98 protein-coding genes and 1 pseudogene (2 of these 99 only partly in view) are annotated in these 113522 nt (G+C 67.8%); 40 read left to right on the plus strand and 59 right to left on the minus strand.

What is annotated here, in order from left to right; translation table 11 throughout:
- The 10 genes from AACH06_RS02935 to AACH06_RS02980 form a co-directional block, all read left to right on the plus strand.
- Positions 1-670: the final stretch of a TonB-dependent receptor gene (locus tag AACH06_RS02935; protein ID WP_341424098.1), read on the plus strand. It extends 1631 nt beyond the left edge of the window; the window shows 670 of its 2301 coding nt (coding positions 1632-2301); its start codon lies beyond the left edge, outside the window; it ends in the stop codon at positions 668-670.
- Positions 671-825: 155 nt separating this feature from the next.
- Complete coding sequence (locus tag AACH06_RS02940) at positions 826-1848, plus strand: AAA family ATPase (RefSeq protein ID WP_341424099.1); 1023 nt, start codon at positions 826-828, stop codon at positions 1846-1848.
- A 12-nt stretch (positions 1849-1860) separates the two neighbouring features.
- Positions 1861-2706, plus strand: a complete 846-nt coding sequence (locus tag AACH06_RS02945; RefSeq protein WP_341424100.1) for a DUF58 domain-containing protein — start codon at positions 1861-1863, stop codon at positions 2704-2706.
- Entirely contained in the window at positions 2699-3667 is a 969-nt protein-coding gene (locus tag AACH06_RS02950) for a hypothetical protein (RefSeq protein WP_341424101.1), read from the plus strand. Before AACH06_RS02945 ends, AACH06_RS02950 begins: the two co-directional genes overlap by 8 nt.
- A 40-nt stretch (positions 3668-3707) precedes the next feature.
- Positions 3708-4766, plus strand: coding sequence for a vWA domain-containing protein (locus AACH06_RS02955; RefSeq protein WP_341424102.1), 1059 nt, complete (start codon positions 3708-3710; stop codon positions 4764-4766).
- The gene (locus AACH06_RS02960; RefSeq protein ID WP_341424103.1) at positions 4757-5359 is read left to right on the plus strand and encodes a tetratricopeptide repeat protein; all 603 of its coding nucleotides are present in this window, start codon (positions 4757-4759) and stop codon (positions 5357-5359) included. Before AACH06_RS02955 ends, AACH06_RS02960 begins: the two co-directional genes overlap by 10 nt.
- A complete protein-coding gene (locus AACH06_RS02965; protein WP_341424104.1) occupies positions 5356-6399 on the plus strand; it encodes a vWA domain-containing protein in 1044 nt (347 codons plus the stop codon). The genes AACH06_RS02960 and AACH06_RS02965 overlap by 4 nt, the downstream gene beginning before the upstream one ends.
- Before the next feature lie 14 nt (positions 6400-6413).
- A complete protein-coding gene (locus tag AACH06_RS02970; RefSeq protein ID WP_341424105.1) occupies positions 6414-7859 on the plus strand; it encodes a pyridoxal phosphate-dependent decarboxylase family protein in 1446 nt (481 codons plus the stop codon).
- Entirely contained in the window at positions 7852-9315 is a 1464-nt protein-coding gene (locus AACH06_RS02975) for a cytochrome b/b6 domain-containing protein (protein WP_341424106.1), read from the plus strand. The genes AACH06_RS02970 and AACH06_RS02975 overlap by 8 nt, the downstream gene beginning before the upstream one ends.
- A gap of 179 nt (positions 9316-9494) precedes the next feature.
- Positions 9495-10991 (plus strand): right-handed parallel beta-helix repeat-containing protein, encoded by a 1497-nt coding sequence (locus tag AACH06_RS02980; protein ID WP_341424107.1) that lies wholly within the window; start codon positions 9495-9497, stop codon positions 10989-10991.
- Between the two features lie 25 nt (positions 10992-11016).
- Here the strand turns inward: AACH06_RS02980 and AACH06_RS02985 are convergent, their stop codons facing one another.
- The 22 genes from AACH06_RS02985 to AACH06_RS03090 form a co-directional block, all read right to left on the minus strand.
- Positions 11017-11349 (minus strand): nuclear transport factor 2 family protein, encoded by a 333-nt coding sequence (locus tag AACH06_RS02985; protein ID WP_341424108.1) that lies wholly within the window; start codon positions 11347-11349, stop codon positions 11017-11019.
- Positions 11350-11432: 83 nt separating this feature from the next.
- Positions 11433-11936, minus strand: a complete 504-nt coding sequence (locus AACH06_RS02990; RefSeq protein ID WP_341424109.1) for a nuclear transport factor 2 family protein — start codon at positions 11934-11936, stop codon at positions 11433-11435.
- Between the two features lie 169 nt (positions 11937-12105).
- A complete protein-coding gene (locus tag AACH06_RS02995; RefSeq protein WP_341424111.1) occupies positions 12106-13233 on the minus strand; it encodes an ABC transporter substrate-binding protein in 1128 nt (375 codons plus the stop codon).
- Between the two features lie 205 nt (positions 13234-13438).
- The gene (locus AACH06_RS03000) at positions 13439-13927 is read right to left on the minus strand and encodes a GNAT family N-acetyltransferase (protein WP_341424112.1); all 489 of its coding nucleotides are present in this window, start codon (positions 13925-13927) and stop codon (positions 13439-13441) included.
- Positions 13928-13935: 8 nt separating this feature from the next.
- Entirely contained in the window at positions 13936-14505 is a 570-nt protein-coding gene (locus AACH06_RS03005) for an NIF family HAD-type phosphatase (RefSeq protein ID WP_341424113.1), read from the minus strand.
- Positions 14502-14897, minus strand: coding sequence for a GFA family protein (locus tag AACH06_RS03010; RefSeq protein WP_341424114.1), 396 nt, complete (start codon positions 14895-14897; stop codon positions 14502-14504). The genes AACH06_RS03005 and AACH06_RS03010 overlap by 4 nt, the downstream gene beginning before the upstream one ends.
- Positions 14898-14910: 13 nt before the next feature.
- Positions 14911-15561 carry an NUDIX domain-containing protein gene (locus AACH06_RS03015; RefSeq protein WP_341424115.1) on the minus strand — a complete coding sequence of 217 codons (651 nt, stop codon included), beginning with the start codon at positions 15559-15561 and terminating at the stop codon, positions 14911-14913.
- 222 nt (positions 15562-15783) lie between these two features.
- Entirely contained in the window at positions 15784-16725 is a 942-nt protein-coding gene (locus tag AACH06_RS03020) for an NAD-dependent epimerase/dehydratase family protein (RefSeq protein WP_341424116.1), read from the minus strand.
- Entirely contained in the window at positions 16725-17720 is a 996-nt protein-coding gene (locus tag AACH06_RS03025) for a fumarylacetoacetate hydrolase family protein (RefSeq protein WP_341424117.1), read from the minus strand. Before AACH06_RS03025 ends, AACH06_RS03020 begins: the two co-directional genes overlap by 1 nt.
- Positions 17717-18343, minus strand: a complete 627-nt coding sequence (locus AACH06_RS03030) for a cupin domain-containing protein (protein WP_341424118.1) — start codon at positions 18341-18343, stop codon at positions 17717-17719. Before AACH06_RS03030 ends, AACH06_RS03025 begins: the two co-directional genes overlap by 4 nt.
- 5 nt (positions 18344-18348) lie before the next feature.
- Entirely contained in the window at positions 18349-19191 is an 843-nt protein-coding gene (locus tag AACH06_RS03035; RefSeq protein WP_341424119.1) for a cyclase family protein, read from the minus strand.
- Positions 19188-20357 carry an MFS transporter gene (locus AACH06_RS03040; RefSeq protein WP_341424120.1) on the minus strand — a complete coding sequence of 390 codons (1170 nt, stop codon included), beginning with the start codon at positions 20355-20357 and terminating at the stop codon, positions 19188-19190. The genes AACH06_RS03035 and AACH06_RS03040 overlap by 4 nt, the downstream gene beginning before the upstream one ends.
- Positions 20358-20367: 10 nt before the next feature.
- Positions 20368-21495 (minus strand): FAD-dependent oxidoreductase, encoded by a 1128-nt coding sequence (locus tag AACH06_RS03045; protein ID WP_341424121.1) that lies wholly within the window; start codon positions 21493-21495, stop codon positions 20368-20370.
- Positions 21492-21830, minus strand: coding sequence for a Rieske (2Fe-2S) protein (locus AACH06_RS03050; RefSeq protein WP_341424122.1), 339 nt, complete (start codon positions 21828-21830; stop codon positions 21492-21494). Before AACH06_RS03050 ends, AACH06_RS03045 begins: the two co-directional genes overlap by 4 nt.
- Positions 21831-21845: 15 nt before the next feature.
- On the minus strand, positions 21846-22766 hold the full coding sequence (locus AACH06_RS03055) for a VOC family protein (RefSeq protein WP_341424123.1): 921 nt from the start codon (positions 22764-22766) through the stop codon (positions 21846-21848).
- A 13-nt stretch (positions 22767-22779) separates the two neighbouring features.
- Positions 22780-23946 (minus strand): alpha/beta hydrolase family protein, encoded by a 1167-nt coding sequence (locus AACH06_RS03060; protein ID WP_341424124.1) that lies wholly within the window; start codon positions 23944-23946, stop codon positions 22780-22782.
- A gap of 15 nt (positions 23947-23961) precedes the next feature.
- Entirely contained in the window at positions 23962-24453 is a 492-nt protein-coding gene (locus AACH06_RS03065; RefSeq protein ID WP_341424125.1) for a nuclear transport factor 2 family protein, read from the minus strand.
- Positions 24450-26894, minus strand: a complete 2445-nt coding sequence (locus tag AACH06_RS03070; RefSeq protein ID WP_341424126.1) for an efflux RND transporter permease subunit — start codon at positions 26892-26894, stop codon at positions 24450-24452. The genes AACH06_RS03065 and AACH06_RS03070 overlap by 4 nt, the downstream gene beginning before the upstream one ends.
- On the minus strand, positions 26891-27919 hold the full coding sequence (locus tag AACH06_RS03075; protein WP_341424127.1) for a WD40/YVTN/BNR-like repeat-containing protein: 1029 nt from the start codon (positions 27917-27919) through the stop codon (positions 26891-26893). The genes AACH06_RS03070 and AACH06_RS03075 overlap by 4 nt, the downstream gene beginning before the upstream one ends.
- A 14-nt stretch (positions 27920-27933) precedes the next feature.
- Positions 27934-29280 carry a DUF1329 domain-containing protein gene (locus AACH06_RS03080; protein WP_341424128.1) on the minus strand — a complete coding sequence of 449 codons (1347 nt, stop codon included), beginning with the start codon at positions 29278-29280 and terminating at the stop codon, positions 27934-27936.
- Positions 29281-29304: 24 nt separating this feature from the next.
- On the minus strand, positions 29305-30963 hold the full coding sequence (locus AACH06_RS03085; RefSeq protein ID WP_341424129.1) for a DUF1302 domain-containing protein: 1659 nt from the start codon (positions 30961-30963) through the stop codon (positions 29305-29307).
- Positions 30964-30993: 30 nt separating this feature from the next.
- Positions 30994-32091: an FAD-dependent monooxygenase gene (locus AACH06_RS03090; protein ID WP_341424130.1), complete on the minus strand. Its 1098-nt coding sequence runs from the start codon at positions 32089-32091 to the stop codon at positions 30994-30996.
- A 209-nt stretch (positions 32092-32300) separates the two neighbouring features.
- Between AACH06_RS03090 and AACH06_RS03095 the strand changes: the two genes are divergently transcribed.
- Entirely contained in the window at positions 32301-33248 is a 948-nt protein-coding gene (locus AACH06_RS03095; RefSeq protein WP_341424131.1) for a LysR family transcriptional regulator, read from the plus strand.
- A 70-nt stretch (positions 33249-33318) separates the two neighbouring features.
- Positions 33319-34137, plus strand: a complete 819-nt coding sequence (locus tag AACH06_RS03100) for a hypothetical protein (RefSeq protein ID WP_341424132.1) — start codon at positions 33319-33321, stop codon at positions 34135-34137.
- 81 nt (positions 34138-34218) lie between these two features.
- Here AACH06_RS03100 and AACH06_RS03105 read toward each other — a convergent pair whose 3' ends face one another.
- Both AACH06_RS03105 and AACH06_RS03110 read right to left on the minus strand, forming a co-directional pair.
- Positions 34219-34851 (minus strand): aspartate/glutamate racemase family protein, encoded by a 633-nt coding sequence (locus AACH06_RS03105; RefSeq protein ID WP_341424133.1) that lies wholly within the window; start codon positions 34849-34851, stop codon positions 34219-34221.
- Positions 34852-34989: 138 nt separating this feature from the next.
- Positions 34990-35298, minus strand: a complete 309-nt coding sequence (locus AACH06_RS03110) for a DUF1801 domain-containing protein (protein ID WP_341424134.1) — start codon at positions 35296-35298, stop codon at positions 34990-34992.
- Between the two features lie 344 nt (positions 35299-35642).
- Here AACH06_RS03110 and AACH06_RS03115 point away from each other — a divergent pair, with 344 nt between their 5' ends.
- From AACH06_RS03115 to AACH06_RS03130, 4 genes are all read left to right on the plus strand, one after another.
- The gene (locus tag AACH06_RS03115; RefSeq protein ID WP_341424135.1) at positions 35643-36233 is read left to right on the plus strand and encodes a carboxymuconolactone decarboxylase family protein; all 591 of its coding nucleotides are present in this window, start codon (positions 35643-35645) and stop codon (positions 36231-36233) included.
- 49 nt (positions 36234-36282) lie between these two features.
- Positions 36283-36786: a YHS domain-containing (seleno)protein gene (locus AACH06_RS03120; RefSeq protein ID WP_341424136.1), complete on the plus strand. Its 504-nt coding sequence runs from the start codon at positions 36283-36285 to the stop codon at positions 36784-36786.
- Between the two features lie 107 nt (positions 36787-36893).
- Positions 36894-37769, plus strand: a complete 876-nt coding sequence (locus AACH06_RS03125; RefSeq protein WP_341424137.1) for an AraC family transcriptional regulator — start codon at positions 36894-36896, stop codon at positions 37767-37769.
- 154 nt (positions 37770-37923) lie between these two features.
- Positions 37924-38823, plus strand: a complete 900-nt coding sequence (locus tag AACH06_RS03130) for a LysR family transcriptional regulator (RefSeq protein ID WP_341424138.1) — start codon at positions 37924-37926, stop codon at positions 38821-38823.
- Between the two features lie 28 nt (positions 38824-38851).
- On the opposite strand, the gene AACH06_RS03135 is transcribed toward AACH06_RS03130, so the two are convergent.
- From AACH06_RS03135 to AACH06_RS03200, 14 genes are all read right to left on the minus strand, one after another.
- Positions 38852-40930: a pyridoxamine 5'-phosphate oxidase family protein gene (locus tag AACH06_RS03135; protein WP_341424139.1), complete on the minus strand. Its 2079-nt coding sequence runs from the start codon at positions 40928-40930 to the stop codon at positions 38852-38854.
- Positions 40931-40934: 4 nt separating this feature from the next.
- The gene (locus AACH06_RS03140; protein WP_341424230.1) at positions 40935-41549 is read right to left on the minus strand and encodes a glutathione S-transferase family protein; all 615 of its coding nucleotides are present in this window, start codon (positions 41547-41549) and stop codon (positions 40935-40937) included.
- Between the two features lie 150 nt (positions 41550-41699).
- The gene (locus tag AACH06_RS03145; protein ID WP_341424140.1) at positions 41700-42341 is read right to left on the minus strand and encodes a pyridoxamine 5'-phosphate oxidase family protein; all 642 of its coding nucleotides are present in this window, start codon (positions 42339-42341) and stop codon (positions 41700-41702) included.
- A 145-nt stretch (positions 42342-42486) separates the two neighbouring features.
- Entirely contained in the window at positions 42487-43644 is a 1158-nt protein-coding gene (locus AACH06_RS03150; RefSeq protein ID WP_341424141.1) for a DUF4185 domain-containing protein, read from the minus strand.
- A gap of 136 nt (positions 43645-43780) precedes the next feature.
- Entirely contained in the window at positions 43781-44578 is a 798-nt protein-coding gene (locus AACH06_RS03155; protein ID WP_341424142.1) for a DUF4184 family protein, read from the minus strand.
- Positions 44579-44868: 290 nt separating this feature from the next.
- Positions 44869-46695, minus strand: coding sequence for a right-handed parallel beta-helix repeat-containing protein (locus AACH06_RS03160; RefSeq protein ID WP_341424143.1), 1827 nt, complete (start codon positions 46693-46695; stop codon positions 44869-44871).
- Between the two features lie 2428 nt (positions 46696-49123).
- A complete protein-coding gene (locus AACH06_RS03165) occupies positions 49124-49294 on the minus strand; it encodes a hypothetical protein (protein ID WP_341424144.1) in 171 nt (56 codons plus the stop codon).
- Positions 49295-49797: 503 nt separating this feature from the next.
- Positions 49798-50793: a TolB family protein gene (locus AACH06_RS03170; protein ID WP_341424145.1), complete on the minus strand. Its 996-nt coding sequence runs from the start codon at positions 50791-50793 to the stop codon at positions 49798-49800.
- Between the two features lie 298 nt (positions 50794-51091).
- Positions 51092-51385, minus strand: coding sequence for a hypothetical protein (locus tag AACH06_RS03175; protein WP_341424146.1), 294 nt, complete (start codon positions 51383-51385; stop codon positions 51092-51094).
- A gap of 121 nt (positions 51386-51506) precedes the next feature.
- Entirely contained in the window at positions 51507-52028 is a 522-nt protein-coding gene (locus AACH06_RS03180; protein WP_341424147.1) for an SRPBCC family protein, read from the minus strand.
- On the minus strand, positions 52025-52477 hold the full coding sequence (locus AACH06_RS03185) for a VOC family protein (protein ID WP_341424148.1): 453 nt from the start codon (positions 52475-52477) through the stop codon (positions 52025-52027). Before AACH06_RS03185 ends, AACH06_RS03180 begins: the two co-directional genes overlap by 4 nt.
- Entirely contained in the window at positions 52474-52992 is a 519-nt protein-coding gene (locus AACH06_RS03190; RefSeq protein WP_341424149.1) for a GNAT family N-acetyltransferase, read from the minus strand. The genes AACH06_RS03185 and AACH06_RS03190 overlap by 4 nt, the downstream gene beginning before the upstream one ends.
- A gap of 189 nt (positions 52993-53181) precedes the next feature.
- Entirely contained in the window at positions 53182-53553 is a 372-nt protein-coding gene (locus AACH06_RS03195) for a VOC family protein (protein ID WP_341424150.1), read from the minus strand.
- A 208-nt stretch (positions 53554-53761) separates the two neighbouring features.
- Positions 53762-54271, minus strand: coding sequence for a hypothetical protein (locus tag AACH06_RS03200; protein ID WP_341424151.1), 510 nt, complete (start codon positions 54269-54271; stop codon positions 53762-53764).
- 161 nt (positions 54272-54432) lie between these two features.
- On the opposite strand from AACH06_RS03200, the gene AACH06_RS30250 reads away from it, so the two are divergent.
- Positions 54433-55995 (plus strand): integron integrase, encoded by a 1563-nt coding sequence (locus AACH06_RS30250; protein ID WP_479723916.1) that lies wholly within the window; start codon positions 54433-54435, stop codon positions 55993-55995.
- Positions 55996-56026: 31 nt separating this feature from the next.
- A complete protein-coding gene (locus tag AACH06_RS03210) occupies positions 56027-59797 on the plus strand; it encodes an error-prone DNA polymerase (RefSeq protein ID WP_341424152.1) in 3771 nt (1256 codons plus the stop codon).
- A 978-nt stretch (positions 59798-60775) separates the two neighbouring features.
- On the opposite strand, the gene AACH06_RS03215 is transcribed toward AACH06_RS03210, so the two are convergent.
- The 5 genes from AACH06_RS03215 to AACH06_RS03235 all read right to left on the minus strand — a co-directional run bounded on the left by AACH06_RS03215 (position 60776) and on the right by AACH06_RS03235 (position 75950).
- Complete coding sequence (locus tag AACH06_RS03215; protein ID WP_341424153.1) at positions 60776-68350, minus strand: SpvB/TcaC N-terminal domain-containing protein; 7575 nt, start codon at positions 68348-68350, stop codon at positions 60776-60778.
- Positions 68351-68793: 443 nt separating this feature from the next.
- Positions 68794-71538: a protein kinase domain-containing protein gene (locus tag AACH06_RS03220; RefSeq protein ID WP_341424154.1), complete on the minus strand. Its 2745-nt coding sequence runs from the start codon at positions 71536-71538 to the stop codon at positions 68794-68796.
- Positions 71539-71679: 141 nt separating this feature from the next.
- Positions 71680-73023, minus strand: a complete 1344-nt coding sequence (locus AACH06_RS03225; protein ID WP_341424155.1) for a HupE/UreJ family protein — start codon at positions 73021-73023, stop codon at positions 71680-71682.
- On the minus strand, positions 73020-74318 hold the full coding sequence (locus tag AACH06_RS03230) for a hypothetical protein (RefSeq protein ID WP_341424156.1): 1299 nt from the start codon (positions 74316-74318) through the stop codon (positions 73020-73022). The genes AACH06_RS03225 and AACH06_RS03230 overlap by 4 nt, the downstream gene beginning before the upstream one ends.
- A gap of 84 nt (positions 74319-74402) precedes the next feature.
- Positions 74403-75950, minus strand: coding sequence for a DUF4331 domain-containing protein (locus AACH06_RS03235; RefSeq protein WP_341424157.1), 1548 nt, complete (start codon positions 75948-75950; stop codon positions 74403-74405).
- Between the two features lie 236 nt (positions 75951-76186).
- Here AACH06_RS03235 and ypfH point away from each other — a divergent pair, with 236 nt between their 5' ends.
- The 3 genes from ypfH (at position 76187) to yaaA (ending at position 78713) form a co-directional block, all read left to right on the plus strand.
- Positions 76187-76933: an esterase gene (gene ypfH / locus AACH06_RS03240; protein WP_341424158.1), complete on the plus strand. Its 747-nt coding sequence runs from the start codon at positions 76187-76189 to the stop codon at positions 76931-76933.
- Positions 76934-76945: 12 nt separating this feature from the next.
- Entirely contained in the window at positions 76946-77860 is a 915-nt protein-coding gene (locus tag AACH06_RS03245) for a sulfotransferase family protein (protein WP_341424159.1), read from the plus strand.
- A 61-nt stretch (positions 77861-77921) separates the two neighbouring features.
- Positions 77922-78713 (plus strand): peroxide stress protein YaaA, encoded by a 792-nt coding sequence (gene yaaA, locus AACH06_RS03250; protein ID WP_341424160.1) that lies wholly within the window; start codon positions 77922-77924, stop codon positions 78711-78713.
- Between the two features lie 73 nt (positions 78714-78786).
- Here yaaA and AACH06_RS03255 read toward each other — a convergent pair whose 3' ends face one another.
- Positions 78787-79800: a LysR family transcriptional regulator gene (locus AACH06_RS03255; RefSeq protein ID WP_341424161.1), complete on the minus strand. Its 1014-nt coding sequence runs from the start codon at positions 79798-79800 to the stop codon at positions 78787-78789.
- A gap of 129 nt (positions 79801-79929) precedes the next feature.
- Here AACH06_RS03255 and AACH06_RS03260 point away from each other — a divergent pair, with 129 nt between their 5' ends.
- Both AACH06_RS03260 and AACH06_RS03265 read left to right on the plus strand, forming a co-directional pair.
- A complete protein-coding gene (locus AACH06_RS03260) occupies positions 79930-80577 on the plus strand; it encodes an NADPH-dependent F420 reductase (protein WP_341424162.1) in 648 nt (215 codons plus the stop codon).
- Between the two features lie 89 nt (positions 80578-80666).
- Positions 80667-81518: a 2OG-Fe(II) oxygenase gene (locus tag AACH06_RS03265; protein WP_341424163.1), complete on the plus strand. Its 852-nt coding sequence runs from the start codon at positions 80667-80669 to the stop codon at positions 81516-81518.
- A 57-nt stretch (positions 81519-81575) separates the two neighbouring features.
- Here the strand turns inward: AACH06_RS03265 and AACH06_RS03270 are convergent, their stop codons facing one another.
- The 5 genes from AACH06_RS03270 to AACH06_RS03290 all read right to left on the minus strand — a co-directional run bounded on the left by AACH06_RS03270 (position 81576) and on the right by AACH06_RS03290 (position 88220).
- Positions 81576-82985, minus strand: a complete 1410-nt coding sequence (locus AACH06_RS03270) for a glycoside hydrolase family 30 protein (protein WP_341424164.1) — start codon at positions 82983-82985, stop codon at positions 81576-81578.
- 265 nt (positions 82986-83250) lie between these two features.
- On the minus strand, positions 83251-84378 hold the full coding sequence (locus tag AACH06_RS03275) for a mechanosensitive ion channel family protein (RefSeq protein WP_341424165.1): 1128 nt from the start codon (positions 84376-84378) through the stop codon (positions 83251-83253).
- 93 nt (positions 84379-84471) lie between these two features.
- Entirely contained in the window at positions 84472-85287 is an 816-nt protein-coding gene (locus AACH06_RS03280) for a DUF2189 domain-containing protein (RefSeq protein WP_341424166.1), read from the minus strand.
- Between the two features lie 182 nt (positions 85288-85469).
- Complete coding sequence (locus AACH06_RS03285) at positions 85470-86996, minus strand: beta-1,3-glucanase family protein (protein ID WP_341424167.1); 1527 nt, start codon at positions 86994-86996, stop codon at positions 85470-85472.
- Positions 86997-87338: 342 nt separating this feature from the next.
- Positions 87339-88220, minus strand: coding sequence for an NmrA/HSCARG family protein (locus AACH06_RS03290; RefSeq protein ID WP_341424168.1), 882 nt, complete (start codon positions 88218-88220; stop codon positions 87339-87341).
- A gap of 232 nt (positions 88221-88452) precedes the next feature.
- On the opposite strand from AACH06_RS03290, the gene AACH06_RS03295 reads away from it, so the two are divergent.
- The 5 genes from AACH06_RS03295 to AACH06_RS03315 all read left to right on the plus strand — a co-directional run bounded on the left by AACH06_RS03295 (position 88453) and on the right by AACH06_RS03315 (position 93908).
- Positions 88453-89331, plus strand: a complete 879-nt coding sequence (locus AACH06_RS03295) for a LysR family transcriptional regulator (RefSeq protein WP_341424169.1) — start codon at positions 88453-88455, stop codon at positions 89329-89331.
- Positions 89332-89448: 117 nt separating this feature from the next.
- Positions 89449-90216, plus strand: coding sequence for a sulfurtransferase (locus AACH06_RS03300; protein ID WP_341424170.1), 768 nt, complete (start codon positions 89449-89451; stop codon positions 90214-90216).
- Positions 90213-91172: an alpha/beta fold hydrolase gene (locus AACH06_RS03305; RefSeq protein WP_341424171.1), complete on the plus strand. Its 960-nt coding sequence runs from the start codon at positions 90213-90215 to the stop codon at positions 91170-91172. Before AACH06_RS03300 ends, AACH06_RS03305 begins: the two co-directional genes overlap by 4 nt.
- 73 nt (positions 91173-91245) lie before the next feature.
- Positions 91246-92133, plus strand: coding sequence for a substrate-binding periplasmic protein (locus AACH06_RS03310; RefSeq protein ID WP_341424172.1), 888 nt, complete (start codon positions 91246-91248; stop codon positions 92131-92133).
- Between the two features lie 197 nt (positions 92134-92330).
- Entirely contained in the window at positions 92331-93908 is a 1578-nt protein-coding gene (locus AACH06_RS03315) for a methyl-accepting chemotaxis protein (protein ID WP_341424173.1), read from the plus strand.
- 16 nt (positions 93909-93924) lie between these two features.
- Here the strand turns inward: AACH06_RS03315 and AACH06_RS03320 are convergent, their stop codons facing one another.
- Entirely contained in the window at positions 93925-94641 is a 717-nt protein-coding gene (locus AACH06_RS03320) for a DUF599 domain-containing protein (RefSeq protein WP_341424174.1), read from the minus strand.
- 109 nt (positions 94642-94750) lie between these two features.
- Positions 94751-95461 carry a pirin family protein gene (locus AACH06_RS03325; protein ID WP_341424175.1) on the minus strand — a complete coding sequence of 237 codons (711 nt, stop codon included), beginning with the start codon at positions 95459-95461 and terminating at the stop codon, positions 94751-94753.
- 99 nt (positions 95462-95560) lie between these two features.
- On the opposite strand from AACH06_RS03325, the gene AACH06_RS03330 reads away from it, so the two are divergent.
- The 4 genes and pseudogenes from AACH06_RS03330 to AACH06_RS03345 all read left to right on the plus strand — a co-directional run bounded on the left by AACH06_RS03330 (position 95561) and on the right by AACH06_RS03345 (position 98270).
- Positions 95561-96559, plus strand: coding sequence for a LysR family transcriptional regulator (locus AACH06_RS03330; RefSeq protein ID WP_341424176.1), 999 nt, complete (start codon positions 95561-95563; stop codon positions 96557-96559).
- Positions 96556-97467, plus strand: coding sequence for a tRNA glutamyl-Q(34) synthetase GluQRS (gene gluQRS, locus AACH06_RS03335; protein WP_341424177.1), 912 nt, complete (start codon positions 96556-96558; stop codon positions 97465-97467). Before AACH06_RS03330 ends, gluQRS begins: the two co-directional genes overlap by 4 nt.
- A gap of 101 nt (positions 97468-97568) precedes the next feature.
- Positions 97569-97913, plus strand: a pseudogene (locus AACH06_RS03340) (FKBP-type peptidyl-prolyl cis-trans isomerase); the annotation flags it as partial.
- Complete coding sequence (locus AACH06_RS03345) at positions 97908-98270, plus strand: FKBP-type peptidyl-prolyl cis-trans isomerase (protein WP_423221980.1); 363 nt, start codon at positions 97908-97910, stop codon at positions 98268-98270. The pseudogene AACH06_RS03340 and the gene AACH06_RS03345, both read left to right, overlap by 6 nt.
- Before the next feature lie 27 nt (positions 98271-98297).
- On the opposite strand, the gene AACH06_RS03350 is transcribed toward AACH06_RS03345, so the two are convergent.
- Positions 98298-98690 (minus strand): methyltransferase family protein, encoded by a 393-nt coding sequence (locus tag AACH06_RS03350; protein WP_341424178.1) that lies wholly within the window; start codon positions 98688-98690, stop codon positions 98298-98300.
- A 151-nt stretch (positions 98691-98841) separates the two neighbouring features.
- Here AACH06_RS03350 and AACH06_RS03355 point away from each other — a divergent pair, with 151 nt between their 5' ends.
- Positions 98842-99462, plus strand: a complete 621-nt coding sequence (locus AACH06_RS03355) for a TetR/AcrR family transcriptional regulator (protein ID WP_341424180.1) — start codon at positions 98842-98844, stop codon at positions 99460-99462.
- 70 nt (positions 99463-99532) lie between these two features.
- On the opposite strand, the gene AACH06_RS03360 is transcribed toward AACH06_RS03355, so the two are convergent.
- Together AACH06_RS03360 and mutL are read right to left on the minus strand one after the other, a co-directional pair.
- On the minus strand, positions 99533-100888 hold the full coding sequence (locus AACH06_RS03360) for a pseudouridine synthase (RefSeq protein WP_341424181.1): 1356 nt from the start codon (positions 100886-100888) through the stop codon (positions 99533-99535).
- A 5-nt stretch (positions 100889-100893) separates the two neighbouring features.
- A complete protein-coding gene (mutL, locus tag AACH06_RS03365) occupies positions 100894-102870 on the minus strand; it encodes a DNA mismatch repair endonuclease MutL (protein WP_341424182.1) in 1977 nt (658 codons plus the stop codon).
- Between the two features lie 53 nt (positions 102871-102923).
- Between mutL and AACH06_RS03370 the strand changes: the two genes are divergently transcribed.
- Positions 102924-103592, plus strand: coding sequence for a DedA family protein (locus AACH06_RS03370; protein WP_341424183.1), 669 nt, complete (start codon positions 102924-102926; stop codon positions 103590-103592).
- A gap of 2 nt (positions 103593-103594) precedes the next feature.
- Entirely contained in the window at positions 103595-105574 is a 1980-nt protein-coding gene (locus AACH06_RS03375; RefSeq protein ID WP_341424232.1) for a chorismate-binding protein, read from the plus strand.
- A gap of 57 nt (positions 105575-105631) precedes the next feature.
- Here AACH06_RS03375 and AACH06_RS03380 read toward each other — a convergent pair whose 3' ends face one another.
- The gene (locus AACH06_RS03380; protein ID WP_341424184.1) at positions 105632-106978 is read right to left on the minus strand and encodes an N-acetylmuramoyl-L-alanine amidase; all 1347 of its coding nucleotides are present in this window, start codon (positions 106976-106978) and stop codon (positions 105632-105634) included.
- A complete protein-coding gene (gene tsaE, locus AACH06_RS03385) occupies positions 106978-107484 on the minus strand; it encodes a tRNA (adenosine(37)-N6)-threonylcarbamoyltransferase complex ATPase subunit type 1 TsaE (RefSeq protein WP_341424185.1) in 507 nt (168 codons plus the stop codon). Before tsaE ends, AACH06_RS03380 begins: the two co-directional genes overlap by 1 nt.
- On the opposite strand from tsaE, the gene queG reads away from it, so the two are divergent.
- The 3 genes from queG to AACH06_RS03400 all read left to right on the plus strand — a co-directional run bounded on the left by queG (position 107476) and on the right by AACH06_RS03400 (position 110248).
- Positions 107476-108579 carry a tRNA epoxyqueuosine(34) reductase QueG gene (gene queG / locus AACH06_RS03390; protein WP_341424186.1) on the plus strand — a complete coding sequence of 368 codons (1104 nt, stop codon included), beginning with the start codon at positions 107476-107478 and terminating at the stop codon, positions 108577-108579. The genes tsaE and queG overlap by 9 nt on opposite strands.
- Complete coding sequence (xerD, locus tag AACH06_RS03395) at positions 108576-109574, plus strand: site-specific tyrosine recombinase XerD (protein ID WP_341424187.1); 999 nt, start codon at positions 108576-108578, stop codon at positions 109572-109574. Before queG ends, xerD begins: the two co-directional genes overlap by 4 nt.
- A 77-nt stretch (positions 109575-109651) precedes the next feature.
- Positions 109652-110248: a MarC family protein gene (locus tag AACH06_RS03400; RefSeq protein ID WP_341424188.1), complete on the plus strand. Its 597-nt coding sequence runs from the start codon at positions 109652-109654 to the stop codon at positions 110246-110248.
- Between the two features lie 12 nt (positions 110249-110260).
- Here the strand turns inward: AACH06_RS03400 and AACH06_RS03405 are convergent, their stop codons facing one another.
- On the minus strand, positions 110261-111070 hold the full coding sequence (locus tag AACH06_RS03405; RefSeq protein ID WP_341424189.1) for a ferritin-like domain-containing protein: 810 nt from the start codon (positions 111068-111070) through the stop codon (positions 110261-110263).
- A 46-nt stretch (positions 111071-111116) separates the two neighbouring features.
- Between AACH06_RS03405 and AACH06_RS03410 the strand changes: the two genes are divergently transcribed.
- Entirely contained in the window at positions 111117-111644 is a 528-nt protein-coding gene (locus AACH06_RS03410; protein WP_341424190.1) for a gamma carbonic anhydrase family protein, read from the plus strand.
- 8 nt (positions 111645-111652) lie between these two features.
- Positions 111653-112615, plus strand: coding sequence for an Hsp33 family molecular chaperone HslO (hslO, locus tag AACH06_RS03415; protein ID WP_341424191.1), 963 nt, complete (start codon positions 111653-111655; stop codon positions 112613-112615).
- Between the two features lie 29 nt (positions 112616-112644).
- On the opposite strand, the gene AACH06_RS03420 is transcribed toward hslO, so the two are convergent.
- The gene (locus AACH06_RS03420) at positions 112645-113340 is read right to left on the minus strand and encodes an AAA family ATPase (protein ID WP_341424192.1); all 696 of its coding nucleotides are present in this window, start codon (positions 113338-113340) and stop codon (positions 112645-112647) included.
- Positions 113327-113522, minus strand: partial view of a nicotinamide riboside transporter PnuC gene (gene pnuC / locus AACH06_RS03425; protein ID WP_341424193.1) — the final stretch only. Its footprint extends 446 nt past the window's final position; the window shows 196 of its 642 coding nt (coding positions 447-642); its start codon lies off the right edge, out of view — the gene reads right to left on this strand; its stop codon occupies positions 113327-113329. Before pnuC ends, AACH06_RS03420 begins: the two co-directional genes overlap by 14 nt.

A 113522-nucleotide genomic window follows, 5' to 3' on the forward strand; every position in this document is an offset into this window, starting at 1 on the left:
GTTCAACACCACCAACCGCGACGACCTGCTGTTCATCAGCAATGGCCTCGCCGCTGGTTACTTCACCAATTTCGGCCGCACCCGCCGCCAGGGGCTGGAGCTGGGCCTGTCACAGCAGGCCGACACGTTCGGCTGGTCGGTGAACTACAGCTACCTGCGCGCCACGTTCGAGTCGTCGGCCTGCATCGTTTCCGAGAACAACAGCAGCGCCGGCACCAGCCCCCGCTGCACCGGCGAGGGCGAGATCGAGGTACGTGCGGGCAACCAGTTGCCCGGTCTGCCGCGGCACACGTTCAAGCTCTCGGCCGATTGGCGACCGGCCGAAGGCTGGAGCCTGGGCGCCCAGTGGCGCGCGTTCTCAGGCCAGTATGTGCGCGGCAATGAGAACAACGCTCACCGGCCCGATGGTGACGAGTTCCATGGCAGCGGCCGCCTCGGTGGCTTTGCGGTGGCCGATGTCACGGCTTCGTGGAAGATCGGCGGTGCCTTCGAGCTGATCGGCAAGGTGTCGAACCTGTTCGACCGGCGCTACGCCACCGCTGGCCTGCTGGGCGAGAACGCGTTCGACAGCCAGCGCCGCCTGCTGCCGCCCGACGACTGGCGCGCCGAGCAGTTTGACGGGCCCGGCGCCCCGAGGGCGGTGTGGCTGGGCGTGCGAGCGTCGTGGTGAGCGTCGTGGAGAGCCTCGTGGTCAGGCGCAGGCTGGGCAGGCCGCGGCTCGGCTCTTGCTTGCCACGGCCGGCGGTCGTCTTCAGCGGCCGCCGGCTGTGTCGTGTGCGGCGCAGTCTGTCACCCCCGAACAAGACCTCCCACGAAGGGTGTCGCATGACAGGAGACGACGCGCTGCTGGCCGATGGCCGGCAGCGTGCACTGGCTTTGGAGGCCCAGGTGGCCCGCGTCGTGATCGGCCAGGGCCGGGTGATCCGGCTGGTCAACACGGCGGTGTGGGCGCGCGGGCATGTGCTGCTGCAAGGCGATGTCGGCGTGGGCAAGACCACGCTGCTGCGCGCCTTTGCGCGCGTGCTGGGCGGCGCCTTTGCGCGCGCCGAAGGCACCATCGACCTGATGCCCAACGACCTCATCTACTACACCCACATCGGCGCCGATGGGCGGCCGAGGGTCGACCCCGGGCCCTTGATCAGCCAGGGCGAGGATTTGGCGATCTTCTTCTTCAACGAGATCAACCGCGCTCGGCCACAGGTCCATTCGCTGCTGCTGCGCGCCATGGCCGAACGCAGCATCTCGGCGTTCAACCGGGACGTGGCGCTGCCGCACCTGCTGGTCTTCGCCGACCGCAACCGGGTCGAGCGCGAAGAGACGTTCGAGATCTCATCGGCCGCGCGCGACCGCTTCATGATGGAGATCACCATCGAGCCGCCCGCCAGCGCCGCCGATCGGCGCGCGTTGATGTTCGACCCGCGCTTTCACGACACCGACCGGCTCATCGACGAATTGCCGGCAGCAATGGTCGACCCCGTGCTGATCCAGCGCGTGGCGGCGGTGGTTCAGCGGGGTGTGAAAGCCTCGGATGCCATGGCCGACTACGTGCTGGCTTTGTGGGAGGCCACCGCCCAACCGGCGGAACGTGGTGTGCGCCTGCCGGATCTGGACACGAAGGAGCTGATGCTGGCCGGTGCGAGCCCCCGCGGCATGAGCCTGCTGATGCGGGCGGCTCGCGTGGCCGCCTGGCTGGCGGGGCGCGACTATGTGACACCCGAAGACGTGCAGGCGGTGTTCTTCGAATGCGTGGCGCATCGCCTGTGCTACCAGCCGGTCTACGAGATGCGCCGTCATGAGATCGGCGGGCCCTTGGTCACGGGCATCCTGCACGGGGTGGCCGCGCCCTAGGAAAACCGACGCATGCTGTCCCCTCGCGAGATCCACTACCGAGTCGGCGCAGCCGTGCGCGGGGCGTTCCCCGGCCGGCATCGCAGCGTTCGCGGATCGAGTGGCTTCGAGTTCCGCGGACATGCGTCGCTGATGGATGTGCCCGACGCGCGCCGACTCGATCTGCGTGCCAGCCTGCTGGACCCCTTCGAGCAGTGGCGCGTGCGGGTGCAGAGCGAACGCCGGGCCATCCCGGTGGCCATGGTGGCCGACCTGTCCGCCTCGATGGGCTTCGATGGCGCCTGCCCGAAGTTGCAGGTGATGGCCGATTTCGTCGACAGCCTGTCGTGGTCGGCCTGGCGCAACGCCGACAGCTTCTCCTTCATCGGGGCCGACACGCAGGTGCGGCGCGAGTTCGTGCTGCCGCCATCGCGAGCGCGAGGCGTGGCCGCGGACATCAGCACCGCGCTGCGCCAGTGGACGCCTGAGGGCACGTCGGCGCAAGGGCTGCTCGATGCGCACCGCTACCTGGGCCGCCACCGAACGCTGGTCTTCCTGCTCTCGGACTTCCTGTTGCCGGCAGCGCAACTGGCCCAGCTGCTCGACAGCCTCAGCGTCCACCACGTCGTGCCGGTGGCGCTGTGGGACCGGAGAGAACTGTCATTGACGGCTCAGCGAGGCCTGGTGCGCCTGATCGATCCGGAATCAGGGCGCCGCCGATTGCTGTGGTGGCGGCCGGCCGTGCGCGCGCGCTGGGCCGAGCGCCAGCGCGCTTGGCGCGACGAGTTCCTCGGTGTTCTTCGCTCCCGGCGGCTGGAGCCGCTCGTGTTCGAAGACGGCTTCGACGCTGACGCGGTGACGCGCTACTTCCATGGCTGAGCAGCTGTACGTGACTCGATGTCAGCGATTCTTCGCGGCAGGGTGCGCCGCGTGGGCGATCGGCCCATGCGGTGCGGCGATGGCGCCAGGTGGCCCGCTGATCCAGGTGAGCGAGCCGCGGGCTTTCGGCTATACCGTGGGCGATGTGGTCCAGCGTCGCATCACCATCGAGCTGCCGGCCGACCTCGATCTCGACGAGGCCAGTTGGCCGGACAGCCGGCAGCGTGGCCGCGCCATCGAACTGCGCGGGCTGTCGCGTCACCCCAGCCCGTGGCTTTCGCCGCGCCGCCAGGCGTGGACGCTGGAGTACCAGGTGCTCGGCTCTGCGGTCGATGTGCGCACGCTGGAGCTGCCGCCCATCACCTTGCGCTTCATCTCACGCACCGGCGGGGCTGGCACCACCTCGCGCATTGATGCCTGGCCGGTCACCGTGTCACCGCTCACCCAGCCCGACGCGCGCCAACGCGAAGGGCTGGGCGAATGGCGGCCGGACCAAGCCCCGCCCCGGGTCGACACCACCGCGGTTCATCAGCGCCTGAGCGCCTATGCCGTGCTGGCGCTGCTGCCCTTGGCCTACCTGGCGGCGGTCTACCTCTGGTGGCCCTGGTGGAGCGCGCGTCGCCGGCCGTTCGGTGCGGCATGGCGTGCGCTCGGTCGGCCATCGGCCGCCGTGTCGCCAGACCAGCGCGTGCGGGCTTTTCGCACCTTGCACCAGGCCATCAACCAGACGGCCGGCCGCGTCGTGTTCGAGGCCGATGTGGCGCGCTTCGTGGCCGAGCATCCTCAGTTTGGCGCGCTGCGCAGCGATCTGGCGGCCTTCTTCCAGCACTCACGCGAGCAGTTCTTTGCCATTCGAGACGAGCGTGAGCCGGGGCCGGGTGCGGCCGATGCATCCGACAGCCTGGGCCTGGTGTGGCGGCTGTGCCGGGCCTGCCGCGATGCCGAGCGGGGGGCCGCATGACGCGCCGGTTCCAGGGAGGGCGTTGTCTCGGGGGCAGCCGATGCTGAGCCTGGCACACCCTTGGGTGCTCGTGCTGCTGCCGCTGGCATGGCTGGCGTGGCGGCCAGACGGCACGCCGCCCCTTCGCCACTCCGCCGCGGTGGTGCTGATGCCGCACGATCCCGCCTCGACGGTGCTGGATGTGGCGCTCAAGCTGACGGCGGTGCTGGCGATCTCGGCCACCGTGGTGGGCATCGGAGGGCCGTTCCGTCCGGAGGTGCCCATCGACCGGGTGGGGCAGGGGGCCGAGATCGTGCTGGTGCTCGATCGCAGCCGAAGCATGGACCAAGGCTTTGCCGGGGCGGCCGGGGTCGGCCCCGCGCCCACCTCAAGCACCGGGCCCGAAGCGCTGGACTACTACGCAAGGCTGGCCGGCGCGCGCAGCCATGAACGCGACTCCAAAGGGCTGGTCGCTCGCCGCTTGCTGGCCGAGTTTGCCGCGCGCCGGCCGGACGACCGGTTCGCGATGGTTTCGTTCAGCACTGTGCCGATGCGCATTCTGGATTTCACCCAGCAGCCCGAGGTCATCCAGGCCGCCATTGCGGCGGGCAACGTCGGGCGCGGATTGTCAGAGACCCACATTGGCTCGGCCCTCCAGGCCGGTTTGTCGGCCTTCGAAGGGCGACCGTACACCGGCTCTCGCATCGTGCTGCTGGTCTCCGACGGGGGCGACCAGCTGGACCCGGACATGCGCGAGCACCTGCGGCAACTGGTGCGAAAGCACCGCGTGGGGTTGTATTGGATCTACCTGCGCTCGCTCAACAGCGCCGGCTTGCCGCACGACGGCGATGAGCCGCCGTCCAACCCCGAGGCGGTGCCCGAGGTGGTGCTGCACCGCTACTTCGAATCGCTCGGCGTGCCGTACCGGGCCTATGAGGCCGAGAACCCGACGGCCCTGCAAAAGGCGATCGACGACCTGGATCGGCTGGAGAAGCAGCCCATCGTCTACCACGACACCGAGCCGCGGCGTGATCTGGCGCCCGTCGCCTATGGCGTGGCATTGGCTTGCGTGCTGCTGCTGATCACCGCCCGGCGCCTGGAGGTGAGGTCATGGGCCTGAGGCCGGTTCATCCCACCGAGGGCCGTTGGGGGCGGATGCTGACCCCGAGGCGCACCCGCTTCATGGCGGGCTTGCTGGCCACGTTGGCGGTGCTGATCCTGCTGGACGGTGCTTGGGCGTGGCAACTGCACCGGCTGAACGCGCAGATCGCCGAACCGCCGGCCGAGGCGCCGGGCTTGGGCGCCGCGCCGGAGTTGCAGTTCGCCTATGCCCACACGCTCGCGGCACGCGGCGATGTCGATGCTGCGCTGAAGCGCTACCAGTCGCTGGCCGGCGACACGCCGCTGGGGCTGGCTGCGCGGTTCAACAGCGCCAACCTGCTGATGCGCGAGGCGGTGCGGCTGCAGGAAGGTGCCGTCGCCGGACAGCCGGGCCAGGCCGGGCAGGCGGTGGCGCTGATCGAACTGGCCAAGGAGCATTACCGCGAGGTGCTGCGCCGAGACAGCGGGCATTGGGATGCGCGCTACAACCTCGAACGTGCCCAGCGCCTGCGCCCCGATCCCGACGAGGGCGACATGCTGCCCGACGAAGACCCCAAGCGCGCCGAGCGCGCCGCCACCACGATGCGCGGCTATACACCGGGGTTGCCATGAGCCGCATCGACGGGCACCTTGTCGCCGCCGCCGTGTTGTTGACGGCCTGCCTGGCGCGGCCTCAGGTCGAGATCGAGCAAGCGCTGATCGAGCAGGTGGTGGTGCTGGACGTGACCCAGAGCATGAACGTGGAAGACGAGCAGCTCGACGGCCGGCCGGCCTCTCGCCTGGCCTTCGCCAAGCGGCTGTGGTCGCAGGCGCTGCGCGAGTTGCCCTGCGGCTCGCGCATCGGCTGGGGCATCTTCACGGAGTACCGCGCGTTCCTGTTGCTGGCGCCGGTGGAGGTGTGCAGCGGCCTGGTCGAGCTGCAATCGACGCTGGCGCACATCGATGGCCGCATGGCCTGGAGCGGCAACAGCGAGGTGGCCAAGGGCGTGCACAGCGCCTGGGGCATCGCGCAGTTGCTGCCGCGCCGACCTTCGCTCGTCTTCGTGACGGACGGGCACGAGGCCCCCCCTCTCAGCGACAAGCGGCGCCCCGCCTATGACGACAAGCCCGGCGAGGTGACCGGCCTCATCGTGGGCGTGGGTGGGCTGTTGCCGGTGCCTATACCGAAGACCGATCCGGGTGGCCGGCCGCTGGGCTTCTGGCGTGCCGACGAGGTGGCGCAGCGTGATCCCTTTGCCGCCAACGAGGCGGCAAAGCGCGAACACGTCGCCGCCAACGAGGCGGCACAGCGCGGATATGTCTCCGCCAACGAGGCGGTACAGCGCGAACATGTCTCCGCCAACGAGGCGGCAGCCACCGTGCCGGGCCAGGAGCACCTGTCGTGGCTGCATGAAGGCCACCTGCGGGATCTGGCCAACGAACGCGGCTGGGGCTACCACCGACTGCTCGACACCGCCCACCTCGTCGAGGCCGCCACCGGCCCGAGCCTGGCCCGATCGGCCACCGCGCCGGCCGACCTGCGGCCCTGGCTGGCGCTGGGGGCGCTGGCGCTGCTGCTGTGGCGGCACCTGCGTTCTCGCGCGGTGCTCGGGTCCGCCCGCTTTCATCGGCCGGCCCGAAGCTCGAGAGTTGCACGGGCCGGCCGTCTATGAACCCGACCACGCCAATGGCCCAGACAACTTCTCATGCCTTGCTGATGGACGCGGCGCAGCGTGCCGTGCGCTACCTGCAGGGCGTGGACGAGCGCCCCATCGCGCCGAGCGACGAAGCGGTGGCGCGACTGCGCCTGCTCGATCGGCCACTGCCCGAGCAGCCCCAGCCCGATGACCAGGTGCTGCGCATGCTGGATGAGCTGGGCTCGCCCGCCACCTCGGCCTCGGCCGGAGGGCGCTACTTCGGCTATGTGCAGGGTGGGGCGCTGCCGGTGGCCGTGGCGGCCAACTGGCTGGCCACCGCGTGGGACCAGAACGCGGCCTCGGCCACCCCCGCCCCGGGTGTGGCGGCCTTCGAGCAGGTGGCCCTGGCGTGGTTGCTGGACCTGTTGGGCTTGCCGCGCGATGGCGCCGGTGCCTTTGTCACCGGGGCCAGCCAGGCCAACTTCTGCGGCTTGGCGGCCGCGCGCCACGCCGTGCTGGCCCGTGCGGGCTGGGATGTGGAGGCCGATGGCCTGTTCGGCGCACCGCCGGTCACCGTGGTGATCAGCGATGAAGCCCACGCGGCGGTCTTCAAGGCGCTGGGCCTGCTGGGGCTGGGCCGGCGGCGGGTGGTGCGTGTGCCGACCGACGCGCAGGGCCGCGTGCGCCTGGACCACTGGCCGCGCATGCAGGGGCCGACCATCGTCTGCGTGCAGGCCGGCCATGTGAACACCGGTGCGTTCGACCCGATCGGGCCGGTGTGTGAGCGGGCCCGCGAAGCCGGCGCCTGGGTGCATGTGGACGGTGCGTTCGGCCTGTGGGCGCGCGCCGCGCCCGGCCTGCGGCGGTGGTGCGAAGGGCTGGATCAGGCCGATTCGTGGGCCACCGACGCCCACAAGTGGCTCAACGTGCCCTATGACAGCGGGCTGGCTTTCGTGCGCGACGCGCAGGCCTTGCGCGCAGCGATGGCGGTGACCGCACCCTACCTGCCGCCTGCACTCGCACGGGGCGGCCGGTCCCCGGCGGACTTCACGCCCGAGCTGTCGCGCCGTGCCCGCGGTGTCGATGTCTGGGCGGCCCTCAGCGCGCTGGGCCGCCGTGGCGTGGCAGAGCTGGTGGAGCGATGCTGCGCCCATGCCCGCCGCTTCGCCCACGGTGTGGCCGCGGCCGGCGGCACGGTGCACAACGACGTGGTGCTCAACCAGGTGCTGGTGAGCTTCACCGATGCCGCGACGACGCGGCGCTTCATCGACGCGCTGCAGGCCGACGGCACCTGCTGGTGCGGCGAAACCGAATGGCAGGGCCGCACCGCGATGCGCATCAGCGTGTCGTCCTGGGCCACCACCGACGCCGACGTCGAACGCAGCCTGGCTGTGATGCGACGGCTGGCGGAAGATGGTGCGTCCGCCGGCCCCGACCCCGACCCCGACCCGTCCCTCACCGATCCCGTCCACCTGGTTGGAGAAACCCATGAATGAACAAGCCGCCCGCTACGACCGAGTGGCCATGAGCCTGCACTGGGCCATCGGCATCGCGCTGTTGGCGCAAATCGTGTTCGGCTTCCTGCTCGATGAGTTGGCGCCGCGCGGCACGCCAGCACGCGGCCCGGTGATCAACCTGCACAAGTCTATCGGGCTGGTATTGCTCGTATTGGTGGTGGCTCGCCTGGCGTGGCGCCTCACCCACCAGCCGCCCCGTTGGCCTGATCACCTGCGGCCTGCCGCCAAGCGGGCGGCCGATTGGGGCCACCGGGCGCTTTACCTGTGTATGGTGGCCCTGCCGGTGTCGGGCTACATCGCTTCCAACTTCAGCAAGCACGGCGTGAAGTTCTTCGGCATCGCGATGCCGCCATGGGGTGCCGATCTGCCCGGGGTGTATGCCTTCTTCAACGGCCTGCATGTGGCTCTGGCTTGGGGTTTCACCGCACTGGTGCTGGGCCATGTGGGCGTGGCCCTGATGCACCTGGCGGTCTGGCGCGACGGCCTGTTCCAGCGCATGTGGCCCGCCACCCTCGCGGTGGGGCTGGCGCTGCTGGCCGGGCCTGCGCAGGCAGCGCCGTTCGCCTATGTACCCAACGAAGGCTCCGGCACGCTGAGCGTGATCGACGTGGCGACCGATCAGGTCGTGGCCGAGATCGCGGCGGGCAAGAAGCCGCGAGGCACCGTGATCACGGTCGATGGGCAGCGCGCGTTCGTCAGCGACCAACCGAACAATCGTCTGGTGATCGTGGACCTGGCCAAGCGGCAGGCCAGCGGCGAAGTGGCGCTGGGTGAATCGCCCGAAGGCGTGGGCCTGTCGCCGGACGGGCGCTGGGCGGCCGTGGCCATCGAAGAGAGTAACGACGTCGCCTTTGTCGACACCGCCTCGAACAAGCTGGCCTATGTCGTCAAGGTGAGCGGCAAGAACCCCGAACACGCCGTCTTCTCCCCCGATGGCAAGCTCGTGTTCGTCAGTGCGGAAGAGGGCGAGGCCGTCAACGTCATCGACATGGCCAAGCGCCAGGATGTGGCGCGCATCCCGGTGGGCGCGCGGCCACGTGGCATCGGCTTCTCGCCCGATGGGGCCCGCGCCTACGTGGCGGCGGAGAACTCCGACGAGCTGTACGTGATCTACACCCGCGAGCTGAAAGTGGCCGCGAAGGTCAAGGCCGGCTCTCGCAGCAATGGCGTGACCGTGCATCCGAACGGCAAGTGGGTGTTCGTCTCCAATGGCGGGGCGGCATCGGTCTCGGTCATCGACGCCGCCACGCTGGCCACCGTGGCGACGGTTCCTGTCGGTCAACGCCCGTGGAACATGGCCCTGTCGCCTGACGGCGCCAAGCTGTATGTGGCCTGCGGGCGATCGGGCAGCGTGGTGGTGGTTGACGCGCAGAAGCACGTCAAGCTCGCCGAGATCACGGTCGGCAAGCTGCCATGGGGTGTGGCCATCCGGTGAAGCGGGGCGGTAGCGAACCGTTACCGCGGCCACTGGGCCTGCTCTCTATACTGGTTCGGACGCCGCCGAAGTAGAGCAGCGGTGCGTCTGTAACCCGTTATGTGCTTGCTGCATGGCCCGCGGCCCAAGACGGGTCGCCGCGCCCGAGACTCCACCTGACCCGCTCCCAAGAGACACCCATGAAGAATAATCGGCCGCGTCACGTGGCACGCACCGCCGTGGCACTGGTGATGGTGGCCGCCGGCTCGGCGGCCTTGGGCGGAGAGTTGGGAGAGGGTGCCGTGCGCAACCCCTACGACATCGAGAAGCCCAAGGGGGCCGGCACGGGGCCCGAGGTGCATGTGGCGGTGGGGGGCTCGGATTCTGCCGATGGAACACCGGCGCATCCGTTGAAGACGCTGGCGGCGGCGATCTTGAAGGTCAAGCCCGGTGGAACCATCGTGATGCACGCCGGCAAGTACCCGGGCGCCGTCATCAACCAGGGCTACGGAACGAAGAAGGCCTGGGTCACGCTTCGCAGCGCGCCGGGCGAGCGGGTGATCCTGCAAGGCAACCCGCGCGGGGACCAGTACGCCACGCTGTACTTCTATCACAGCACTTGCGACGAGTATGCGCCCCCGGGTTCGGTGTGCGCCTCGTCGTACTGGCGTGTCGAAGACCTCACCATCCGCGGGCCCAAGAATGGTGGGGCCGACAGCAACGCGGTGAAGATCGACACCCAGCATGTGCAGATTGCCAACAGCGTGCTGTGCTGCGCCGTGCCAGACGTGGTGAAGATTGTTCGCACAGCCAATCGTGCGGCGGTGCTCGACAGCGAGATCTATTCGGATCCGTCCATCGTCCAGCCGGGCAGCAATTCGCAAGGGGTGGACATCACGGGCGCCGACCAGGTGCGCATCGTCGGCAACCATTTCCACGACCTGCCCGATGTGGCGTTGTATGCCAAGGGCAATTCCCGTGAGCCGATCTTTGCCCGAAATCGCATCCATCACACGGGCTTTGGCGCCAACGACAGCTACAACGCCATCATGCTGGGCCAGCAGACGGACGAGAACCGCTTGGTGGACGGGCCCTACGAGTCGTACGACGGCTTGGTGGTCAACAACATCATCACCGACGTGGCCGGCGCGTGCCTGGCCGCGAGCTCGAGCCTGAACCCCAAGTTCTTCCACAACACCTGCGTCGACACGGCACAGCGCGCGCACAGTGCCATGCTGATCAGCACCGAAGGCGGCATCGCCTACACACCGAACAAGGGTGTGCAGATGGTCAACAACCTGATCTCGCAGTCTTCGAAGCGGCCCCGGATCCTGAACAACACCGACCGCGACTACACCAAGCCCACCGAGGCGCCGCTGTCGATCAAGCAGAACCTCTACTGGGGCGCGGGTGCGGCCACCAAATTCGTGTGGATCCCGGACTTCTACAACGAGCGCGGCTTTGACGCCTGGAAGTCGAGCTATGCCAGCCAGTATGGCGAGGTCGACACCAGCATCGTGGGTGATCCCCTGCTCGATGATGCCTTCGCGCCTTCATCGGGCAGCCCGGCCATCGGCGCGGCACTGCCGGGCTATGCCCTGGTCGACTACGAGGGGCGCACACGTTCGACCCTGGCACCCACCATCGGCGCGATCGAGGCCACGTCGGTGCGCGTTGACGGCCGGCCCGCAAAGTAGTCGCCGCGAACTCGGCCCCGCCCGGTCAGTAGAACCAGACGGTGCGGATGCGGTCTCCCACCACCTCATAGACCGCCACGGCCGAGACGGCGGCGTCTGACAGGCCGGTGATCTCTTCATGGTCGACCACGATGTGGCCGGAGACGATGCGCTGCACCAGCCGGGCATGCAGGTTTGGCAGGTTGAAGCGGTTCTTGGCGTAGTGGTCGCCCACCGCCTGCTTGCCAGTCAGCACGGGCTCGGGCGCCGGTGGCCGGAAGACACGGACGTCGTCGGTGTATTCGGCCAGGAATCGCTCGAGATGGCGGGCGTTGTAGGCGTCAAGCTGACGCTGAACGGGGGCTTCCGGATGGGCCATGGGCGTGCCTGCTGTGTGGGAGGGGCGATCGTAAGGGAGTGAGAGCTTGCGAGTCTCCCCCCCCGAGCCTGACTCGCACGCCCTCAGGGCGCTTCGCCCATCAGCGCGGAATCCCAATGCTCGACCGCCTTGCCGTCACGGATGCGCCACATGTCGAACCAGGTGGTGCTGTAGGCACCGGCCGGCTGCTTGGCATCGCGCACGGTGCGAGGGTAGGCCACGATCACCAGGTCGCCCTCGGCCACCACCGAGGCGATCGCCGTCTTCATCTTGTCCGGGATGGGCTGGGGCTGCACCTTCAGCACCTGGGTGAAGAAGTTCACCACGGCCGCGCGGCCGCTGGCCACGTTCGGGTTGTGCTGGATGTACTCCTCGCTCAGGTACTGGTCGGCGCGATCCCAGTGCCCGGCCTCGAGCAAGTCCCGGATGATGTGATAGGCCACCTGCTTGTTGGCATGGAGGGCGGGATCAGGGCTGGTGAACAGGGCATCGGCGTTGGCCGATGCAAGCACCGGCGCCTGGGCAAACGCGGCGGTCGAACAGGCACAGGCGAGTGCCGCGGCGGTGATGGTTGCGCGTAGGTTCATCGTGGGGGTGATTGTCTCTGGCGCGCAGGGGCAGTGCCCATCGATCCGATGGGGTCGAGCAGCGGTGGCACGCGCCTCATGAAGGCGAGGCAGACCATCGCGGTGGCGCGGAGTTCAGCGCGTGCCATCGAAACGGCGGCCAATCGACTTGGGGCATCCGCCCCGACGTTCAACGCAGGAAGCGTCCGTCCTGCGTCACCTGTACCAGCTCAACGAAGCGTGAGCCGGTGAGGCCATTGAGCGAGAAGTCGACATCCATGTTGGCCACTCGCATCTTGAGGCTGCGCAAGGTGGAGGCGAAGCGGGCCCGGGTCAGGTCTCGACCGGTGCGGCGCAGGGCTTCCAGCAGCACCAGTGCATTGATGTAGCCCTCGTAGCTGTAGTAGCCCACCGGCACCTTGGCGGCGTCGGCGGCGCGGCGGAACTCGCGCGCGGTGGGATCGGCGTCGCTCCACGGATAGGGCATCACCTGCGAAATGGCCAGCCCGCGACCCTTGTCGCCTGCCACCTTGACAGTGACTTCCCCGGCGACGATCGACATGCCGTAGTAGGTCGGGTTGAAATCCTTGGCCCAGCCGGCCTTCATCAGCTCACCGGGCAGCGCGCCGCCCAGGTACATGATCACCGCCTGCGGTGCGGCGCTGGCCAGCGCCTCGGCCGATGGCTTTACATTGGCCCCGTCGCCGGAGAGGAACACCGTGACCGAGGGCTTGAGCTGATGGGCCGACAGCGCACTCTCCACCAGCGCACTGGCTTCGCGGCCGCCCGGGTTGTCGAGCATCGCCAGGCCGATCTTGGTGACCCCGATGGTCGTCAGGTGCTGGACGAGGGCCTGGGCCTCGCGGCCCGACGAAGCCCGCACGAAATAGCCGGTGCCTTTGAGTTTCTCGCGCGCTGAATCGGCCACGGCGTAGCCGGCCATCCACGGCGCGCCTGCCTTCTGCAGCAATGGCGCGGCCGCGGCGGTGGTGGCCGAGCCCACGCAGCCGAAGAATCCGAAGACGCGCTCGGCGCTCAGCAGCTTCTCGTAGTTCGCCACCGCGCGGTCGGGCTTCAATTCATCGTCGAGAGAGACGATGCGCACGCTTCGGCCGAAGATGCCGCCCTGGTTGCGCGAGTCGGACAGCGCGAGTTCTGCGCCGGCCAGCATCGTTTTGATCTGGTTGCCCAGCGGCCCGCTGAGGATGCCGGTGTGCCCGAACACCACCTCGGAGTCGGTCACACCGGTGTCGGCGGCACGCAGGGACGGGACGAACGCGGTGATGCCGAGGGCGGCGGTGAACTGACGTCTGCGCATGGACTGCTGGGAAGAGTGGGGCCCCGTGCAGTCTGCAGAAAACGTTACCGCCCGACACGCGGGTTATCCAGGCTAATGGTTCACGCCGTGTGGCAGATGTCGCACTGCAGTCCGCGCCGTGCGGCAGACGACCGGGTCGGCGCCTATATCGCGTCTGGAGCCTTCGGTGGGCAGAGGGTGCGCTGCCTCTGCCGGCGTGGCCGGCCTACTGAGGCCGCGACATGTAGCGCACCCACCCGATGCGGCCCTCTTCGCGAACACCGTGGTCCACGAAGCCGGCCTTGGTGTAGGCCTGGCGCCCGGCGAGGTTGTCTTCATCGACCGACAGAGAGACCGCGCGCGCATCGGGCCAGTGTGTGGCCACCCAACTGGGCAAGATCCGCAGCGCGGCCGAGCCCAGACCCTTGCCCTGGCAGGCCAGATCGATGCGCAAGGCACTGACCACCGCAGCGCCCTCGCGGGCCCAGGCGGGCGCGCGGCTGCCGCGCTTGAGCACCAGGAACCCCACCACCCGCATGCCCTCAAGAATCGCGAGCCCCACCACTTCGCTGGCAGGACCGTCCTGGCAGGCCCGGACCGAGCGCTCTACCGTGCCCGCGTACTCCACCTGCTGAGCCGAGACCGACAGCGCCAACACGCCTTGCCGCTCGGCCTCGTTCAGGTCTTGCCATGGTTTCAAAGATACGGTGACCATCGAGGTGTTCAGCCTTCTGAGGCAGATGGGTTCATCTGCTCGCGCCAGTAGCGTTTTTCGAGGGTGCGCACATTGGGCACATGCTGCAACGTCAGCAGGTAGCGGGCCAGCAGTTTCAGCTCCACGTCCGTGGCGTCACCTGTGTACTCGCGCACCGTCACGAGATTGCCGTAGCTGCGGGTGTACTTCGATGGGGTGTCGTCGACGGCAATGACCGATTCCAGGGCAAAGCCCCGGCGCTTCAGCTTGCGCAGGTTCTTGATCGTGGTGTAGCCGCCATCTGTCCAGTCGCGCACTGTGGTGCAGCGCCGACTGGACCACATGAACTTCAACCCGCCCGCGGGAAGGATGCGTTCAATGATCTGTCGCGCATACAACTCGCCCGATGATGTCCAGACGGCGAGGTCGAACGCCGGGGTGACGGCGTCGATGAATGCCTCCAGGTGTGGCCTGCGATACACCCAGTACGGGCCGACGCGAAAGTCTTCGGTCCGGTTGAGCGGCTCTTCGCTGGCGTGGATCAGCGTCTCATCGAGGTCCAGCACCAGAAGCTTGCGCGCCGGGGGTAGCGTCGTCATGGGATGTGTTCGGCGTCTGCGGGCGGCGCGACCCAGCTGTGCATGCGTTCTTCGTAGACCGAGACGGTGGGCGGTGGAAAGCCGGGGTCGGCGAAGGCGCCCACGGGGATCGCGATGAACGCTTCCAGCCCTTCCGGCTCGTAGTAGACGGTCGAGCCGCACTGCGGGCAGAAGTGGAATCGGATCCGTGACCCCTCGTCTCCCACCCGGGTGTAGACGGTGGAGGCGCCCGACGTGGCGACCCGCTCGCGCGCAAACCTGGCCTGCTGGCCGAACACGCTGCCGGTGCGGCGTTGGCAGGCCAGGCAATGGCAGATGGACACCCGAACCGGATCGCCCTCGACCCGGGCGGTGAGTTGCCCACAACTGCAGGCGGCGAGACGGGTGGTCATGGTGAGGCGTCTTCTAAGGTTGGAGTGGGGGCAGGCAGTCGGTGACGGCCGTATCGCGGCATTCTGCGACGGGCTGGCTTGCCGGCTGGCTGGGGTGAGAGGTCAGTGGCTGCCTTGTCGCCATGCCTATCAGCTTCTGGATGAACCGGCCCAGGTGAGGGTCGGCGCGATTCAGCGGCACGTCGCTGAAGGCAAACCAGCGGGCCTCGAAAAACTCGCTGCAATCGAACACGATCGGGGACTGACGATCCGCGTGAACCACGTACCAGAGCGAAACGTCCACGTGCCCGGCCGTCAGTCCCACCGTAGGGGTACAGGTCACCATCAGCGGGGGCTCCACCGGGTGATGGCAGCGCAAGCCGAGTTCTTCCAGCAGCTCCCGAACGACCGTCGCCCGTGGGTGCTCGCCCGGCTCCACGTGCCCACCCGCTGGCAGCCACAACTGGGCATTCAGGTGATCGACCAGCAGGATGTGCGGGCCGTCGACCACGGCGAAGTACGACACCAGGTGCCGGGGTGGTGTGGCAGGTTTGGCGAGGCGGAACAGCTCTGCGCCTGAGGCCACCCATCCCAGCGTGTCTGCCAGGTGCTCGCGCTCCAGCTCGTCGAGCGGCGTGATGCACCGCAACTCGGCGTGGATGGCGGCGCGAAGGGAATGGGACACGGGACGGAATTCCAAAACGAGGGCTGTGGCGCGTGCCTCGCCAACAAGATCGCCTGCCGAGGGGCAGGCGACGAGCGGAAAGCGAGGCGCCCCAGTTTCGAATGAAGCAGAGGGGGCACCTCCGAAGCCGCCGTCACAGGATAGCAAAGGAACCCGTGAGTTCCGCGGGGTAGCCGGCCTGCGTCGGCCGGTGGGCGCCGTTCAGGTGACCCCTGATCCCGATCAGCCGGCGGTCGCGCGGCGAACGAGTTCTCCGGCGTTGCCGTCGTGGCGGAAACCCAGGCGCTCGGCCTCGGGGGTGAGCAAGGGTGGGTAGGAGGCGAACAGGCGTTGCACGTGTTCGTCCGGCTCGAAGCGCACAAGGGCGGCGCGGTCGGGGCCATGGGCGCGGGCCAGCGCGTCGATGACCTCTTGCATCGACAGGTGGAGCGCGGGCAGTTGCACGACCTTGCTGGGGGCGAGCGCGGCGGCATCGGCGCAGGCCGCATGCAGCAGGTTGTCAACGCAGCAGCCGACCGACATCCACCAGGCCATGCCCTGCGCGCTCACCGGCAGCACCAGGGGCACGCCGTCGCGCAGGGCCCAGAACAGGCGGCTCATGAACGCCGAGATGAGGCCGGCGCCGTCTCCCGGGCGGGCCACGATGCCGGGCAACCGCAACGAGCAGCCTGCCACGTCGCCACGACGGGTCGCATCGGCCACGAGCACTTCGGCCGCCAGCTTGTGGGCCCCGTAGCTCAGCGATGGTCGGGGCGGTGTGGATTCGTCCACAGCGCAGGGCAGCGGATCACCGTACACCGCGACCGTGCTCGCGAACACGAGTCGGGGCCGGTCGCCCGCCGCGGCGAGCAGGTCCAACAGGCGGGCGGTGGCATCCAGGTTCACGCGGCGCGCCTGCACGGGGGCCCGCTCAGCGGCGCCGCCCGGCATGCTGGCGAGGTGGAACACCACCTCGGCCGCCTCGGCCAGCGCTTGCTCCAGCACACCCGGTTCGGCGACCGAGCCGGGCACGGGCCGCAAACGTTCATCGGTCGGCAGCCCCTGCAGTGACAGATCGCATGCCGTGAGCCGCGTGACTGGTTGGCCACCCAGGCCACTGGCGAGCAGCCGCTGAACAAGCGCGCGGCCGATGAACCCGCCCGCGCCGGTAACCAGCACGCGCATCAGCGGGCCCCCTCAGCGAGCTTCACCACCCGCTGGTCGATGACGCCGAACGGCCCGTCACGCCCGTCGTCGAAGCGGGCCTGCATGCGCACCCGATCGCCAAAGCGCATGAAGCCGGTGCGGATGTCGCCTTGGTCGATCTTCTCGATCACCCGGCGCTCCGCGATGCAGGCCGAGCCCGCACTTCGCGCCACGTTGGAGACGGTGCCCGAGCCGACGATGCAGCCGGGGGTGAGGCGGCGGGTGCGCGCGGCGTGGGCCACCAGTTCACCGAAGGAGAAATTCATCTCGCCACCGTGAGGTTCGCCGAAACGCTCGCCGTTCCACTGCACCTGCAGCTTCAGCTGGACGCGGCCGTCGCGCCACGCATCGCCCAGCTCATCCGGCGTGACGGCGATCGGCGCGAACGCTGTCGACGGTTTGGCTTGCAGGAAGCCGAACCCGGTCTTCATCTCGTGCGGGCCCAGTGCGCGCAGGCTCCAGTCGTTGATCTGGACGATGAGTCGAACCGCGCCCAAGGCTTCGTCCGGCGTGGCGGCCATGCGAACCGGCCCGCAGATCACGCCGAACTCGCCTTCGAAATCGATGCCGTCGGCCTCGCTGGGCAACGGCACCTCGTCGTGGGGGCCGAGGAAATCGTCGCTGGCGCCCTGGTACATCACCGGCACGGTGTCGAAATCGGGAATGGGGGGCGTGTTGAAGGCGCGCTCCATCAGCCGGCCATGGTTCAAGAAGGCCGAGGCGTCCAGCCATTGCGGGCTGCGTGGCAGCGGCGCTGCGCAGGCCCGGGGGTCGAACGCGAACGCGCCATCCATCGGGCCGGCGTCGAGCGCCGACTGCACGTCTTCGAGAGGCTGGCGCACGGCATCCCAGCGCTGCAGTGCGTCGATCAGGTGGGGGGCGATGCGGGGCACGGCGACGGCGCGGGTGCCGTCGCGCGAGACGACGACGAGGCGCCCGTCCAGCGAACCGTCTTTGAGCGTGGCGAATCTCATCGTGGCAACTCGGATGCGGTGGTGCTGACGTGGGGGGTGGCGGCGCGGCGGGCCAGCGCCTCCGCCGTCGAGGGGGCGTAGCGGCCGTCCACCAGAACGAACAGCATGCGGCAGGGGCGGCCCGAGCGGTTGGCCCAGGCGTGGTTGGTGCCGCGCTGCACCACCACGCTGCCCGCACCCAGTGGCACCTCGGTGTCGTCCAGCACCAGGGTCATCTCGCCCTCGATGACGACACCGTAGTCCACCGACTCGGTGCGGTGCATCAGCGGGTGGGGTGAGTCGGCCTTCACCGTGGAGGCGCCCACGTCGCCAATCTGGCCGAAGGCTTCCTTCATGCGCCCGGCGCCGTGGGCGAGGAAATCGGCCGTGTCGGGCGGAATGTCGACGAAGCGCAGGCGGGTGCCGCAAGAAGGGGGCGGCAGCGTCAGCGGGCCGAGCGTCGGGTCGGCGCCGTTGTCGACGGCGGTGGGGGCGCCGGCGGTGCTCCACACCTCATGGAAGATGGTTCCGGGGATCGCCTGCAGCTCGACGACCGTGGGCAACGGCCCGTCGCTGACGACGATGGCGCGGCCGTCCGGCGCGTGGCCGGTGACGACGCGGTGGATGCGGGGGAACTGAGTCAAAGGGTTCACTCCTCGAAGATCGCGACCGCGCGTGTCCAGCCTGCGCTGGCACCGCGGATCTTGTGTGGGAAGCAACTGATCGTGAAGCCGTGCGGCGGGAGCGCTTCCAGGTTGTGCAGCTTCTCCAGGTGGCAGTAGCCGATGTCGCGCCCCGCCTTGTGGCCCTCCCAGATCAGGGCCTTGTTGCCGGTCTCGGCCACCCGCTTGGCGGTGTAGCTGAAGGGGGCGTCCCAGCTCCACGCGTCCGTGCCGGTGAGGCGCACACCACGCTCCAGCAGGTACATCGTGGCCTCGTAGCCCATGCCGCATCCGGCACCGAGGTAGTCCGGGTGGCCATAGCGCGAGCCGGCCCGGGTGTTGACCACCACGATGTCCAGCGGCTGCAGCTCGTGGCCAACGCGCGCCAGCTCGGCCTGCACATCCGCCGCGGTGGCCACGTGGCCGTCGGGCAGGTGGCGAAAGTCCAGCTTCACGCCGGGCTGGAAGCACCACTCCAGCGGCACCTCGTCGATGGTGATCGAGGGCCGGCTCCCGCCTGCTTTCGCATCTTGGGTGGAGTGGAAGTGCCACGGCGCATCGAGGTGCGTGCCGTTGTGGGTGGTGAGGGTCACCCACTCGGCCGCGGCGGCCTCGCCATCGGGGTAGTCCTCCGGGCGGGTGCCGGGCAGCATCGCCATGAACTCGTGCAGCGTATCGGCGTGCTTCTGGTAGGTGATCTTCGGCGCCAGCGGCGGCGGATCGGACAACACGTCGTTCTCGAGGTAGATCGAGAGATCGACGAAGCGACGCCTCGTTCGAGCGGAGCGGGCGATGCCGCTGGGGTGGATGGGGAGGGTGGGGGTGTTCATGCCAGCACCTGTTCAGGCAAGGTGGCGGGTGTCACGGGTGGGATGCGCGAGAAACACAGCACCGCCAATGCCCCGATGGCGAGGGCGGCGAGGCCCAGGCTGCCATAGCCGAAGGCCTTGACCAGGGTGCCGCCAAAGATCGGGCCGATGGCAGCCCCGGTCATCAACATCGCCGGTGTGGCGGCCATCGAGCGGCCGCTGGTGTCCATCCGGGCCAGCAGACCGAACGCGAAGGTGTGGGTGAAGATCATCACCGCGGCGAACACCGACGCCGCCGCGGCATACGGGGCGAACTGCGTGGCGTTCATGATCACCACCACCAGCAGGGCCTGCACCACCGGGCCGGTGAGCAGCACGCGGCGCGCTGGCCAGCGTCGCTCCAACAGCGCCGCCAAGGGGGCGGGGAAGAGATCGACGATGCCGAGCGCGATCAACACCCCGGTCACGGCGGCCATGCCGAAGTCGCGATCGCTGCCCACCCGCTCTAGAAAGCTGAAGGTCATCGACTGCACCAGGCCCATCGCCGCGATGCCGGCGATGCCGAACCACACCGCTCGGGGCAGAGGCTGCGGGGGTGGCAGCGGCGAGGGTGTATCGGCCGTGCGGCCTGCCGCCTCAGCCTCCGGGAACGCCAGCGCGCACGCCACGGCGGCGAACGCCATCACCGAGGCGAACACCAGAAACAGCGCCGGTCCGCCGGCCTCGGCCACCAGAGCCGGCGTGGCGCCCAGGAAGGCGATGGCGAACACGCCCAGCGCGGTGCCGACGAGCGCGAACTGCCGATGCGGATTGGCGCTGCGGGCGATCGTGCCGTGGGTGACGCTGAGTGCCGCACCGGTGGCCACGCCGGCCACGGCGTGCAGCAGCGCCATCGTCGAGAAGGTATCGGTCGACGACAGGCCCCAGAAGGCGAGCGCCGAGGCGGTGAACCCGGCCGTGCTCACGGTGCGCGAGGGCAGGCGGCTGAAGCGCGGTGCCAGCGTGGCACTGGCCAGCACCGCGCCAGCGAGGAACAGCGTGGCCAGCAGACCCGCCTGTTGCGGGTCCAGCCCGTAGCGTGAGATCAGCGTGCCCACCCAGACGGGCAGTGCCACGAGATCGACCATGCCGGCGCAGTGCGCGGCCATCAAGGCCAGGCGGCCCGGCAGTGATTCGGTGCGTGTCATGTCGCGCCCCTCAGATCGGCTGAGCCAGGGCCATCAGCGACTCGCGCATCAGCCGGGCGTGTTCGTCCATGTCGCCATGGGCCATCTCGATCTCGCCGAGGCGCCCCGAGTTCTCGACCACCATGCGGCAGCGCTCCCAGCGACGCTCTTCGAAGGCCTGCAGGGCGGTGGGCACCTCGGCGCAGCGGGCGAGTTCGTCGGCCAGCACCAGGGCGTCCTCGATGCCGATGCAGGCTCCGCTGGCCAGGTGCGGCGTGGTGGCGTGCACCGTGTCGCCGATCAACACCACGCGGCCGCGGTGCCAGGGACGCGGCATCAGCAAACCCTCCAGCGGGCGGAAGATGATCTGCGAGTCGTCTCCGATCTGTGCGCGGATCTGCTGCAGCAAGGGCGCCGGAAACTCTGCCAGCAAGGCCCGCAACTGGGTGGCGAAGGTGGCGGGGTCGACGTGCTCGTTGTGGGGCCGGTGCTCGGTGACGAACAGGTACATGTGCGTCTTCGACACCGGGTTCACGCCGGGCTTGACGCGGCCCATCCACATCATGGCGGTGGTCACCTCGGGTGGCCGCGGCAGCACGGCGCGCCAGACCGCCTGGCCGCTGTAGCGGGGCGCCGGGGCGTGCGGGAAGAGCGCCTCGCGGGTCTTGGAGTACAGGCCGTCGGCGCCGATGACCAGGTCGTACTGCTCGCGCTGGCCGTCGTTGAACGTCACCTCCACACCCTCGGCGTGCTGCTCGATGTGGGTGAAGGTGCAGCCGAGCTTCACGCGGGTGCCGGATGCGCGGGTGGCCTCGGCCAGGATGCGGGCCAGCACCGGCCGCATGATGGCGCCGCCACCGGGCACATCTGCCCCGGCCAGGCGGGGCGTGGGCAACTCGGCCACCTGCTGCCCATGCGGCAGGTGCAGTTTGACGCCGTCGGCCGCATGGCCCTCGCGCAAGAAGGCGTCGAGGACGCCGAGCTGGCGAAATGCGCGCAGCGTGGCGCCGCCCAGGCTGATGCCGGCACCGTAGTTGCGCCAGCCCGGGTCGATCTCGACGAGATCGACGGCGGCACCGTGCCGGGTGCATTCGATCGCCGCGGCCATGCCGGAGAAGCCGCCGCCGATGATGAGGATGCGTCGTGCTGCGAGGGTCATGAAGTCGTCTCCTGGGCGAGGTGGACCTCGCCGTTGTCGTGAAGGGCCAGCGGCACAGGCGTCAAAGCCTCGCCGAGGCAGGGGCCGAGGGTGCATCGGCCGGTATCGATCTCGAATTGCGCGCCATGGGCGAAGCACACGATGCGTTCGCCGGTGGCGTCGAGGTAGGCGTGTCGGCGCCAAGCCATCGGTGTGCCGTGGTGCGGGCAGGCGTTGGCATAGGCGTGCAGCGTGGCGCCACGCCGCACCACGAACAACGTGTCGCGTCCGGTCGCGTGAGGATCGAATCCGCGCGAGTCGCCGTCGGGCACGTCATCGATATGGCACAGGCGCATGGCGATCTCAGGCGCTCAGGCCTTGGGCGGCGGGCCGGACGGTGCCCAGCGCTCGCGGTACTGGAACAAGAAGGCCTGCGAGGCATCGGCGCCCATGCCGACCTCGCGCGGCTGCCAGTGGGCGTCGTGCAGGTCCATGTCGGCGTCGTACTCGACATGGCAGCCCAGGGGCGAGTTGAAATACCAGAACCAGTTGCTGCCGAAGCGGTGGCGGCCCGGGCCCCAGAAGCTCTCGTATCCCTTCTCGACGAAGCGGGTGCCGGCCAGCAGCACCTCGGTGGGGCCGCCCAGATGGAAGGTGAAGTGCTCGACGCCTTTCATGAACGGCGGCGTCTGGATCATGAAGAGCGTGTGGTGGTCCTGGGTGCCCTCGGGACGCAGGAAGGGGCCCACACCGGTGAACCGGTCGGTGCAGACGAAGCCGATCCGCCGGTAGAACGCCTCGGCACGGTCCGCGTCGGGCACGAAATACACCACATGCGACAGCGATCTCGGCAGCGCAGCCATCTCGGCGGGCAGCCCCAGGCTGTTGGGGCCGCGTTGCGGGGCCGCGCCCGGTGCATTGACCGTCTCGGCCGGCAGCGTGATCGGGCGGCGCGTGGTCACCTGGAAGGCGAGCGCGAAGCCCATGTCGTCGACAGCGCGCAGCACGCCGTCGCGGCGGGTGACCTCGCGGTCGCGCCGCAACTCCGCCTCGATGGCATCCAGGCTCGCAGCATCGGCCACGCCGTACACCGTTTCGCGCAGTTGGCTGGCGGTGCCCATCGCCGGTGGCAGGGCGGGGTCGTCATGGGCGCGCAGCACGACGGCCGTCCCGTCGAGCGCCTCGAAGCGGCCGCCGCCGGCGTCTTTCAGGCCGTAGTCAATCAGGTACTGCCGACAGGCGGCGAGGTCGTCGACGCCGAAGACCAGGGCGTCGGGTCCGATGATGTTCATGGGGTTCCTCGTGTCAGTGGTGGGTGTTTCCGCGCAGGGTCTCGGCCACCCAGTCGGCGATGAAGTGACCGGCGTTGATGCTGTTGTCGAAGCTGGCGTGCTGGGCACCGCCCTCGCGGTCGGTGAAGATCTTCAGTTCGCGCTTGGGGCTGTTCACCAGCTGTTCGTAGGTGCGGTGGGCCCACTTCAGCGGGATCTGCGAATCGCGCTCGCCGTGCGTCACCAGGAAGGGCACACGGATCTTCTCGACCACGCCGTCCAGGTGAACGTCCTCGGCGATGCGCATGAAGTCGTCAACGTCCTTCGCGCCCCACACCCAGCACACGTGCGCCCAGTAGTGCGGAACGGGAAAGTCGCCCTCCTTCTCCAGGCGGCGCTTCTGCACGTCGCGCCAATCGTGGTTGGCACCCCAGGCCACGCCGCAGGCGAAGCGGGGCTCCATCGCGACCGCGCGCGGGCAGTAGTAGCCACCCAGTGACACGCCTTCGCAGCCGATGCGCGTGGCGTCCACCTCGGGGTGTTGCTCCAGCCAGTCGACCACGCGGCTGGCCCAATGCTCGGCATCGAAGCGGGCCGTCAGGCCTTCCAGGCGCAGCGCTTCGCCGGTGCCGGGCTGGTCCACCACCAGCGAAGACACGCCCCGCTGCGCCAACCAGGCCGGCAGGCCGACGAGGTACTTCATTTCCTTCTTCGAATCCAGCCCGTTGACCTGCACCAGCAGCGGTGCGCGCTGCCCAGGTTGCAGGCCGTCGGCCGGGCGGTACAGCGCCGAGAGATGACGGCCTTCGTAGGGAATCTCCACCCGCCGGACGGGATCACCCAGCAGCCCCTGCCCCTTCTGGAACAGCGCCAGCTCACGTCGGTACAAGGCCATGCGGCCGGGCGAGCCATGGGCCTGCAAACGCTCGGCGGTGATGAGGTAGGCGGCGGCGCGCTTGTATTTCTCGCCGGCGGACACGAGGCGACCACGGGTCGCGTCTTCTTCGGCCAGCTCGCACAGCTGGTCGGCCATGCGCACCCAGGTGTCGCGAAAGGCCTGGGTCCCCGCGGCGTCGTGTGCCTTCGCGGCCTCTTGCAGCGGCGCGCACATGGCTTCGATTTCGCCGATGCGAGCACCCATCTCGATGGCCAGATCGACCGAGAGGTTCCAGACGTAGTTGGTGGGAAAGTACTTGAACATGGGCAGGCGTGGTGCTCAGGGTTGAGGGGCGGGTTTCGAAGCGCGGGGGCCGATGCCCAGCGTTGCGAAGAAGACCGCCGTGGGTTCATCGGAGAAGTCGGGCACGAAGCGGAAGGCGTGGATGCGGCCATCGCGCACTCGAACGATGTCGCGGCCGACGATGCGGTCGACGCCGGTCTTCGTGTACAGCGCGCTGCGCACCTCCAGCTCGGCGGTGACGGTGTCGCCATCGGTGTGGCGGCGCACCGTGGTCAGCCGAGCCTTCGGGCCCACGACGGTCGCTTCGATGTAGTGCGCCAGGCAGCTGGCGTTGTCCATGTCGGGTCGGCAGCCGGCGAAGTCCGAACGCTCGACGGCCGGAGAGATCAGCGCGCGGACGGCCGGCATGTCGCCGGCGTGCACGGCCGCCACATACCGATCGAACACCGCGTCGGGCGTCAGCGTGGTGTCGGCGGCGTGTGCCGCCGGCAGGCAGGCCAGCAGGCAAAGTCGGGCGATCAGGTTCATGAGGAGTGCCTCGCTTGAAGGTGGCCTGCGAAGGCCGCCGAGTCCTCGGCGGTGCGGGCCGTTCGTTTCAGAAGGAAGTGCGCGAGAGCCGGCAGCAGCACCAGCGCGCCGAGCATGTTCCAGAGGAACATGAAGGCCAGCAGCAGCCCCATGTCCGCCTGGAACTTGATGGGGCTCAGCACCCAGGTGATCACGCCGGCTGCCAGGGTCACACCGGTCAAGAGCACCACCTTGCCGGTGAACATCAGCGCCCGGTAGTAGCTCTCGGACAGGCTCTTGCCCTCGCGCAACTGGGCCAGCACTACAGACAGGATGTACAGCGCGTAGTCCACGCCGATGCCCACGCCAAGCGCGATCACGGGCAGCGTGGCCACCTTCACCCCCATGCCAAGCGCCACCATCAGCGCCTCGGCCAGGAACGAGGTCAGCACCAGCGGCAGCACGGCGACCATCACGGCGCGCCACGAGCGGAAGGTGGCGAAGCACAGCAGCACCACCGCGCCGTAGACCAACACCAGCATCAGGCGCCAGGCGTCCTTGACGACGATGTTGGTGGCGGCCTCGATGCCGGCGGACCCGGCGGCGAGCAGGAAGTGCGTGTCGGCGGTGTCGTTGTCGCGTGCGAAGGCCTGCACGTGGTCGACCACGCGGCTGAGCGTGGCCGCCTTGTGGTCGCGCAGGTAGACATAGAGCGTGAGCAGGCTGCAGGCGTCGTTGTACAGGCCGCGGGGCGCGCCGGCCGTCACGGTGTTGAGCATGTCCTGGTTGGGCAGGAACTCATACCAGCGCGGGTTCCCCTCGTTCAGGCCGGTGAGCACGCGCCGATTCAGCAGCGCCAGCGTGTTGGTGGATTCCACGCCGTCGATCTGTCTCAGCTGCCATTCGAGCGCGTCGATCTTGTTCAGCGTCTCGTAGTTCGAGCACTGGCCCTCGGGTGTCTTCACCATCACCGCGACCACGTCGCTGGAAGCGCCGTAGGCCGCATTCATGAAGGCCACGTCCTGGTTGTAGCGGCTGTCGGCGCGAAGCTCCGGGGCGCCGGGGTCGAGGTCGCCGATCTGCAGGTGCAGGCTGGTCGAGAAGCCTGCCGCACCGAGCAGCGCGGCGATGGCGATCGCCACCGCGGCCCAGCGGCGCTGGGTGAAGCGATCGAGCCAGGCCCACAGGCGGTGCTTGCTCGCGCCGGCGGCGTCGGCCTGCTCGGCTCTGAGGCTGCGCTCGGCCGCCCGCTGGCTCACGCCGGTGTAGCTCAGCAGGATGGGCAGCAGGATCAGGTTGGTGAAGATCAACACACCCACACCGAGCGACGCGGCGATCGCCAGCTCACGGATCGCCTGGATGTCGATCACGAGCAGCACGGCGAAGCCCACCGCATCGGCCAGCAGGGCGGTGAGGCCGGCCAGGAACAGGCGCCGGAAGGTGAATCGCGCGGCCACCAGCTTGTGCATGCCGCGGCCCACGTCCTGCATGATGCCGTTCATCTTCTGTGCGCCGTGGCTCATGCCGATGGCGAACACGAGGAAGGGCACGAGGATGGAATAGGGATCGAGCGCGTAGCCCAGCGTCGGCAGCAGCCCCAACTGCCACACCACCGCCACCAGCGAGGCCAGCACGACCAAGGCCGTGGAACGCACGCAGCGGGTGTAGGCGAACACCATCGCCGTCGCGATGGCCACCGCGATCGCGAAGAAGACGAGCACGGCGCGCACCCCCTCGATCAGGTCACCGACGATCTTGGCGAAGCCGGTGATGTGCAGGGTGACGCCTTCAGCTTCGTACTGGGCGCGCAGGCTGTCGAGCCGTTGCGACAGCCGTGCGTAGTCCAGCGCGCCGCCGTCAGCGTCATGCGCCAGCAGCGGGACGAAGATGACGCTGGAGCGGGCATCTCGAGCCACCAGTTGGCCGATCTCGTTCGAGCGGGCTACGTTGGAGGCGAGTTGCTGCAGGCTGCCCGCCGATCCATCGTAGCCATCCGGGATGACTGGCCCACCCTCCAGCCCGTCTTCGGTGACGCCGACCCAGCGGGTCGATGGGGTCCACAGCGATTTCATCCGGGCGCGGTCGACTCCCGGCAGCAGGAACACCTCGTCCGACAGGCGGCGCAGCGTGTCGAGGTAGGCCGCGTCGTAGATCGTGCCGGTGGGCCGCGCCACCGCGATGCGCACGGCGTTGCCCAGGCCACTCAGATCGGCCTGATGGCGCAGGAAGTTCTGGATGAACGGGTGGCTGCCCGGAATGGTCTTTTCGAAGCTGGCGTGCAGCTGCAGCTTCGTGGCCTGCCAGCCCAGCAGCAGCGTGGCCAGCAGACACAGGGCGACCACCACGAGCCGGTGGTTGAACAACAGGCGTTCGACGGCCGAGCCCGAGTGGGTATCGAAGCCGGCCAGCGACCCGGCCGGTGCCGAACTCGTGGTGATCGTGGTGAGCGTGGTGTCGATCATCGTGCGATCACCCCTGCCATGCCCGCCACCAGCAGGCGGCCGTCCGGGCGCGAGGCCAGGGCCGCCGGCATCGGCAGCGGCTCGCCCGGTACCGGCGCCAGCGTGTCGCCCTGCAGGCGCAGCAACATGCCCGCCTGGTTGGCCAGCAGCCACCCGTCGCCGGGCATCGCCAGCATCCCGGTGACCGTGGCCGGCACGGGCGAGATCAACTGATACCACCCCGCGCCGCTGGCGTCGGCAGATCGCCAGACATTGCCGCGCAGCCCGGCCATCAGCAGCCGGCCATCGGGCAGCAACTCGCCGGCGAACCAACTGCCTTTGTAGGGCGAGGCCACGGCGTGGAAGCTGGCGCCGCCGTCGTCCGAGCGAACGATCTGACCTTGCTCGCCGGCGAGCACGAGCGTGTCGCCTTGGCGCCGGGCTACGTACCAATGCAGGCCCTTCGGGTTGGGCACGCGCGCCGACCACGACGACCAGGTGGCGCCGCCATCGGGCGAGTAGACGGCCAGGCCATACGCACCCACCGCGAGCAGGCGCTGGGCATCCCAGACCAGCACATCGAGGAAGGGTTTGTCCGGCCCGTCGGCCAGCAGGCGTTCGGCCTCCTTCTGCGCCTCGGGGGTGGTGGCCGCGGCCCGCGCCAGTTGTGCCACGCGGCGCCCATCCAGCCGCAACTGCCAGGTCTCACCCGCATCGGCGGTGGTGAGCACGGCGCCGCCATGGCCTACCGCCACGCCGCGCCGGGCATCGGCAAAGCGGACGGTGGTGAGCGTCACGCTCACGGGGCAGGGCGCTTGGCGCCAGTGCGTGCCGCCATCGTCGCTGATCACCACGATGCCGCGTTCACCCACGGCGACCCAGCGATCCCCGGCTTTCGCGATCGACAACAGCACGCTGCGTTCAGGCGCCCGCACCTGCAGGGCCGGGCGCTGCAGCGCTTCGCCGACCGGGGCGGCAGCGGCCGGCAGAGTGAGCACGACCAGGGTGGATGCGAGGGCGGCGAGCCGCCTGGAACAGGCCTTCATGCGACGCACCCCACTCAACGCACGCCTTCACCGGCGAGCGCGTCGCCGGTGAAGAAGCCATCGGGCCGACGCGGCACGGTCTTGTAGTGCACCGTTTTCTCGTTGACCACGCCGCTGGCGTACCAGGCGCCGGAGATCAGGTCGTTGAAGCCCCATTGCTGCTGCGGCGTGGTGGCGGGCAGATCGGGCATCACCACCGGGTGCGCCCACAGCGTCTTCCACAGCTGGCCGTTGGCGTCCCACCGATCGCCGAGCACGGCGACCCAGGTGTCCTCGTCGATGTAGTAGCGGCTCCTGGGCGCCTGGTGCCGCTGGCCGGGCTTGAGGGTGGCCTCGATCACCCACACCCGGTGCAGTTCCCAGCGCACGTGATCGGGGTTCAGGTGGTTGGCCAGCAGCACGTCGCTGTCCTTGGTGGGCACGTGCAGGCGGTTGCTGTTGTAGGGGATCAGCATCTCCTGCTTGCCGACGATCTTCCACTCGAAGCGATCGGTGCGGCCGGAGAGCACGTCCACCTCGTCGAAGCTGGCCACGCCGCTGGTGGCGGGCGTCGGCGTGTCGCAGCAGGCGTTGGGCAGCTTGCGCACGCGGCGTTGGCCGGTCAGGTACACCCACACCTGGGTCTTGTCCTGATCGAGGTTCTGGCGGCCGGTGATGGCCTCGCCGGCACGCACCGGCGGCCCGCTGTTGACGAGACGGATCAACCAGTAGTCGCCATTGAACTTGTCGGCCTGGCCTTCGGCGTAGTAGGGCATCTGGAAGTCGCCCAGGCCTTCGACCGACAGCACGCGCTGACCGTTCGCCGTGCCCAGGTAGCCGCGGAAGTCGCTCTGCCAGGCGTCGCCGCGCCAGTGCAACTCGTTGTTGGCGACGATCTCGCGGGCCGACTTCGGCACCGGGAACGGAATGCCGCCGAAGGCACCGCGGACGGTCTCGCCTTCCAGCCGGGCGCTGGTGGCGTTCTTGAAGGTCGCGTCGTACACCCAGGCCGGCGCGGCCGCGGTGCGGTGCGTCTTGTAGACGTCGACCCGGAACGTCTTCGGGTATTTCTTCAGCAGCGCCTGGGTGCCTTCGCTCAGCTTGGCCGCGTGGGTGGCCAGGTTGTCGGCGGTGATGGAGTAGAGCGGCTTGTCGCCAGCGAACGGGTCGCCGCGGCGGCCGCCGTTCTTGAAGCCCGCGACGGGCGTGGTGTAGCCACCGGTCCACGCGGGGATGCTGCCGTCGGCATTGCCGGCGCGCTCGGCGCCAAAGGGGGTGAGGGTGGTCTTCAGCTTCGCGGCTTCGTCGGCGGTGACGGCCGCTTGCGCGGCCGCGGCGGCCAGCGCCGAGGCGCACAGCAGCGCGCGGGTGAGGTGTCGCATGGGGGTGTCTCCGGAAGGCTTTTGTCAGAAGGTGGTGCGCAGCGAGATGGACACGAAGTCGCGGTCCTTCAGCGCCTGCTTGAACTGCGCGTTGCTCGCGTTGTCGAGCGTCGACCCCTCGGCGCCCAGGTAGTGCACGTAGGCCACGTTGGCGTACCAGTTGCCGAGGTAGACGGCGCCCAGGCCGAGGTTGAGATCGCCGCCGTGGTCGGGCCCGAAGGCCGGGCCCAGCGCCGATGAGCGACCCCAGGTGTAGCCCACGCCCACGCTCGGATTGAGGTCCAGGCCGGGCAGCACCTGGCGGTAGGCGGGCGCATAGACCATGCGCATGGCCGTGGCCGACTTGTCCGCATTCGGGTTCAGCATCGATTCGTTCTTCGTCACCGAAACGCGCTGGTTCCAGGCGATCTCGCCCAGGAAGCTGGCCTCGCTGGCGATGACACTCGGGCCCAGGCTGGCCAACCAAGAGAACTGGGCATGCGCCGTCTTGCCCACCGCGTAGCCCGGGTTGCCGCGGTTGTCGAAATCGACCCCCACACCGATGGCCGGGATCACTGCCTGGCCGGCGCTGGCCAGTGGCGTGTTGGTGCGGTAAGAAACCTCGCCGGCCAGGCTCCATTCGTCGATCGTTTTCGCGACGCTGAAGCCATAGGCCTGGATGCCCTCGTGGTAGGCCCACCGGTAGCTCGCGGCGGTGAGCGCGGGGGGGGCGCCGTCCAGCGTCGTCCAGATGTTGCTGGGGCTGTTGGCGTGGAAGCGGATGGCGTAGAAGCCGATGTCGGTGTCGATGGCATCGACACGCCACCGCAGCTGCACTCCGCCCTGGCCGCTGTCGCGGGCATCGAGGTCACCTGCGTTGACGAACACACCGGTCGGGCCGGCGTTGATGCGCTCGGCGCCCGGGCCGAGCGAATCGCTGGTGGACAGGTACGCACCGACCGGGATCAGACGTGTCTTCTCCCACTCGTAGCCGATGTAGGCACCGAGGGTGAGCGCATCAGTCAGCTGCACCTGCCCTGAGAGCTTGCCGGTCGGCCGCGCGATCTCCTTGAACTGAGCGTTCGGCACGGCCAGCAGCTTCGGCAGATCGAGCGGCGCCATGCCGCCGGCGATGCCGTTGGCACCGAAGAACAGGCTTTCGCCCCACAGCAGTGTGTGGCGGCCCAGGCGCACGCTGGCCGCATGCTCGCCGAGTTGGAACTTGCCGAAGACGAAGGCATCCAGCACTTCGGCCTCGCGGCCCATGATGCGGCGCGTTTCGTCGGGGAAATCGTTCGCAGGATCGTGGTTGGCGGTGGAGGTGCGGTTCTGGTTGCGCCGGTTGTAGACAGCGTCGTACCAGGCCGCTGCGCTGATGCGGGCACCGAACGATCCGTAGCTCGCATCCAGCTCGCTCAGCACATCAACGCGGTTCGACACCAGCCCGCGATCGAAGTTGTTGTCGCCGTCGTCCTGGTTCAGGTTGTTGGGCCCTTCGATGCCGCCCGGGCCGAAACGGGTTTCCGACAGGCCCGCCGATCGGCGATCGAGGCGTGACGCTGCGCTGTACTTGAGGGTGTTGTCCCAGCGCAGTTTGAAGTCCGGGGTGCCGGTGTCGATCTCGAAGGCGTGTGCCTGCGAGACGATGCCCACGGCCAGCGCGATGGCGCTGAGCCGCAGCAGGTGTCGGGGTGTTGTTGTCATGGTCTCCTCGTGGTGGTGTGGGCCGTCAACTCAGGCCCGCTGTTCGACGATCGGGGCCAGCTCGCGCGCCAGCGCGGCCAGGTCGGTCGATGGTTCCGGGTGCAGGTCCCAACGCGCAGCCTGGGTGCAGACGGCGTGCACCCGCGCAGCACGCGCGGCGCGCCGTTGCATGAACTGCTCGAACAACGCGTCGGGGGCCAGGCCAAGGCAAAGCAGTTGTTGCAGTACCGTGGCGTCTTCCACCGCTTGCGCGGCGGCCTGGCCGAAATGGGGGGGCAGCAGGTGCGCGCTGCTTCCAATGCGCAGCACCGTGCCTTGGTACCAGTCGCCGGCCAGCAGGCCGCTGTGCACCGGTCGTGCGACGACAGGGGCCTCGTTTCGGATGTGGGCGGCTGCGGCGGCCAGCCACGGCCCTTGCGCGCTCAGGTGGGCCCGCAGCGCCTCCGGCGTCCGCTCAGCTTGGGCTTCGCGCAGCACGGCGATGCCCGCTTCGGCGGGGCCTGTGGGCACGACCAGCGCCTTGTGCCGGCCCGGGCCGACGATCCACGTCGAGCGATCGAGCCCCTGGGGGCGGGGCAGCAGCACGTGGTCCCAGCGTTGCGTCAATGGGGCGGCCGGCGTGGCCAGAGGCAGCGCGATGCCGTCGACGCCGCGTGCGCCGGCCAGCAAGGCGAAATCGCATTGCCAAGTGCTGCCTTCTTGCGTGACGAGCCGGCAGTGGCGGGCTGCCGCATCGACGGCGGTGATCGTCGACCGCCAATGCACGCGGGCGCCCTGGGCGACGGCGGCATCGTGCAGCACACGCAACAGCGTCGCGTAGCCCATCCCGACGGCAGCAGGCCAGCGCGTGCCAGCCAACTGCGGGGTGGGCATCTCGAAGCGGGGGCGTCCTTCAGCGTCCACGACGGCGGTGCCGTAGTAGGGGAAGCCCTGTCGAACACACGGCTCGCCCAGCCCCAGCAGCACCAGATCGCGAAACAGCGCGGGCACCACGTCCAGATGCACCGGCGGTGCTGCCAGCGCCGCCTGGCAGTCGAACACGTCGGCCTGCGCGCCCGCTGAGGTCACGGCGACGGCTGCAGCGAGGCCGGCCAGGCCCGCCCCGACGATGGCGATATTCAGTGCCACGCCCAGCCCCTGAGGCAGCGTGCCGCATGGATCGAAGGCGCGAGTTCGCCCATCGCCTGGCCGAAGGCCATTCGTTGTCTCCTGTGTAGGTATGGAATCGGGTTAGCGAGAGGTTAGGGACGCCAGAGCCACATGAAAATCGACTTCGATCGACACGACGATTCGATGCCATCTAACGATCGAGGGTTAACCCCGCCTATCGGCTGCTCATGCGCTTCAACCGACTCGACCTCAACCTGCTGATCGCGCTGGACGCGCTGCTCACAGAACGCAGCATCACGCGCGCCGCCGAACGCCTGAACCTCACGCCCTCGGCCGTCAGCAGCGCGCTGTCTCGGCTGCGTGACTATTTCGAAGACGAGTTGCTGGTGCAGGTGGGCCGGAAGATGGAGCCCACGCCACGTGCCGAGGGGCTGCACGATGCCGTGCGGGATGTGCTGGTGCGCATCGACAGCGCGATCGCCATTCAGCCCGAGTTCGATCCGGCGGCCACCGACCGCACCTTTCGGATCTTCATGTCGGACTACACCCAGATGGTGTTGATGCCGCATGTGCTCGCGCTGGCCGCGGCCCAGCGCTGCACCGCCCGTTTCGAGTTGCTGCCGCAGGTGACGAACCCGCAACGCAACCTGGAACGGGGCGAGGCCGACCTGCTCATCATCCCGCGGGGGTTTCTCTCACCCGATCACCCGGACGAGGTGCTCTACGACGAGGGCTTCGACTGCGTCCTGTGGCGTCACAGCGCGCTGGCCCGCGGCGACTTCGGCTTCGACCAGTACGCGGGCGCCGCGCACGTGGTGATGCAGCCGCAGGGGGGCAGCGGCGAGTCTTTCGAGGCCTGGTTCGTCAAGCGCTACGGCATCAGCCGGCGTGTCGCGGTGACCACTTACGGCTTCGCCTCGCTGCCGGCCTTGGTGCAAGGCACTGAATACGTCGCCACGGTGCACTCTCGGCTCGCGCGTCTGTTCGCCAGGGCCTGGCCGTTGGCCTTGCGCCCGCCGCCCTTCCCGCTGGAGCACATGCAGCAGGCGATGCAGTGGCACAAGTACCGCACCCACGACCCCGGCCTGTCATGGCTGCGCGAGTTGCTGCGCCGGGCGGTGGTGAGAATGGATGCCGAGTCGCTGCCAGGGGTGGCGGGCTCGGCCCCTGGCTGAAGCGCGTCCCACGGGGGAGGGGGAGCCGCCAGCGTGCGCGCTCTGTGATGGATCTGATGATGGTGCTGACATGTTTCGATGGATCGTGACCTTTCTGTGGATGCTGCTGCTTTCCGGCTGCGGTGTGCCTCGTTCGACGGATCAATTCTTCAGCACGCCCGAAGCGCAATTCGCGCAGTCGGCGGTGCGCCAATTGGCCTCGGGAGATGTCGCGGCCGTGGAGGCATTGCTCGACGATCGCATCCGTCAGTCGCAGGTGGGTGACGAGATTCGGCGAGTGGCGGCCATGCTCCCGACCACCGAACCCACGCACGTCGAGCCGGTCGACTGGCGCTTCTTCCAGCAAGCCTCGCTGTCCGAGGGTGGGTCGTCCACACGGACGACGCGCGTCGCCATCGAGTACACCTTTGCCTCGGGCCCACCCACCGCGCCGGCCGCCCGGTGGGTGGTGGCGACGGTCACGCTGTCTGGAGAAGCTGGGGCATTCCGGATCCTGGGCCTGCATGTCGAGCCCCTGCCTGCGCCGCTGTCGGAGCTCAATGCCCTGAGCCTGAAGGACAAGGGTGCCATCCACTATGTCTTCGCGGTCCTCGCCATCGCGTCGGCGGCCCTGTGCTTGTTCGCGTTCATCCGGTGCCTGCGAACCCGGGGCCTGAAGCGGAAGTGGCTCTGGTGTCTGCTGACGCTGGTGGGCGTGTGCTCGATCTCGCTGAGCTGGGAGCAGGGCAGCGTCTCGTTCCAGCTGCTTTACGTGGGATTCCTGGGGGCGGGGCTGTCGCGGGTGGGTTGGCTGGGGCCGTGGACGATGTCGATCATGGTCCCGATCGGGGCGATCGTCTTCCTCTTGAGTGAGCGCCAGTCGACCCTGCCTGTGGAAAAGCAGGGCTAGCGTTCGGCGCGCGACCGCCCAACTCGGGGCCTTCGGTTGCAATAACTTGGCCCGCTGTGCTGCGCCACCGTGCGACTGACCTCAGGGTTCGAGCAGGGCACGCATGCGCCGGACGGCACAGTCGGGCGTCGTCAGGACCGGCAACCCGGTGGCACGCTGCACCGCTTCGGCCGCGCGCGCCAGGCTGAACTGTGCCAGGGCGATGACATCGCACGACGCGAGGTCGCGGGCCGCCTGCGCGGCCAGGCGGTCGTGCGCGAGCGCGTCATCCGCATCGAGCGCGGCCAGTGCACCGGGCGCCCACTTCGGCCGCACGGTGATGCCGGCGGGAAACTCGCGCGGCATCGATTCCAGCGTCGGCGCGAAGCTCGCCAACAGGCCGACGACACCGCCGATCGCCGCGGCCTCGTCGATCATGGCCTCGTTGGGCTTCAGGACCGGCAGCGGGTGCAGCCGTGTGCGGCAGGCCTCGATGCAGGGGCCGAACGCGGAGCAGGTGAAGAGGATGCCGTCGGCTCCGGCATCCGCGGCGTAGCGCGCCAGGGTGAGGAAACGTTCGGTCATCCGGTCGGTCAACACCCCGTCGCGGGCCAGATCGGCGGACAGGCTGTCGTCCAGCAGGTTCATCAGGCGTGCCTGGGGCCACAGCCTGGCGAAGGCTGCCTCGATCGGCGGGGGCGAATGCCGCAAGGCGTGAATGAGGGCGATCTTCATGCGAGTGCGCCGTGGCTTCCGGAGGGCTCGGCGACGGGGCATTGTCCATCCCGTTCGTCCGATCGGGCGAGTCCACGACACGCGGCGCAGATGTCGGGCCTCAGAGGCGGGAGGTGCGCGGTGTCAGCCGGCTTGCATTCAGGCAGCCGCCAGCCGAGCGTGGATGTCTTGATAGGCCCGTTGAATGAGGCTGTCGACGGCGTGGTCGTCCACAGGGTGTCCAGGGCGTAGCTTCACGTGGCGCATGAACTTGCCGGTGCCTTCAAGCAGGCCGGACGGGTCAGCGAGATCGGCGCCATGGAAGAAGCCCAGGTTCACATGCGCGGAGAACGCGTTGACGTACGCGAACGCTGCCTGCCCGACGCAGGCGGTGGGGTGCCCATCGTGCAGCACCTCGCGCACGTCGGGGCCGCAGTGGCGCAGCACGGTGAACCAGCGCGACGCCATCGCCGCCAGCTCGGGGCGTTGTCGCTGCAGCCAGGCGTCGATCTCCGGGTGCGGGCCGGGGTGCGGTGTCGAGCAGGAAGAGTCGGTTCATGGGCGGCGGGTCGCAAGGTGGCTGGAGGCGGGCGGGGGGGCCGTTCTCACGCGATTCTTCAGTCTGGCGCCAGCGTCTGTCGAGCCCCAAGCCACCTGGGGCCGCCTGGGGTCACCTGGGGCCACCCGGGTGGCCCACGGAGCACCGCTTGCCTGGTCGACAGCGACACGAAACGCCCGCACCGGGACGCTGGGCCACTTTTGCGAGACGCCAAGTCACCCGTGGCTGAGGACGGATTTCTACAGTGATGGACATGCCGCAACACACCGCGGTGCCCACCCTGAAAGGTCTCATCATGTCCCGCCTGTCGATCCCCGCCGTCTCCGATGCTCCCGCTGCGTCCAAGCCCCTGCTGGAGGCTGTGCACCAGAAGCTCGGTGTCGTTCCGAACCTGATGAAGCTGTTGGGCCAATCGCCCGCGGCCTTGGAGGGCTACCTTTCGCTGAGCGGTGCGCTCGACAAGGGCACGCTCGATGTCAAGCTGCGCGAATCGCTGGCCCTGGCCGTGGCCGAGTTCAACGGCTGTGATTACTGCCTGGCCGCGCACAGCTACATCGGCAAGAACCTGGTCAAGCTCACCGACGACGAGATCGCGCAGGCCCGCGATGCGCGCGCCCTGGATGTGCGCCGCGCTGCTGCCTTGCGTTTCGCCCAGCGCGTGGCCAGTGAGCGCGGCCGTGTGCAAGACAGCGACATCGCCGCCCTTCGCAGTGCCGGCTTCAACGACGCCGAGACGATCGAGATCGTGCTGCACGTGGCCCTGAACGTGCTGACGAACTACGTCAACAACGTGGCGCGCACCGATGTCGACTTTCCCCGCGTCAGCTCGCACACGCCGGCTTGAACGACCCTGTTGCCTGACAACTCTTGACACCTCTCACCAGCACACTGCCATGAACACCCGCACCCTGCGCACCGGCCTCTTCGCGCTGACGACCACCTTCGCACTTCTGGCCGCCGTCGTCCCGCTGGCCAGCCACGCCTACGACGAAAACTCTTCGGCCGCCGTCAACGTGGACACCAAAGGCATCGGCCTGAAGGGCTACGACCCGGTGGCCTACTTCACCCTCGGCGCCCCGACAGCGGGCCAGTCCGAGTTCAGCGCCCAGCATGGCGGCGTGACCTACCTGTTCGCCAGTGCCGCCCACCGTGATGCGTTCAAGGCCGCGCCGGCGAAGTACGAGCCGCAGTACGGTGGCTTCTGCGCCATGGGTGTGGCGTTGGACAAGAAGCTCGACGGCGACCCGACCGCATGGACGATCTTCGACGGCAAGCTCTATCTGAACGTGAACAAGGACGTCCAGAAGAAGTACCTCGAGGACGTGGCCGGCAACAACCGAAAGGCAGATGCGAACTGGCCGCAGATTCGCCACAAGACGCCCAAGTCCCTGGGCTGACGAGGCCCCACGGGGCGCGCGGTGCTCGCTGCCTGAAGCGGCGCCGCGTGCCTGCCACTGCCGGATTGGCGAGGCGCCGTTGCCGCGCCGGAAACGGACTCTTTCTCGTGGTGACGATTCACGGCCTGCCGCGCGACGGCGAAGATGGCGCCATGGATGACCGACTCGCCCCACTGCTGCAACGTTTCGAGCTCAAGTCGCGCGTCTTCTACGCCGGCAACCTGTGCAGCCTCGTCAATTTCGATGCGGTCGAAGGCGTCGGCCATCTTCACCTTTTGCGCGGCGGCCACCTGCAACTCACGGCCCCCGACGGCCGCGTGCACGACTTTGACGAACCCAGCCTGATCTTCTTTCCGCGCGCCACCAGCCATCGGCTGCACGCCAACCAAGGCGATGGGGCCGATCTCGTGTGCGCCTCGGTTGAACTCGGTACTTCGTTGGGCAACCCGCTCGTCCAGGGGCTGCCTTCGCCGTTGGTGTTGCCGCTGCGCGAGGTGCCGTCTCTCGGCGGTGTGTTGCAGGCGCTCTTCCTGGAGGCCTTTGCCGAGGGCAGTGGCCGGGAGGCCGCGCTGAGCCGGTTGAGCGAGGTGGTGTTGATCTACCTGCTGCGGCACGCCATCGACGGTGGCTTGTTGCGCTCTGGCGCCGTGGCTGGGCTGGCGGACGCCCGCCTGGCAAAGGCCATGAACGCGATGCATGCCGCGCCGGCCCGCGCCTGGACCCTGCATGACCTGGCCAGTCTGGCGGGCATGTCGCGCGCCCGGTTCGCCGCGCGCTTCACTGACGTGGTGGGCCAGCCGGCGATCGACTACCTCGCCGGCCTGCGCCTGGGCATGGCGCAGACGCTGCTGGTGCAGGGCCGCCAAGTCAAGACGATTGCCGACGAGGTGGGCTACAGCAGCCCGAATGCCTTGACACGCGCCTTCACCCAGCGGCTGGGGCAGACGCCGACCGCCTGGCTGGCGCAGCAGGCCGAGCGCTGATCACCGGGGCCCCACAGGCCCGGTCGGGACCAACCGGCCGGCGGTCGTGTGCCGTTGAGGCCATCGCTGACGAGTGATGAGCACTAAGTGTCGAGGGGCGAGAATCTCTGCAACGCCCACCTCGCCGGGGCCGCCTTTCGGAAGAGGAAACAACATGGACCGTCTTCAAGCCATGACCACCTTTGTGGCCGTGGTCGACTGCGGTGGCTTCGCCAGCGCGGCCCGCAAGCTCAACCTGTCGCCGCCGGTGGTCACGCGTGCCGTGGCCGAGCTGGAAGAGCGGCTCGGCCTGCGGCTGCTGACGCGCACCACACGGGTGGTTCGAGTCACCGATGCGGGCGCGCGTTTCGCCGAAGATTGCCGCCGGATCATCGCGGCCATCGACGAGGCGGAAACGGCCGCCGCGGGGGTCCACACCGAACCCCGGGGCACCCTGACGCTGACTGCGCCGGTGCTGTTCGGGCAGCTCTACGTCACGCCGATCCTCGTGCGGTATCTGCAGCGATTTCCGGAGGTGGATGCCCAGTGCCTTTTCCTCGACCGCGTGGTCAATGTCGTCGAAGAAGGTGTTGACGTGGCGGTGCGCATTGGCGAGCTGCCGGATTCTTCGCTGCAGGCGATACGCGTGGGCCGCGTGCGGCGGGTGCTGGTGGCGGCGCCGTCGTATCTGGAGGCGCACGGACGCCCGCAGCGACCGGAGGAACTGGCCGCCCACACCATCATCTCGGCGGCCGGTGTCACGCCGGTGGCCGAATGGCGCTTCAACGACGCGGGCAAGCCCCTGGTGCAACGCATGCAGCCCCGCATGCGCACCGTGACCAACGATTCGGCCATCACCGCCGCGGTGGCCGGGCTGGGCATCACCCGTTTGATGAGCTACCAGGCGGCCGCGCATCTGCAAAGCGGTGCGCTGCAGGTGCTGCTGGAAGACTTCGAATCCGCGCCCTTGCCGATCCACGTGGTTCACCACGAGGGGCGGCACGCCACGCAGAAGGTGCGCGCGTTCATCGACATGGCGGTGCAGGGGCTGCGCGCAGATCCGGCGTTGCAGTGAGCGCGCCGGGCCGGGCGCCCCGCACGTCCTACAGGTCCAGCGCGATGGTTTCGCTTCCGGCCGCTGGCCGGGCGCAGCACAGCAGCACCTCGCCGTCGCCCACGGGCCACGCTATCGGCTCGGCATAGGTCACGCGTCCAGCGGCCAGCCGGGTGGTGCACGAACCGCAATGTCCTGCCCGGCAGGAGAAGGGCGGATTCAGACCGCTGCTTTCGGCCAGCTCCAGCAAGGTGCCATCTTCAGGTGCCCAAGGCACCACCGCGCCGGTGCGCATGAAGCTGATGGTGGCCCGATCTGCGGGATCTGCCCGATCCGCCCGACCGGCCGGGGGCGCCGGCGGCGCCGGCGGCGGCGGTGCCGCAGGCGCGATGGGCGCCCCATCGAGCCGCCGCTTCAGAGACGAGGGGCCGAACGATTCAGCCCGAATGCGCTCATCGCGCACACCCAGATCGCGCAGGCCGTCGTAGATCGCTTGCATGAAGCCCGCCGGGCCGCACAGGAAGAACTCGTGATCGTCGAAGGGCAGCCACTGCTTGAGCTGCTCCACCGTCAGCGGGCCCGGGTGCGCGTGGGCGGGCGCGCCGGCGAGATCGCCCAGCACCAGGTGCAGGCGCATCGCGCCGCCGGCGCGCTCGGCGAGCGCCTGCAGCTCGGCGCCGAAGGCACGGTGTGCTTCACTGTGGGCCACCTGGATCAGGTGCATCGGCCGGGTGCGGCGTGCGCGAAACCCTTCGGTGACCAGGTGGCGCGCGAACGCCACCATCGGCGTGATGCCGACGCCAGCGCCTATCAGCACGGCGGGCCGCCTCAGCGAGGCATCGATGGTGAATGCGCCGCGCGGGCCCAGCGCGTGGATGGTGTCGCCCTCGCGCACCTGGTCGTGCAGATGGCGGGAGGCGGCGCCTTCACGCTTGACGCTCAGCCGCAGGCCGGCATCGCTGGGCGCCTGTGAGAGGGTGTACGTGCGCCGAAGCTCGGTGCCGGCCGGGGTGACGAGGCGAATCGGCAAATGCTGGCCCGCGAGAAAGGGCGGTACGGCACCGCCATCGGCCGGGGCGAGGTGGAATGAGCGAATGAGTGCGCTCTCGTCAACGATGCGGGTCACGCGGTAAGGGCGCCAGGTCGCCGACAGGCGCTGCGCGGCGAGCCGGGCCTCAGACTCGGCCCAGGTGCCGGTGATCGCGCTGTGGGGCGACTCGTCGCGATAGGCCCAGCGCAAGGGCAGCGCACCGCGAAGCCACCACCCGGTTTCCAGCCTGAACCGCCACGCCCGCTCCGCGCCGTCGAAGGTTTTCAGCGCATCGCCATCCCAGACCACCTCCGCGGTGCCGGTCAAGGTCAGCAGGCTCCCGTGCTCGAAGTCGATGAACAAGAGGCCGGCGCGCGGGTTGAGTTGCAGGTTGCCCAGCGTCATGAAGAAGGAGTTGCCGGCGAAATCCGGCACCAGCAGGCTGCCGTCGTCTTCCATCTTGACGAAGCCCGGACGGCCGCCGCGGTGTGAGACGTCCGCGCCGCCGCCCGGCGCCTGGGTGGCGATGAACAGCGTGTCGGCTTGGTCGATGAGCCGACGCGCGTCGCCATCCAGGCGGCTCACGGCCTCGATGCTTCGGGGGCGCAGATCGGCCGCATCGCGCACCCACTGCATCTCGCGGCCCTGGATGTACTGTGGACAGTTGCCCACCGATTGCTCGACCGCCAGGCTGAAGCCCTGGGCATCGCTGGCCACGACGCGGCCGTTGACGCGGTTGCGTCGGCGGGTGTGCAACTCGATGCCGAGAAAGCCCAACGAGGCCCCCTCCACCAGGCCGTCGGCCAGCGGGTCGCCCGGTATCGCGCGGGCGCGAAAGTCCAGCCGCTGGGCCGTTGGCGCCTGCACGAACCCCGGCGGGCCGACCAGCACCGACGCCCAAGTCCGCCCGGCCGGGTCGACCGAGCCCACCAGCATGAAGGGCAACTGCTCGAAGAAGCGCTGATGCTGCTCGGGCATCGCCGTGCGAATGACGCGCTGACCGACCGCCAACACCCGCTCGCGAATGCCCAGCCTGTCGTGCACGGCGCGCTCACCGGCATGGAAGGGATCGTCCTGGCGCGAGAGTGGGGTGTTCATGGGCTCAGGCCGCGAGGCCGACAGGCGTTTTCTGGAAAGAGACGAAGCCCGGCAGCGCCTCGACCCGCGCCAGCCAGGCCCGCACCTGCGGATAGGCCGAGAGATCGACGTTGCCCTCGGGGGCGGCCGAGATGTAGCTGTAGGCTGCGATGTCGGCCAGCGTCGCGTTGGCGCCCACCAGGAAGGCGCGCGTGGACAACTGCCCCTCCATCACCTTGAGCAGGGCATGCGCCCGGCCGATGACATCGTCGGGGTTGTACTTGGCGCCGAAGACCGTGATGAGGCGAGCGGCCGCGGGGCCGAAGGCGATCTGGCCTGCTGCCACCGACAGCCAGGCCTGTACGTCGGCCTGACCCCGAGGATCTTCGGGCAGCCAGCGGCGTGCCTTGTCGTATCGGGTGGCCAGGTAGACCAGGATGGCATTCGAATCGAACACGATCGTGCCGTGGTCATCGAGCACCGGCACCTGGCCGAACGGGTGCAGCTTGAGGAACTCTGGCGTCTTGTGCGCGCCCTTCATCAGGTCGACATCGACCAGCTCGTGCGCCAGGCCCATCAAGGACAGCGCGAGCTGCGCGCGGTGTGAGTGGCCCGACAAGGGATGACGATAGAGCTTGATGGACATGAGCTTTCCAGGCTGAGGTTGACGAGTGGGGGGGCGTTCGCGGGCGTGACATGGCCACCCCCTTGCACGAACGGAACTGGGACGAAAGGCCTGCCCCGGGATGGGGTGAGGCGATGCGGGGATGACGGCGGCGCGCCGCCGGAATCAGGACGAAGGCGGCCGGCTGGTGGCCGCGGGGCGCAGCACGGCGAGCTCTGCTTCCAGTGAAGCGATGCGTTGGTCGCGCGCATCGAGGGCGGCTTGAACGTCCTCGGCGTCGAAGCGGACCGGGATGTGCTGGGGGCAGTTCCAGTCGAAGCCTTCGACGGTGATGACCATGGCACGCTGGGGCCGCGCGCGGTAGGTGGGATCGACCAGCGTGTCGGCCAGGTCATCCGAAGGGCTCAGGTCCCGAACGTGCAGCCGGCCCAGCAGCTTCAAGCGCACGCGTTGGGCGTAGTCCATCAGGATCATCGCGACGCGATCGTTGCGCGACAGGTTGCCCACACTGATGAACTGCCGGTTGCCGGCATAGTCGGCAAAGGCGAGGGTCTTGTCGTCCAGCGCCTTCAGGAACCCTCGGGGCCCGCCACGGTGCTGCACATAGGGCCAACCCGTCTCTGACACGGTGGCCAGGTAAAAGCTGCGTTGCGCCGAGATGAACTCGATCTCGGACGGGCCCAGGCGATCGTTGAAGGCCATGTCATCGCCTTCGAAACTGCGCGCGTAGCCGGCGCGGCTGCCGTCGCGCTGCTGCGCAGACTTGACCGACGGGGTGAAGGCAATGTGGGCGAACGCGTGCGACATGGCGGGCTCCGGATCGGGCGCCGCGTCAACCGCGCGGCGAGGCCCTCACTGTCGCGCAGCCCGCCGCGCTGGAGAATCCGCACCACGGCCAAGGCAGTGTTTCCTGGGCTGGAACAATGCCTGGCCGGGCCCTGCGATGACGGCGTCAGTCCGCCTTCGCCGGTTGACCGAACACCACCTTGGTCAGCGGCAATTCCTGGGCGAGGAAACCGGTGTTCTTGACGTAGGTGACGTACTGCACCTTGCCGCCCTTTTCGGCGTATTCGGTGTGCACTCGGGCGGCGTAGCTCGGGTCGGTGCCTTGCTCGGCCACGAACATTTCCGCCTGGGCCGACCACGGGCCTTCTGGACGATAGGCCACGCGGTAGTACACGGTGTTGTTCAGGAACGTCTGGTAGACGGTCATGTACATGCCGAGGTAGTCGTTCCAGAAGACGGTGTCGCCCGCGGCGCCGCCGTCGTACACCGGCTTGGCCGCCTTCGGATCAGAGGACCAGCCGCTGCCATCGAAGTACTGCCACTTCGAAATGTCCAGCGCATCCGCCAGCGGCACGCGCGCCACCCGCACCTGCGTGGCCAGGCCTTTGCCCTTGCCGCCGTAGTTGTAGAGCATGTCGCCTTCGAGCACATAGCCGCCGGTGTAGGCCTGATCGAAGCGATTCCACATGTAGGTGGGTTCTTGCGCATTCGGATCGGGGTTTTGCACCGGGCGGGTCACGGCGAAGGTCTTGTCGTCCATCACCGCGATGCCGCCGCCGACGCCCTGGAAGCCGATCTGGCTGCCACGGTAGACGGTGCCGAAGAAGATGAGTGCGCGGTGGCGCGCCGGGTCCGGCACGATGTGCCCGGGCCAGATGGCCAGCTCATTGGGCTGGTGGCTGTTGGTGAAGTCGATCTCGCCCTGGGTGAAGGGCACGAAACGCACCGGCACGCCTTCCACGTCTTCCAGATCCCGCGTCAGGTTGATGCCATTCGAGGCCTTGAGCTTCTTGCTCCAGGCCAGCGTGTTGTCGATGAACTGGTCGCCCAGCACACCACCGTCGTCCATGCAGGTGTCGTTGAAGGTCCAGACCGCGCGGCCGTTGACCAGCGCGCTGTAGCTGCCGTCTCGGCACTTGACGTGTTCGTTCTGCTGCACCAGCCCCAGGCTCTCTACCTTCAGCACCGGCGGGATGGGGGGCACTTGCTGTTGTGCTTGGGCGAGCGGCGCGTGGGCCAGCCAGCAGCTCAAGACGGCCATGGCCGCGAATGGGCGGGGGCGGGTCAGCGTCCATGTCACGGCCGCACTGGTGTCGAATCGCATCGCCTGGTTCCTGCTTCGGGCAAAACGACCAGTGTAGAGGCTGTGCATCGAGCGCCCGCTGCGGGCGTGAGGCGCACGTCGATGGCGCGGAATGCCGCCTTCATGCTCGTGGCCAGGGGCTGCTCCGGCGCGCGAGCTATGCCGCGCCGGCCTGCTTCTGGCCGAACCGCAAGGCGGCCAGAAGGTAGAAGAGTGCCAACGCGCTGGTGGTGCTGATGACGGTGCCGAAGACGAACTGGTGCGGAATGAAGGGCGAGCCAGTGGCCGCTGTTCGCACCGTCGTCACCAGCATACCCATGGCCACGCTGGCGGCACCCAGGCGCACGAGGCTGCGGCGCCTGGCCTGTTCACGGGCCGGCTCTGCGGGTGCGACGGGCGAGATGAGCGAGATGGGCGCGATGCTGCGTGCAGCACGCCGGTACACGATGACCAACGCGGAGAGGCCAGCCAGCGTGCTGAGGTGCTGGAGCACGGTGTAGACGTGAACCTTCCAGCCGGCCACGCTGAACAGAAAGGTGCCCAGGAAGGGCAGCCACTGGACGCCAGTGCGGGCATCGTGCGTGAAAGCATCCCAGCCGATGTGCGTGGCGGCGCCGATCAGCACCGATGCGGCGAGCGTCAGGGCTCGCCAGCTGCCCCGTAGGCCCGAGCGCGAGAGCGCGCTTCTCGCCAGCTCACGGTGAGGTAGCGGCAATGGATCGGTGAGCGGGCCGCTGAAGCGGAACAGCAGCCACAACAGCACCAGCGACGGCGGCAAGCAGGCGTACAGCAGGCCCCAGCCAGAGTGAGCCGCGCTGGCGAACGAGCCCGCACCCACGTAGTAGGCGAAATCTGGCGACAGGCTGCCCACGACCAATCCTGGGAATGACAGCCAGCGCGGGCACAACCGGCTCAGTGGCAGTACGGCGGCGGGGTGCGCGAAGGTCCAAGGCATGGGCGTTGAGAGGGGGCTGATATCAGTGGGTGTGAGCAGGCAGTTCGGGACGCGGAACTGCGGCTATTGACCCGTTGCGGCCCCGTGAACCAACGCGTCGCCGAAAAGGAGTCGCGCGGCATCTAGCCAGCCCGAACGCGCTGCGAATCTTCGTTCGTTTTCAGAAGGCGAACCACCAATCGATCCAGGCCAAACCAAGATCAATGGCCTTGCCCATTCCGTCAAAGTGACAATCTTGTGCCGGTTGACCTGCGGCGAGCAAACATTTCCGTCCGACGGCGCTCGCCGAATCACGAGAATCCGATAGGAGTCCTGGATAAGCGCAGGTTGGCCCACTCTGAGGTGCCCGTGTTGGCTGATACATTGGAGCCGCTTGCCGGAGCAACGTGAACCGCCACCTTTGCGCACGAGCCGTTGACTATCTTGTGGCGAAACACGTACTCCGTCCAAGTACTGGGTACCGACGCCGGAGCGTAAAAAGTGTTGCTGATGAATGCGCCACTAGCATCCTGCTCCTGAATGAACACCGACAGCGAGGTTGCGGTGCCGGTGCGGATCCACACGCGACCGTAGACGTAGTCCCCAACGGCAACTGCGATTCGCGTACTGCAGCGAAGGGCGGTCAGTGCTTTGTCGTCAGAGTCAGTGAGGACCACTGCCTGAGGAACGCCGTCAGGCTTCGTTTTGGCAGCGGTGATGGCCGGGTAGCTGGTCTCGTAGAACTCTGCATTGTCCATGTTCGTGATGCTCACCCTGAAATGCGGATTGGGGTTCAGCTCGGTGTGGGCGTGCGCTCTTCGGAAGTTGCCATATTTCGAAGCCTGCAGCAGCGTGCTGGGGAGCAGCAAAGCATCTCGACCATCCAACGTGTTCTCGCCCAGTACATGTGATGTGCCAGCCAAGGAGACGCCGTCGAGGCAACCAGACATTTGGTTGTCGCCCACCGCGCAGCCAGAAGAGACCAGTGGGACCCCGTCGGGACCCGTGCGGCCAGTTCCGCTCTCGATGCTCACGCCATACTTGGCAGCGTTAGTGATGGTGTTGTCGGTAACTGTGCAGGCGCTGTTATTTAGAACGCGAATGCCGTGCCTTGTCACGTTGGAAACGTGGTTGTTGCTCACCTGGACGCCGATGGATCGGTGCCCTTCGCCGTTCTCTTCTGGGCGTCCGTAATCAGTAATGAATATGCCGTCGACGACACGGTGTCCACCGTCCATCTGGTTTCCCGTGACCAGAATTTGCTCCCCCTGCACCTCAATGAAGTTTGTAAAGCTCGACGGGCCTGCGAAGTCGACCTCGACGTCAGCCGTATTCCCACAAATGCTGCCGTTGAAGCTGCCATCTACCGAATGGTGACAGTCGGACATGTTGCGAGTCGAATTTCGGGAGATGGTGAAGAAGGCACAGCCGCGCTTCAAGTCCGCCAGCGTCCTAATTGTCTCCGCGTAGTTGTCCGCGATGTTGATGTGCCTGAACAGCACCGTCCCATACGCGTCTCCCGAGTGGGAATAGTCGTAGGTCTGCTCGATACGCACAGCGTCCATCGAAGTTTTGTAGGCGTTGCTGCCAGAGAACACCTTTTCAGGCGTAGTGACAAACGAGCAGCGCATGACGTTGAACCGTCGAAGTTGAGCGGAGGGATGTCCTCCGAGGACTTGGATGAAGTTGTTCTGAGCGTTCTGGAAATCACAGTCCGTGATCGAGATGTTCTCTATCAGGTCGCCGCGGTCCAAGGCGAATCGGATCAGGTCATTGTTTGGATTCAGAGGCTGCTGCACGCGGCCACCATCGAAGCTAAGCTCCTTCAAGTGGAAGTTCTTCAGCGCGCCGGATCCCCATGCTTTGTAGATACCGGTCGTGATGTCCTTCTTCGGTTGCACTTGAACCAACCAGGACGCCCCACGCATTCCAGAGATCGTGACGTTCGACTTTGGCGCGAAAGAGGAGAAAGCCCAACGGCCTTTGGGGATCCATAGAGTCCCACCGCCATTGCTGCTGAGATCGTCAATGCAGTTCTGAATGGGGAGGTCATTCAATGTCACGCCATCGGGATTGCTTCCCGCAACATCGCCCAGACTTACGTACCCGCCGGCAAAGGTTGTATTGGTGGTATGCATGATATATATGAGTTAGTAAGCTAACTAAGCAAGTCAATTGATAGGCATCATGCTGTATCCAACGCTCAACATAAACACCTAGCTGCAAGGTGCACGGCCGCACTCTATGAGCCAGTTGGCCACTCAGTCCTCGCCGGTCGGTCAGTTGCGTGGCGATTGCGCGGGCCGGTCGATGACTGAAGGTGCCCCAGACCGTGACTACCTCATCGGGTATCGACCGATCCCTCCCGCGGCACAGGAGTCGGCGATCAGATCGCTCTCGGCCTAAGACTGGGGGCGGTTGTTCGATGTTGACGGACAGAGTGTCCGCGGGGTGGTCACCCGTCATTTGTCGACCGGAGCGGTGTGCGCCGGCTGCAGCTGGATTGCTGGTCACTCGCCGCTTGCGGCCAACGAATGACACGCGATGGCTCCAGCTGCCCGTGCTGGTTGGCGGCACCCGACCCGGAGCAGCCAGGGCGGTACTCGCAACTGCAGTCATTCGCCAGAGTCTCCGTGGCGGAGTGGGTCTCCGCCAAGCCCGGCGCCCGGGTGAGCGGCAGCCCGATTCCGCAGGCCGGTCCGCCGCGCAGTCAGCCTCGACTGACTACCTACCTCGCCTTAAATTTGTCGTCTAGATCGATGTGCTTTGCGGCCTTGCTCCAGGACCGCGGCTGCGGTCCCGCTCGATGGCGTACATGGCGTGGGTCTGGTTGCCCGTGGAGCCAGGCACGAGACGGGATTGGCCGCCCCATGCGTAGAACGCTCGTCGGATGCCGTAGAACAGCCCATCGGTGGTCTGATGGAGATGATGCTCAATTCGAGTCGGTAGCATGCGCGCCTCCTTTGGGCGTGGTGATTGGACCAAGCGCGACAGCTTGAGAACGTCATGTTCACAGGTGGTCGCTGGGCATACTCTGGCAGGAGGGTGCGGGCATAAGCGCCCGCCCTACAACCCGCCGACTCCACCAGCGACACTGGCGCCAGCGGCATGAGGTCTTCGGGCACCCACGCCCCCGGCAGCCGGCACCACAAGCCTGCGCGTTACGCTTGGTCTCACCGCGGATGTTGAACGACTCGAAGCCCACCAGCACGAACCACTCATCGCGGATGCGGGGTCAGGCGAGGTTCCTCGAGCGTTGGGATCGTGTCGGGCAGGCGGTTGCCCTCCGGCAGCACCGAGGCCATACGGATCTGTCGGCGTTCGAATGTCGAGAGACTCACCACGAACCGGTGCGCTGGCGCGTAGCTCCTCGCGCGAAAGCTTCGCGCCGCCATGGCGCAGCACGACCATCTCTATCCGCATGATCGGCCGGCCTGCGTCGGGCCGCCTGTATGTCTATCCGCCCGCGCACCTGAAGTGGCCCCGCCGCAGCGCGATGGTTGGATCGCATTCTTTGAGTCGCCATCGAGAAGCGCTGAGACAGAGGTATCTCACCGACCTGATGAAACGATTGCGGCGGCGCTGGCGTCCCGCCCCGTTGACATCCTGCCCGCCGTCATGGCGTAATGCTTCCCGTCACCAGCCGCGACCACGTTTTACGTGTCGCGGCTTTTTTATTGCCCTCACGTGTCTGTCTGGTGGCGCCGCCGGGGGCAACTCCACTTCTGATCGAAGGGAATACCTGATGCTTAGGTCGCTCACTGGCTCAGCCGTTTATGCACGGCTGCACAGACTAGTCCGGCTTTCATTTGAAGATGCAGTTGTTCAAACGGCAGCCCCGATTACGGACAACGCGGCGCGGCTCAACTTGGTGGTGGTATGGATCGCCGTCCTACTGCTCTCACCCACCTGGGGGCCGGGGAGGCAAGAAGCTTCCATTTCTGCAGCGTCCGAAGCGCTTCAGACCCTGCTCTACGCGTTACCCGCATTCTTCTTGATCAACGTTATCTGCGCACCCTTCCGCGCCGTGAAGGCGGACCGGGCCCAGGGGCGTTGGTTTGGTCCGCGCTATGTACTCAATGAGCCCAAACGACTTCTTACCGTATTGGTGGACGAGCGAGACAATGGGCAGCACATCGTTTTCGACGTGCCAGACGTCGCCGCAGAGAGCTTCGTGTCCTACATGGTCGAATTGGACCGGAAAGACCAGCTTGTTCGAGTTCAGGTGGGATGGGGCAATGGGATTCTCCCGATGAGGTTCGACACACCTCAGCATTTGCCGCGAGGTGGAATTCGACTACCTTCATCGAGGAGTCTGAGCTTGCATGTGCATGCTGAGCCGCACACGACATTGGCGACCGCGCGGGTGTACTTGACCGCATGGGAGGTTGGGCCAGTCGATAGGACGTAGCGACGCGCGCGTCCCGGCGCCGGGGCCTAACTGGCGGACCAGCACCCCACCCCGCCGGAAACGCAGTAGACGCGCGTTTTGCTTGACGCTCCCTCCCTCAAACGCCGGCTCCAAAGATCGATTGGGTGTCGTCTCCGATTGACCGCTCCTGGCCGCTAGCCGTTTGTCGCCGGATCGATCCAATCGGGGCGAAGCCCCTGGGCGAACTCCTCGCGCACCTTCTTCAATGATTCGAGATCGCCCAAGTCAGCCTGCATCTCTCCAACGCAGCCCCAGCAATCGCCACCGCAGTCGGTGGACAAGGGGACGTCAAGCTGATCGAGCATTCGCCCGCAGATTCCACACGTCATCGCCGGTGAGCGTAGCCGACCCTTACGTTCGACCCTCCCTGGCCGGGAAACGTCGGTCACGGACCTCGGCCAATCCTCTTCGGAAGGCCATCATTGGGCGGCCGCTTCTTGGCCTTTGCTGGCGGCATAGTCTCGTCAGCATCCGCATTCAGTAACGCCGACAGTTCCTCTGGCCGCATACGCTTCATGAGTTCCTCCGTCTCGCGCGAGTACCCACGGTCATTGGGGTCGACGCCGCGTTGAGCCTTGCGTTGATACTGCTGTGCAAAGGCAGCAAGTTCGGCGCTCAGGCGATTGGATCGGCGTGACATCTTTGGAGTCTATGAGCGATGCCGGTGTCAGGCAATTGGGTGGCACCGTCGACCAGCCAGCCGCGTGCCGAAGAACGAGTCATCGGCTCGTGTGGGCGTGGACGCACACCTTGGCGCGGCCCGGGGCGCTACGGTCTCGGGCCACGCGCCGGTGCATGAAGGCCGCTTCTACCGGCGTGCCGTGTAGTTCGCGCCCAGCTTGTTGCGGCCGTCGCTGCCGCTGATCAGCCCCGGGGCGATGCGCCAGACCTTGCCGTTGCGCAGGTCACCGATGACCAGCTCATAGGTGCTGTCGTAGGCGTCGCTCGAGAACGCGAGCAGGTCTTCGTCGACCGGTGCGGCGTCAGAGTTGTCGCGGTCGCAGTCGTTGAGGGCCAACACCTCGGGTTTGCCGGTGGCCTGGCCAATGGGGTGACGAAGGATCTGGTCGTTGCCGGTGTTGGCGAGGGTGCGGGTGTAGAAGTAGGTGGAGTAGTCGCGAACGACCGGGTAGTACTCGTGGGCGCCATCGGGTGGCGTCGAGAAGGTGGTGGTCTTCTTGGTGGCCATGTCCATGCGCCGGATTCGCATCGAAGCGCCGGTGCCGGCCACGAAGAAGAGGTACTTGCCCGAAGGGGTGAGGTAGGGCATGGATTCTTCGGTGGCCCATCCGTCGGTGGTGATCGCCTGCCAGGAGACGACGCTTTGACCATCGGTGGCCCATTGGCCGAGGTACAGGTCGCCCTCATGCTTGATGACCAACTGGGTGCCATCGAACGAGTACTTCGGGTCTTCGTTGCGGCCACCCAGCGACGATGTCAGGTTGACGGGCGCCTGCGGCGATCCGGGCGTCCAGACGAAGACGTGCCAGTTGCCGAGCTGGCGGCCCATGAACACCAGGCGCTTGCCATCGGGCGAGAAGTGCGCATTCATGGGATCGGTGATGTTCCAGGCCGCACTGTCCAGCCGCGTCAGCGTCTTGGCGGCGAAGTCATACAAGAACAGGCGGGAACCGCCATCGCCATAGCTGACGTAGGAGTGAAACACGAGCCGGCCGGGCAGCGAAGGGAAGCTGGACGCCGGCTCCAGCGGGTGTTGGGGGATACACCCGGAGGCGGTTCCAGCGAAGGCCGGCGCTGCCAGCAGGGTGGCCGACAGGGTCAAGGCGATGGTGGACGTTTTCATCCAACAGATCGTAGGGGACGTGGCCCCGCTCCGCGCGCTGGGCATTGAAAGCAGCCGTATCCGGGATCGGTGAGCGCGTCATGAACCTTGGGGCGGCCGGCTGCACGCCGTCTGGCGTGTGTTTCGGACCAACGGGCAGGCCGAGGCGCGAGGCGAACACGTCCGCTCCTGTCCTCCGCCGCGGGCGCCAGGCCGTCGCGTCTTTGACTTGGCTTCAGTCTTGGCCTCGCGGTTTCGCTGCGACCGAGCTGGTGGCCGCGTGCACTGACGGCCGGCCTCATCGCGGCCGCCCGGATCATCAGCGTGCTCGGTCCAGTGCAGACGTCGAGGCAACGCGGGTTCCGCGCCATTCGATGTAGGCGGACCAACTTTTCAAACAAGGCTCTTCGGGTTGCAGCTGTCGCAGATCGCTAAAGCAACGCCGGATATCCTGCAACAGGGCCTGCAGCCCCGTCGGCGAGAGGTCTTCCTTCAGCTCGATGAAGGACAAGACATCGTGCGTGCTGTCGTGGCTGATCACCTCGACCCGTACAGACGCCGTCGGCGGTACGAGCTCTGACAGTGCCATGTCCACCCGGTCGTCCAGTGACATGCGTCGGAGGTGTCGGTTGCTCTGGCGGCTCATGTCCCGTGGCGCTGCTTGCTGGCGGATGATCTCAGCACGGTTTGGCGTTCGGATCGGGGGGGTGTGATGGCGTGGTGCCTCGCGGCCCTCAGCCCTGATGCTTCGACGATGGCTCCACCAGGGCGCCATGGCGTGCCCTGAGCCTGGCGTGTCGGTGGCGGAACACCGCGAGGTAGATGGCCTTGAGCAAGGGGGCCAGCAGGGGGATGCGCGGTGTGAAGCTGACTCTGTCGGTGACCTCGCAGCCGCCGGGCACCGCGCGTGCATGGCGCTCGTGTCGCCACCGGTGATTCATCCACGATGACGAGTGCTCGACGAAGCTCAGCGGCTGGCTCAGATCCAGCGTGCCGAAGGCGTGGCGGTCGAGCGGGAGGATTCGCAGCAGCAGCACCCAGCTCGTGAACAGCCGGCGCTGCCCGTCCCAATCCTTCAGCTTCACGCCCTGCCATGTGGCGGGCGCGGACATCCAGATCCATGGGCCCAGCTCGAAGTTGACGGTGGCGATGGACTGCTCGTTCCAGAGCGCTTCGGGGTGGACGGCAATGCGGCTCTGGACGACCAGCTCGTGCATGACGTGCATCAGCGGGGCCTCGCCGGCAGGGCTGCTCACGGTGACGGGTTCCCGTCCAGCGGCTGCGCCAGCCCGATGAGGATGCCCTCGGGGCCGCGGATGTAGCAAAGCCGGTAGATGTTCTGGAAGTTGACCACCTCGTCGACCACGGTGGCGCCCAACGGGGCCAGCCGGACGAGGGTGTCGTCGAGGTCGGCCACCGCGAACATCACGCGCAGGTAGCCGAGCGAATTCACCGGTGCTGTGCGGTGGTCGGCGGCGATGGCCGGCGCGTCGAAGCGCGAGAGTTCGAGGCGGCTGTGGCCGTCTGGCGTGCGCATCATCGCGATTTCCACGCGCTGGCCCCGCACGCCGGTGACCCGCCCCGCCCATTCTCCCTCGACGGGCATGCGGCCCTCCAGGTTCAGGCCGAGTTCGGTGAAGAAGTGGATCGCCGCATCGAGGTCTTCCACCACGATGCCCACGTTGTCCATGCGGATGACGGTCATGGGGCGCCTTGTTGATCGTCGATGTACCGGCCCAGTTTGACCATCGGCGTGCCGGTGGAGCCGTGGGGCCCGTGGTCGACCATGTCGTAGCCGAACTTTCGATACAGCGAGATCAACGCCGTATTGGTGCCGGATGTCCAGGTGCAGCTGCGGTTCACGCCTTGCTCGCGGAACCAGCCGTGCGCGCGTTCGAGAAACTGCCCGGCCCACCCGGACCGGCGAGCAGAGGGGATGATGTAAGTGGTGGCGACAAGGCCGAACGGGTCCGACGCTCTGCCTTCGATTCGCAGCAGGCTGTGGCCCACGATGTGGCCGTCAGTCGCGGTGGCGACGAACACCTGGCCTTGGCTTTGCGAAGGGTCGAGGTGCCACTGCACCCGCTCTTTCAGCCATGGCAGCGAATGGATCCCGATTCCTCGCTCTGGCCCTTCGACCTCGATCAAGGTGTCGAGCATGCGTTCGGCCACGAGGCTGATTTCGGCGTCGGAGCTGGGGTCGATTTCGCGGATGGCCATGGGCAGTGGGGCAACTTCGTGAGGTGTGACGCAGCGCCCCGGTGACGACCCGTTCAAAGCTTCTCAGGCCACTGCGGTACAGCGGGCCGGCGTGGTGCGTCACGGCGAGGCCGAAGCGACAACCGCTGCATGTTAGGCCAAGGTGCGCAGCGCGGGCCTGCCCACGGCATCCCCCGGCCCATGGAGCCTTCAGCCCACCGGCGAATGCAGCGCGACGCGGTTGCCCTCGCTGTCGACCACGATGGCGCGAAAGCCGTGCGGGCCGATGGGGTGCACCGGTTGGACTACCCGGCCACCTTGTGATGTCACAGCGTCGACCGCCTGGGCCAGGCGCCCCTCGGCGTTCAAGTAGATGAGGGGGCCGGTCGCCGAAGGCGCGTTGTCGGCGCCGCCGAGGTAGAGGCAGCCGCCCACTTCATCGCCCGTGTGGGGCAGCAGGCCGAAGCTGAAACCAGGCCCGCCTTCTTTGGTGACCTGGCTGCCGAGTACGGCGGAATAGAAGGCGATGGCCCGGTCAAGATCGGTGACCGGAATGTCGACCCAGACGATGCGATGTCCCATGGTGTGCCTGCGCTTTCGGAGTTGGCGGTGGGGGAATGAAGCATGCGACGTGCGCAGGCTCCGGTGGATGGTGGTGGCTTCTTGTTGACACGGGTGGGCCGACAAAGATGGACGGTGAGTATGGGCGCTGCCCTCGGCCTGGGCCAAGTGGCGCAAGGGGCCATCAATGGGTGTATTCATGCGCCTGTGGGAGCGAGATGACGCGCCATCACGCGGGCTCGGCCGGGTTCTTCCGGCCTCGCTTGCCCTGGCGGACCAGCCCCAGCTGGATGGCCGCGCGCCGCGGCATGCGCCAGGTTTTTTCATCGGCGTCCCATTCGGCGCCCAGGGCGATGGCCTGGCGCCGGGTCTCGATGTCGTCGAACCGGATGTCGACGCGGATCAGGGGCTGCCGGCGTTGAGGGCCTTGGTCGATGACGAGTTCGACCGTGGTGAACCGGGTGTTGCCGGTGGCCACGTCTTTTCGGTAGCGTACGCACACCAGTGCCGGGCCGTAGCGGCGATGCAGTGACAGGGTGCCCGGCTGCCCTGGCTTCAGCCGCTTGACGACCTCGGTGCCTTCGGCGGGGCAGATGGCCGCCAGCGGCATGAGGACGGCCTCGGTGGCGGCGTCGTCACCCACCGGGTTGGACGCGCCCAGCGGGATCAGCGCCCAGCTGTCTGCCGCCGGTCGCCGCGGGCGGGTGAGGGGGCGCTTGGTGCGAGGAGGGCTTGCCATGGCGAGATGCTAGCGCGATACTGTATAAAAATACAGTACCTATAGGCCACCAAGGCATGGACCACCCAGCCGTGGTGGCCCCAGGCCTTCGCTGCTCTGTCCCCTGGCCCCTTTGTTGTCGTCTGTCGTTTTGTTGCTGCCGCGCTGTCGGGTTTCACGCCATGCCTCATCCCCTTGAGCCCGCCGAGGCCCCGCGCCTGCTGGATCAACTGCGTGAGCAGATCCGCTATCGCCACTACAGCCTGCGCACCGAAGAGGCCTACGTGCATTGGGTGCGTGCCTTCGTTCGTTTTCATGGGGCGTCGCGGCATCCGCGCGAGATGGGGCGAGAGGAGATCGAAGCCTTTCTCACCTGGTTGGCGGCCGAGCGACAGGTCTCTCCGTCCACCCACAAACAGGCCTTGTCGGCGCTGCTGTTTCTCTACCAACACGTGTTCGGCCATGAGCTGCCGTGGATGGCCGAGCTGGGCCGCCCCAAGCGGCAGGTGCGCCTGCCGGTGGTGTTGACGCAGGCCGAGGTCTCTCGGCTGCTGGGCGTGCTGCCCGACGAGCACCACCTGCTCGGCCGCTTGCTCTACGGCACTGGCATGCGCCTGCTCGAAGGTTTGCGGCTGCGGGTGAAAGACGTGGATTTCGCCCGCCGCGTGATCATCGTTCGCGATGGCAAGGGCGGCAAAGACCGGGTGGTGATGTTGCCCGCGGCGCTGGAAGGGGCGCTGAAAGCGCAGATGCAGGCGGCCCGCGATCTGTACCGGGCAGATCGTGCCGCGCAGGTGGCGGGTGTCTACCTGCCCCACGCGCTGGCGCGCAAGTACGCGCGCGCGGCCGAATCGTGGAGCTGGTTCTGGGTGTTTCCGCAGGGCGGCTTGTCGGCCGATCCGCGGGCCGAGGGCTTGCGCCGGCGGCACCACATGACCGAGCAAGGGTTTCAGCGCGCGTTCAAGCGGGCGGTGCAGCAGGCGCAGATCGTCCGGCCTGCCACGCCGCACACGCTGCGCCATTCGTTCGCCACCCACCTGCTGCAGGCCGGCACCGACATCCGCACGGTGCAAGAGCTGCTGGGCCACTCGGATGTCAGCACCACGATGATCTACACCCATGTGCTGCGCCTGGGCAGCAGCGGCGTTCGCAGCCCGCTGGACGATTTGATGGCCAGTTTTGCCGACAGTGGCCGGCCCCAACATCGCGTTGCCGAGCGCGAAGACCACACTCGCACCGCCGAGCGCGAGGCTTACGATCGCGCCGCCGAGCACGAAGGCCCTTCGGACGCGTCAGAGCTGCCGCGCACGGCGGTGCTACCGCGAAAGTTTGTGGCCGAAGAGCCTGCGGCCCTTTACCGAGTGGACGCAACCCGAGTGGATGCAACCCGAGTGGATGCAATCCGAGTGGACGCCACGTTGGCGGTGGATGCCGTGCTCGCCCCGAAGGGCGCAGCGCTGACGAGACCGGCCCTGGGGTGGCGGTGGGGCTGGCGGCGGGCAGGGCGCAGCGGCGCACGCCGGGCGGGGCTCAGGCGTGCCGGCCTGATGGCCATCGGCTGGGTGCGCCGGGCCGTGTGGGGCCGGCAGCGTGGCGCCGCGCCCGCTTCGCCACCGGCACCCACCATACGGCCCACCACCCGGCCCACCACCCGGCACACCACACCGCCCACGCCCTACCCACTCACCGCACCGGCCAGGTGGGGCAGGGGCGGCGGGTCGTCCGGCCTGCCGCAGCCGTGGTGAGCTGGGTGGTGGCCCTTCGGCTCGCTTTGTCATGTCGACGCCAGATGCTGCCAGCAGCGACGAGTGGGCCGCCGGCCTGCCCGAGGTCGCCGAGCTTCACTGTCGCAGCAACTTCAGCTTCCTGACCGGCGCATCGCAGCCGGCCGAGCTGGTGCTGCGCGCGTGCCAGCTCGGCTACCAGGCCTTGGCGATCACCGACGAGTGTTCGCTCGCCGGTGTCGTGCGCGCGCATGAGGCGGCGAAGGAGCTGGCAGCCGAGTTCGAGGCAAAGCACCCAGGCCAGCTGTTGCCGTTTCGCCTGATCATCGGGGCCGAGATGCGCCTGTCTCCCGAGCCGGCCGGGGCCGAAGCCCACGCGGCGACATCGTGGTTGGGGGCGGAGAAGGGAGCGGAGAAGGGGGCGGCGCCTGCACCCGCCAAGAAACGCAAGGCCGGGTTCGGTGGCGTGCAGGGGGCGTCGCCGAATGGGCGGTCGCTGAATGGGCCGCCGCTGCAGGGGCTTCGCGGCCAGGGCATGCCGGGCGGGGCGGCCGTGGTGCCTCACCCCCATCGGCCCACCGGTGACGGGGCTCGGTTGGTGCTGTTGGCCACCAGCCTTCGGGGTTACGCCAACCTGTCGCGCTGGGTCAGCCTGGCGCGGCGGCGGGCGCCCAAGGGCCACTACCTCGCCCACGCCTCCGATCTTGAAGGCAGGGCCCCCAAGGCGCCCTGGCTCGCCGGGCTGGGTGAGTGTCTGGCGCTGCTGGTGGTCGATGGACCCGAGGGCGACGACGGCACGCCATCGCCGCCCGAGTTCGAAACGGTGTTCGCCCAGGCCATGTGGTTGAAAACATGCCTCGGTGCCGATCGCTGCGGCCTGGCGCTCGCGCTGCAGCATCGCCGGTTCGACGACGAGCGGCTGGCGGTGGCGCGCCGGGTGTCCGAGCTGAGCGGCCTGCCCATCGTGGCCACGGGTGATGTGCTCATGCACAGCCGCTCGCGCAAGCCCTTGCAGGACGTGCTCGCGGCCACCCGGCACCGCTGCACCGTGGCTGAATCGGGCTGGCGGCTCGAATCGAATGGCGAGGCGCACCTGCGCTCGCGGGCCCGGTTGGCCGAGCTGTACGAGCCCGCCTGGCTGCAAGCGGCGGTCGGCTTCGCCAGCCGCTGCGTGTTCTCGCTCAGCGAGCTGGAGTACCAATACCCGCAAGAGCTGGTGCCTGCCGGTCACACGGCCACCACCTGGCTGCGCGAGCTCACCGAGCAGGGCCTGCTCAAACGCTATCGCGACAAGGGTCGCACTGAGCCCGCGCATGTACGCCAGCAGGTCGAACACGAACTGGCGCTGATCCAGCAACTGCGCTTCGAGGCGTATTTCCTCACCGTGGCCGATCTGGTGCATTGGGCGCGGGCCCAGGGCATCTTGTGCCAGGGGCGTGGCAGTGCGGCGAATTCGGTGGTCTGCTATGCACTGCAGGTCACCGAGGTCGATCCCGAGCTGGGCAACCTGCTGTTCGAGCGGTTCATCAGCGCCGAGCGCAACGAGCCGCCGGACATCGACATCGATTTCGAGCACCAGCGGCGCGAAGAGGTCATCCAGTACATCTACGCCAAATACAGCCGGCACCGCGCGGCGATGACCGGGGTGGTGATCAGCTACCGCAGCCGGTCGTGTCTGCGCGATGTGGGCCGCGCGCTCGGCTTCGATCTCGACCGGATCGAAGCCGTCACCAAGCAGCAACCGTGGTGGACGGATCACCCCGGCCGCTTCGACCCCGCACGGCTGCGCGAGCATGGCTTCGACCCCGAGGCGCCGCTGGTCAAGCTGTGGGCCGAGCTGGCCTCGCAGCTGCGCAACTTCCCGCGACACCTCAGCCAGCATCCGGGTGGTTTTCTGATCGCCTGTGACGACGTCTCCAGCCTGGTGCCAGTGGAAAACGCCACGATGGAAGACCGCACCGTCATCCAGTGGGACAAGGACGATCTCGACACGCTGAAACTGATCAAGGTCGATGTGCTGGCGCTCGGCATGCTCAGCGCAATCCGGCGGGCGCTCGAGTGGATCGGCCGCAAATCGTGCCCCGAATTCGCCCGCATCCAGGGCCGCCGCATCGAGATGGACGATCTGCCCAAGGAAGACCCGGCGGTCTACGAGATGCTGGGCGATGCCGATGCGATCGGCGTGTTCCAGGTGGAAAGCCGTGCACAGCTCAGCATGCTGCCGCGCTTGCGGCCGAAGAAGTTTTACGACCTGGTGATCGAGGTGGCCATCGTGCGGCCCGGCCCCATCCAAGGTGGCATGGTGCACCCCTACCTGCGGCGCCGCAACGGCGAAGAGCCCGTGGAGTTTCCCAAGCCAGAGTTGATGCAGGCGCTGGGCCGCACGCTGGGCGTGCCGATCTTCCAGGAGCAGGTGATGCAGCTGGCGATGGTGGCCGCCGATTTCACGGCCGGCGAAGCCGACCAACTGCGCCGCGCGATGGCCGCGTGGAAGCGCAAGGGCGGCCTCGGGCCCTTCCACGACAAGCTCGTCCATCGGATGGTGGCCAAGGGGTATGCGGCCGACTATGCCGAATCGATCTTTCGCCAGATCGAAGGGTTCGGCGAATACGGCTTCCCAGAAAGCCACGCCGCCAGCTTCGCGCTGCTGGTGTATGTGAGCGCGTGGATCAAGCGCCACCATCCCGATGCCTTCCTCGCCGGCCTGCTCAACAGCCAACCGATGGGTTTTTACGCGCCGGCACAGTTGGTGCGCGACGCACGGGCGCATGGCGTGGTGGTGCGGCCCGTTGACGTGACCTGCAGCGAGTGGGATTCGACGCTGGAAGACCTGGGCCTCCCGCCGCCCCCAGCCAGCCCAGGTGAGGGTGGGCAGGTGCTGCCTGCGGCGCCGACCGCCCTGGCTGGAGAGTGCACCCCCACATGCCGGGTCTCGCCCGTCAGGCCCCCCGAGGGGGATAAGGCCACGGGGGGCGGCCCGGCGCCCCCTCATGTGGGTAACGGGCGTGGCGATGGTGCAGGCGAGGCCGATGCCATGCCATCCGCTTCGGTCTGCCAGCGCCACAGCCCGCCGCCGCAGCGCCTGCGGCCGGTTCGGTTGGGTTTCAGCCGGCTGAGCGGCTTTCGCGAAGATGCGGCGCAGCGCATCGTCGAGGCCCGGGCCGAGGCGCCGTTCGTCAGTGTGGAAGACCTGGCGCGGCGTGCCGGGCTGGATGGCCACGCCCTTCGTCTGTTGGCCGATGCGAATGCCCTGGTGGCCCTGGCCGGCCACCGGCGCGAGGCGGCCTGGGCGGTGGCGGGGGTGGACACCCGGGTCGGCCACGCCCCGGTGCTGCATGCCTCACGCACCGAAGAGCACGACGCACCCTTGCTCGAGCCGCCGAGCGAAGGGGCGGCCTTGCTGGCCGATTACCGGCGCACGGGCCTGTCGCTGGCCCATCATCCCCTGGCCTTGCTGCGACACCGCCTGGCTGGCTTTCGCATCAGCACGGCCGCCGAACTGCAGGCGTTTCGCAACGGCCAGCTCGCACGGGCCAGCGGGCTCGTCACCCACCGCCAGCGGCCACAGACCGCCAAAGGCGTGATCTTCGTGACCCTGGAAGACGACACTGGCCAGGTCAACGTGATCGTCTGGCCCCAGGTGGCCGAGGCGCAGCGCACGGCGCTGCTTGCTTCGCGCCTGCTCACGGTCTACGGCATCTGGCAACGCCAAGGCGAGGTGCGCCACCTCGTGGCCAAACGCCTGGTCGACCACAGCGTGCTGCTGCGCGAACTGGACAGCGACTCGCCGGGCCTGAAGACGAGCAGCCGGGATTTTCGGTAGCGTGGCGCTTGACTCTCGAGCGAACTCTGGTCTCGACGTCTACCCCGCATGCATGCACAGTGAGGCCGACAGTATCGGCAGGCGGCCCGACGGGCAACAGTCTGCCGCTCCGGCAATGCTGGCCCGTAAATCGAGTCGACTCAGCATCGTTCGCCAACGCTTGCTCATCGCCCACATCGCAGATCGCGGGGTGGGGGGAAGCCTGCGTCGTTCAAGCCCCGTCCCGGCAGGGTGACCGTGGCCGACCAACTGGGGGTGCCGCTGGCCGGCTGGAAGCCACCACCAGCGTTGTACGCTGCGGTGCTGGTGAAGGCGGCCAAGTAAGACGGCGCGCGCTGCACCACGTCGGCCGGGGGGTGATGCCGAGTGAGGGGCCGTGCGGTCGATGACGGCGCCGACACCGGGGCTATCGGAGTCGCCTTCTACGATGATTCTCCCGTTGCTGATGACCGAAGCGGCAAAGACCACGGCCTAATGGTGAGTGCGCCTTCGGGGACACCCTGGACCGTGAGCGTCTACGAAGCCCATGGCGCGCCGTCGGAGCCCGTTGGCGCTGCACCCAATTTGCCGACGCCTGGCACGGTCACTGTCACGCTGGCAATGGCTTCTGGTGCGTCACCGATTCGGGTCTGTTCGGTGCCGTCGTCTTTCCATTGTTCGCAAGAAGTTGTACCACCGACCGTGAAACTGCCGGCAAGGACCTGGCCGGGGCAGGGCCTGTCGATCCTGATGCCGGTGAAGAAGAGCCGGTCGGCCAGTTGCCCCCCGGGGCCGTCACCCCTCGCGTTGGCGACGGTGCGGCGAGCTGAAGGGTGCGCCGCCAGCGGGCGGGCAGAACGGTCCTGGCTCGATCGGGCCTTTGCTTGGCGAGGAGATGAAAGGGTCGGTTTGGCTTGAGAGGGTTGCATTTCAGAATTCCTTTCGGAGGAAGCTAGCTGGTCAGGAAACCTGGAAACCAAACAGAGAGAATCGAGTCGATCAAGGGGTGACCCGACGAATGTCGACGTTGAATCGTTTGCCGGCGCTTAGCTGGAAGAAGTTCACCAGCCGTTTCTCCATCGTGACGATAGGTATGCCGGTGACTTTGGATACAGCCGCCAGCATGGCGTCGTTGGGCCCATGTCCGGCATTCATCGTGGTGTCGATGAGGTCCCAGACCTGTGGGCCAGCTTCAGTCAGAGAAAACTTACCCGCCGGCCGAAGTGCCCTGATGCCCTCTTGCGCCAGGAACTGCTCGCGAGCGCTTGCCTGAGCGCGAGTGCCTGCGTTGAGGACTTCGGACCGCTGCGCGGTCGTGACAAAGGTTTCGGCCGCTCGGACAGTTGTCAGGGCGTTCTGGTTGCCCTGTTGTGCTTTGATGACCAGATTTGCATCTGCAATTTGTCGAGGGGGTGCTGCCCCGGCGGCAGATGGTTTTTGCTTACCGCTCGGCTCGCCCTCGTTGCCTGGTCTGCGTGCTCCGCTACTCTTCGCATCGGCGTGCGCCAGGAGCGCGTTGGAGACGGACTCGCCAAATTTCGCCGCGGCGGTGATCTTCTTCTGGTCATCGGTGAATTGCATGGCAACGCCTGCACCAATCGCCCCGCCAATGGAGGAAGTCACACTGGAAAGACCCTCCAACCACGAAGAAATGAATGCCTTTTGGGCCTCATAAGCATCTTGGCTTGCAGATACCGGTCCTGCAGCGGCTTGACCGCGACCGTGATTGGCTTCCCAGGCAAGGTGATAGTGGAGAATGGCCTCCCGTACACGAGCCTGAAACGCCTCACCTTTCTCGAACGTGCCAGGCGGCTTGTAGCCGTGGTGTGTGAGCACCTTGTCGTCGCCATTGAGGCTGAGAATATCCGTGATGAGGCTTTTGCGAGCGCCATGTTGACCCAGCAGGCCTGTGAACTCCATCAAGCGTTCGTGACGCTCGCTGTTGTCCTTTTCGCTTGACTCCCACGGGTTGCTCTTCTCGTCTTCCAGGCCCGATGGATCGACGCGATTGACCGGATCGCCCGCGCCATAGGCGTACAGGTTGATACCGCCAAGTACCCCAATCGGATCGCAACTCACCCACCTCCCCAACCAAGGCGCGTAGTACCTCGCGCCGTGGTAGTTCAGCCCGGTTTCCTCGTCGCGCTCCATGCCGGTGAAGCGGTAGCGTTTGAGGCTGACTTCAACCGAGCTGCGGCCGGCCTGGTAGGCCGTGCAGCCATAGGGGTAGTACTCCTCGTAGGTGATGACCTGGCCGCTGTCGTCCAGCTCCAGTGCGGCCGAGCCGAGGTGGTTGTCGTGCTGGTAACGGGTCAGTGGAGAGACAAGATCTTTCTCGCTGCCGATGGTGCGGGTTTCGACCAGGGCGATGCGGCGGCGGTCGTCCATCAGGTGCAGGGTCTCGTGCTCGATGACGACTTCGTCGGCGGCATTGCGGCGGCGGAAGATTTCGTAGCCGCCAAGGGTGATGCGCTCTTCGACCAGGTTGCCGGAATTCCGCTCGATCACCTTGCGCACCCGCTGGCCGGCTGCGTCGTACTGGTAGTAGGCCATGCCGTCGCCGGGCAGTGCAGCGCTCTGCAACCTGTCCAGCGGGTCCCACGCCATGGTGGGCAGGTGAGACATCGCAACGATGTTGCCGTGCGCGTCGTAGGGGAAGGTTTCGGTGCCGTCCTGGCCGCCGGCTGTCACGCTACTGAGCCGGTTGCTGGTCTGCCCTGCCTCCAGCAGGCTGGCCTCGGCGTAGCTGTGGTCGCGGCGCCAGTTGCCGTTGGCGGCCTGGTGCACCAGGCTCAGGATGTTGCCTGCCAGGTCGTAGTCGTAGGCCTCGGTGTAGCGCCGCATCGCCTGGCCGTCGTTGGGGTGCGGCAGATGGGTGCGGACGGCGTCGTCCCAGGTGGTCTGCGGCTGCGAGACCTGGCCGATGTGCTCGCGGCCGGCGGCGCCAATGAGGCGGTACAGCGCGTCGTAGGTGTAGTCGCTGTCGGGCGTGACGACCTGGTTCTTGAAGTAGACGGTCTGCTGCGCCGCGTCGGTGATGTGGGTGACGTGGCCCGCGGCGTCGTAGGTGTAGCTCAGGTCTTGCAGGGCTGTGGTGTCGCGCAGCGTCCGGCAGCGGGTGAGTCGGTAGGTGAGCGGGTCGTGGCTGCACAGGGTGCGCACGCCGTTGCCGTAGGTGATGGCCGTGCGCTGGCCTTTGGCGTCGTACTCGACGCCGGTCACGAAGGGCGTGAGCGTCTGGCGGCCGCGCAGTTGTGCATCGACCCGTTCCAGCAGCCGTGCGCGGTTGAACCGAGGCCGCACGATGCTGCCGTCTGGCATCTGGGTGGCCACCGGGCGGTTCAGCGCGTCGTAGCTGGCCTGGTGGGTGAAGACCTCGGCATCCAGCGCTGGGTTGGCCTGCCAGTCGACGACGCTGCGGTGGTCGGCCAGCACCTGCCGGTGCGTGATGACCGGGTTGCCCTTGAAGTCGTAGGCATGGTGCACGACCAGCCCCGCGGTGTCGAACTGCCGCAGCAGGCGGCCGCGCAGGTTCGACGCCTCGGCCTTGTCGGCGCTCTCGCCGTAGACCAGATGGACAAGCTGGCGCTCGACGCCGTCGCTGCCGAGCATGAAGGTGCCCAGCGGCCGGCGCAGGGCGTCGTAGCTGCGGCGCTGGCGCTGACCGCGGCTGTCCCACCCGTAGGCGAGCTGGCCGCCTGCGTCGTTGAGCAGCCAGCGCGCGCCCGCTTCCATGCTAGCCTGGTGGATGGCCGCGCCTTGCATGCCGAAGTCGGTGCGCTGGATGGTGCGGTCCAGGGCGTCGACGATGGCGCGTTGCTGACCTTCCACGTCCAGCAGCACGCGGCTGGCCTGGAACTCTTCGACCTCGTTTCCGTCGTGCTGGAAGCGGTTGTGGCCGATGGTCAGGAAGGCACGGCCCAAGGCGTCGGCGTGCGCGACGGCGGGTGTTGCCGCGTGCGCCGCCGTCTTGGCCGCGGCATCTTGCTCTTGGGGGCCCATTGCTCCGCCGTGGCGCTGGGCGTACCACGTGGGCAGGTAGTCGGCAGCGTCCAGCCGCGCGAAGAAGCCGCCCACGTCTTCGTCAGCCGCGGGGTCGTCGATGAGCGCGGTGTCGTTCACGTCCCAGCGGGTCTGCCGCCAGGCGTCGAAGACCACCTTTTCCCAGCTGTGGTCGGGGTGCAGCGTGGCGACCACGCGCCCCACCGGGTCATGGAACAGCGTGGCGCTGACGCCCACGCGCTCGTCGAAGCGGAAGGCGTGGCTGTCGTCGAAGAAGGGCTCGAACTGCCGCACCGGCTGGCCCTTGTTGTTGAACAGGGTCCAGCCGCTGCCGACCCAGCGCGGGTCGACGATGGAGCCCCCTTCCACCAAGGGGCCGGGTTCGGCCGGCGCCTTCTTCTGGATCTCGCGCCCCGCACCGTCGCTGTAGCTGATGTCGAGCTGGACCTTGACCTCTTCGCCCTGCGGCTGGTCGCTGGCGTGCACCTCGCGCGCCAGTGTGGCTGCGCACACCGGCTGGCCCTCGCGCATGAAGCGCTCCAGGTCGTAGACGACGCGCGTGGTGGCCGAGCCCAGCAGCGCGGCGGCCTGGCCGAGCGGGTCGGCAAAGAAGGCGGCGCGTTGCTCGGCGCTCAGGTTGGGCTCGACTTCGTCCAGCGAGTCACCCACGGTCTCGGTGGCCTTGCCCATCACAGCGCTGGCAGCCACCAGGCCAAGGGTGTCGAACACCACCCGGCTGCGGTTGCCGTTGGCGTCGGTGAGCTGGGTGGACTGGAGCACGCGGTAGTCGAACTCGGCCAGCGCGGTGTTGCCCAGCGCGTCGCGGGTTTCGAGCACAGTCAACGCATAGGGGTCTTGCCGGCTGGCGGCCGAGTTGCCGAAGGGGTCGCGGCTGCGCAGCGCGGTGAAGAAGTGTGAGCGCGCAAAGGCCAGCTCGTCGGCCGGCGTATCGGCCTCGTCTGGAGAGTAGAAGACCTGGGCCGAAGGCAGCCACCAGCTCCGGCCGTCGTCGCCGCGGGCGTAGGCATTGGCGACCAGCAGCTCGGGCCCAACCCGGTCGCCGTAGACGCTGTCGATCAGGCTGTCGGTAAGGGCAAGCTGCAGCGTCTGCCCCGGCAAGGCCAGCGGCTGCAATTCGCCTGGCGTCAAAAGGGAGCTCAGGTCGTCGCTGCGGTAGAGGGTGCGCGTGTGCTTGAGCAGCCTCCTCTGCGGCGCGTGCCCGTCACCGGCTTGCTCGTAGCGTAGAGGCTCGGCGCCGTCTATGCGGGCGAAGTGGTCGGCCGCCCACTCTTCCCACGTGAAACGACTGCCCGCGCCGCCGGTGGGCACGAAGCCTGTGAGTTCGTGTACCAACGATTCGCTCGGCGCTGGCGCCCGGTACGAATCCGGCCACCTGGCGATGTCGTCGATCGCGTTGGTGTATCGAGTTTCGGTGTAGGTGAGCAGTGCCTGGGTCTGGCGCGCGCGATCTTCGTCGGTAGGCAGAGTGGGGTCCGGCCGGCGGCGGCCGTAGCCGATGGCCAGGCTGCGTAGCCGCTGGCCAAATGCGTCCACCCCCAGGGTCAGCTCGTGCGCGATGCGCGGGTCGGCGGGCCGGCGCTCGTAGTGGTAGCTTAGGCTCTCGAGCGTGTGGCTGAAGTAGACGCCGGGCTGGGCGCTGTCGGGTGTCGTCGGCACGGCGTCGATGGCCGGCTGCAGCTCGCTGACCTGGTAGCGGCTTTCGCTGGCCTGGTAGGGGTGGGCCGCGCGCGTGCTGCCGTCCAGGGCGTACACCTCGGTGCGCAGCACGGCGCCGCGCAGTGCACGGGCCGCTTGCCAGGGCGTGCCACCGGCCGGCAGCAAGTGATCGGGCAGCGGCAAGGCCTCGGTGTCTTGCGCATAGAACTCGGTGCGCAGCTTTTGCTCGAAGCTGCGCTGGTCGAGCAGCTTGCCGGCGCGCGCGTCGACGTAGACCCCGGTGTGGTACCAGGTGCGCGTTTCCACGGGCGGCAGGTGGTGGGCGGGGTCGGCGTTCAGGAAGTCGCCGAGCCCGAGGTCGCCGTCGCCTTGCGCAAAGTCGTCGAAGAAGTCGGTGTCCAACTGGTCGACGCGCGCAAAGCCGCGGAACTCGCGCTCGCGCCCGTCGTAGTGGCCATGGTGGTAGCGGTAGGCGACCACATGCTTGGTGCGGCCCACGAGGTCGAAGGTCTCGACCTTGTCGACCACCTGGGTCGGGAAGGGCAGCGTCGTGATCCAAGGCTGCATGTCAGTGCGGTCGCGCAAGTAGTGCTGCGTCGACGAGCCGTAGCTCACTCGGGTGACCGCACCCATGTGGTTGTCCATGGTGGTCAGCACATAGGGCTTGACGCCGCCACAGAAGTCCAGCGCCTTGTAGACGCCGTCCGTCGAGCCACCGAAGCTCTGGCTCCACAACAACGTGGCGGTGCCGGTGCCGAAGACGTCGGCGAACTGCAGGCCGCTCGGGTCGGCCGTGCGCGGGGTGCCCGTCAGGGTCCGGCGCTCACTGAAGCCATTGCCCGACCGGTTGAACCAGAAGTGCACCTGGCCCAGGCCGACATAGACGGCATCGGCACAACCAGTGCCGTTCAAGTCGGCCAGGAAAAGGCGTCGCGGGTCGAATTCGTCATCGAGTCGGGGCGCGTTGGACATGCGCACCCGTCGGCCGAAGCGGCCGTAGCCCAGATTGGGCCAGTAGTCGATCCCGCCGTTGTGCACGAGCACGATGTCGCTCAGCCCGTCGCCGGTCATGTCGGCCAGACGGACACGGCCTTGTGGGTCGTCGAAGAACACATCCGGGAAGACATCGAGGTCGTGCAGGCGCGGCACAGCGCGTGGCGCCGCGAAACCTTCTTCGCCGAGGCAGGCGAACCAGAGGAACTGGTCGTCGGTGGTCAGCAGAGCATCGGCGCGGCCGTCGCCTGTCAGGTCGAGCAGGCGCACGTTGTGGTCGGCGGGGTCGAAGCCCGGCTTCGCGGCAAAGGGCTTGAAGCGCCGCCAGCCCCCGTCGGTGGTCGTCTCGTAGAAGCCGGGCAGGTCGCCGCTGTTGACCAGCAGATCCACCACGCCGTTGCCGCTCATGTCGCCAAATCCGACGCCGGGTTGCCCGAGTGCGACGCCGGCGGGGCCATGATCCAACGCCACGGGCCGGTCGAATGTGCCATTTCCCAGGTTGCGCCAGACCTGGAAGCCAGCGGGCCCCGATTGCACGATGTCCGGCAGGCCGTCACCCAGCAGGTCGACCACAGCCATGGAACGATCGCTCAAGGTCAAGGTCGGCATCTGGCCACCATGGGCCTTGAGAGTTTGGTAACGCTGCTCATGCGGCCGGAATGCGCTATAGCCGAAGGCAACGGGTGGCATGCTGGCCTGGCGGTAGTTGCCATCGCCCGCTCGCTCATAGCTCGTGACGGTGACGGCCTGCAGCATCGACATCTGCGTGTCGGGGTCGGTGCCGTAGGCGAAATCGGTGGAGCGCACCAGGGTCGGCCCGCCCAGCTCTGCAAAGTGGTGGAACATCAGTACCCGGGAACAGGTTCGCAGCGTGCGAACGTCGAAGCCCGTACGGAAGCTGGAGAACCTGTCCGGCCGCAGCGGCACCTCGCGGTGTGTGGTGACCAGGGCGAGGTTGGGGCCGAACAGTTCCTGCGTTCCCTCGGGTGGGGCCTCGGGATGGGGCTGGCTGGTAGGGCTGGCCCAGTCGCCGTAGTCGAACACGGCTTCGAAGGCATAGCGCTGACCGCCGCGCAGCACACCGACGGTGGTGCCGTCGGCGTAGGTGATCGGCTGGCCCCGCTCGTCGAGCAGGTGCTCCGGCAGGTTCCCGTAGTAGATGCGGCGCAGGTAGCGTTGGGTTGCTGATCGTCGCTGTTCGTAGATGTCGTTCAGGCGTTGCGGTGCGTCAGCGTCATACAGCACCGGATCGTCGGCTGCGTACTCGTAGAGGCAATGGTTGCCAAAGGCGTCGAAGCTTTCTTGCAGCAACCACTCGGCTACGTGCCGTGCATCCGCTGGGTCGGACAGACGGGCTTGCGCGCTCACACCGAAAAGATGGGTGATGTTGTCTTTGGTGATGGTGCGCCAGTGCGTCTCACCGCTGCCGTTGCGCACCCAGCATTCGATGCGGGCGAACATGCCTTCGGTGCGCGGGCGAAAAAAGGTGATGCTGAAACCGTCACGCTCAACGGGTGCATCGCGTACCCAGCGAACTTGACCGCTGTCGTTGTCGGTCTCCGGGTGGGCTGTGCGCACCAGGTCCTCGGCGCCCGAAAGTACGAAGCGGTCTTGGTCGTCGTCGTAGTGCGGCAATCCCTTTTCCGTCTTGCGGGAGATGCGGGCCACGTCCAGGCTCCAACCCAGGCCAAAGAGTCCATTGCCGTGTCCGGAGCTGTATTGCAGCGCCAGTTTCGGGCCGAAGCCATGGCGTCCGGGTGACAGTGCCAACGGCACGCTGTAGTTCGCGGTACCGCTGAAGAGATTGGCCGAGAAGGTCTCGCCAATGCCTTTCACCGCACCACCGCCTTTGGGCAGGCTGATGGCGGACGGACCGGTTTGGTGGGTGCCGGACTGATTCATCGTTGGCATACCTTGTTTGAGGCTGTGAGAAGCTGGCCCGTGGCCAGCGGTTCGACCGCCATGGCTGAATGGGCACTTCGCGACAGGGCCCTGTTGGGGCCGGCTGCGCTCAGATCAACCCACCGCGAGTACGTCCGCGTGAGTCCTTCTGGTGTGCACCTGACACTTGGCGCTCCTGGGTCGTTCCTGCCGCCTCAGGTGCTGCCGCGGTCGGCTCACCATGGGAATCGCAGAGCGGCGGACGTTTCTGCCAGCGCTTACATTCTTTTACTCACCCAAGCGGAGAGGGCGCACGCACGCGAGGCGCGGCAAAGGCATCTTTCGCCGTGCCGCAGAAAGCAGCCCCTGCAGAAGAGGATTGAAGCCAGGCGCCAGACCGGAGGGCAGAAGTCTGGAAATGCGGACGGCGGTGTCGATGACCGCGTGGGGATCACCGGTCGGATTCAGCTTGCGCCAGCGTCCTGCGCGATTTGCTCGCGCAACTCGACGAGCGCTGGCGACGATTCGTTCAGCGTGGCCTGCAGGTGTTCCAGCGCCTGCTGGCGTGTTTGCTGAGCCTCGAGCCTTTCGCCTCGGGCCTGGTGCACCAGTGCCTTGGCGGCCAAGGCACTGCCCAGCCATTCGCTGTGGCCGAAGCCTGCGAGCGAGGCTTGTGCTTCGTTGACGGCACGGTCGGCGGTGGACCGGGCAGCGTTCAGATCGCCCAGTTGGACCTGCGTGCGTGCAAGTAGGCTGAGCGCGCGAATCCCCATACGGCTTTGATCGCGGGCGGCATCAAATCCGTCAACTGCCTGCTTCAGGAGGTCTGCGGCCAATCCAGGCCGGTGGCGCCGCAGCGCCAGTTGAGCTCGCGACATGGCCAACCCGGAGAAGGTCGCGCTTGTCGATGGTGCGATGGCCTTGAGCCGGGATTCCGTCCAGTCAAGCTCACGCTCACAGCCCGTCAGATCGCCGCTCTGACACCAGGCTTGGGCCCCCTGGATCATCAGTACGGCGCCTGATCGCTTGTCGCCCTGAGACTCAATCTCTCGGATGGCGTGCTGGAGCAGGGGCACCGCTTCATGGCCCCTGCCCAGATCCACCAAACGGATGGCGTAGTTGCCTTCCAACCTAGGCTCGACATTGCCAAAACCTCGCGAAATGGCGAGCGCTTGCTGGATCGCCTTTTCTGCCTCCGCGGTCTGGCCGCCACGCGACAACTGCACCCCCAGGTTGTTGTACAGACCAACGGCTTGGCGCGTTCGGCCTCGCCCCATCGCGAGGAGGGCATCTATCGCGCGGCGCGATGCCTGCACAGCTTCAGCCGGTTGCCCGGCCTTGTTCAGTGCACTGGCCAATGTGGCCTGCAGGACAACGGCCATCTCGCCGTAACGACCGGTCGGGCCCAACTGCTCCTTCGGCATCGTTTCGATGGCCGCCCGAGCGTCTGCCAATGCGGCTTGAGCGTCTCCGCTGCGGGTGGCCACTTCACTGCGCGCCTGAAGGCAGATGGCCCGCTTGCTGGGGTCGCCATCGCCCTCGACCTGGAGTCGAGCCAAGGCCGATTCGAGCAGCGCACGCGCCTGTGTGAAGTCGCCCTCAGCAGCATGATCCTGAGCCAACTGGCATTCGATGCCCGCTGTCAGGCCCGCGTCCCGCACATGGGCCGCACTCTGTAGGGCCCGCTGAAGCAGCGGGCGACTCTTGGCCGGGAGACCTGCTTGACCGTAGAGATTGGCGACCAACAGCAGCAGATGCGCGTGTTGCGCCGGCTCGCCGGCAAATTGCTGGTCCACCACGGTCTCGGCGCGGGCCAACAGGTCTTCGGCCGTGAAGGGCTTTTCGTCGCCCTCTTGCAGAAGGAAGCTCACGAACTCGCCGCTCGACTGGGTGTAGGCCACCTCGCGCAGTGCCCGGTCGCGCTCGCGTTCGGCGCGGGCAGCCTGCTGCTCTGCCCGGCGGGCCTGAGACACCGTTCCGATCATGCCGGCGGTGATCGCCACTGCGCTGAGAACGCCAGCGCCAACGGCGACGCGATGCCGACGCGCAAACTTGCTCCAGTGATAGGCCCATGATCGGGCATGTGCTTCGACGGGCTCGTGAGCACGGTAGCGCCGCAGGTCTTCGGCCAGCGCGTCTACGGTGGGGTAGCGCAGCTTGGGTGGCTTGGCCAACGCACGGGCGGCGATGTTCGACAAGTCGCCCCGCAGACGCCTCTGCAACACCCTTGCAGTCGTTCCGCGCATCGCGGCCACTTCCGGTGCGCATGCCCCGCCGAGCGGTGATGGCTCACAGTCCAGCGTCGCGCGCATCACGCGTTCCACGGTCGCGCCGGCAGGCGCCGTGGGATGCCGCCCGCTGAGCAAACAGAACATGAGTACGCCCAGGGCGTAGACGTCCGTCGCGGTGGTCACGGTCTCTCCAAGCCACTGCTCCGGTGCGGCGTATTCCGGGGTGAGGGACTGGCCACCGTTATCGCGAGTGATGGAGGTCGCCGCGGCACTCCAACTTTCCCCTTGCAGAATCTTGGCGATGCCGAAGTCGAGCAACTTGACTTGGCCGGACCGGTCAACCAGGATGTTCGGTGGCTTGATGTCCCGATGGATCACCAGGTGGCTGTGTGCGTGTGATACCGCAGACATGACGTCTGTAAGCAGGGAGAGTCGTTGCTCCACCCCGAGTTTGAGCCGGTCACAGTGATCATCGATCCGCTCTCCGTCCACCCACTCCAGAACCAGATAGGGCTGCCCCCCGTCGCTGACCCCCGCGTCGAGGAGACGGGCGATATGCGGGTGGGTGAGACGGGCAAGGATCGAGCCTTCTCGACGAAAGCGTTGGGCAGCTGCTTGGCCCACCAAAGACATGTGAAGCAGCTTGATCGCCACTTCGCCTTCGAATCGCCCATCATCGCGCCGGGCACGCCAGACACTGCCTGCACCCCCCTGGGCGATGGGCGATATCAGCACATAGGGGCCCAGGCGCTGCCCGGCCAGCGAAGGCTTGGCCGCTGTGGCGGCCGTACCGTTCAGGAACTGCGCCGAGCTGGCGTCGCCATGTGAGCCGAGCAGATCCGCCAGTTCGGTCGCCAGCGTGGGATGCTGGGCCTGCAATCGGCTCAAGTGCGCTGGCCGCTGCTCGTCAGGAAGGTCCAGTAGCTCGTCAAGGAGCGGACTCAGCCGCAGCCAGCGTTCACGATCCGGCAGACTCATGCGCAGCGCATCCAAAAAGTGACTCGCTCAACCTGGCACCAGGCGAAATGGGAGGCGCTACTTTCGTGAAGTCGGTCCGGTGGGCACATCCCCCGCATAGGGGATGTCTCGCGGCAACTTGTGCGATGTCCGTTCGGCAGTTCAGCCGATCACCACCACATCGAACGCACGTTCCGCAAACCACACCGCCGCGACCGCGGCGATCGCGAGTGAGCCGCCGGCCAGCACCACATGGCGGTAGAAGCGGGTGTCCCTGATCCACCAGGCCAGCGGAAGCGCGACCGCGACGATGCCCAGTTGGCCGAGCTCGACGCCGAGGTTGAAGCCGATCAGCGATTGGGCCAGCGCCGCTGAATCCAGCCCCAGCTCTTTCAGCGCGCCTGCAAAGCCGAAGCCGTGCACGAGGCCGAAGACGAAGGCCATCGGCCAGCGCACGGCCGCTCCGAAGCGGCCGATGCCCCTCTCGGAGGGCGGCGGTGGCACTCCGTTGCCGGGTGTCGCGCTTTTCCAGCGCGCGCCGGGCAGGAAGCGCTTGAGGTTGTCGAGCGCGGCGAGCACCACACTGGCGGCGATCAGGGATTCGACGATGCGCGATGGTGGGTCGGCGTAGCCGAGCACGGCCAGCGCCAGGGTGATGGAGTGGGCCACGGTGAAGGCGGTGACGACCTGGGCCACCTGCCACAGGGCATCGGTCCACCGGGCCGGGCGAGTCTCGATCTTCGGTGTCGACGCGGAACGAACGGTGTCGTCTGCACGGCCCGCGAGCAGGACGGCGGGCAGCATCAGCGCCAGCAGGAACAGCACGTGGTCGGTGCCGATCAGGATGTGGTGCACGCCTTCCGCCACGAAACCGGTGAAGCTGCTGGGCGCACCGTCGGCGGCAGGCGCTGCCGCGGCCGGGGACGTTCCAGTGAGCGCCAAGGCACCGGAGCTCGGCGCGAGCACCGCGGTGACCGCGGCAGCCTGCGCGCCGGCGCGCCACTGCAACAACCCGCGGTGCGAAGCATCGCTGTCGGCGAACAGGCGATAGTCGACCAGCAAGCCGGATGCTGCCGCGTCCGCGGGGCACAGCCAACGCCGTTCCAGCACGGCGTAGGTGCCGTCGGCATGGGCTTCGATGCTCGGTTCGGACAAGAGCCCGGCTCGGCACGCTGCCGGGGGCGCAGCCCCACCCGAAGGCTGCGACAGGTGCAGGCCATCGTCGGCGAGCGCCGAGATCTGCGGCCACGCGGTGCGCAGCTCACCCCAGGTGATCTGCCCGTCGTCGTCTGCGTCCAGCGGCATGACGCGGTCCAGGTCGCGCAGGGCGATGTCCCAGCGTTGCTGCACGCTCGGGCCGTCGGCCGTCAGGCTCAACGTGGCGTTGCTCGGCGCATGCGCCCGTGCTGGCGCAGGGGACAGCGCCATCGCCGTCAAAGCCGCCAGGCCGGCGAGTATCAAGCGGGCCCGGCGCAGGTGGCGATCGCTCAGAACGGATGAGCTCACGAGGCACTCCCAGAGTGGGTTGGGGTGGCGGCCCGCACGGGGGCGGCGGAGATGGAGGGCCAGCGGACATCGACGAAGCCTTGCTCGCGCGCCCAGCGGCGCACGGGCTCGGCGGCTTGCGGCTCGCCAGCCGCTGCGGCGGCGCGAAGCAGCAACAGCGCGTCGGCAGGCTCGCGCTGCCAGCTCCAGTTCTGTTGCGCCAGCACCAGGGCTTGCGGCGCGTCATGGCGCAGGTCCAGCATGAAGCGCGCTTGTTCGCGGGCGTGGCTGCGGTCGCCGCGGGCCAGCGCGGCGTCGAAGCGGGCTTGCAACTGCGTCGCCAGCTCACTGGCCGATTCATCCTTCAGCTGGTGGCGGGCGATCGCGATCCGCAGCAACAAGGCGTCTGCCGCCTCGTAGCCGCGCAGCAGACGCACGACGTCGGCCGGGCGATGCTGATCGAGCAACCAGTCCGCGTAGGTAGCGAGCGCGTAGAGGCTGGGGGCTTCGCCGGCTGAAGCCGCGCGAAAGAGCCCGTCCGCTCGACGATCGCCAGTGCGCTGGGCCAGCTCGGCTCGCAGCAAGGCGAGCCAGGGATCGTCGGCCGCACCGAGCTTGGACAGGGCCGCGTCGGCCTGCCGCGCACTGAGGCGGCCTTGCAACTGGCCGAGTTCGACGAGGCAGGCCTGTGCTGCCGTTCGCACCCCGTCGCCGAGCGCCGCGTAGGCATCGCCGGCCAGCCGTTCGCAGCCCAGGCGTGCTTCGGCGTAGCGCCCCTGCACTTGGTGAATCGAAGATCGCGTCAGCTCGGCCTGGGCATGCAGCGCCAGGGCTGGCGAGGCCGACTGGCTGAAGGCGGCGCGGCGCAGGGCGGGCGGGCCGCCGACGGCCAGAGGCGACGCCAGCAGTGCATCCAGATCGGCCAACGCGCCGACGAAGTCGTGCAGGCCCTGGCGGATCGTGGCGCGCAGCAGGCGCACCGGGCCGGGCGGCTCGGCGTCCTTCCACCACGGCGCCAGCACCGCCTGGGCTTGCCCCCAGTCTCGGGGGTCTCCGCTGCGCCGGGCCTGGTCGATGGCCTCGCGCGCTGCGGCCAATGCCAGCGAAAGATTCGGCTGGGCCTGTGCGGCTTGCTGGCGCAGCGCCGCGCGCTGGCCCGCCCCGGTGCGCGCAGGGGCAGCGCCCGGCAGGCGGGTGGGCAGCCGCTCGATGACTTCGTGGTCGTCGGAGGGCACGCGGGGGGCTGCGATCGAGGCCTGGGAGGGCATCAACCAGAGCACGGCTACAGCGGCCGAGGCGAGGAGGGCGGTACGCATGTCAATTCCAGCCGCGTTAGATGAGACTGAACCCGGCAGGCGAGCCCGCCGGGTCGAGGACACAGTCAGGCGCCGGCCACCCGTTCACTGCGCGCCGGGCGTCGGCGTGTTCAGGTACGGGAAGGTCGACAGGAACGGCGTCGCGGCCTGGTCGACGGCGTCATGCAGGTTGTACGACGTGGTGCCCAGCGGCACGTACTTCGGCTTGCACTTTTCGCCCAGGCCCAGCGCGTTGGTGTTGCCATTGGCCATGCACAGGCCGCCCATCATCGCCACCAGCGAGATGTCGACCACGTCGTCCTTCGGGCGGCGTCCGTTCGGGTAACCCGCCAGATCCGTACCGCCGGCGAGGATGTTGCCCAGCACGCCCAGTCGGTTCTGCTGCGCGTACGGCACCGGCATGATGCTGGTGTTCAGGCGCAGCATCTCCGAGGCGACCACGTTCATCGGCTGGTTCACGCCGGGCAGGCCGGTGAGGAAGGTGGTGGTCAGGTCGCTTCGGGGGTAGTTCGTCGGTGCGCTGTTGGGCAGCGGCAGCGCGATCTCCAGCAGCTTGGGCAGCGTGGGGTTGCTCACGTAGGTGAGGAACTGGCCATCACCGGCGGGCTGTGAGGCGTTGAACTTGTCCTTGTCCTTCAGGCCGATGACCACCTCGTTGACCAGTGGCATGCCCAGGCGAGAAACCTGTACCCAGTCGCCCGCGTCCTTGTCGACCTTGTTCAGGCCGGACTTCGGCGTGGCGTCGATGTTGTGCGTCTGGCGCACGCTGGCGGTCGTCCAGCCGCCGATCACGGGCTCGCTGCCTTGCGTGAGGCAGCTGATCGGGATCTCCAAGGCCAGCGTCGTCACGTTGCTGTCGGCGATGGTGTTGGGGAACAGGCCGATCTTGGTGGGGTCGGTGATGACCTCGATCGGGGCGTGCACCAGGTCGAACACGACGCCCAGGTTCACTGCAAAGCCTTCGGCCCGCTGGCCGACGAACATCTTGCCCGGCGCAGAGCAGTTCGGGATGTTGATGTTGTAGATGTGCTTGGCCGCGTAGCCCGGGTAGTCGGGGATGGTCTTGGTGCCGATGTTGTCGGCCGGCTTGTCGAAGGTCGCCGAGCCGTTGTCGGCGTTCGTGATCGTCCAGGGTTCGCCGCGGCGGCGGTCGCCCTTCATCATGATCACGCTGTAGGTCTGCGCCACGTTCAGGTTGGCATCGGCCACGTTCGCCACGGGCCCGGCCTGGATCAGCGGGATCGCCACATTCTTCTTGCCGGCAGGCAGTTCCAGCCCGCGGCCGCCGTTGGCCAGGGTGTTGGTGAAGCGGAACTGGAAGGTCAGGTCTTCCTTGGCGTCGCCGTTGTTGTCGAGGTGGATCTCGTACAGCGCGTTCTGGTCCAGGTTGAAGTAGTTCGGGCCGCCATAGGGGGCTTGCAGCGGCTGGTAGTTGGCGATCAGGGTCACGTAGTTGGATCGGCCCGTCTCATAGCTGCGGAACATGTAGAAATCGGTGCCATCGACCTTGGGTGCGCCGGTGATGAAAGGCGCCTCGCGGTGGCTGGACGCCAAGGCGGGCAAGGTGGTGGCGGCCAGCGCAGCGGCGGCAGCGATCGGGGCCAGGCGGCCGATGAGGGCAATGCGGTTCATGGGATGAGGTCTCCTGCGGTGCTTCGCCGGCTCCACATGGCCGGCGTGGTGGTGCTTACGCGCCGCAGGGCGGTCTCGGATGCAGTGACCGGGTCCCGACCCTCTGCCTTGCTCAGGTTCCTGCATCCGATCACATATGGATCGCGTAAGGAAGCGGTTGGCCTGAGAGATGCCGACCGATTCCCTGTGTCTTCCGCACACACGTCGCCAGGGCCTCACGGCGACAATGTGGGGGTATGTCTTCTGAAGAAACTCGCGTGCTGCAGTGGCTGCCGGCCCAAGGGCGCCCCGAGCAGTTGATGCTTTTGTTCCATGGCGTGGGCGACAGCGCCCAGGGCATGGCAGGTCTGGCCAGTGGGCTGCGCCGCGCCTTTCCGCAGGCGGCGGTGATGGCCGCTGATGGGTTCGAGCCCTTTGATGGCGACCCCAGCGGCGCCCTCGGCGGGCGCCAGTGGTTCTCTCGCAACGGCGTGGATGACGGTAACCGCGCGCAAAGGGTGAGACAAGTGTTGCCAAAGCTGGGGGCCTGGGTTCGGGGCGCCCAGCAGGCCACGGGCGTGGGGCCGGCCGCCACCGCGCTGGTCGGGTTCTCCCAGGGCGCGATCTGCGTGCTGGAGTTGGCGCAGGCGGAGGACGGCCTGGCCGGCCGGGTGCTGGCATTTGCCGGCCGCTACGCCAGCCTGCCAGAGCGGGCCTTGCAGCACACGACCCTGCACTTCTTCCACGGTGCAGACGATGCCGTCATCCCCGCTGACCATGCGCGGGCAGCCATGCAGCGCGTGGCTGACCTGCAGGGTGACGCGACCATCGACATCGCCCAGGGCGTGGGGCACGAGCTGCCGGCGGCCTTGCTGCAGTGCGCGATCGACCGGTTGCGCACCCACATTCCGCATCGCACCTGGGCCGCGGCGCTGGGCGCCGTGCCCAGCCTGTCCGAACGCCTGGCGGCGCGTGCAGAATCGGAACCTGACGCCGAAGATTGACTGACTGACAACGTGACCTCCTGGTTCCAAGATTTGGGCGCCCTGCGCGCCTGGGCAGCCGAAGCCCGGCCCGTTTTCATTTGCGGGCAAGAGCGCAGCGGCACGTCGGCGCTGCAGCTTGCCTTGTCGCAGCATCCGGCGCTGTTCGCGGTGCCGCACGTCTACGAGACCTTCATCTTCCGCGAACCTCGCAGCCTGCTGGCTGAGCCGCCGAGGCAGATGATGCAGGCCTACCTGCGGGGCGAAGACAATCTGCAGGCGCTGCGCCGTCGACTGGCGGCTCTGGCAGCCCCGAACGGGGGCGACCCCGCCGCGCTGAGCGACGAGGATCTCATCCGCGCCTTCTTCGCTTTCGCCGCCGAGCAGGTTTATCCCGGCCAGCGGCCTTTGGAGAAGACACCTTCTCATGTCCATTGCCTGCCTCGCCTGTTCCAGGCGTTCCCCAAGGCGAGGGTGCTGGCCTGTGTGCGTGAGCCGACCGAGGTGGTCGATTCGTACCGTCGTCGCCTGCAGCGCGAACAGGCGCTGGGCAAGCCCGCTGAGGTGTGGGGCTGGCTGGACCAGACCGACGAGCAATTGATCGGCCAGTTTCGCCGGGTCGACCGTGCCCTGGCTGAGGGCGCCAAGCTGGCCCCTGGCCAGATTTTCCAGGTGCCCTACGGCTGGCTCACAGCCGACCCGGAAGCCGCGATGACCGCCCTGTGCGAGTTCATCGGCGAGCCTTATGACGCGGCCGTGATGGCGCCGAAGGCGGCCTGGCGGGACCGGGTGGACGAGCGGCTGGGCCGTCCGATCGGCACTGCGAGCGCGCCTCGGCCCTCGACATTGACCGAGGAAGCCAGCGCCGTCTTGCGCAAGGAAACCTGGGGCCTCACACGCCGCTGGCGCGTGCCGGGCCCGATGATGCCGAGCGGCGGCACCGCCTGACGCACTAGAGTCTGTCGTGAGGACGGGCATCATCTCGTCTGGTACGAACACTTGTTCTGTCATGCTTTTCCTGTTGTCGCCCGCCAAGACCCTGGACTACGAGAGCCCGATGCCCGCCGGCCTGGCGCGCCGGGCCACCTTGCCGCGTTATGTGGACGAGGCCGCGGCACTGATCGATGTGCTACGCGAGCGCTCGGTGCCCGAGATCGCCGAGTTGATGAGCCTGTCGGACCCGCTGGCCACCTTGAACGTCCAGCGCTACGCCGACTGGTCGCGCGAATTCACGGCACGCAACAGCCGGCCCGCGGCGTTGGCCTTCAATGGCGACGTGTACGAGGGGCTGCAAGCGGCGTCACTCGGCACCGCGGATTGGACCTGGGCCCAGCGGCACGTGGTGATCTTGTCGGGCCTGTATGGCCTGCTTCGCCCCTTGGACCGTCTGCAGCCCTACCGCCTGGAAATGGGCACCAGACTCGCCTCGCCCGGTGGGGCCAAGGACCTGTACGCCTACTGGGGCGACAAGCTGGCTCACGCGCTGAACGATGAGCAGGCGGGCGAGAAGTCGCCCATCATCGTGAACCTGGCCTCGCAGGAGTACTCACGCGCCGCGCTGCGCCCGGCGTTGAGGGCGCGGGTCGTCGAATGCGTGTTCGAGGAATGGCACGGCGGGCAGTGGAAAGTGATCAGCTTTTTTGCCAAGCGGGCGCGGGGGCTGATGGCCCGTCATGCCATCCAGCAGCGTGCTTCGACCTTGAAGGCATTGCGTGCGTTCGACGCCGAGGGCTATGCCTTCGACGACGAGGTGTCGGACGCCGACCGGTTTGTCTTCCGTCGCCGCGCTGCGGCTGCCTGAGAGGCGCCCGGGCGCCGGGCTGCGCCCCACCCTGCAGGGGGCGTGATCAGACGCTTGGCCAAGCCAGTTCTTCTCACGATCGTGCGGGCGCCCTGCCTTTCGTCGCCGTCGAGGCCTCGGCGCCGGCGTCGGCCTGGGGGCATCGGGCCAGCAGATCGGGCACCGTGAGGTGGAGGTCGCCGGGTGGGCCCAGCTGTTCGAGCAGCGTGTCGACCACCACCCGCACCCGCGGCGCGAGGTAGCGGCGGTGCGGGTAGTGCAGCACCACCTCGCGCTCGCCCGGATCGTGCAGGCCCGTGAGCAGCAGCTTCAGCCTGCCGCTGCGCAAGTAGGGCAGCGCATGGTGCAGGCCGGCCTGCACGATGCCGGCGCCGGCCAGCGCCAGATCGAGCACCGCTTCCGGGTCACTCACCGACAGCCTCGGCTGAGGCGTGAACTCCAGGCGCTTGGCGCCGCGGCCGCCTGAGGCGGTGCGAAAGCGCCACGGGCTGGGCGCGCTGCCGGCGAAGCGGACTGCGAGGCAATCGTGGCCGCGCAGTTCATCAACGCCGCGTGGCACGCCGGCCCGCTGCAGGTAGCCGGGGCTCGCCAGCAGGGCCAGCGGCAGGCGGCAGATGCGCCGGGCCACCAGGCTCGAGTCTTCGATCGGGCCACCGCGGATGCCGATGTCGTAGCCCTCGGCCACCAGATCGACCGGGCGGTTGTCCAGATCGAGCTCGATCGTGAGGCCGGGATGGCGCTGGCTGATGGCTGGCAGCAGCGGCAGCACCCACTGCCGTCCGAACGCATGGCCCACAGACAGCCTGACGCGCCCCGTGGCCTCGGTGGCGCTCTGGGTCACGTCGGCCACGGCCTCGTCCAGCATTCGCAGGGCTTGGCGCGCCTTGTCGAGAAACCGCGTGCCCTCGGCCGTGAGCGCCAGCCGCCGTGTGCTGCGCTGGAACAGCCGCACTCCGAGTTGCGCTTCCAGCTTGGCCAAGCTCTTGCTGACGGCAGCGGGCGTCAGCTCCAGCCGCTCGGCCGCCGCCACGAGGCTGCCGGCCTGGGCGGTTTCGACGAAGGCGAGCAATCCCTGGAGCTGTTTCATGATCTCGATTCTCAACCAGCATTCATGAATCATTCAATCGCTGGTGACTTCCTGGCGATGAATCGAGTTTCTACAGTTCACCCCATCGCAGGCCCGATGGGCGGGCCGGCCAACCAGAAAGGGCACCTCATGAAGATCGGCATCCTGGGTTCGGGTGACGTGGCAAAGACGCTGGCGGCAGGTTTCTTGGAGCATGGTCACGACGTGATGCTCGGCACGCGCGAGCCGGCGAAGCTGGACGAGTGGGCCGCCGCGCATCCCACGGCGCGTGTCGGCAGCTTTGCCGATGCGGCGGCGTTCGCCGAGCTGGCGTTGCTGGCGGTCAAAGGGGGCGCGGCGGAAGCGGCCCTGAAAGCGGCGCAGGCCGATCGGCATCTGGCGGGAAAGGTGGTGATCGACGCTACCAACCCGATCGCCGATCTGCCCCCCGAGCAGGGCGTGCTGCGCTTCTTCACCTCGCTCGACGAAGGCTTGATGGAGCGCTTGCAGCGTGCCTACCCGGGCTTGCGTTTCGTCAAGGCGTTCAACTCGGTGGGCGCCGCGCTGATGATCGATCCGCAACTGCCAGGCGGCCGCCCGACGATGTTCATCTGTGGCGATGAGGCGGCGGCTAAATCCACGGTTACTGGCCTGCTGGCGGAAGTCGGCTGGGACGCTGCCGACATGGGTGGCGCGGTGGCCTCTCGCGCCATCGAGCCGTTGTGCATGCTGTGGTGCATTCCGGGCTTCTTGCGCAACGATTGGGTTCACGCCTTCAAGCTGGTCTCGCCGGCCTGAGTGGCAGGGCCCCGGGCCGGCCGGCTGGTTTACAAGTTGCGGGCTTTGGGCATGTCGAAGTCGGCCCGACGTGCTGCCAAAATAGGCGCATGACGACGATTTCGCCCTCCATCACCCCGGAACTTCGCAACTGGATCGTGGCGCAGGCCGAGGCGGGTTTTCCGCCCGAAGAGGTGCTGGCCGCGATGCGCAACAGCGGCTGGCCCGAAGAGGTGGCCATCGAGGCGCTCGAGGTCACCTTGACCGAGCACCTGCAGGCCAAGGGCAAGCCGATTCCGGGCCGCCAAGGCATGCCGGAGCCATCGCTGTCGGATTCGCCATCGACCATCGTGGTCGATGGCCACGAAATCCGTGTGCTGATGTCGATGGCGCTGCCGCGCGTGGTGGTGTTCGGTGGGGTGTTGACGCACGCCGAGTGCGACGAACTGGTCGCGCTGTCGCGCCAGCGCCTGACCCGCTCGGAGACCGTGGTCAATGAGACGGGCGGCAGCGAGGTGAACACCGCCCGCACGAGCGAAGGTATGTTCTTCACACGCGGCGAAAATCCGCTGTGCCAGCGCATCGAGCGCCGCATCGCCGCGTTGTTGAACTGGCCCATGCAAAACGGCGAAGGCCTTCAGGTGCTGCGCTACCGCCCGGGCGCCGAGTACAAGCCCCACCACGACTACTTCGACCCGGTGCATTCCGGCACGCCCACCATCCTCTCGCGTGGCGGCCAGCGGGTGGGCACCTTGGTGATGTACCTGAACACGCCAGAAAAGGGCGGCGGCACCACCTTCCCTGACGTGGGGGTGGAAGTGGCGCCGATCAAAGGCAACGCCGTCTTCTTCAGCTACCACGCGCCCCACCCGAGCACGAAGACGCTGCACGGCGGCGCGCCGGTGATCGCCGGTGAGAAGTGGGTCGCCACCAAGTGGCTGCGCGAGCGCGAGTTCCACTGAGCCCGCGCTGATGCGTAGCGGCTCGGTGCGCCACGCACGCTGAGCCGGCGGACCGCGTCAGCCCGCGATCGTCTGGATGGCGTGCGCCGGGATGGTGAGTGCCACTTCCTGGCCGGCGATCTGAAGGCGGTAGTTCACGGCGAGATCGGTGGCGTTCATGACCACCACCGCCAACTGGCCGTTCGGGTTGACGAAGGCCGTGGTCTGCAAGTTGCTGCGGCTGCTGACGGCGCTGATGCGCTGTGCACCCGGGCGAATGAACTTCGAGAAGTGGCCCAGGTAAGCGAAGCTGGGGGTGAAAACCAACTCGCCCGTCTTGCCATCGGCGTGCACCGGCGCGAAGCAGAAGTTGCCGACGTGGTTGGGGCCGCCTCTTTCGTCCAGCAGGATGTTCCAGTCGGTCCAACCGACGGCGCCGCTGTTGAAGTCCGCGATCATCTGGCTGCCGTAGCGCTCGGCGTTGGGCCACCACTGCAGCCGGGCCGGGTCGAAGCGTTCGACGGTGGCTTCGGTGAGCAGCAGGTTGACCTGCGGCCAGGCCTCGTGCACCGCGGCCACGTTGCGGTGCATCGGCTCACCACCGGCCCAGGTCTCGTACCAGTGGAAACCGACGCCCCACACATACGGCGCGGCTTCCGGGTCGGCCAGGATGGTGTGGGCGCGGTGGGTGATGAGATCGCGGTTGTGGTCCCAGACGATGATCTTGCGATCGCCCAGGCCTTCGCGTTGCATCGTCGGCCCGAGGTGGTTCTTCAGGAAATCGCGCTCTTCCTCTGCGGTGAAGATCATCGACTCCCAGGTTTGCCGGGCCATCGGTTCGTTTTGCACCGTGATGCCCCAGATCGGAATGCCTTCCTTCTCGTAGGCGCGGATGAACCGGGTGAAGTAGCTGGCCCAGGCTGCGGCGTACTGCGGCAGCAGCTTGCCGCCTTGCAGCATGCTGCCGTTGTCTTTCATCCAGGCCGGCGCGCTCCAGGGGCTGGCGAACGTCGTGGCCGTGCCGCCGCCGTCCGCAATCGTCTGAAGTGCCCGCTTCAGCAGTGGGATGCGGTGACGACGGTCGGGTGCCACGTCGAACGAGGCGAGGCTGGCGTCACCCTCTTTGACGTAGGTGTAGCTGGCGCTGCTGAAATCCGAGCTGTGGATGGTGGTGCGCAGCAGCGAATAGCCCAGGCCCTCCTTCGGGTCGAAATAGGCCTTCAAGAGCTGCTGTTGCTGCGCGGGTGCCAGGCGGGCGAAGACCTCGGCCGATGCATCGGTGATGGCGCCGCCGATGCCGAGCACCGTCTGGAAGCGGTGGGCCGGGTTGACGAAGACCGAGACGTCGCCTTCAGGCGGTTGGCTGCCCGACGCCGGCACGATGGTGGCGGTGAGCGCCAGCCGTTGCGGTGCCGCTTCGGCGGTGGTGTAGACCTGCACGGCAGGGGGCGCGGCGGGGGAAGTCGGGGCAGTCAGAGAAGGGGACATGGGGGTGCTGCTGCTGGCGGCGCATGCCGGGCCGAGGGCCAGCATCGTGCTGGCGGACAAGGCCAAGGCCACGGAGGCTGATCGGGCGCTGGAACGAGCGGGCATCGAAGCGTCTGTCGAGGGTGGGCGATGTCGGCTCGGGGCCGCGAGGAGGGCCCAGCGGCACGTGTCCAGGCACCTTTGAAAGCGCATTCTCGCGCAAAATGGAACCGGTTCCGCCAGGGTATTTGCCGAGGCGGGCGCGTTCCAACAGGCGGCACTGTGATCAGGCCGCCGGCGAGGGGCGGGGCGTGATGGCGATCTGCGGGGCCTCTGGCTCCAAGGCGTGGCTCCGTTTGGTCGGGCCCGGCTCTTCCAGCCCCGCGCGCAGTCGAGGCAAGGCCTGCGGGTGTTCGCGTTGCACGAAGGCGATCAGCGCTTCGCGCAGCTCGCAGCGCAGGTCGAAATTGGGGCCCGAGCCACTGGAGCTGACGAGGATGCGCACCTGCATCGCCCGATCGGAGGTGTCGGTGACCTGCACGACGCAGACCCGACCATCCCAGTGGCTGGAGGCACGGCACAGCCGCATGGCCTCTTGTCGGATGGCCTCGACCGGCAGGCTGAAGTCCAGCCAGAGCATCACCGTGCCCAGAATCTGGGCGCTGGTGCGCGTCCAGTTCTGGAAGGGATGTTCCATGAACCAGCTCAGCGGGATGATCAGCCGGCGCTCGTCCCAGATGCGCAGCACCACGTAGGTGGCGGTGATCTCCTCGACGCGGCCCCATTCGCCTTCGACGATCAGCACGTCGTCCAGCCGGATGGGCTGGGCCAGCGCGATGTGCAGGCCCGCCAGCAGATTGCTGAAGACCGACTTCGCCGCGATGCCGGCCACCAGGCCCACCACCCCCGCCGAGGCCAGCACGCTCGTCCCGAGCTGCCGGGCGCGCGGAAAGGTCATCAACACGAAGGCCAGCCCGGCGACGAGCACGGCGCCACTGGCGATGCGGGCCAGCACACGGGTCTGCGTCTGGATGCGCCGCGCGGTCAGGTTGTCGCTCACCTCGGCAGGGTGCAGCTGGATCACACCCTCCGCCACGCCCTGCACGGCGGAAACCGCAAGCCAGGTGAGCATCAGGATCACCATCACACCGTTCAGGTGTTCGACGAACGCGAGCCCCGGTTCGTCCTGGGGCATGCCTTGCAGCGCGATCTGGATGGCGACGATGGGAACACCCCACGAGGCGGCCCGCTTGCAGCGGCGCGCGACGGCCTCGGTGATCACCGATCGGCTGGCCATGCGCCACACGATGGGCCAGATCAGACGGTGGGCAACGGCCGAGCCGGCGACGATGGCGACAGCCACCGCCAACAGATGCCACCAGGCATCGGAGAGCAGGTTGATGGACACAGGCATGGGAACGACGGCCTTGCGGGGCGATCCGCAACCGCCGGCAACCGGCGTGCCTGGAATGGGCCGCGCAAAGCCCGGCGGCCTCGGCGGCGGCGCTCAGCTGGCCGGCGGCTCCGGGCTGGGGCCCACCGCCTCCCGGTAGGCATGCCAGCTCGCATGGCCCACCACCGGCCCGATGACCAGCAGGCCCACGAAGCCCGGCAGCATGCCCAGCACCACCAAGGCGGTGAGCAGGGCACCCCAGCTCAGCATCACGCCCGGCTGGGTGAGCACGAGACGCATGCTGGTCAGGCCGGCGGTGATCGCATCGGTCGGCCGGTCCAGGATCATCGGCATCGCCACCACGCTCACCGCGAAGATCAAGCCGGCGAACACGCCACCCACCACCAGGTAGGCGACGATGAAGTTCAGGTTCTCTGGTTGCAGCAGGGCGAGCACCGAGCCTTGAAAATCCGGCATGCCGTCGAAGCTCAGCGCAAAGACCACCAGCGACGCGCGGCCCCACAGCATCTCCAGCACCAGCAGCACGAAGCCGAAGATCGCCAACGTGCCGGTCTGGATGGTCCACGCCGTGCACGAGGCTGCCAGGCTGGGGCGCTCGCCTCGCTCCAAGGCGCGGCTCACGTGGTACAGGCCCAGGCAAAGGAAAGGGCCAAGCAGCAGGAACCCAGCCGACAGCGCCAAGGTGTACGCCGGGGCATGCCGGAAGACGCCGAGCAGCGCCCAGCCCATCAGCATGAACGCTGCACCATAGAAGAGGCCGATGGCCGGCGCCCGGGTGAAATCGCGCCAGCCTCGCGCGAGCCAGCGCCACGGTGCCGACCAACCCAGCGTGTTCAGCGGCGGCGTCAATGCGACGTCGCCCGGCGGCGCCGGCTGTCTCTCGGGATGGGGCAATGGTTCTGCGCTCATCGGCCGCACGCCTCCTTCGCTGGCAGCGTAGGGGCGTGCGGGGCCCGCGTCCAGCGGGTCGACACCTAGTCAGGCTCAGCTGTGAGCCACTTGTGCGGGGTTGGCGGAGCGTAGGACTGGCGTAGGCTTGGCACGCGGCTCAAGGGCCGGTGCCAAGCGATTCGATGGCCGCCGTGGGCGGCTTACCAGCCGATGGTGTAGGTCACCGAGACCGGCTGTGAGGTGTGGATCGACGGGCTGAAGTTGCCGGCGTCGTCGTACGAGAAGCCATAGGCCAGCGCGTTGACCGAGTGGTCGTGCCAGAACTTGGCGTACCAATTGGCGCGTTGACCCTTCGTGTAGAAGTACTTCGAAGTCCACCAATCGCTGAAGCCACGATGGGCCACGCGGCGGTTCAGGGCGGCGCACACCTGGGTCTGGATCTGCAACTGCTTGGCCACGTCGGTCGTGCCGCCGCTGGCGTCGTCAAGCAGGCCGTTGCCCAGCATCACCATCGAGGTGGTCGGCTTGCCGTTGATGAAGTAGACGCCACCGTCGGCGTCGGTGAAGCGGAACGTGTCGCCCACCACGCGGCCGGTGAATGGCTTCCAGCCGTTCTTCAGGTCGATCACCAGGTCTTCATGGCGGTACTGCTCCCACACCTCCGAGACGTAGTCGTCGAGGTAGTCGCCGTTCGGCTTGCCGGCGCCGAACGTGGCGTGGGCCGGGGCGATGATGCGGTAGGGCGCATACGGGGGCTTGGCCAGGGCGGCGAATGACTTGGGCAGGTCTTTCTTGAAGCTGGCGATGAGCTGGTCGCGGCTTTCGGTCAGGGGCTCACCCACGGTCTGGCTGAAGCCGTCCAGGCCGGTGACCTTCAGGTTCAGCGGGAAGCCGAAGTGGTCGACACGGGTGGTGTTGATGAAGATGCCCGGGGGCGAACCGTTGGTGCGGTTGATCGCGAACTCACCGAAGTCGAAGGTCACGTCGATGTTGGGATCGTCCGGGTTCTCGATGTTCGCGCCGGCGTAGGCGACTTTGCCGTTGCCGTCGGTGTTGATCAGGATGTACATCGGGCTGCCCACGCTGAGCATGATGCGCGCCGAGTTGATCGGTGGGATGGTCACCGACTTGGTCTGGGCCAGGCTGTAGAAGTAGTTCGAATAGCCCTTGCCGTTCTTCACCAAGGCACCGTTGTCGGACAAGGCCATGGGGACGAGGCGGCCGGTGTTGTCCACATGCACGAACTGGTCGGTGTTCCAGTCCTTGCCGATGATCGCCCAGTAGACGTCGGCATCTGCCCAGCGGCCCTTGGTGCCGTTGACGATGTTGAAGGTGGTCAGGCCGTTCCAGGTGCTGGTGCCGTTGCCGGTGAGCGTGTATTGCGCCGACGCGGGCGTCGAGTTCTTCAGGCCCTTCTTGACCGCGATGGCCTTCACCGTGGTGTTGCCCGAGATTTCGAGCGGGAAGCCGAAGATGGGGGAGTTCTCGGTGGGCTTGCTGCCATCAAGTGTGTAGTGCAGCGTGGCGCCGACAGTGGCGCTTTGCATGGTGACGCGAATGTGGGTGCCGTACGTTCCGCTGGGCAGCGAGAACACCGGCGGCTTCACTTTGTCGGCGGCTTCGGCTTCAACGCCCTGCGGGGAGAGGTCGGCGGCGGTGATGGTCTGGGCGTGCAGCGGCGTGTGCGCCACCATCAGGCCCATCATCAAGCCCATGGCGAGGGCCATGAACCTCTTGGTGTACAAGTTTCGATCGTTGAATCGCATCGACAGGTTTCCTTGGGAAGATGGCGTGCAGACCCGGCGCACCAAGCGACGGGTGGGCGACGCAGTCACGGCGTGAACAGCTCAGCAGGCCGAATGAAAGCGCTTTCATGATAGGCTGGGTCCACTCTCCGCGCTGTGTTTCTTTGTATCGCTCGCGACGAGCCCCTCGTCCTCAGGCGCCTCTCGCCCCGGGGTCTCGGGGGCAGGCGACGCCAAGACACCATTCGCCGCCTGCGCAACCCCAGCCTGGTGGCTGCTGGGGTTTCACTGAGGCCGTGGGCGGCGCCTGCCTGCACGCTCCGTTCAGTGCTTGTTCGTCTGCTGGACTCGCTCGGCCACGAATGCCGCATAGGTGCGCATCGGGCGGCCCAGGATCTGCTCCAACTGTTCGACGGTACCGGCCGCGGGGATCTGGCCCACCTGCTGGATGCCGTCCATCATCAGGCGCAGGTCGTACGCCATCCACGCCGGGACGCCGTTCTGCATCAACTGCGCTTCGAAGGCGCTCACATCGTTGCCGCAGTAGGCGATCGGGCGGCCGAGTGCTTTGCTCCAGACGGCCGTCGCCGATTCGCCCGTGAGCACATCGCGGCCGGCGATGTCCAGCGTCACGGAGGGCAAGGGCTCGGCAGCACGGTCGCGGCGCAGAAGCTCAGCGACGGCGATGTCCGCGATGTCGCGTGCGTCCACCATCGCCACCCCTTTGGGGCCGATCGGCATCGGGAAGACACCATAGCCTTCGATGACCTGCTGGATGGAGATGTCGTTTTGCATGAAGTAGGCCGGGCGCAGGATGGTCGCCGGCATCTTCAGCTTCTCGATCATGCGCTCCACCGTGTGCTTGCTGGCGAAGTGCGGAACGTTGGGGTACAGGTCCGCATGAATGACCGAGAGGTAGACGATGCGCTCAATGCCGGCCTCGCGAGCGACGTTCAGTGCTTGAAGGGACTGGGTGAGTTCGTCGGCCGCCAGGGCGTTCAGCAAGAACAAGGTGCGCACGCCGGCCATGGCCTGGCGCAAGGTCGCGACATTGTTCAGATCGCCGACGACGCTGTTCACGCCGTCTGGAAGGGACGCCTTGCCCGCTTGACGGACCATGGCGGTGACGCTGGCGCCGTGCCGGGCCAGCCCTTCGACGACGAGGGAACCGATGGTGCCGGTTGAACCGATGACGAGGATGCTCATTTCAAACTCCGAGGATGGGAAAGGGTGGGGTGAGGGGAAAAGTTGTCGTGGCCTGAAGCCCAGGCGGTGCTGTCGTCGCCGCGCTACCCGGCCAGGGCGCGAGCGGTTTTCGTGTCTGCGGTGGTCATGTCCGATTCCTTTCGAATTCAGTGAGCACAGACGAAAGATAGGCTGTTGCATCGGATAAACAAAGACTAGAAAATGAAGACATGCCGTCTCGAATTTGGAACGCATGGACCTGAATGCCCTGGTGGACTTCAACCTGGTGGCGCTGCACGGCGGCTTTGGGCGCGCGAGCCGAGCCAGCCGCCGCTCCAAGGCCACCTTGTCTCGCCGCGTGTCCGAGCTGGAGGACCAGCTCGGTGTGCGGCTGATCGAGCGCAGCGCCAAGGGGCTTGAGTTGACCGAGGCGGGCCAGCAGTTGCTCAGCCGGACCGAGGGCCCCCTTCACGAGGTGGTCGACGCGCTCACCTCGGCGCGTGAGGGCAGCGGAAAGGTCAGCGGTCGGCTGCGGGTCGCCGCCCCGATCCTCTTTTCGCAGTTGGCCATGGGGCGGATCTGCGCCGATTTCCGAACGCGCTACCCGGAGGTCACGGTCGAGGTGGTGGCCGAGGACCGCGTGGTCGACCTGGTCGAAGAGCAGTTCGATGTGGCAATCCGTCCCAACCCGCGCGCGGACACCGCGCTAGTCGGGCGCTGCTTTGCCAAAGACCGGCTGGTGGTGGTGGCAGCGCCGTCGATCGCCAGGCCCCCCGAAGGCAGCGAGCCCGTACCCGTGCCGGCCATCGTCAGTGCGTTTCGCACCGGCGACACCTGGGCCATCGACGGCGGCGCGCTGACGATCGAGCCGGTACCGGTGCTTCGGCTGTCGTCGATGCTGATGCTCAGAGACGCGGCGCTGGCCGGCGCGGGGGTCGCGCTCGTACCTCAGTCCATCGTATGGAATCAACTCACGACCGGTGAGCTGGTGCAGTGGGGCGCCGTGGGCGACCGCGACGTGGAGCTGTGGGTGCTGCACACCTCGCGCCGCCTGGCGAGCCCGAAGGTGAAGGCCTTTGTGGACTTCATGGGCTCGCGCTATCCCGACGGCACCCTGGTGCTGAGCGGTTGAGTGGTTGAGCGGTTGAGCGGTTGAGCGGTTGGGCGGCTGGCCGAGGGCGGCGGCTGCGCGAAGCGTGCGTGCCATCGGCCCGAGGATCCGCGCCCCTGCCACCTCTAGAATTCACCGATGACGGCTGCGATTCTCAATGTCTCTGCCTACCGCTTCGTGCCCCTGGATGCGCTCGAAGCGAGGCGCCAGCGCCTTCACGATGACGCGCAAGCCGCGGGCCTCAAAGGCACCGTGCTGCTCGCCGAAGAGGGCATCAACCTGTTCCTGGCTGGGCAGGCTCACGAGGTGCGAGGCTGGCTCGAGCGCCTGCGCAGCGATCCTCCATTTGCCGGGCTCGATGCCAAGGAAAGCTGGAGCACCGAGGTGCCGTTCCAGCGCCTGAAGGTCAAGGTCAAGCGCGAGATCATCCGCATGAACATGCCGGCGGTGAGGCCCTCTTCGGGGCGCGCGCCGGCCGTCTCGCCCGCCACGTTGGCGCGGTGGCTTGATGCCGGGCATGACGACGAGGGCCGGCCGGTGGTGACGCTCGATACCCGCAATGGCTTCGAGGTCGACGCAGGGGCTTTCCGTGGCGCCATTGATTGGCGGCTGGAGCGCTTTTCCGACTTTCCCGCGGCCCTGGCCGCACACCTCGATGAGCTGGCCGACAAAACGATCGTCAGCTACTGCACCGGCGGCATCCGCTGCGAGAAGGCGGCGCTGGTCATGCAGGAGATGGGGTTGTCGCACAGCTATCAACTTGAAGGCGGCATCCTGCGCTACTTCGAGTTGACCGAAGGAGCCCCTCATTGGCAGGGGCGCTGCTTCGTGTTCGATGAGCGCGAAGAGCTGGCCGCCGATCTGTGCCCCGAGGCATCCATCGCCCCCGATCGGGCCACCGCATGAAGATGCTGCTTTGGCGCGCCTTCGGCGTTCTGTTGATGCTCACCGCACTGGCGGTGCCTTTGGCGCGTGCCCCGGATCGACAGGTCGAAACCCTGGTCGCCCGCTGGGCGCCAGCTCCGTCGGACTTCATCGAGGTCAAGGGGCAGATGGTGCACCTGCGCGACGAGGGCCCGCGCGACGATCCGGCGCCGCTCGTGCTGATCCACGGCACGTCTGCCAGTCTGCACACCTGGGAGGGCTGGGCCACGGCGCTGCGGCCTCAACGCCGCGTCATCAGCTTCGACCTGCCGGGCTTCGGCCTGACCGGCCCCTTCGTGGCCAAAGGCGCCTACTCGCCGGACGACTACCGCGGCGACACCTTGGCGCGCTTCACCCTGGACCTGCTCGATCAGTTGCATGTGCAGCGGGCCGTGCTGGCGGGCAACTCCCTGGGCGGTGAGATCGCCTGGCGGGTGGCCGCGCTGGCCCCGGCGCGGGTGGACAAGCTGGTGCTGGTCGATGCGGCGGGCTACGACTTCGTGCCCGAAGACATGCCTGTGGGCTTTCGCATCGCCCGCTTGCCGGTCTTCAGTGCACTGAGCGAATGGTTCCTGCCGCGCGGTCTCATCGAGGCCAGCGTGCAGAGCGTCTATGGTGATCCTTCGAAGGTAACGCCGGCCCTGGTCGACCGCTATTTCGAGCTGACGCTGCGCGAGGGCAACCGTCACGCTCTTCGCGTGCGCATGCAACAGCTCGAGCCCGGAAAGGATGCCGGTCGCATTGCCGGGCTGAAGATGCCCACCTTGATCCTGTGGGGCGGCCGTGATCGCCTCATCCCACCCGCCAACGGGCAGCGGTTCGGCCGCGACATTGCCGGGAGCCGGCTTGTGGTTTTCCCGGAGCTGGGCCATGTGCCCCAGGAAGAAGACCCGGCCCGCACCGTCGAGGTTGTAAAGGATTTCATCGGCCAGAAGTGAGTGCCCCGGCCGCGGGCAGACCCCCGCGGGAACCCCGTTGCCAGCGCGCGCCGGCCGACGCAGCATGGGCCCCATGTGGTTCAGCGTGATCTCCTGCGCAGCGGTGGGCTGGCGCTACCGTGCCGTGCGGGTCTTGGGATCCGTGGCGGCGGGCTGGTGTGTGGCCAGCTTGGCGCAGGCCAGGGGGCCAAGCCCGGCCGCCGCGCCGTGCCCGGATCGTCCGGTGCTGGTGGCGTTTTATGAATTCGGGGCGCTCTACACGGCACAGAGCAGCGACCGTTCGGGTGGCTTGGCTGGCTCGGGCATCGACATCGATCTGGTGCGCGAGATGCAGCGACGCAGCGGCTGCCGCTTTGAAGGCGTGACGATGACGCGGGCGCGCATCTGGTCCGAAATGGAGGGTGGGCGCTTGGACATGACCACCTCCGGCATCGCGACCCCCGAGCGCGAGAAGCTCTACGTCTTCGCCCCGTACATCCAGCTCAAGCACCATGTGTGGATGCTCAAGGACCACCCGCTGGTCCGTGGTGGCCTGGCCGAGTTCCAGGCGAACGCCGCCTGGCGCTGGGGTGCGGTTCGCGGCTACAAGCACACCCCGGCCTACGACGCCGCGCTCGACCAGGCGCGCAGCCGGGGCAGGGTGGTGGAAGCGACGGACGATGTCGGGCTGCTGCGCTTGCTGGCCGAGGGCACCGTCGATGCGGTGATCGGCCACTCGGTGGTGATGCGACGCTACGCGGCCGAACATCCACGCAAGCCGCAACTCGTGGCGCTCGACTGGGCGCCGCAGCAATCGGTGGTGCCGGAGGGGATGGTGCTGTCTCGGTCGCGATTCAGCGACACGGAGTTGGCCTATTGGCGCGGCCTGGTGCGCGAGATCGTGCGCGACGGCACGCTGGCGCGCATGGCGCGCAGGCACGTAGCCGAAGACGAGGTGGCCGAGCTGGTGCCTCGCGACTGACCCGGACGCGCCCTGCCGAATCGCCCCGCAAAAGCGCCCCGAGAAAGCGCCCGTTTGATCAGCAGCAAATAGGCAGCATGAGAGGGGCGATTTCCCCTCGACTTCGCCCATCGCCCGTCTTCACGCCGAGTGAACATGCGCCGATAAGCGCAGGGTGCCGAATGTCAGCGGCACGTCGCTGCATGGCAAGGAGCCCCATGAACCCCTCTCGTCAAATACGCTGGACCGTGGGCCGCAAGCTCGCCCTCGGCTTCGGCGTCACTCTCTCATTTCTGATGGCTGTGGCCGCTTTCGGTTTGTACGGCATGTGGTCGATCAACAGCGGGCTGACCGAGATCGTCGAGGTCAACAACAAGAAGGCCCGCTCGGCGGTGGCGATGCGCATCGCCGTGAACCAGGTGTCGACCCAGACGCGCAACATCGTGCTGCTGAACGAGAACCCCGAGAAGATGCAGCAGGAGGTGGACAAGCTCAAGACGTCGCGCGATCGCTACGACCAGGTCGAGAAGGAGCTGGGGGCTGCGATTGCCAGTGACGCCGAGCGCGTGCTGTTCGATCGGATCGTGAAGCTCAGAGAAAAGGTGCGCCCTCTCAACAGCCGGGTGGTGGAACTGGCCACCAAGAACGAGACCGTCGACGCCACGAGCATCCTGGTGAACCAGGTGGCTGCTGCGCAGAGTGAGTGGCTGGCCGCGTTGGGCGAGATGGCCGACCTGCAGGACAAGCTGACCGACCAGACCGCCGAGGCGGCCGAGGCCTCTTACGCGGCGGTGCGTCTGCAGATGCTGGTGCTGGCGGGCGTGGCCCTGTTCGTGGCCTCGGGATTCGCCGCGGTCATGGTTCGCGACCTTCTCCGCCAGCTGGGTGGTGAGCCCGCCTATGCCGCCGAGATGGCCAACCAGATTGCCGCCGGCAACCTGGCCATCCGGGTTGAAGTGAAGCCCGGGGATCAGCGGAGCCTGTTGTACGCCATGAGCCGCATGCAGACCGCACTTGTTCAGGTGGTGGCCTCGATCCGCAGCGGTGCTGATTCGATCGCGACCGGCTCGAACCAGATTGCCACGGGCAATGCCGACCTGTCACAGCGCACCGAAGAGCAGGCCAGCAACCTGCAGCAGACGGCGGCGTCGATGGAACAACTGACCTCGACGGTGAAGAACAACGCCGACACCGCGCGGCAGGCGGCACAACTCGCCGCGCATGCCAGCGCCCGCGCCCAGCAGGGCAACGAGGCGGTGCAGCAGGTGCGCGGCGCGATGCAGGGCATCGAAGCGGCGGCCACCAAGATCGGCGACATCATCGGCGTCATCGACGGCATCGCCTTCCAGACGAACATCCTGGCCTTGAATGCGGCCGTGGAAGCGGCGAGGGCGGGCGAAGAGGGCCGTGGTTTCGCGGTGGTGGCCGGCGAGGTGCGCAGCCTGGCGCAGCGCAGCGCCGAGGCAGCGCGTCAGGTGAAGACCTTGATCGTCGACAGTGGCGAGAAGGTGGCCGCCGGCGGCGAGCATGTCGTCTCGGCATCGCGCACCATGGAAGAGATCATGGAAAGCGTCCGCCGGGTGAACGACCTGATGGGCGACATCGACGCCGCCAGCAACGAGCAAAGCCAGGGCATCGATCAGGTCAGCCAGGCCGTGGCCCAGCTTGATCAGGTCACGCAGCAGAACGCAGCGCTGGTGGAAGAGTCGGCCGCCGCGGCCGAGAGCCTGCGCCACCAAGCCGACTCGTTGGTGAGCAGCGTGTCGGTGTTCCGACTGGACGAGGCGCTGGCCTGATCGGCGCGCCGGCGAATCAGACGGGCTTCTGGCCCGTCAGCAAGGCCAGCACTTCGGAGTGGAACTCGCGCTGGTAGAGCACGAAGATCACCATCGCGGTGGCTGCCATGCAGGCCAGTGGAGAAAAGAACCAGGCGATGGCCGCAAAGGCCATGTAGTAGGCGCGAAGGCCGTCGTTGAAGGTCTCGGCCGCCAGGCCCATCACCCCGCCTGCGCGCTGCGCAAACGCATCGCGCTCTTCGTCGGTCCACGGTGCGTCGAATTCGGGCGCTGAGGCGACCAGCAACGCGCCGAAGGTGTATTGGCGCATGCTCCAGGTGAAGCGGAAGAACGCGTAGACGAAGATCGCCGTCAGCATCGCCACTTTCAGGTCGAACACCAGCACGGAGGTGCGTGCCGCGAAAGGAATCTCGCGCACGAAGTCGTTTGCCTTGTCGGTGGTGCCCAGCACCGCCAGCAAGCCGCCGATGATCAGGATGGTGGTCGAGGCGAAGAACGAGGGGCTGGTGGAGAGGTTCTGCACCGTCACCCCGTCGACCACACGGTTCTCGCGCGCGGTGGTCTGCCGCATCCACTGGCGACGGACCTGGTTGGTGGCTGCCAGCACAGAGGGATATTTCTGGCCGTGCCGCCGAGCGAATTGGGCATAGCCGATCCACGCGGTGAAAAAGCCGATCACGGCCAGCCAGTCGATCAGCGGCAACACGCTCAGCGCGTCCAGGGTCAGTCTCATGGGCTCGACTGTAGCGGGCCGGTCACGGCAGGCGGCGCCGAAGCGCCGCCATCATCGGCCGATCAGAGCTTGAGAGTCGTTCGGGCGTGCCCGAGCGACTCTCACGCGCTCAGCCCATGCGGGCGAGGTCGAACACCAGCACGTCGGCCTGCCGGCCATGCGACAGCGTGAGCCGCGTCTCGCCATCCAGCACCACACCGTCGCCGGCACGCAGCGGCTGGTCGCCATTGAGTGTGATCTCGCCTTGCGCCACGTGCACGTAGGCCAGCCGGCGGGGGTCGAGGGCCAACTCGGCGGATTCGTCGCCATCGAACAGCCCGGCGCGGATGGCCGCATCGGCGTTCAGCGTCACTGCGCCGTCCCGGCCGTCGGGCGAGGCCACCAGGCGCAATTGGCCACGCTTGTCGGCGTCGGCGAATGCCTTCTGCTCGTAGCCCGGCTGCAGACCGGCGCTCGCCGGCAGCAGCCAGATCTGCAGGAAGTGGGTGCTCTGGCCCTGCGCGTGGTTGAACTCGCTGTGCCGCACGCCTGTGCCTGCGGTCATCCGCTGCACTTCACCCGGGCGGATGGCGGCGCCGTTGCCCATGCTGTCTTTGTGGGCCAGCTCGCCTTCCAGCACATAGCTCACGATCTCCATGTCGCGATGGCCATGGGTGCCGAATCCGGTGCCCGGCGCGATGCGGTCATCGTTGATCACGCGCAAGTTGCCCACGCCCATGTGGGCGGGGTCGTAGTAGTCGGCGAACGAGAAGGTGTGAAAGCTCTTGAGCCAGCCATGGTCGGCAACGCCGCGGTCTTCGGCCTTTCGTACGGTGATCATCTGTGGCCTCCAGTGTTGGGGTATGTCGCCAATGTAGGCATCGGCCCTGGTTTTCGGGCCGCGCTGGCTCGAATCGACCTTTCAAATAAGATGAAGTCGATGGACCGACGCAGCGCTTTGACCCCCGACGCCCTGGCGATGATGGACACCATCGCCCGTACCGGCAGCTTTGCCGCCGCCGCCCGCGAGCTGGGCAAGGTGCCTTCGGCGCTGACCTACAGCGTGCGCCAGCTCGAAGACGCGCTCGATGTGTTGCTGTTCGACCGGCGCTCGCGCCAGGCGCAATTGACCGCCGCCGGCGAAGAGCTGCTCAACGAAGGCCGGCGCCTGTTGGCCGAGATGGACGCGGTGGCGCAGCGTGTGCGCCGCGTGTCGACCGGCTGGGAGGCCGAGCTGACGATCGCGGTCGACGATGTGCTGTCGCGCTTGACCATGCTGGAGCTGTGCGAAGCGTTCTACGCCTTGCGCCCGAGCGGGCCGAACGAGCCCGGCCCGGGCACGCGGCTGCGATTGCGCACCGAGGTGCTCGCCGGCACCTGGGAGGCCTTGGTCTCCGGCCAGGCCGACCTCGCGCTCGGCGTGCCGGCGGACATGCCGGCGCCGCCGGGCATCGAGATGAAGCCCTTGGGGGCGATGCCCTTCGTGTTCGCGGTGGCGCCGCACCATCCGCTGGCCTCGCTGCCTGAACCGATCGGTGACGACGAGATCGTGCGACACAGGGCGGTGGCGGTGGCCGATTCCGCCACTCGTTTGACACGCATCACGGTGAACCTGCTGCCGGGGCAGGACGTGCTGACCGTGTCGAGCATGCAGGCCAAGATCGAGGCCCAATTGCGCTGCCTGGGCTGCGGCTTCGTGCCCGAGGTGCTGGTGCGTGAGCACGTTCGCCATGGCCGGCTCGTGGTCAAGCAGGTCAAGCGGCAGCGGCGGGTCGGTGGCATGGCCTACGCCTGGCGCAGCGCCGCCGTGCCCCAGCCGAAGAAGGCGCCGCAGGGGCTGGCCTTGCAGTGGTGGGTGGAGCAACTGGCCAGCCCGGCCACGCGCCAGGCGCTGCTGGACCGGCATCACCCCCAGCACGGCCTGCGCGGCTGCGAATGAGCCTGCCCGCGCCCGGCGCGGCCGGCTACGTCGGCCGCTTCGCTCCATCACCCACCGGGTTGCTGCACGCGGGCTCGCTGGTGGCGGCGCTGGCGAGTTGGCTGGATGCCCGCGCCCACGGCGGCCGTTGGCTGGTGCGCATCGAAGATGTCGACACCCCGCGTTGCGTGCCAGGTGCCGACCGCGAGATCCTCCGGCAACTGGCCACCTGCGGCTTGCTGCCAGATGGCGACCCGATCTGGCAGTCGGCCCGGTCGAACCTGTACCAGTCCGCACTCGATCAGCTGTGGAATGAGGGCCAGGCCTACCCCTGTGCTTGCAGCCGCAAAGAAATCGATGAAGCGTTGGCGGCCCTGGGCGTGCAGCATGAGCGGCACGGCGAGCGGGTCTACCCGGGCACCTGCCGTGGTGGACTGCGGGGCCGCGCGGCACGCGCCTGGCGCGTGCGCACCGACGCAGCCGGCGGCACCGACACGCTCATCGACTGGCACGACCGACGCCTCGGAGCCCAGCGCCAGAACGTGAGCGCGGAGGTGGGCGATTTCGTGCTGCGGCGCGCCGACGGCCTGTGGGCCTACCAACTGGCCGTCGTCGTCGACGACGCGGCGCAGGGTGTCACCCATGTCGTGCGCGGCGAAGACCTGGCCGACAACACCCCGCGTCAGATCCACCTGCAGCGGCTGCTGGATCTGCCCACGCCGGCCTACCTGCACACCCCCCTCGTGCTCGCCGCCGACGGGCAGAAGCTGTCCAAGCAGAACGGCGCCGAACCGCTGGATCTGGCTGATCCGCTGGCGGCGTTGCGCCGGGCCGGAGAAAGCCTGGGCCTGCCACCTCTGCCGGCGCAAGCGGCCCTGGCCGACTGGCTGGCCGCCGCAGTGGCCGCCTGGCGCCGGCTGCATCCCTGAACGCCGGCGGGTGGCGCCGCGGGACGGGCGGGTTGCGATGGCATGATCGCCCCCTTCGCTGCAGTGAGGTCTGCAGCCCATCGACCGAGAAAGGATTTCCCATGAGCACCCCCAACGGCCTGCAGATCGACGACCGCGTCACTGGCGAAGGCGATCTGGCCCAGGCCGGGCAGACGGTGACCGTGCACTACACCGGCTGGCTGCACGATCCCACCGCGCCGGAAGGCCGTGGCCGCAAGTTCGATTCGAGCAAGGACCGCGGCGAGCCCTTCGAGTTCGCGCTCGGGGCCGGCCAGGTGATCCGTGGCTGGGACGAGGGCGTCCGGGGCATGAAGGTCGGCGGCACACGCGTGCTCACCATCGCGCCGGAGATGGGCTACGGCGCGCGCGGTGCCGGTGGCGTGATCCCGCCGAATGCCACGCTGGTGTTCGAGGTCGAGCTGCTGCCGACGCCTGAGCGGCCGAAGCTGGGCATCACCGATGTGGTGGTGGGCAGCGGCGCCGAGGCGCAGGAAGGCCAAAGCGTCACCGTGCACTACACCGGCTGGCTGCACGACGCCTCCAAGGCCGATGGCCGCGGACTGAAGTTCGATTCGAGCAAGGACCGCAACGACCCCTTCGAGTTCGACCTGGGCGCCGGCATGGTGATCCGCGGCTGGGACGAGGGCGTCCAGGGCATGAAGGTCGGCGGCAAGCGGATGCTGGTCATTCCGCCGCACCTGGGCTACGGCCGCCGCGGCGCAGGCGGGGTCATCCCGCCGAACGCCACGTTGGTCTTCGAGGTGGAACTGCTCGCGGCCTGAGGTCGCGCGGGACACACCCTCCGGAGTTCACACCCAACGGCGTGTCCGTGCGGCATAGGCTGAGTAGGCTTGGCCGAACTTGGCGCGAAGCCATCGCTCTTCAAAGGCGATGTACCAGCGGTCGGTGATCAACACAAAGGTCCCAGCCACGCACAGCGAAGGCCACGACTGCAGCAACAGTGCCCATCCCAGCAGTGCCAAGGCGAACCCGAGGTACATCGGATGACGGCTGACACGAAAGGCCCCGGAGGTCACCAACTGCCCGGGTTCGTCGAAGGTGAAGATGTTGGTGCGGGCGAGGGCAAACTGAAGCCTGGCCACCACGAGCAGGCACAGGCCGGCTGACACGGTGGCCGCGCCGGCAACGCCGGTGTCGGCGGGCCAGGGTCCACTACCCGTCCAGCGACTCAGGGCAAGCATGAGTGCGGCGCACGCCGCGAACAGAAATGGCGGTAGGAGTTTCTTCATTGTGAAAAGGCGGTCATCGGGTCGTGGCGATGCAGAAACTGTAGGCAGGGCCGGCACTGGTGCCAACTCGCATTCGACGCCCCGGCCCGCGGCCATAGTTGGGATGGTTCCGCGTGCCTCTCGTAAGAAGCCAGCACAGTCCCGATCGCGGCACACGGTCCACGTGATCCTGGAGGCGGCAGCTCGCGTTTTTGATCAGCATGGCATGAAGGCCACGACCAACCAGATCGCCGAAGTGGCCGGCGTGAGCGTCGGTTCGCTTTACCAGTACTTTCCGGACAAGCAGGCCCTCATCACCGAGCTGCATGAGCGCCATCGCGCACTGGTGGCTGAACAACTGGCTTGCGCCATGGACGAAGCGGCAACGCGAGCGATGGTCGAAGTGGTACGGCGAGCGGTTGCCGGTTGCGTGTCCGTGCATCGGGAGCGACCCGGCTTGCAGCGCCTACTGCACTTGCACGGGCCCCAGCTGTCATACCCGGACAAGTCGAGCCCGGCGAAAGTGGCCGTTCGGCGACAGGTCTGCCAGTGGCTTGAGGCGCAACTGCCCGCAGCGGATCCAGCCGCGGTCATGCGGGCGACACAGACCTTGTTGACCCTGGTCGAGAGCCTGGTTCACGATGCGGTGCTGGACTCAAGCGAGCCGCACGACGATGCGGTGGAGGCAGAGAACATCACCCGAGTAGTTTGCGGCTACCTGTCGCAGTTGGCCATCGGAGAGTAGGGCCAACGGGCGCTGCACTTTTGCGAGCCAGACCGGAGGCACTGGCCTGGCTCGAGAAGCCGCGCCTTGCTCAGAAGCGCTCGTGCTGGCCCAGGTAGCGCCACTGGCCCACCGGCAGCTTCCCCAGCACGACGCTGCCGATGCGCACCCGCTTCAGGCCGACGACCTTCAGGCCCACCAGCTCGCACATGCGGCGAATCTGGCGCTTGCGCCCTTCGCGCAGCACGAAGCGCAGTTGGTCTTCATTGGCCCAGCTGACCTTGGCAGGCTGCAGCTTTTTGCCGTCCAGCTCCAGGCCGTGCTGCAGCCGTTTCAAGTCGGTTTCGGGGAAGGTGCCTTGGGCTTGGGCTTGGCCCTGGTATTCCACGCGGACGAGGTATTCCTTCTCGACGTCCGAGTCTTCACCGATCAAGTGCTTGGCGATGCGGCCGTCCTGGGTCAACACCAGCAGCCCGGTGGAGTCGATGTCCAGGCGTCCGGCGGGTGCGAGGTGTCGCGCATGGCCAGGATGGAAAGGGCGCTTGTGGGGATCGTCCGTCCAGCGGTTCGCCGCGGTGACCAGCACGCTGGCGGGCTCGTAGCCGTCCTCGGCCTGGCCCGACACATAGCCGATGGGCTTGTGCAGCAGGATGGTCACGCGCTGGGCTTGCTGCTGATGGGCGGCCGGGTCGATCTCGATCTTGGCGTCAGGCAGCACCCGCTGGCCGAGAACCGCCATCTGCCCGTCGACCTTCACCCATCCGGCGGCGATCCAGTCGTCGGCCTCGCGGCGCGAGGCGAGGCCCCGGTCGCCCAGCAGCTTGGACAGGCGAACGCCTTCCGCATCCGAGGTGCGCGGCGTCGGCGGCTTCGGCGCCGGGCGCATCGGTGGCGGTGCTTCGTCGCGCGGTACGCGGCGGGGGCCGGCGGCCGGTGGTGCCGGCTGGCGTTCCGGGCGGTCGTGGGTGTGCGAACGCTCGGGGCGGGCTGCGCGCTCCGGGCGCTCTGGGCGCTCGGGGCGAGAGGGGCGGTCGGCCCGATCGGGGCTGCGCGAGCCGAAGCCGCCGCCGTCGCGACCCGAGGGGGGCCGACGATCGGGCTTCTGGCCGGGCCGGGCCGGATTCGCGCCTGAGCGCGCCTCGTAGCCCCGGTTGTCTCTGCTGTCTCGGTCGCGCCCGTCACGGCCGCCTTCGTGACGACTGCGGTCGTTGCGGCCTGCGTCGCGCCCGCCGCCTTCACGCCCACCGCCTTCGCGGCCCCCGCCCTCACGGGGTGGCCGGCCGGATCCGCGATGCGCCGGGGCACTTGGCGGCTTGATGGTCACCGGGACGGAGGCTGCCGCGGACGGCGCCGGCGTCGGTGCGGTGGCAGGCGCCGGGGCATCGGGCGATGAAGCAGAGCGCACCGGCCGCTTGGGCGTGCGCTGGATATGACGGTCGGAACGCATGGGGGTCAGCGGCCGCGCAGGAACAGCGCGTCCAGTTCTTTCATCGTGACCTGGCGCCAGGTGGGCCGGCCGTGGTTGCATTGATCGGCACGCTCGGTGGCTTCCATTTGCCGCAGCAGCGCGTTCATTTCTTCGATCGTCAGACGCCGGTTCGCGCGCACGGCGCCGTGGCAGGCCATTGTCGCGAGGATCTCGTCCTGCGCACGTTCGATCAGCCGGCCCGCATCAGCCTCGGCCAGCTCGGCCAATTCGCGCAGCACCGAGCGGGCCAGCACCACCGGGTCGGCATCGGGCAGGGCGGCCGGGCGGGCCCGCACGGCGAGTGTGGTCGGGCCGAGGGCCGAGATGTCGAGCCCCAGCGCGGCGAGATCGTCGGCCCGGGCTTCTGCCACCGCCACCTCTTCGGGCGTGGCGGCAAAGGTGCTGGGAATGAGCAGGGGCTGCGCTGCCAGTGGTGCCTGGCGGGCGGCGGCCTTCAAGCGCTCGTAGACGATCCGCTCGTGTGCCGCATGCATGTCGACCACCACCAGACCGTGAGCGTTCTCGGCCAGCACGTAGACGCCCGACAACTGGGCCAGCGCGCGCCCGAGCGGCCAATCTGCTCCCGAGGCTGTCTCCGTGGGGGCAGCTGTCTCGAGGGTGGCCGTCGGCGTGGCGCTGGCTGGGCTCGCCACGGCGCCAGAACCCCAGGCCGCGGGGGCAGAGGCCGCCGAGGCCGCCGGCGCCGCGGACCAGGGGGCGGGGGCCTCGCGGGCGTAGAGCATGCCCAGATCGGCCAGGCTCAGGCGCTGCTGCTGGGCCGTCCAGGGCAGTCCGCCGCCCCCGAAGGGTGGCGGCGCTGAAGGCGATGACGCGGGGGACGACGGGTAGGGGCGGGCTCCGGGTTGCGTGTCCGCCCGCGCGGTTGGCGTGTCGGCGCTGCCCTGGGCATCGGTGACACCGCGGCCCATCGGGCTGCCGCCCGTTGCCGCCAGCACGCTTTCCACCGCACGCCGCACCGCCGAGTACACCTCGCCGGATTCGCGGAAGCGCACTTCGATCTTGGTGGGGTGCACGTTCACGTCGACGCGCGTGGGGTCGATGTCGATGAAGAGCACATAGGCTGGCTGTCGCTGGCCGTGAAGCACGTCTTCATAGGCGCTGCGCAGCGCGTGGGCAACCAGCTTGTCGCGCACGTAGCGGCCGTTCACATAGGCGTACTGGTGGTCGGCGCGCGCACGCGAGGCTTCGGGCAGGCCGGCCCGGCCCAGCACGCGCATGGGCCCGGCGGCGAGGTCGACAGCCCGGCTTTCGGTGACGAAGTCGGCGCCCAGCACATCGGCCATGCGCTGCTCGTGGGTGGCGCGGCGCCACTGCTCGACCAGCTTGCCTTCATGCCAGATGGCGAAGCCCACGTCCGGGCGGGCCAGCGCGTGGCGGCGTACCGCCTCGGTGGCGTGCGCCAATTCGGTGGATTCGCTCTTCAGGAACTTGCGGCGAGCCGGTGTGCTGAAGAACAGCTCGCGCACCTCGATGCTGGTGCCCACGGCGCGCGCGGCCGGCTGCAGCTCACCGCTGCGTGCGTCCAGCCGCTGGGCATGGGGCGCATCGGCGGTGCGGCTGATGATCGCCATCTCGCTGACCGAGGCGATGGCCGCCAGCGCCTCACCACGAAAACCCATGGTGGACACGCCCTCCAGCTCGGCCAGCGAGCGGATCTTGCTCGTGGCGTGGCGCTTGATGGCCAGCGGCAACTCGTCGGCGGGGATGCCCGAACCATCGTCTTCGATGATGATGGCCCGGATGCCACCCGCCACCAGCTTCACGGTGATCTGGCGTGCGCCGGCATCGAGCGCGTTGTCGACCAGCTCGCGCACCACCGACGCCGGCCGCTCGACGACCTCGCCGGCAGCGATCTGGCTGACCAGTTCGTCGGGGAGTTCGCGGATCGGGCGGCGCGCAGGCGCGGCCTGCGTGTCGGTGTCGGGAGCCAGGGCTGTCATGGTCGGATTGTAGGAAGCCGGGACCCGGTCCAGCGGCTGGGGATAATCGCCGCATGGAGTTGCTCGCATTTCTGTTCGACCTGATCATCCACGTCGATCAGCACCTGAAGGACTTTGTCGCCAACTATGGCGCCTGGGTCTATGCCGTTTTGTTCCTCATCATCTTCGTCGAGACCGGCGTGGTGGTGATGCCCTTTCTGCCTGGAGATTCATTGCTGTTCGTGGTGGGCGCGCTGTGCGGCGTCGGTTCGATGGACCTGACCCTGTCGCTGGCCCTGATGTTCACCGCCGCGGTGGCAGGCAACCAGAGCAACTACACGATCGGGAAGATCGTGGGGCCGAAAGTCTTCCAGTGGGAGAACTCGCGCTGGTTCAACAAGCAGGCCTTTCTCAAAGCGCACGATTTCTACGAGCGCTATGGGGGTGTCACGCTGGTGATCGGGCGTTTCATGCCCTTTTTGCGCACCTTTGCGCCCTTCGTGGCCGGTGTGGCGCAGATGACGCGCCGCCGCTTCACCTTCTTTGACGTGACGGGCGGCGCGCTCTGGGTGGGCAGCGTCACGCTGATGGGCTATTGGTTCGGCAACGTGCCGTGGGTGCAGCACAACCTGGAGAAGATCATCTGGGCGATGATCCTGATCCCGGGCCTGGTGATCCTCGTTGGTGCCATCCGCGCGCGACGCAAGCAGGCCGACACCCCTGCGGCCGACCCGGCGGCGTGAGCATGCTGGAGCGGTCGCCCGAGCTGGCTTTCGCGCTGCTGGACGACCTGGGCCCGCCGCCGGCGGGCGTCGCCAGTGCGCCCGACCCCGCCCCGCGGCGAAGCCGCCGCTACACCGGCCTGGTGCGAGAGCACCGTGCCCCCACGCCCGAGACGCTCGACCAGGTCTGGGTGAGCGTGGAAGCAGACCAGCGCGCGGGCTTGCATGCGGTGGTGCTGGCGGACTATGAATGGGGCACGGCGCTGCTGGGATTGCCCCGGCCGCATCCCGCCGCTTCGACGCCGCACGAGTTTGGCGGGCGGGGGGACATCGGTGGCCTGCGGGTGCTGATGTTCAGGCAGCTCGATTGGCTGAGCGCCGACGAAGCAGACGCCTGGCTGCGTGACCTGGACAACGGCAACGAAGAGCCCAGCCCGGCCGGGGCGGTGGACCTGCGTTCATCGATCCACGACGATTCGTTCGACGACGCCATCGCCCGCATCCGCGAGGCCATCGTGGCGGGTGAGACCTACCAGGTGAACTTCACCTACCGGTTGCATGGCCAGGCGCATGGCTCACCGGTCGCGCTCTACCGCCGCCTGCGGGCTCGCCAGCCGGTGGGCTATGGCGCCCTGATCGCCTTGCCGCCGGCAGACGGTGGCGACGTGGCGGTGCGGCACGTGCTGTCGCTGTCGCCCGAGCTGTTCTTGCGCCACGAGGCGGGTGTGTTGACGGCGCGGCCGATGAAAGGTACCGCGCCACGCCACCCGGTCGACCCTGACGCCGACCGTGCCGAGGCCCAGTGGCTTCAGGCCGACACGAAAAACCGCGCCGAGAACCTGATGATCGTCGACCTGCTGCGCAACGACCTGGGCCGGGTGGCCGAGTTGGGGTCGGTGCGGGTGCCGGCGCTGTTCGCGGTTGAACCCTATGCCACCGTGTGGCAGATGACCTCCACCGTGCAGGCGCGGTTGCGCGCCGGTGTGGACATGCCCGCGTTGCTGCGGGCCACTTTCCCGTGCGGCTCAATCACCGGGGCGCCCAAGCACCACACCATCGAGCTGATCCAGTCGCTGGAATCGACCGCGCGCGGGCTGTACTGCGGTGCCATTGGTTGGGTCGATGCGCCCCAGGGCGAGACGGTGGGCGATTTCTGTCTGTCGGTTGCCATCCGGACGCTCACGCTCGGCGAGCCGGAGGGCGGATTGGCTCCGCTGCAACTGGGCGTGGGGGCCGGCATCGTGCTGGACAGCGAGGCGGCCGGCGAGCGGGCCGAGTGCCAGTTGAAAGCCCGATTTCTGACCGGCCTGGACCCGGGCTTCGCGTTGATCGAGACCATGCGCTTTGCGCCGGGGGCCGGTGTGCCGCTGTGGCCGCAGCACATGGCCCGCCTGGCCCACAGTGCGCGGGCATTGGGCTTCGCCTTCGACGAGGCCGCGCTGCGAACGGGCTTCGAGGCGCTGCGCCCCTCGCTCGCGCCGGTGGGTGATTCGCGGGTGCGGCTGGCCTTGTCACACGATGGCCGCGCCGAATGGCGGCACGCGCCGCTGGAGCCATTGCCCGGCGAATCCCTGACCGGCGCCATCGGGGCGTCGCTGGATGCACCGGTGCGCCTGCGCTGGGCGGACGAGCGGTTGCCCATCCGCCGGCCATTGGCCGCCCACAAGACCAGCGATCGCGCTGCCTACGACCGCGGCGTTCAGGCTGCGCAGGCAGAGGGCGCCTTCGACAGCCTCTTCCTGCGCGAGGACGGCGTGGTGCTGGAGGGCGGGCGCACCAGCTTGTTCGTCCGGCTTGATGGCCGTTGGTGGACACCGCCCTTGGGCGACGGCGTGCTGGCCGGCGTGATGCGCGGCCAGCTGCTGGCCGATGCGGCGTGGAACGCGGCTGAGCGGCGCCTCACCCGGGCGGACGTCGAACAGGCCGAAGCCCTGGTGGTGTGCAATGCGTTGCGCGGCGCGCTCGAGGCGCGGCTCGACCGCCTTTTTGCGCCCGAAGTCTGAAGGCTGGATCACCAGGCTTTCGAACGCGCCCTCCAAGAGGGCCCGGCCGAAGGGCGATCAGGTGGCCCGGTTGCGCGACAGCGGGGGGTTCTTCGCGAAGTAGCGTTCGATGCCGCTGAACAGGGCCTGGACCAGGCGCTGCTGGTAGTCGGGGTCGCGCAGCTTGTCTTCCTCGTCGGGGTTCGAGATGAAGGCGGTCTCGACGAGGATCGACGGAATGTCCGGTGCCTTCAGCACGGCGAAGCCGGCCTGCTCGACCTTGGCCTTGTGCAGCCGACCCACGGTGCCGATGCGGCTGAGCACCTCGTGGCCCACGCGCAGGCTGTCCTTGATCTGGGCGGTGGTGCTCATGTCGAGCAGGGCGCGCAGCACCTGTGTGTCCTTGGTGGCGGCATTCACACCGCCAACGACGTCGGCCGCGTTTTCCTTTTGCGCCATCCACCGCGCGGCGCTGCTGGTGGCGCCGTTCTGGCTGAGCGCGAACACGCTGGCACCGCGGGCCTCGGGGGTGAAAAAGGCATCGGCGTGGATCGAGACAAACAAGTCGGCCTGCACGCGGCGGGCCTTCGCCACTCGCTCATGCAAGGGCACGAAAAAGTCGGCGTCGCGCGTGAGCATGGCGCGCATGCCGGGCTTGGCGTTGAGCCTGTCGCGCAACTGCAAGGCCACCTGCAGCACCACGTCTTTTTCTTTCAAGCCCGAGGGGCCGATGGCCCCCGGGTCTTCGCCGCCATGGCCCGGGTCGATGGCGACCACGATCAACCGGTTGATGCGGTCTTTCTGCGCCGCGGTGGGTGGCGGTGGTGGAGCGGGCGTCATGCCCGGCGGTGGCGAGGCCGGCGCCACGGCCACGTTGGGTGGCGGGGCCGGGGGGAAGGGCTTGTCGACCCGGCCGATGAACTCGCCCAGCGCGTCCTGCACTTCCTTGGCGGCCTCGCGCTCGGCGGTGTCCTTGTCGCGGATCAGCCCCAGCAGGGGATCTGGCGCCTCGGTGGGGTACATGTCGAACACCAGGCGGTGCTGATAGGCCGCCACCGGGGTGAGTGCGAATTGCTGCGGCTTCACCGCCTGCTTCAGATCGATCACCAGGCGCACGACACGTGGCTGGTTCTGGCCCACCCGCACCCCGGCGATGAAGGGGTCATCGGGCCGCACCTTGCCCACCAGCTCGCGCAGCGCGGGGCTGAGTTCGAGGTTCTCGATGTCCACCACCAGCCGGTAGGGGTTGTCGGCCATGAAGTGGGTGGCGGCCAAGGCCTGGTCCGACTCGATCGTGACCCGCGTGTAGTCGGCCGCCGGCCAGACGCGCACCGCGACGATCGCCGAGCCCCAGGCCAGTTGCGCCGGCCCGAAGCTCAGCACCACGGTGCCCAGGCCTCCGGTGAGCAGGTGACGGCGTCTCATCAGGCGGCCTCCGTGGTGGCGGCAAGCAGCTCAATGCCCCGGGGTGTGAAGGCCTGGGCGCGCACTTGCCGGGTGTCGTCGGCGAGGGGGGCGAGGATGAGCACGAGGTCGGGGGTGGGCAATTGCGGTGCCGCCTTGCTGGCCCACTCGGCCAGCTTCAAGCCTGGGGTGGCGTAGATCTCACGAAAGCCGGCGTCGAGCCACTCGCGCGGATCGTCGAATCGATAGAAATCGAAATGAGACACGGCCAGCGTTTCTCCGTTGCCCAAAGACAACGAATACGGTTCGACCACGGCGTAAGTGGGGCTCTTGATCCGGCCGGTGACGCCAAGCGCACGCAGCAGATGGCGCACGAAGGTCGTCTTGCCGGCCCCCAGCGGCCCATCCAATTCGATGTTGGCGTTGCGCAGCGCGGGGGTGTGCGCGAGCGCGGAGGCGAAGCGGCCACAGGCCTCTTCATCGGGCCAATGCAGGGTGCGGGTTTCTAGAATCGGCGAATGAGTCAAGGCTTGGACGTGGTCGCGATGGTCGCGCAGCAACTGCAAGGTTGGGCGCGCGCACTCGGATTCTCCCAGATAGGGGTGGCCGATGTGAACCTCCACAGCGCCGAGCAGGCCCTGCTGGACTGGCTGGCGGCCGGCTTTCACGGGGAGATGGCCTACATGCAGGCCCACGGGTTGAAGCGTGCTCGGCCCGCAGAGCTGGTGCCCGGCACGGTGCGCGTGATCACCGCCCGCATGGACTACCTGCCTCGCGGCACGGAAGAGCGCTGGATCGATCGGGAATGGCAGCGTCAGCTGTCGCCAGGCGAGGCGGTGGTGTCGGTCTATGCCCGAGGCCGCGACTATCACAAGGTGCTGCGCCAACGCCTGCAGTCACTGGCCGATCGGATCGCCGAAGTGGCGGGGCCCTTCGGCCACCGCGTGTTCACCGATTCGGCACCGGTCATGGAGGTGGAGCTGGCATCGCGCAGCGGCATCGGCTGGCGGGGCAAGCACACGCTGGCGTTGTCGCGAGACGGCGGCTCGATGTTCTTTCTTGGCGAGATCTTCGTCGACCTGCCATTGCCGATCACCGAGCCCGTGACACCACACTGCGGCCGCTGTAGTGCGTGCATCGACGCGTGCCCCACCGGCGCCATCGTGGCCCCTTACCGGCTGGATGCACGGCGCTGCATCTCGTACCTGACGATCGAGCAGGCCGGGCCGATTCCGTTGGAGTTCCGCCGGCCGATGGGCAACCGCATCTACGGCTGCGATGATTGCCAACTGGCCTGCCCCTGGAACAAATACGCCGGGCGGTCCAGCCTGCCCGATTTCGACGAACGCGCGCCACTGGGCGATGCCCGCCTGCTGCCGCTGTGGGCCTGGGACGAAGCCGAGTTCCTGCGCCGCACCGAGGGCAGCGCCATCCGCCGCATCGGCCACGAGCGCTGGCGCCGCAACCTCGCCGTGGCGCTGGGCAATGCCCTGGCGGCCGGGGTGGAGGAGGGCGAAGCCAACGACATCCGCATCGCGCTGGCCGACCATTGGCAGGCCAGTTCACCGCTGCTGCGCGAGCACATCGACTGGGCCCTGGCCCAATCACCGACCACCGCATGACCGAGCCCTCCGGCAAGAAAACCCCTGGCACGGCTGCATCGGCGGCCGTGCCGGCGAAGAAGACCAAGCCGCGCCAGCCGCGTGCGAAGGCTGCGCCGCGCACGCCCTCGGCCGACCCGCTGATCGATGCCTTCGCCTCCGCCCTGTGGGTGGAAGATGGCCTGTCCGAAAACACCTTGGCGGCCTACCGCCGCGATCTCAGCCTGTTGGCCCAGTGGCTGCGAGCCACCGACGGCACCCCGATCGTCCAGGCGAGCGAAGAACAGTTGCGGCGCTATGCCGTGGCTCGGCACGACGCCACCCGCGCCACCACCGCCAATCGGCGCCTCGCAGTGTTTCGGCGCTTCTATCGATGGGCTTTGCGTGAGCGTTTCATCGCCGCCGACCCCACGCTGAAGCTGGGCAGCGCGCGCCAACCGCTGCGTGTACCCAAGACGCTCACCGAGGCGCAGGTCGAAGCCTTGCTGGCCGCGCCCGAGGTGGCCACGCCACTGGGCCTGCGCGACCGGTGCATGCTCGAGCTCATGTACGCCAGCGGCCTGCGGGTGAGCGAGCTGGTCGATCTGCCCAGTGTGCAGCTGAGCCTGAGCGATGGGGTGCTCCGCGTCACCGGCAAGGGCGCGAAAGAGCGGCTCGTGCCCTTTGGCGAAGAGGCGGCGAGCTGGATCGAGCGCTATGTGCGTGAGGCCCGGGGTGCCATTCTTTCCGGCCAGCAAAGCCCGGCGCTGTTCGTCACCGTGCGGGGTGGGCCCATGACGCGGCAGATGTTCTGGATGCTGGTGAAGAAATACGCCCGCCAGGCGGGCATCACCGCGCCCTTGTCACCCCACACCTTGCGCCACGCCTTTGCCACCCACCTGCTCAACCATGGCGCAGACCTGCGTGCGGTGCAGATGCTGCTGGGCCACTCCGATATTTCCACCACCACCATCTACACCCACGTGGCCCGTGAGCGCCTGAAGTCGCTGCATGCCAAACATCACCCACGCGGGTGAATCAGATCACCCACGCGGGTAAATCAGCGCGCTGACATGGGCTGACGGCATGGCCCGCGGGGGCACAATCGCCGCCCATGGACCACACCTTCGTCTCCGCATTCGTTCTTCTGCTGTTGGTGCTGGACCCGTTCGGCAGCCTGCCGATCTTCATCTCGGTGTTGCGCGGCGTGGCCCCGGAGCGGCGCAAGGTCGTCGCGATCCGCGAGGTGCTGATCGCCTTTGGCGTGCTGCTGGCGTTCATGTTCACCGGCCAGGGCTTTCTGAACCTGATGCACCTTTCAGAGCGTTCGCTCGAGGTGGCTGGCGGCGTGATCCTGCTGATCATCGCCATCCGCATGATCTTCGCTTCGGGCGGCGAGATCTACGCCAGCGACGGCAAGCGCGAGCCGATGATCTTCCCGCTCGCGGTGCCTTTGCTGGCCGGCCCTTCTGCCATGGCCACGGTGCTGCTGCTGGCCTCTCGGCAGCCTGAGCGCATCGTCCACTGGATCGGCGCGCTGACGCTGGCGATGGCGATCAGCGGCATCGTGCTGCTGGCGGCCGAGCGCATCCGCAAGCTGCTGGGCACGCCAATGGTGTCGGCCCTGGAAAAGCTGATGGGCCTCGTGCTGACCGCGATCGCGGTGGAGATGATCCTGGCGGGCCTGAAGCGCTACTTTTTCGACGCTTGACGGGCGTGCCCGTCAATCCTGCATGCGTGCGATCTCGTCGGCATCGAACCCGGCCGCGCGCCGGGCATCGAGGTTGAACGGGCCCTTCAGCCGCGGTGCGCCGTAACGCTGCGCGAACACGGGGTAGCTGGCGATCGGGTCGAGCCCCTCGCGTTCGCACAGCCAGCGGTACCAGTGATTGCCGATGGCGACGTGGCCGATCTCGTCGCGCAGGATCACATCGAGGATCTCGACGGCTCGCAGGTCGCCCGCCTTGCGCAGCTTGGCCTGCATGGGTGGCGTCGCGTCCAGGCCGCGGGCTTCCAGGGTGCGCGGCACCAGCGCCATGCGGGCGGTGATGTCGTCGCGGGTCTTCTCGGCCATCGACCACAGGCCGTCGTGGGCTTCGAAGTCGCCGTAGTCGTGGCCCATGCCCTTAAGGTGGGTGCGCAGCAACTGGAAGTGCAGGGCCTCTTCGCCGGCGACCTGGAGCCAGTCGCGATAGAAGCGCTCGGGCATGTCGGCAAAGCGCCAGATGGCATCGAGGGCCAGGTTGATGGCGTTGAACTCGATGTGGCAGACGGCATGCAGCAGCGCGGCGCGGCCTTCCGGGGTGAACGGGGTTCGTCGGGGCACCTGCTCGGGGGGCACCAGCAGGGGCGTCGGCGGTCGGCCGGGCAGCGCGGCCGGTGGAATGAATTGCGCAGCGCAGTCGAGGGTGATGCCCGGATTGGCATCACCAGCGGCGGCACGGGCTGCATCGAGCAGCTCTCGCGCCTGCCGCGCCTTCGATTCGGGCTCGGCGACGCACAAGACCTTCAACGCCTGGGCTCGAACTTCCATCTCTAAAATTATCGCCTCGCCCAAGAGGGCCGACGAAGAGAACACGATGGCCATCTACCAATTGGGCGACGAGCATGTGCCCCGCATCCACGACAGCGCCTGGGTGGCCGAATCGGCCCAGGTGATGGGCCGCGTGGCGCTGGCCGAGGACGCCAGCGTCTGGTACGGCGCGGTGCTGCGTGGCGACAACGAATGGATCACCATCGGTGAGCGCAGCAACATTCAGGACCTGAGCGTCATGCACACCGACGCTGGCATGCCACTGACGGTGGGTGCCGACGTGACGGTGGGCCACCAGGTGATGCTGCACAGCTGCACCATCGGCGACGGCTCGCTGATCGGCATCCAATCGGTGATCCTCAATGGCGCCCGCATCGGCAAGAACAGCATCGTCGGGGCCGGCGCGCTGGTCACCGAGGGGAAGGAGTTCCCTGACGGCGTGCTGATTGTCGGCAGCCCGGCCAAGGTGGTGCGCGAGCTGACGCCGGAGCAGATCACGCGGCTGAAGCTCAGCGCCGCCCACTATGTACAAAACGCTCGGCGGCATCGCCAGCACCTGAAAAAGATCGGCTGAAGACCGCCATGGACGAGTTGCACAAGTTTATTTTCGAAGGCCTGCCGGTGCGCGGCATGCTGGTCCGCCTGACGGGCGCATGGCGCGAGGTGCTGGCGCGCCGCGAGGGATCGGGGCCGTTTCCGGCGCCGGTGCGTGCGCTGTTGGGCGAAATGGCGGCCGCGTCGACGTTGATGCAGGCCAACATCAAGTTCAACGGCTCGCTGATCCTGCAGGTGTTCGGCGATGGCCCGGTGAAGCTGGCGGTGGCCGAGGCGCGCTCTGACCTGAGTTTTCGCGCCACGGCCAAGGTGGTGGGCGAGGTGGCGGACGATGCCGGCCTGGCGGCGCTGCTGAACGTGCGTGGCCAGGGCCGCTGTGCGATCACGCTCGACCCGCAAGACCGTCTGCCGGGCCAGCAGCCTTACCAGGGCGTCGTGCCGCTGCATGGCGATCGGCGCGAGCCGTTGCAGCAGCTGTCCCAGGTGCTGGAGCACTACATGCTGCAGTCCGAGCAGCTCGACACCCGGCTGGTGCTGGCCGCCAACGACGAGGTGGCCGCGGGCCTGCTGATCCAGCGCCTGCCGGTGGAGGGGGAGAAGAACCTCTCCGGCGTGAATGTGGCCAACGAAGACCTGATTGGCCAGTCCGAAGGCTTCAACCGCATCGCTCACCTGGCCGCGACGCTGACTCGGGAAGAGCTGCTGACGCTGAATGTGGAGACGATCCTTCGTCGCCTGTTCTGGGAAGAGCAGGTGCTCCGGTTCGAGCCGCTGACACCCACCTTTGCCTGCTCATGCTCGCGGCCGCGTGTGCGTTCGATGCTCACCGGCCTGGGCCGCGAAGAGGCCGAGTCGATCCTCGCCGAGCGCGGCGACATCGAGATCGGCTGCGATTTCTGTGGGCAGCAGTACCGCTTCGACGCGGTGGATGTGGGCGAGCTGTTCACGCCGGGGCGAGATCAGCCGCCGAGCTCGGGCGCACTGCAGTAGGGCGTGTGGCGCGCCGCGGCGGCGCGCCGTCAGCGCGCCGCCGCCCGCCGAAGGCGGAGGCTGGCGTGCTCGCAATCGGGCACGTCGCAGCTCTCGCAGACCCAGCGCCAGGCCGGCTGCGCGGCATCGCGCTCGGCCAATCGAGTGAAAAGGCCAGGCGCCGGGGCGTCGCGCCGGCGCAGGCAGGGGGCTACGGCGTCCATTGCCGCATTCACGCGGGCCGGCCCGGCGCCCCCGATCACCACGAAGGGCAGGCCGGCGCCTATGAGGGCGTGGCGCAGCAGGCTGTCGACCGGCTCGCGCACATGCGCACCGTCTCGAATGAAGCCATCGGCCTGCCAGGGCAGATCCAGCGCCGTCAGCAGCGTCAAACGGCAGCGTCGTTGCCACTGCAGGGCGGCGGGCTCCATCGAGCCATCGCCGAAGACCTGCCGGTGGTAGATGGCCGTCATCAACGGCGTGGTGTCGGCGATCACGATGTCGGCGCGGGCGCCGGCATCGTCGATGCGGCGGGCTTGCTCAGCGGCGATGTCCGGCTGCTCGTGATGCGCGGGTGTGCGGCCTTCGCGCTCGCACCACTCGCGCAGGTATTCGGGCACCCAGGCGCAGCGCCAACCGGTGGCTTCATGAAGCTGCGCGGCCAGGCGCTCGGCGAGGGTGCTCTTGCCGGTGCTTTCGGCGCCGACGATGGCAAAGATCCAGGGCGGGCGTTCAGTGCCGCGCATCGACATGGCCTTCGAGCCGGTTCCACGTGCGCCAGCCCGCCACCGACAGCACGGCGAAGATCGCGTACAGCACGACCGTCAGCCACAGGGCCTTGTGGGCGAACAGGGCGATGCTGACGAGATTGACCGCCAGCCACACCGGCCAGTTGTCGATGAGCTTGCGGCCAAGCAGGACCTGCCCA

This window comes from Ideonella lacteola (assembly GCF_038066555.1).
Lineage (GTDB): Bacteria > Pseudomonadota > Gammaproteobacteria > Burkholderiales > Burkholderiaceae_C > Ideonella > Ideonella lacteola.

What these genes read in the sequence shown, in the direction of transcription:
- AACH06_RS03360 (WP_341424181.1), bottom strand. Translation starts at nt 100,888, where the DNA reads ATGCGTTCCGACCGTCATATCCAGCGCACGCCCAAGCGGCCGGTGCGC.
- AACH06_RS02945 (WP_341424100.1), top strand. Translation starts at nt 1,861, where the DNA reads ATGCTGTCCCCTCGCGAGATCCACTACCGAGTCGGCGCAGCCGTGCGC.
- AACH06_RS03310 (WP_341424172.1), top strand. Translation starts at nt 91,246, where the DNA reads ATGTGGTTCAGCGTGATCTCCTGCGCAGCGGTGGGCTGGCGCTACCGT.
- AACH06_RS03325 (WP_341424175.1), bottom strand. Translation starts at nt 95,461, where the DNA reads ATGATCACCGTACGAAAGGCCGAAGACCGCGGCGTTGCCGACCATGGC.
- AACH06_RS03315 (WP_341424173.1), top strand. Translation starts at nt 92,331, where the DNA reads ATGAACCCCTCTCGTCAAATACGCTGGACCGTGGGCCGCAAGCTCGCC.
- AACH06_RS03150 (WP_341424141.1), bottom strand. Translation starts at nt 43,644, where the DNA reads ATGCGATTCGACACCAGTGCGGCCGTGACATGGACGCTGACCCGCCCC.
- AACH06_RS03000 (WP_341424112.1), bottom strand. Translation starts at nt 13,927, where the DNA reads ATGGTCACCGTATCTTTGAAACCATGGCAAGACCTGAACGAGGCCGAG.
- AACH06_RS03190 (WP_341424149.1), bottom strand. Translation starts at nt 52,992, where the DNA reads ATGGCCATCCGCGAAATCGACCCCAGCTCCGACGCCGAAATCAGCCTC.
- AACH06_RS03070 (WP_341424126.1), bottom strand. Translation starts at nt 26,894, where the DNA reads ATGATCGACACCACGCTCACCACGATCACCACGAGTTCGGCACCGGCC.
- AACH06_RS03080 (WP_341424128.1), bottom strand. Translation starts at nt 29,280, where the DNA reads ATGCGACACCTCACCCGCGCGCTGCTGTGCGCCTCGGCGCTGGCCGCC.
- AACH06_RS03075 (WP_341424127.1), bottom strand. Translation starts at nt 27,919, where the DNA reads ATGAAGGCCTGTTCCAGGCGGCTCGCCGCCCTCGCATCCACCCTGGTC.
- AACH06_RS03420 (WP_341424192.1), bottom strand. Translation starts at nt 113,340, where the DNA reads ATGCGCGGCACTGAACGCCCGCCCTGGATCTTTGCCATCGTCGGCGCC.
- AACH06_RS03320 (WP_341424174.1), bottom strand. Translation starts at nt 94,641, where the DNA reads ATGAGACTGACCCTGGACGCGCTGAGCGTGTTGCCGCTGATCGACTGG.
- AACH06_RS03330 (WP_341424176.1), top strand. Translation starts at nt 95,561, where the DNA reads ATGGACCGACGCAGCGCTTTGACCCCCGACGCCCTGGCGATGATGGAC.
- AACH06_RS03350 (WP_341424178.1), bottom strand. Translation starts at nt 98,690, where the DNA reads ATGCTTGCCCTGAGTCGCTGGACGGGTAGTGGACCCTGGCCCGCCGAC.
- AACH06_RS03170 (WP_341424145.1), bottom strand. Translation starts at nt 50,793, where the DNA reads ATGAAAACGTCCACCATCGCCTTGACCCTGTCGGCCACCCTGCTGGCA.
- AACH06_RS03065 (WP_341424125.1), bottom strand. Translation starts at nt 24,453, where the DNA reads ATGAACCTGATCGCCCGACTTTGCCTGCTGGCCTGCCTGCCGGCGGCA.
- xerD (WP_341424187.1), top strand. Translation starts at nt 108,576, where the DNA reads ATGACCGAGCCCTCCGGCAAGAAAACCCCTGGCACGGCTGCATCGGCG.
- AACH06_RS03375 (WP_341424232.1), top strand. Translation starts at nt 103,595, where the DNA reads ATGCTGGAGCGGTCGCCCGAGCTGGCTTTCGCGCTGCTGGACGACCTG.
- AACH06_RS03300 (WP_341424170.1), top strand. Translation starts at nt 89,449, where the DNA reads ATGACGGCTGCGATTCTCAATGTCTCTGCCTACCGCTTCGTGCCCCTG.
- AACH06_RS03040 (WP_341424120.1), bottom strand. Translation starts at nt 20,357, where the DNA reads ATGACACGCACCGAATCACTGCCGGGCCGCCTGGCCTTGATGGCCGCG.
- AACH06_RS03135 (WP_341424139.1), bottom strand. Translation starts at nt 40,930, where the DNA reads ATGAACACCCCACTCTCGCGCCAGGACGATCCCTTCCATGCCGGTGAG.
- AACH06_RS02960 (WP_341424103.1), top strand. Translation starts at nt 4,757, where the DNA reads ATGGGCCTGAGGCCGGTTCATCCCACCGAGGGCCGTTGGGGGCGGATG.
- AACH06_RS03380 (WP_341424184.1), bottom strand. Translation starts at nt 106,978, where the DNA reads ATGAGACGCCGTCACCTGCTCACCGGAGGCCTGGGCACCGTGGTGCTG.
- AACH06_RS02965 (WP_341424104.1), top strand. Translation starts at nt 5,356, where the DNA reads ATGAGCCGCATCGACGGGCACCTTGTCGCCGCCGCCGTGTTGTTGACG.
- AACH06_RS03195 (WP_341424150.1), bottom strand. Translation starts at nt 53,553, where the DNA reads ATGGGACATCGCATCGTCTGGGTCGACATTCCGGTCACCGATCTTGAC.
- AACH06_RS03285 (WP_341424167.1), bottom strand. Translation starts at nt 86,996, where the DNA reads ATGGCCCTCGCCATGGGCTTGATGATGGGCCTGATGGTGGCGCACACG.
- AACH06_RS03175 (WP_341424146.1), bottom strand. Translation starts at nt 51,385, where the DNA reads ATGTCACTGGACGACCGGGTGGACATGGCACTGTCAGAGCTCGTACCG.
- AACH06_RS03050 (WP_341424122.1), bottom strand. Translation starts at nt 21,830, where the DNA reads ATGCGCCTGTGCCATATCGATGACGTGCCCGACGGCGACTCGCGCGGA.
- AACH06_RS03265 (WP_341424163.1), top strand. Translation starts at nt 80,667, where the DNA reads ATGACGACGATTTCGCCCTCCATCACCCCGGAACTTCGCAACTGGATC.
- AACH06_RS03165 (WP_341424144.1), bottom strand. Translation starts at nt 49,294, where the DNA reads ATGCTCGATCAGCTTGACGTCCCCTTGTCCACCGACTGCGGTGGCGAT.
- AACH06_RS03200 (WP_341424151.1), bottom strand. Translation starts at nt 54,271, where the DNA reads ATGGCAAGCCCTCCTCGCACCAAGCGCCCCCTCACCCGCCCGCGGCGA.
- AACH06_RS02975 (WP_341424106.1), top strand. Translation starts at nt 7,852, where the DNA reads ATGAATGAACAAGCCGCCCGCTACGACCGAGTGGCCATGAGCCTGCAC.
- AACH06_RS03085 (WP_341424129.1), bottom strand. Translation starts at nt 30,963, where the DNA reads ATGACAACAACACCCCGACACCTGCTGCGGCTCAGCGCCATCGCGCTG.
- AACH06_RS03110 (WP_341424134.1), bottom strand. Translation starts at nt 35,298, where the DNA reads ATGGCGTCGCGCTGGTTCACCGTGCTGCGCCACTGCGGCCCCGACGTG.
- AACH06_RS03130 (WP_341424138.1), top strand. Translation starts at nt 37,924, where the DNA reads ATGGACCGTCTTCAAGCCATGACCACCTTTGTGGCCGTGGTCGACTGC.
- AACH06_RS03120 (WP_341424136.1), top strand. Translation starts at nt 36,283, where the DNA reads ATGAACACCCGCACCCTGCGCACCGGCCTCTTCGCGCTGACGACCACC.
- gluQRS (WP_341424177.1), top strand. Translation starts at nt 96,556, where the DNA reads ATGAGCCTGCCCGCGCCCGGCGCGGCCGGCTACGTCGGCCGCTTCGCT.
- yaaA (WP_341424160.1), top strand. Translation starts at nt 77,922, where the DNA reads ATGCTTTTCCTGTTGTCGCCCGCCAAGACCCTGGACTACGAGAGCCCG.
- ypfH (WP_341424158.1), top strand. Translation starts at nt 76,187, where the DNA reads ATGTCTTCTGAAGAAACTCGCGTGCTGCAGTGGCTGCCGGCCCAAGGG.
- AACH06_RS03105 (WP_341424133.1), bottom strand. Translation starts at nt 34,851, where the DNA reads ATGAAGATCGCCCTCATTCACGCCTTGCGGCATTCGCCCCCGCCGATC.
- AACH06_RS03220 (WP_341424154.1), bottom strand. Translation starts at nt 71,538, where the DNA reads ATGAGTCTGCCGGATCGTGAACGCTGGCTGCGGCTGAGTCCGCTCCTT.
- AACH06_RS03060 (WP_341424124.1), bottom strand. Translation starts at nt 23,946, where the DNA reads ATGTTCAAGTACTTTCCCACCAACTACGTCTGGAACCTCTCGGTCGAT.
- AACH06_RS03260 (WP_341424162.1), top strand. Translation starts at nt 79,930, where the DNA reads ATGAAGATCGGCATCCTGGGTTCGGGTGACGTGGCAAAGACGCTGGCG.
- AACH06_RS03270 (WP_341424164.1), bottom strand. Translation starts at nt 82,985, where the DNA reads ATGTCCCCTTCTCTGACTGCCCCGACTTCCCCCGCCGCGCCCCCTGCC.
- AACH06_RS03410 (WP_341424190.1), top strand. Translation starts at nt 111,117, where the DNA reads ATGGCCATCTACCAATTGGGCGACGAGCATGTGCCCCGCATCCACGAC.
- AACH06_RS03370 (WP_341424183.1), top strand. Translation starts at nt 102,924, where the DNA reads ATGGAGTTGCTCGCATTTCTGTTCGACCTGATCATCCACGTCGATCAG.
- AACH06_RS03295 (WP_341424169.1), top strand. Translation starts at nt 88,453, where the DNA reads ATGGACCTGAATGCCCTGGTGGACTTCAACCTGGTGGCGCTGCACGGC.
- AACH06_RS03215 (WP_341424153.1), bottom strand. Translation starts at nt 68,350, where the DNA reads ATGAATCAGTCCGGCACCCACCAAACCGGTCCGTCCGCCATCAGCCTG.
- AACH06_RS02995 (WP_341424111.1), bottom strand. Translation starts at nt 13,233, where the DNA reads ATGCGCAGACGTCAGTTCACCGCCGCCCTCGGCATCACCGCGTTCGTC.
- AACH06_RS02985 (WP_341424108.1), bottom strand. Translation starts at nt 11,349, where the DNA reads ATGGCCCATCCGGAAGCCCCCGTTCAGCGTCAGCTTGACGCCTACAAC.
- AACH06_RS02940 (WP_341424099.1), top strand. Translation starts at nt 826, where the DNA reads ATGACAGGAGACGACGCGCTGCTGGCCGATGGCCGGCAGCGTGCACTG.
- AACH06_RS03055 (WP_341424123.1), bottom strand. Translation starts at nt 22,766, where the DNA reads ATGAACATCATCGGACCCGACGCCCTGGTCTTCGGCGTCGACGACCTC.
- hslO (WP_341424191.1), top strand. Translation starts at nt 111,653, where the DNA reads ATGGACGAGTTGCACAAGTTTATTTTCGAAGGCCTGCCGGTGCGCGGC.
- AACH06_RS03095 (WP_341424131.1), top strand. Translation starts at nt 32,301, where the DNA reads ATGCGCTTCAACCGACTCGACCTCAACCTGCTGATCGCGCTGGACGCG.
- queG (WP_341424186.1), top strand. Translation starts at nt 107,476, where the DNA reads ATGAGTCAAGGCTTGGACGTGGTCGCGATGGTCGCGCAGCAACTGCAA.
- AACH06_RS03155 (WP_341424142.1), bottom strand. Translation starts at nt 44,578, where the DNA reads ATGCCTTGGACCTTCGCGCACCCCGCCGCCGTACTGCCACTGAGCCGG.
- AACH06_RS03010 (WP_341424114.1), bottom strand. Translation starts at nt 14,897, where the DNA reads ATGACCACCCGTCTCGCCGCCTGCAGTTGTGGGCAACTCACCGCCCGG.
- AACH06_RS03020 (WP_341424116.1), bottom strand. Translation starts at nt 16,725, where the DNA reads ATGCGCGTGCTGGTTACCGGCGCGGGCGGGTTCATCGGCCGCGCGCTT.
- AACH06_RS03280 (WP_341424166.1), bottom strand. Translation starts at nt 85,287, where the DNA reads ATGAGCGCAGAACCATTGCCCCATCCCGAGAGACAGCCGGCGCCGCCG.
- AACH06_RS02980 (WP_341424107.1), top strand. Translation starts at nt 9,495, where the DNA reads ATGAAGAATAATCGGCCGCGTCACGTGGCACGCACCGCCGTGGCACTG.
- AACH06_RS03255 (WP_341424161.1), bottom strand. Translation starts at nt 79,800, where the DNA reads ATGAAACAGCTCCAGGGATTGCTCGCCTTCGTCGAAACCGCCCAGGCC.
- AACH06_RS02970 (WP_341424105.1), top strand. Translation starts at nt 6,414, where the DNA reads ATGGCCCAGACAACTTCTCATGCCTTGCTGATGGACGCGGCGCAGCGT.
- AACH06_RS03160 (WP_341424143.1), bottom strand. Translation starts at nt 46,695, where the DNA reads ATGCATACCACCAATACAACCTTTGCCGGCGGGTACGTAAGTCTGGGC.
- AACH06_RS03275 (WP_341424165.1), bottom strand. Translation starts at nt 84,378, where the DNA reads ATGCCTGTGTCCATCAACCTGCTCTCCGATGCCTGGTGGCATCTGTTG.
- AACH06_RS03405 (WP_341424189.1), bottom strand. Translation starts at nt 111,070, where the DNA reads ATGGAAGTTCGAGCCCAGGCGTTGAAGGTCTTGTGCGTCGCCGAGCCC.
- AACH06_RS03355 (WP_341424180.1), top strand. Translation starts at nt 98,842, where the DNA reads ATGGTTCCGCGTGCCTCTCGTAAGAAGCCAGCACAGTCCCGATCGCGG.
- AACH06_RS03045 (WP_341424121.1), bottom strand. Translation starts at nt 21,495, where the DNA reads ATGACCCTCGCAGCACGACGCATCCTCATCATCGGCGGCGGCTTCTCC.
- mutL (WP_341424182.1), bottom strand. Translation starts at nt 102,870, where the DNA reads ATGACAGCCCTGGCTCCCGACACCGACACGCAGGCCGCGCCTGCGCGC.
- AACH06_RS03185 (WP_341424148.1), bottom strand. Translation starts at nt 52,477, where the DNA reads ATGACCGTCATCCGCATGGACAACGTGGGCATCGTGGTGGAAGACCTC.
- AACH06_RS03305 (WP_341424171.1), top strand. Translation starts at nt 90,213, where the DNA reads ATGAAGATGCTGCTTTGGCGCGCCTTCGGCGTTCTGTTGATGCTCACC.
- AACH06_RS03035 (WP_341424119.1), bottom strand. Translation starts at nt 19,191, where the DNA reads ATGAACACCCCCACCCTCCCCATCCACCCCAGCGGCATCGCCCGCTCC.
- AACH06_RS02950 (WP_341424101.1), top strand. Translation starts at nt 2,699, where the DNA reads ATGGCTGAGCAGCTGTACGTGACTCGATGTCAGCGATTCTTCGCGGCA.
- AACH06_RS02955 (WP_341424102.1), top strand. Translation starts at nt 3,708, where the DNA reads ATGCTGAGCCTGGCACACCCTTGGGTGCTCGTGCTGCTGCCGCTGGCA.
- AACH06_RS03005 (WP_341424113.1), bottom strand. Translation starts at nt 14,505, where the DNA reads ATGACGACGCTACCCCCGGCGCGCAAGCTTCTGGTGCTGGACCTCGAT.
- AACH06_RS30250 (WP_479723916.1), top strand. Translation starts at nt 54,433, where the DNA reads ATGCCTCATCCCCTTGAGCCCGCCGAGGCCCCGCGCCTGCTGGATCAA.
- AACH06_RS03210 (WP_341424152.1), top strand. Translation starts at nt 56,027, where the DNA reads ATGTCGACGCCAGATGCTGCCAGCAGCGACGAGTGGGCCGCCGGCCTG.
- AACH06_RS03115 (WP_341424135.1), top strand. Translation starts at nt 35,643, where the DNA reads ATGCCGCAACACACCGCGGTGCCCACCCTGAAAGGTCTCATCATGTCC.
- AACH06_RS03290 (WP_341424168.1), bottom strand. Translation starts at nt 88,220, where the DNA reads ATGAGCATCCTCGTCATCGGTTCAACCGGCACCATCGGTTCCCTCGTC.
- AACH06_RS03235 (WP_341424157.1), bottom strand. Translation starts at nt 75,950, where the DNA reads ATGAACCGCATTGCCCTCATCGGCCGCCTGGCCCCGATCGCTGCCGCC.
- AACH06_RS03400 (WP_341424188.1), top strand. Translation starts at nt 109,652, where the DNA reads ATGGACCACACCTTCGTCTCCGCATTCGTTCTTCTGCTGTTGGTGCTG.
- AACH06_RS03025 (WP_341424117.1), bottom strand. Translation starts at nt 17,720, where the DNA reads ATGAGATTCGCCACGCTCAAAGACGGTTCGCTGGACGGGCGCCTCGTC.
- AACH06_RS03100 (WP_341424132.1), top strand. Translation starts at nt 33,319, where the DNA reads ATGTTTCGATGGATCGTGACCTTTCTGTGGATGCTGCTGCTTTCCGGC.
- AACH06_RS03145 (WP_341424140.1), bottom strand. Translation starts at nt 42,341, where the DNA reads ATGTCGCACGCGTTCGCCCACATTGCCTTCACCCCGTCGGTCAAGTCT.
- AACH06_RS02990 (WP_341424109.1), bottom strand. Translation starts at nt 11,936, where the DNA reads ATGAACCTACGCGCAACCATCACCGCCGCGGCACTCGCCTGTGCCTGT.
- AACH06_RS03230 (WP_341424156.1), bottom strand. Translation starts at nt 74,318, where the DNA reads ATGCGTACCGCCCTCCTCGCCTCGGCCGCTGTAGCCGTGCTCTGGTTG.